Genomic DNA, 108,342 nt, shown 5'->3' on the forward strand with positions numbered 1-108,342 from the left:
CCCGCGCTGATCTGCAGGGCCTCGCGCACCTCCTCCGGCTGGTACGGCTGGTGGCCGTCGAAGTTGTTGAGCGCTACCACGAACGGCAGGCCGGAGTTCTCGAAGTAGTCGACCGCGGGGAAGCAGTCGGCGAGACGCCGGGTGTCCACCAGGACCACCGCGCCGATGGCGCCGCGGACCAGGTCGTCCCACATGAACCAGAACCGGTCCTGGCCGGGGGTGCCGAACAGGTAGAGGATCAGGTCCTGGTCGAGCGTGATGCGGCCGAAGTCCATGGCGACCGTGGTGGTCGTCTTGCCGGACGTGTGGGTGAGGTCGTCGATGCCCGCCGAGGCGGAGGTCATGACGGCCTCCGTGCGCAGCGGGTCGATCTCCGAGACGGAGCTGACGAACGTGGTCTTGCCCACGCCGAAGCCGCCCGCCACCACGATTTTCGCCGAGGTGGTCGCCCGGCCCCCGTCAGAGGTTGCGAAGTCCACTGAGCACCCTTTCGAGCAGTGTCACGTCCGGTGCACCGCCGTTGTTCTCGTCGCCACCCGGCTGGTGGACGGCGACCATGCCCGCCTCGGCGAGGTCGGCGACCAGGATCCGCGCCACGCCCAGGGGCATGGACAGCAGGGCGGACACCTCCGCCACCGACTTCACCTCCCGGCAGAGGTGACAAATGCGCTGGTGTTCGGGGAGCAGTCCCTGGGTCTGTGCCGGATTGGCGATCGTGCTGATCAGCGCCTCGATGGCGAGCTGATAGCGCGGCCGGGTCCGGCCGCCGGTCATGGCGTAGGGCCTGACCAGCGGCCCCTCATCACCGTACTGGTCTCTGTACGGATCGTGAGCGGCGGTGGGCGGGTTCATGCATCCTCCGGGCGGACAGCAAGTCGGGTGGAAGTGCCGCTGGCCGGTGGGGGGTTGCGTTCATGACGGCCGGACGGTGGGGGGTGTCGGTCACATGGCGCGGGCAGGGCCTCAGCGGAGCAGGCTGCCTTGGAGCTCGGCGCGCAGGTCGGGCGTGAGCACGGCGCCCGCGCGGTCGACCAGCAGGGCCATCTCGTAGCCCACCAGGCCGATGTCGCACTCGGGGTGGGCGAGCACGGCCAGGGACGAGCCGTCGGAGACGGACATGATCAGAAGGAAACCACGTTCCATCTCGACGACCGTCTGGTTCACATGGCCGCCCTCGAAGATCCGCGAGGCGCCCGCGGTCAGCGAGGTGAGTCCCGACGCGACCGCGGCGAGCTGGTCGGCGCGGTCACGCGGGAAGCCCTCGGACATCGCCAGGAGCAGACCGTCGGCGGAGACGACGACGGTGTGGGAGACCCCGGGCGTGTTGTCCACGAAGTTCGTGATCAACCAGTTCAGGTTCTGTGCCGCCTGGCTCATCGGGCTCAACTAACGCTCCTGCTGGTGAGTGGGGCTGGGGTAGGAACCGGTCTGGCCCGAGGAGGCCTGCCGTCCCTGCGCGATGCCCCGGCGGAGATTGGTCAGCCGGCCTCGCACGGCGTCGGGCGCGCGGGAGACCTGCGGCCCGCCGGTGTGCTGGTTCTGCTGCGCCGTGCCCGGGACGAGGTTCGCCTTGGGTACGCGGCGCGGCAGGCCGGACGTCGTGACGCCGCCCGCGCTGGGCTTGCGGGCGCGCTCTGCCTGGCGGGAGAGCTCGTCGTTGGGCGAGCTGCGCCAAGGGGCCGCCGACGGCCGCTGGGCCGGTGCCCCGGCGCCGGGCCGCTGCTGCTGCGGGGTGCCCTGCGCGGGCTGCTGCGGGCGGCGGGCCTGACCCGGTCCCTGCTGCGGACCGTTCGGACGGCCGGCCTGCGGCTGCTGCGGCCGGCCCTGCGGGGCCGACTGCTGCTGCCCCGCCGCCTGCTGCTGGCCGGCGGCCTGCTGCTGGCCGCGGAACCAGTTGGTCTCCAGCGAGTCGAACAGCGGGGTGCCGCCGTCCGCCCGGCCGTCGGCCGGCGGCAGGTCGCCCTGCTGGGGCTGCTGCGTGCCGTAACCGCCGTAGCCCTGCTGCCCGCCGGCCTGCGGCTGGGCGAACTGGCCGGTGGACGAGGGGTCCTGGGCGGGGTACTGGCCGGGCGCCGGGAACTGGCCGGTGGAGGAGGAGTCCTGGGCGGGGTACTGGCCGGGCGCCGGGAACTGGCCGGTGGAGGAGGAGTCCTGGGCCGGGTACTGGCCCGGCGCCGGGAACTGGCCGGTGGACGAGGAGTCCTGCGGCGCGGCCCCGTAGCCCTGCTGCGGGTACTGGCCGGCGCCCGGACCGGCGCCGTACTGCGGAGCCTGCGGCTGCTCGGGACGGGCACCCTGCTGCGGGTGCTGCCGGCCGGGCGCCGGGGTCTGCTGCGGCGGGACGGGGGCGTCGAAGTCCGGGCGCGGGAACTGCGCCGTGGAGCCCGGGCCCTGCTGGTCGTCGATCCGCGGCAGCTGGGAGGTCTGCTGGAACTCCTCGTGCCCGCGCGGACCCTCGGGCGGGGAGCCGGCCGGGCGGCGGTGCTGCGGGCCGGTGCCGCCGGGCAGCTCCGGGCGCGGGACGCCGCCGGAGGCCGGCAGCTGGGGCTGGCGCTGACCGGGCTGACCGGCCTGCGGGCGGCCCTGCTGGGGGGCGCCGCCGCCCTGGCCCAGGCCCTGGCCCATGCCCTGCGCGTTGCCCGGACCGGGACGGCCCGGGTGCGGGGTGGGGACGGAACCGGTGCGCTGGGCGGGGACCTGGCCGCGGTTCTGCTGCGGCCCGGACGCGCCCGGGAAGCCGGCCTGCGGGGACTGCGCGGCCTGCGGGGACTGCGCGGCCTGGCCCTGGGGGGCCGGTGCCTGCGGGCCCGGGGTCTGCGGGGCCTGGGCCGAGGGCCCGCCGCCGAACCCGGTGCCGGTGCCGGGACGGCCCTGGCCGGGCCCGCCGCCGGGCATGCCGCCCTGGCCGCCGGGACCACCCTGGCCGCCGGAGCCGCCCTGACCGAAGCCGCCGCCCGCACCGCCCTGGCCGAAGCCGCCGCCGGGGCCGCCGGAGTCACGGCCGGGCAGCGCCGGACGGGCGCCCGAGCCGATCGCCGTGCCGCCGCCGCGCCGGGCCGCGGCCGCGCCGGCAGCGGCCGCGGCGATGCCGCCGCCCTGACCGCTCTGGCCGGCCTTGGGCACCGCCTTCTTGTCGCCCTGCGCGACGTCCACCGGGAGCATGACCAGCGCGGTGGTGCCGCCGGAGTCCGAGGGACGGAGCTGGATGCGGATGCCGTGGCGCTGCGACAGACGACCGACCACGAACAGGCCCATGCGGCGGGAGACGGACACGTCCACCGTGGGCGGCGCCGCGAGGCGCTCGTTGATCGCGGAGAGGTCCTCGGGCGAGAGGCCGATGCCGGTGTCGTGGATCTCGATCAGCGCGCGGCCGTCGGGCAGCGCGTGACCGGTGACGCGGACCTTGGTCTGCGGGGAGGAGAACGAGGTGGCGTTCTCCAGCAGCTCGGCGAGCAGGTGCACGAGGTCGTTGACGACGCGGCCGGCGATCTCGGTCTTGGGGACCGTGGCCAGCTCGATGCGCTCGTACTGCTCCACCTCGGAGGCCGCGGCGCGCAGCACGTCGACCAGCGGGACCGGCCGGGTCCAGCGGCGGCCGGGCTCCTCGCCCGCGAGGACGAGGAGGTTCTCGCCGTTACGGCGCATGCGGGTGGCGAGGTGGTCCAGCTTGAACAGCGAGGAGAGCTGGTCCGGGTCGGCCTCGCGGGACTCCAGCTCGGAGATGAGCGTCAGCTGGCGCTGGATGAGGCCCTGCGAGCGGCGCGAGAGGTTGGTGAACATCGCGTTGACGTTGCCCCGGAGCAGGGCCTGCTCGGCGGCGAGGCGGACCGCCTCGCGGTGCACGTCGTCGAAGGCCGCGGCCACCTGGCCGATCTCGTCCCGGGAGTGCACACCGACCGACTCGACGGTGGTGTCGACGTCCTGCGGGTCGGCCTCGGAGAGCTGCTTGACCAGCTCGGGCAGGCGGTCCTTGGCGACCTTGGTCGCGGTGTCCTGCAGCCGGCGCAGCGAGCGGATCATGGAGCGGGCCACCACGAAGGCGCCGACCAGGGACACGCCGAGCACGACGAGGATCAGGACACCGGAGATCAGCGCCTCGCGCTGGGCCTCGGACTGGAGCTCGCGGGCCTTCTGCTCCATCTCCTCGAGGAGCGTGTGCTCGATGCTGCTCATCGACTCCAGCTTGGTGGAGGCGTCGTCCACCCAGTCCTGGTAGGACTGCTTGCCCACGTTACGGCTGCCGTTGGGGCTGAGCACGGTGTCCGCGTACTTGTCCGCGGCCTCGATCACGCTGTTGTTGCCGAGCGGGTCGAGCGTCTTCTGGGCGCCGGAGCCGTAGATGGTCCGGAAGGTGTCCAGCTCGCTCTTCTCGCCCTCGACGGCGGCCTCACCGTAGAGGCGGTCGTTCTCGGAGATGTCGGCGAACGAGGAGGCGTCCTTGGGCAGCGAGGCGGCGATGACCGCGCGCTGCATGGACGCGTACTCCTTGGCGCTGGAGAAGGCGGCCAGGGCGCGGGTGCGCTGGATCATCTCCGGGTTGCTGGTCGCCTCGGCCATGTCGGTGGACAGGTCGAGCAGCTGGGTGATGACACGGTGGTACGACTCGACGGTCTGGGTGGCGTTGTCGTCGGCGTCGTAGGCGTTCTTGCGGAGCTTGTTCAGGTCGCGCAGCTCGCCGACCAGGCCGACGAGGCTGTCGCGCACGCCCTGGAGCTGGCCGTCGCTGAGCTGGGCGTCGACGGCCTCGGTGTCCTTGAGGAACTGGGCCTTGGCGCGGTCGGTGCGCTCGCGGGGCGTCTTGACGCGGTAGTCGCTGTCCTTGCCGTCGTGGGCCAGCGGTCCGGCGGTGACGTCGCGCTCCTCCTGGAGCGCCTCGGCCAGCTCGGTGGCCTGCTTGGTCATCTCGGTGAGCAGCTGCATGTTCTCCAGCTGCTGCATGTCCTCGAGCGAGTCGCTGATGCGCAGGCCGCCGAGGGTGGTCGCGGCGACCACGGGCAGCGCGAGGAGCGACACCAGGCGGGTGGAGATGCGCCAGTTGCGCAGGGCTATCCGGGAGCCCGGGCCCGTCGGTCCGTTGCCCGCCGGCTTGATGGGCGGGGCCGCGGGGGCGGCGTCCGGTCCCTGGCCCGGAGGCTGGGCGTGCTGGGGCGAGGCACCGCGTGCGGTCCCGTTGTGTGGCTCCGGCTCCGCCGAAGCGCTGCCATCCCTCTTGAAACGTCCCTGCACTAGCGTCGCAACCTCTGGACCAGGCGTCCCTCCGGGGGGAGGGGACGGTGTCGGCGTATGCGAGGGCGCGTTCGGGCGGCGCCCCCGTTTGGTGGTCGTGAAGTGACCTTCTCGGTCGGATCGACCGGCGCTTCTTCCCCCTCCTGAACCGCGCCCGCGGCTGTGTCACGCCGGAGCGTCGGCATGGTGCTCCCACGACGGTCCGTGGAATTCCAGCACAGTGGCCGATCCTCAACAAGGCCCGTAGGGGTGCCCGTGACCCAGATGACACCGTGTACCGAGCATGTCACCCGGTGTGGACGTTCATCTTGGACAAACCGGATGTTCCCCCAGGTTCCGCCGGGCGCGTCCCGCTGTCCCAGTCGCGATGATCAGGAGCGGAATGCAGACTTTCACTTGGGTTTGTCCGGTATGCCTCGACGACCGAATGACCCGTTCTGCCGGAAATGACGGCCCGGAGCGTGAGGAAAATCACTAAGGTTTCACGGACCCTTCACCCCTCGGGCGGGGAGGCCCGCACTTAGCCTGACGTTTTAGTCTGAACCCTTGACAGGACCGCCGGGAATGCCGCCCGGCGGCCGCCGACGCCGCAGCACCCGCCACCCGAGGGGTCCGAACGACAGTGAAGACGAACATGAGCTCTCGCATCACCGCCAACCCGCGCCGCACCACCCTGGCGCACCTGGAAGACGCCGCGCACCTGCTCGGCGAGGAGCGGGAGCACTCCGTCGACCTGCCGGCGCAGACCGCGAACCCCCGGCGCACGGTGCTGAACGAGGCCCCGGTCCGCGCCGCCGAGTAGCCGGCCCCCGGCGCGGTCCGGACGGTGCGCCACCCCGGCCCCTTCCTCCGCGTTAGCCTGGAGCGTCAGACTCCGGCCGGCAGCTCAGTGAGGGGCATCAGGATCCCGTGCGCATCGCCAGATTCTCCATCGACGGGAACGTCGCCTTCGGCGTGGTCGAGGGCGACCAGCAGGACGAACTCGTCCTCGACATCATCAAGGGCATCCCGTTCGCGGAATTCGAGCTCTCCGGCACCAAGGTCCCGCTGAGCAAGGTCCGCCTCCTGCCGCCCGTCCTGCCCAGCAAGGTCGTCGCGTTCGGCCGCAACTACGCGGAGCACGCGGCGGAGATGGGCGGGGAGGCCGCCGCGGAGCCGTTCGCCTTCTTCAAGCCGTCCACCTCCGTGATCGGCTCCGGCGACGTCGTCCAGTACCCGTCCTTCTCCCAGGAGCTGCACCACGAGGCCGAGCTGGCCGTGGTCATCGGGCGGATGTGCCGGGAGGTCCCGCGGGAGCGGGTGAAGGACGTGATCCTCGGCTACACCTGCGCCAACGACATCACCGCCCGCGACGTGCAGCGCCGTGAGCAGCAGTGGGCACGGGCCAAGGGCTTCGACACCTCCTGCCCGCTCGGTCCGTGGATCGAGACCGAGCTGGACCCTTCCGACCTCGCCGTCCAGTGCACGGTCAACGGGCAGCAGCGTCAGCTCGGCACCACCGCGCAGATGGTCAACTCCGTCGAGGACCTGGTCGTGAACATCTCGGCGGCGATGACGCTCCTGCCCGGCGACGTGATCCTCACCGGCACACCGGCGGGCGTCGGCCCGCTCCAGGACGGCGACGAGGTCGCCGTCTCCATCGAAGGCATCGGCACTCTCACCAACAAGGTTGTCAAGCGTGGCTAGCGCACCGTCCCCCACCTCCTCGGCTCCGCTCGAACAGGGCGCACCCCCACGGGTCCGTTTCTGCCCCTCCCCCACCGGTAACCCCCACGTGGGCCTGGTGCGCACCGCACTGTTCAACTGGGCGTTCGCCCGGCGCCACCAGGGCACCCTGGTCTTCCGCATCGAGGACACCGACGCGGCCCGCGACTCGGAGGAGTCGTACCAGCAGCTCCTCGACGCGATGCGCTGGCTGGGCTTCGACTGGGACGAGGGCCCGGAGGTCGGCGGTCCGCACGCGCCGTACCGGCAGTCCGAGCGCATGGACATCTACCGCGACGTCGCGCAGAAGCTGCTGGACGGCGGCCACGCCTACCACTGCTACTGCTCCACCGAGGAGCTCGACGAGCGCCGCGAGGCCGCCCGCGCGGCCGGCCGCCCGTCCGGCTACGACGGCCACTGCCGCGAGCTGACCGCCGAGCAGGTCGCCGCCTACGAGGCGGAGGGCCGCAGGCCGATCGTGCGCTTCCGGATGCCGGACACCACGATCACCTTCGACGACCTGGTCCGCGGCGAGCTGACCTTCACCGCGGAGAACGTGCCGGACTACGGCATCGTCCGGGCCAACGGCGCCCCGCTGTACACCCTGGTCAACCCGGTCGACGACGCGCTGATGGAGATCACCCACGTCCTGCGCGGCGAGGACCTGCTCTCCTCCACCCCGCGGCAGATCGCCCTCTACGGCGCGCTGATCGAGCTGGGCGTCGCCAAGGCCGTCCCGCGCTTCGGCCACCTGCCGTACGTGATGGGCGAGGGCAACAAGAAGCTCTCCAAGCGCGACCCGCAGGCCTCGCTCAACCTCTACCGCGAGCAGGGCTTCCTGCCCGAGGGCCTGCTCAACTACCTGTCGCTGCTGGGCTGGTCCCTCTCCGCCGACCGTGACGTCTTCTCCGTCGAGGAGATGGTGGCCGCGTTCGACCTCAAGGACGTCAACCCCAACCCGGCGCGCTTCGACCTCAAGAAGTGCGAGGCGATCAACGGCGACCACATCCGGATGCTGGACCCGAAGGAGTTCGCGGCCCGCTGCGAGCCGTGGCTGCGGGCCCCGTTCGCCCCGTGGGCGCCGGAGGACTTCGACGAGGCCAAGTGGGCGGCGATCGCGCCGCACGCGCAGACCCGGCTGAAGGTGCTCTCCGAGATCACCGCCAACGTCGACTTCCTCTTCCTGCCGGAGCCGGTCCTCGACGAGGCGTCCTGGACGAAGGCGATGAAGGAGGGCTCGGACGCGCTGCTGCGCACGGCCCGCGAGAAGCTGGAGGCCGCCGACTGGTCCTCCGCGGACTCCCTCAAGGAGGCCGTCCTGGCCGCCGGCGAGGCCCACGGCCTCAAGCTGGGCAAGGCCCAGGCCCCGGTCCGCGTGGCGGTCACCGGCCGCACCGTGGGCCTGCCGCTCTTCGAGTCGCTGGAGGTCCTCGGCAAGGACGCCACGCTGACCCGCATCGACGCGGCCCTGGCGAAGCTGGCGGCGTAACGCGCTCCCGCCCCGAGGGCGGCGCCCGGAACCTCTTCCGGGCGCCGCCCTCCGGCGTTCCGCCGCCGGTGACCCGCCGCCGGTGACCATGAAACGCGCCCGCGGTGTGTGCGCGCGCACCGAATCGCGTCCCGTCCGTTCCCCCGCGCCGCCCCGCGCTCCTAGGGTGCTGGGGTCGGCAGGGGCGGGCGGTCGGGTCGGGCCCCGGACGGGAACAGGACGAGGGGCAGGGCGTGGCCGAGCTGAGCGGGTATGTGGACGAGCGGTTCGCGGCGGTGCGGGAGGCCGCCGAGGCGAATCTGGCGGTGGGGGCGGAGACCGGGCTGTCGGTGTACCTGGACATCGACGGGGAGCGGGTCGTCGACATCTGGGGCGGGTACGCCGACGCCGCGCGGACCCGGCCCTGGGAGCGGGACACCATCGTCAACGTCTGGTCGACGACCAAGACGCTGACCGCGCTGGCCGCGCTGATCCTGGTGGACCGCGGTGAGCTGGACGTGGACGCGCCGGTCGCCAAGTACTGGCCGGAGTTCGCCGCGAACGGCAAGGAGGGGGTGCTGGTCCGGCACGTGCTGAGCCACACCTCCGGGGTGTCCGGCTGGGAGGCTCCGTTCGAGACGGGCGCCATCTTCGACTGGGAGCGCTCGACGTCGCACCTGGCGGCGCAGGCCCCGTTCTGGACGCCGGGCGAGGGGTCCGGCTACCACCTGCTGAACTACGGGCACCTGGTCGGCGAGCTGGTCCGCCGGGTGAGCGGCAGGCCGCTGAAGCGGTTCGTGGACGAGGAGATCGCCGGCCCGCTGGGCACCGACTTCCGGATCGGCGCGCGGGAGGAGGACTGGGACCGCTGCGCCGAGATCATCCCGCCGCCGCCGATGGCGATGGACCCCGCCGCGCTCGACCCGCGGAGCGTGCTGATGCGGACCATGACCTCCGCGCCGATGAACGCGGAGGCCGCCAACACCCCGGGCTGGCGGCTCGCCGACATCGGCGGCGCCAACGGCCACGGCAACGCGGCGTCGGTGGCCCGGACCCTGTCGGTGATCTCGCGCGGCGGCGAGGTGGACGGGGTGCGGCTGCTGTCGCCGGCGACCGTCGACCTGATCTTCCGCGAGCAGGCCCATGGCGTGGACCAGGTGCTCGGACTGCCGCTGCGCTTCGGCATCGGCTTCGCCCTGCCGGAGCCGGCCGGGGTGCCGTTCGTCCCGGAGGGCCGGATCTGCTTCTGGGGCGGCTGGGGCGGCTCGCAGATCGTCATGGACGTCGAGCGGAGGATGACCTTCTGCTACGTGATGAACGAGATGAAGGCGGGGCTGGTCGGCTCCGAGCAGGGCGCGCAGTACCTGGGCGCGGTGTACGCCGCCGTCTGACCCGCCACGCGCCGCGCACGGGCGAGGGGGCGGCTCCCGGTGGTCCCGGGAGCCGCCCCCTCGCCGTGTCCGCGCGGGTCTTGGCGGTGCGGGCGGGGTCAGAAGCCGCCGCCGAAGTCGCCCCCGCCTCCACCGCCGAAGTCGCCGAAACCGCCGCCGAAGTCACCGGAGCTGAAGTCGCCGCCGGAGAAGTCGCCGCCCTCGTAGCCGCCGTAGCCGTCGCCCCAGCCCGCGCCGTAGGCGGGGCCGGCCATCATGCCGCCGAGCATGGTGCCCACCAGCAGCCCCGGCAGCAGCGCGCCGCCGAAGTAGCCGCCGGCCCACGGGCCGTAGGCGGGGCCCGCGTCCCAGTAGGGGCGGCGGTTGCCGTAGCCGGTGTCGACCTCGCGGATCATCGGCTCCAGCCCGTCCGCCAGCCGTGCCTGGTCCGCGGCGCAGACCGGCACCTCACGGGCCGTGCCGCCGGGCGGGGTCCAGCGCGCGTCGGCGACCGAGGGGCCGTGCCGCGGGTCGAAGAAGCAGGGGGACCGCCGCTCCGGCAGCGGACGGCCCTCCCGCCGCGCCGCCAGCACGGAGAGCGCGAACCGGCCGTCCTCAAGGGTCTCGGTGACGCCCTTGACGTCCTCGGGCCGCTTGGCGGCGGCCATCTTCCGCTTGGCGTCCTCGTAGCTGTCCAGCGCCCGCGCGTAGTCGCCGCGCATCGCGTCGTCGGCGCCGGGTCCGCCGGGGTGGAAGTCCAGCCGGTCCAGTTCCTCGCCGTACGCGGTGATGTCCTCGTCGACCACCACCCGCAGCCGCTCCAGCGCCTCCCGCTGCGCGGCCTCGGTGCGGCGGCGGCTCCGGCGGCTGACCACCAGCGCGCCGCCTCCGACCGCCGCGGCCAGCGCGCCCACGGTGACCAGCGCGCCGACGCCGTTGGCGGTGCCGTCGCTCCGGCCCTCCCAGCCGTCGGGCGCCGATCCGCTCATGGTGGACAGCGCGCGGTCGGTGAAGTTGTCCAGCTGCTGCGCGGCGGGCTCGCCGTCCACGCTCCGGGCCAGGTTGGCGACGGTCTGGCGGGACATCACCGAGGAGTCGGCCCGGGCGTCGAACCGGTCTCCCACCCGTATGCCGTAGACACCGGTGACGCCGGTGGCGGCGCGCAGGTCGGCGAAGATGCCGTCGGTCGGGTAGCCCTCGGGGAGGACCACCAGGAAGACCGACCGGTCGGCGCTCTCGATCCGCTGGGCGAGGGCGTCCGCCTCCGCCCGCGAGAGCTCGCCGGCCGCCTCCGGGTCGACGTAGACGGGGTCGCTGCGCAGGCTCTCGGCGATCTCGGACATGTCGGCGGCGGCCGGGGCCACGCTGAACTCCGCCGCGGCCACTGTCCCGGTGGGCGCGGCGGAGGCAAGGGGCACGCCGGTCACCAGAGCGGCCGACGTGGTCAGCAGCGTGGCCGCCGCCAGGGAGGCCGGTCGCCCGAGGCGCCGGCGGGTCGGGGTGCCCTTCATATGTTCGAAGGTACGCCCAATGAGGCAAAAGGGTGAAATGGGCCACCCCGCCCGTCCACCGGCCCGCCCGACTGCCCGGCTCCCCCGACTCCCCCGGCTCTCCCCGGCTCTCCCCGGCTCCCCCGCGCCCGCCGGCCCGCCGGGGGTCAGGCGGGTTCGACCCCGGCGCGCAGCAGGCCGTAGGTGTAGGCGTCGGCGAGCGCCTGCCAGGACGCCGCGATCACGTTGTCGGCGACGCCGACCGTGGACCACTCGGCGCGGCCGTCGGAGGTGGAGATCAGGACACGGGTGGTGGAGTCGGTGCCGGAGCGGCCCTCCAGGATGCGGACCTTGTAGTCGACCAGGCCGATCTTGGCCAGCTCCGGGTAGATCCGCTCCAGGCCCGCGCGCAGCGCCCGGTCGAGGGCGTTGACCGGGCCGTTGCCCTCGCCGGCGGCGTGGATGGTCTCGCCCTTGGCGGTCAGCTTCACCGTGGCCTCGTTGGCGTGGCTGCCGTCGGGGCGGTCCTCGGTGATCGCGCGCCAGGAGTCCACCTCGAAGTAGACCGGGAGGGTGCCGGCCTCGGCGCGCAGCAGCAGTTCGAAGGAGGCGTCGGCGGCCTCGTAGGTGTAGCCCCTGAGCTCGCGCTCCTTGACCCGTTCGACGACCCGGCCGACCAGCTCCCGGTCGCCGCCGAGGTCGATGCCGAGCTCCTTGCCCTTGAGCTCCACGGACGCCCGGCCGGCCATGTCGGAGACCAGCATCCGCATGGTGTTGCCGACCTGCTCGGGGTCGATGTGCTGGTACAGGTCCGGGTCGACCTTGATCGCGGAGGCGTGCAGTCCGGCCTTGTGGGCGAAGGCGGAGACGCCGACGTAGGGCTGGTGGGTGGAGGGCGTGAGGTTGACGACCTCGGCGATGGCGTGGGAGATCCGGGTCATCTCGCGGAGCCGCCCCTCGGGCAGGACGCGCTTGCCGTACTTGATCTCCAGCGCGGCGACCACCGGGAAGAGGTTGGCGTTGCCCACGCGTTCGCCGTAGCCGTTGGCGGTGCACTGGACGTGGGTGGCGCCGGCGTCGACGGCGGCCAGCGTGTTGGCGACCGCGCAGCCGGTGTCGTCCTGGGCGTGGATGCCCAGGCGGGCGCCGGTGTCGGCGAGGACGGTGGAGATCACGGCGTGGATCTGGGCGGGGAGCATGCCGCCGTTGGTGTCGCAGAGGACGACCACGTCGGCGCCGGCTTCGGCGGCGGTGCGGACCACGGCCTTGGCGTACGCGGGGTTGGCGCGGTACCCGTCGAAGAAGTGCTCGCAGTCGACGAAGACGCGGCGGCCCGCCGCCACCAGGTGGGCGACGGTGTCGCGGACCATCTCGAGGTTCTCGTCGAGGGTGGTGCGCAGGGCGAGTTCCACGTGGCGGTCGTGCGCCTTGGCCACCAGGGTGATCACGTCGGCGCCGGAGTCCAGGAGCGCCTTGACCTGCGGGTCGTCCGCCGCCGAGCCGCCCGCCCTGCGGGTGGCGCCGAAGGCGACGAGCTTCGCGTGCCGGAAGTCGACCTCCTCGCGTGCGCGGGCGAAGAACTCGGTGTCCCGCGGGTTGGCGCCCGGCCAGCCGCCCTCGATGAAGCCCACGCCGAACTCGTCCAGGTGCCGCGCGATGGCCAGCTTGTCGGAGACGGTGAGGTTGATGCCCTCCCGCTGGGCTCCGTCGCGCAGCGTGGTGTCGAAGACGTGGAAGGCGTCGTCGGGTCGGCTGGTGTCCGTCATGGTGGGAACTCCTGAACTGGTCGTCTCGGTCTGACCGGAAGGACCGGCTCCACCGTCTCCGGCCGTGCGCGCCTTCCTGCTCCGGCCGCGGGTGGGACCGAAACAAAGAAAACCCCTCGCGGGTGCGAGAGGTCTGCGCGCGGGTCGACGACGACGGTGACCACGCGTACGGGATACGTACGGGCCGTCACTGCGGACCGGCGCGCCTGCTGCCGATAATCATGGCGAACGAGGGCACGCGAGGAGTTTGGCACAGTCCGCCCCGCGACCGGCCGGGTGTCTCAGAATACGGGCGAATCGTCCCAGGACCTGGAGTTCCGTCCCAGGTGACGGCCCCGAGGGGCGACTGCTCCTCGGGGCCGTGGGAGCGCCGCCGTGCCGGGCAGCCCGGCACGGCGGCGCGGGGGCCGGGTCAGCAGACCTTGTGCATCCAGCCGTGCTTGTCCTCGGCGGTGCCGCGCTGGATGTCCAGCAGGGCGTTGCGCAGGCGCACGGTGACCGCGCCGGGCTCGCCGGAGCCGTGCTTCCACTCGGCGCCGCTGCTGCGCTTGACCGTGCCGACGGGGGTGATCACCGCGGCGGTGCCGCAGGCGAAGACCTCCCTGAGGGCGCCGCTCTCGGCGTCGGCCTGCCACTGGTCGACCGAGATCCGGCCCTCCTCGGCGGTGTGTCCGAGGTCTCGGGCGACGGTCAGCAGCGAGTCGCGGGTGACGCCCTCGAGGATGGAGCCGCTGAGCGCCGGGGTGACGATCCGGTCCTCGTAGACGAAGTACAGGTTCATGCCGCCGAGCTCCTCGATCCACTTCCGCTCGATGGCGTCGAGGTAGCAGACCTGGTCGCAGCCCACCTTGGCGGCCTCGGCCTGGGCCATCAGGGAGGCCGCGTAGTTGCCGCCGGTCTTGGCGTCGCCCATGCCGCCGGGGACGGCGCGGACGTGCTCCTCGGCGACCCAGATGGAGACCGGCTTCACGCCGCCCGGGAAGTAGGCGCCGGCCGGCGAGGCGATGACCAGGAACAGGTACTCCTTGGCCGGCCGGACGCCCAGGCCGACCTCGGTGGCGATCAGGAACGGGCGCAGGTACAGCGACTCCTCGCCGCCGTGCGCCGGGACCCAGTCGACGTCCTGCTCGACCAGCGCGTCACAGGCCTCGATGAAGGTCTCGACGGGCAGCTCCGGCATGGCGAGACGACGCGCGGACGCCTGGAAGCGGCGGGCGTTCTTCTCGGGGCGGAAGACGCCCACCGAGCCGTCGGCGCGCCGGTAGGCCTTGAGCCCCTCGAAGATCTCCTGCGCGTAGTGCAGGGTCATGTTGGCCGGGTCGAGGGAGAGCGGGCCGTAGGGGACGAGTTCGGCGTCGTGCCAGCCACGGCCCTCGGTCCACTTGATCGTCACCATGTGGTCGGTGAAGTGGCGGCCGAACCCGGGGTTGGCCAGGATCGCTTCCCGCTCGGCCGCGGGCAGCGGGTGCGAGGTGGGCTTGCGCTCGATCGTGGGCGTCGTCGTCATCTGCAGAACTGTCCTTCACCGTTGTAGTGACGGGCCGCGCTTCCGCTCGCCTTCCCCGGGGATCCGGATGGCCCGGTGGAGGGGGCGTCCGGCCGGCGCGTTCCCGCGGTGATCGGACGCGACTCCGTGTCCGATTATCGCAAGAGGGTGCCCGGTGAAGGAACGGTGCGGTGGTGGGGCCCTGCGTTTCGATGGTGGCACCCGGCGGGACATGGCGGAAGCCGCCGGGTGCGAGGTGCTTCCCGGCGGCTTTCGTTGGTGGTGGGCGGCCGGAGGTCAGCCGGCTACTCGTGCGGCGAGCGCGTCGCCGATCTCCTCGGTGGACCGGGCGGGCAGGCCCGCGCGCTCGACCAGGTCGGCGGCGACGGCATCGTCGATCCGCGCGGCCTCGGCGTCGAGACCGAGGTGGCGCAGCAGCAGCGCGACGGACAGGACGGTGGCCGTGGGGTCGGCCTTGCCCTGGCCCGCGATGTCGGGGGCGGATCCGTGGACCGGCTCGAACATCGACGGGTAGGCGCCGCTCGGGTTGATGTTCCCCGAGGCGGCGACGCCGATTCCGCCGGAGACGGCGGCGGCGAGGTCGGTGATGATGTCGCCGAACAGGTTGTCGGTGACGATCACGTCGAACCGCTCGGGCTGCGTGACCAGGTAGATGGTCGCGGCGTCGACGTGCATGTACTCGGTGGTGACCTCGGGGAACTCCTGGGCGACGCGGTCGAACACGTCGGTCCACAGGTGACCGGCGAAGGTCAGCACGTTGTTCTTGTGGATCAGCGCCAGCTTCTTGCGCGGGCGGGCCTGCGCGCGGGCGAACGCGTCGCGGACCACGCGCTCGACGCCGAACGCGGTGTTCACCGAGACCTCGGTGGCCACCTCGTGCTCGGTGCCCTTGCGGATGGTGCCGCCGTTGCCCGTGTAGGGGCCCTCGGTGCCCTCCCGGACCACCACGAAGTCGATCTGCGGCTCGCCGGCCAGCGGGGTGGAGACACCCGGCAGCAGCTTGGAGGGGCGCAGGTTGACGTGGTGGTCGAAGGCGAACCGCAGCTTGAGCAGGAAGCCGCGCTCCAGCACGCCGGAGGGGACGGAGGGGTCGCCGATGGCGCCGAGCAGGATCGCGTCGTGCCCCTGGAGCGCGGCGAGGTCCTCGTCGGTGAGGGTCTCGCCGGTGGCGTGGTACCGGCGGGCGCCGAAGTCGTACTCGGTGGTCTCCAGCTTCACGTCCTGCGGGAGGACGGCGGAGAGGACCTTCAGGCCTTCGGCCACGACTTCCTGCCCGATGCCGTCACCGGGGATCACTGCGAGATCGATGCTGCGAGACATGTCCGCACCCTAATCGGTCGTCCCAAGGAGTGGCCCGTGCCGTCCGCCATCCGGACAGAAGGGCGGGCCTCCGTCCGTGCGGGCGGCGGCGTCAGTGGCCGGTCGCCCCGCCGTTGTCGCGGCGGTCGAGGGCGCGCTGGAGGGCGGCGGCGGCGTTGCGGCGGTCGGCGTCGGCCACGTGGGACCGGCGGGCGCGGGAGCGGGCGGTGGCGTGCGGGTGGGGGGCTGCGGTGGTCTCGGACATGACGCTTCGGCTCCTTCGACGGGACTGCGGCAGGAATGCGGCAGCGATGCGGCAGGAAGAGGGGTTCCAGGCGCCGGAAGGGGCGGGGAGCGGCACGCCGCAGGGGTCACCTGCGCGGGGGCGTGGCTCGCCAACGCCGTTCGCCGGATCGGGCGGAACGTTCGGCTTCCACCAAGCTAGGCCAGGCGGGCTTGGATGTCTCCACAGTTACTCGGAAGTCCTACTATCCGAGACGGGGACCACCCCATCGGCCGCACCCGTGCCCCGGCGCCCCGCGTGTACCACCGTGCGTACCACCGGAGAACGGGTCCGCCCCCGCCTCCTCCGGGAGGCGGGGGCGGACCCGTCGGACAGGGGCGGTCAGCCCATGTGCGGGTAGCCGTACTCGGTCGGCGGGACCAGGGTCTCCTTGATGGCCCGGGTCAGGGTCCAGCGCTGCAGGTTCTGCGGGGCGCCGGCCTTGTCGTTGGTGCCGGAGGCGCGGCCGCCGCCGAAGGGCTGCTGGCCGACCACGGCGCCGGTCGACTTGTCGTTGATGTAGAAGTTGCCCGCCGCGTAGCGGAGCTTCTCCATCGTGTAGGCGGCCGCGGCGCGGTCCTGGGAGATGACCGAGCCGGTGAGGGCGTAGTCGGAGGCCGACTCCATCTGGGTCAGCATCTCGTCGTACCGGTCGTCCTCGTAGACGTACACGGCGAGGATCGGGCCGAAGTACTCGGTGGTGAAGACCTCGTTCTCCGGGTCGCCGCACTCGATGACGGTCGGGCGGACGAAGTAGCCGACCGAGTCGTCGTAGGTGCCGCCGGCCACGATCGTGCAGGCGTCGTCGGCCTTGGCGCGGTCGATGGCGGCCTTGTTCTTGGCGAAGGCGCGCTCGTCGATCACGGCGCCGATGAAGTTCGACAGGTCGGTGACGTCACCCATCCTGATGCCGTCGACCTCGGCCGCGAACTCCTCCTTGAACCCGTCGTTCCAGATGGAGGCCGGGATGTAGGCGCGGGAGGTGGCGGAGCACTTCTGGCCCTGGTACTCGAAGGCGCCGCGGGTCAGCGCGGTCTTCAGGATCGCGCGGTCGGCGCTCGGGTGGGCGACGACGAAGTCCTTGCCGCCGGTCTCGCCGACCAGGCGGGGGTAGGTGCGGTACTTCTCGATGTTGGCGCCGACCGTCTTCCACAGGTGCTGGAAGGTCTTGGTGGAGCCGGTGAAGTGGATGCCGGCCAGGTCGCGGTGGTTCAGCGCGACCTCCGAGACCGCGATGCCGTCACCGGTGACCAGGTTGATGACGCCCTTGGGCAGGCCCGCCTCCTCCAGCAGCCGCATCATCAGCACGGCGGCGTGGGTCTGCGTCGGGGACGGCTTCCACACCACGACGTTGCCCATCAGCGCGGGCGCGGTCGGCAGGTTGGCGGCGATGGCCGTGAAGTTGAACGGCGTGATCGCGTAGACGAAGCCCTCCAGCGGGCGGTGGTCCATGCGGTTCCACACGCCCGGGGAGTTCGCCGGGGGCTGCTCGGCGAGGATCTGGCGCGCGTAGTGCACGTTGAAGCGCCAGAAGTCGACCAGCTCGCAGGGGGTGTCGATCTCGGCCTGCTGGGCGGTCTTGCCCTGGCCGAGCATGGTGGAGGCGGCCAGCGTCTCGCGCCACGGGCCGGACAGCAGCTCGGCGGCGCGCAGGATGATCGCGGCGCGGTCGTCGAAGGACATGGCGCGCCAGGCCGGGGCGGCGGCCAGGGCGGCGTCGATGGCCTCCTGGGCGTCCTGCTGGGTGGCGTTGCGGCCGGTGCCGAGGACCGCCTGGTGGTTGTGCGGCTGGACGACCTTGAACTCCTCGCCGCCGCCGAGGCGCTTGACGCCGCCGATGGTCATCGGGAGCTCGATCGGGTTGTCGGCCAGCTCCTTGAGCTTGGCCTCCAGCCGGGCGCGCTCGGCCGAGCCGGGGGCGTAGCCGTGCACCGGCTCGTTCACGGGCGTGGGGACCTGGGTCACAGCGTCCATGGGTTCCTTCTCCTTGTGAGAGCTCTCAGCGGTGGGGCGGTTGTGCGGGCGAGCGGTGCTGTGTGGTGCGGTCTGGTGCGGCGCGGGGGCTCAGCCCTTGCTGACCATCGAACGCAGGAAGAACCGGAGGTTCGACGGCTTCTCGGCGAGACGGCGCATGAAGTAGCCGTACCAGTCGGTGCCGTACGCGGTGTAGACACGCATCCGGTGACCCTCGGCGGCCAGACGCAGCGACTCGTCGCCGCGGATGCCGAACAGCATCTGAATCTCGTACTCCTCCATCTTGCGCCCTGCGCGGCGCGCGAGCTCCTGCCCGATGGAGATCATCCGCGGATCGTGCGACCCGATCATGGGGTAGCCGTTGCCGTTCATGAGGATCTTCAGGATCCGCACGTAGGCCTTGTCGATCTCCGCCTTGGACTGGTGGGCGACCTCGGCGGGCTCCTTGTAGGCGCCCTTGACGATGCGCACGCGGCTGCCGTTCCCGGCCAGACGGCGGGCGTCCTCCTCGGTGCGGAACAGCATCGCCTGCAGCACGCAGCCGGTCTGCGGGAAGTCCTCGCGCAGCCAGGCGTGGGTGGCCAGCATCTTGTCGATGGTGGTGTGGTCCTCGGCGTCGAGGGTGACCGTGGTGCCGATCTCGGAGGCGGCCTCGACGACCGGGCGGACGTTGGCGCGGGAGATCTCCACGCCGTTCTCCAGGTCCTGGCCGAACATCGAGAGCTTGACGGACATCTCGACCTTGGGGCCGAGCTCCAGCTCCTTCAGGTGGGCGATCAGCTCGAGGTAGGCGTCGCGGGCCGCCTCGGCTTGCTCGGGCGTGGTGACGTCCTCGCCCACCACGTCCATGGTGAGCTCGAGGCCCTGGTCGGTGAGGCTGCGGATGATCGGCAGCACGTCGTCGACGGTCTCGCCGGGGATGAACCGGTCGACGACCTGCTTGGTCCCCGGGGCCGCGGTGACCAGACGGCGCATCCTGTCGCTGCGCGAGGCGGCGAGAATCACGGGACCCAGCACGGGGACCTCCTGATGAAGCGAAAGTGACGAGGGCGTGGACCGCCGATTCGAACGGTAGGGATCCAGGTTCCGTTTCACCTATCGACACCTGTCACGGATCCGCGGCTTTCCTCTCAGACATCTGTATGAAGAGGGGGGAGAATGGAGCGGTGAGACCCGACTACCAGGAACTCGTCGACGAGATCTCCGCCCTGCTGGGCGTGCCGGCCACGCTGGAGGGCCGCGACTTCGGCCTGATCGCGTTCGGGGTGCACGACGGCCTCGGCGACGAGGCCGCACTGGACCCCGTGAGGACCCGGACGATCCTGGCGCGCAGCTCGTCCGCGCAGGTCAGGGCCTGGTTCGAGGGCTTCGGCATCGCCCGCGCGAAGGGGCCGGTGCGCATCCCCCCGGCGCCCGAGGCGGGGGTGCTGCGGGGCCGGATCTGCCTGCCCGCCCGCTCCCGCGAGGTCGTGCAGGGATACGTGTGGCTGCTGGAGTCGGAGCCGGGCCCCACCGAGGAGCAGCTCAAGGCGGCCATGCGGGTGGCCGGACGGATCGGCGCGCTGCTGGCCGAGGAGGCGTCCGCGGAGGACGCGGTGACCCGGGAGTTCCGGCGGGTGCTGGAGACCGGCGGCCCGGGGCGGGAGCGCGAGATCGCGCTGACCGCGCTGGAATCGGCGCTCGGCCCGGACGCCGGCGACCTGTACACCGTGGTGTGCGTGACGCCGTGGACGGAGGAGGACCCCCCGTCGGCCCGCCGGGTGCCGGGCACGGCGGCGGCCTGCGCGGCGCCGCTGACGGGCGGCGCCCAGACGCTGGCACTGCTGGTGCGGGTGCGCACCGGCGCGGAGGTGCCGGCCTCGGTGCTGACCTCCGTGGCGCGGCTGGCGCCCGGCTCGGCCGCGGGGGTGGGCGGGCCGCGGCGGGGTGCGCGGGAGGCGGGCGAGCTGTGGGACCAGGCGCTGGCCGCCGCCCGGGCCGCCTCCGCCGAACCCCGGCTGGGCCCGGTGGCGCAGTGGTCGGGGATCGGCCCGTACCGTCTGCTCACCCGGCTTCCGGCCGGCGCGGCGGAGGACACCGCCCTGCGCGGCCTGCTCGCCCACGCCGAGCTGGCCCGCACCGCGGAGGTGTTCCTGGACCACGCCGGGCAGGCGGGCCGTGCCGCGGCGGCCCTCGGCATCCACCGGCAGACGCTCTACTACCGCCTCTCCCGGGTGGAGCAGCTCACCGGCCTCGACCTGGACGACGGCGAGCACCGCCTCCTGCTCCACATGGGGGTCAAGGCCGCCCGGCTGGGGTCACCGGCCCTCGGCGGGGGCCGGTCGCCCCGCGGCGGGTGATCCCACCAGCCGGAACAGGCCGTCGGCGAGCCGGTCGCCGTCGGGGGCGAACTCCGGGTCGAGCGTGTGCTGGGCGATGAGGCCGCTCATCAGGACCATGGCGAGGCCGCCCACGGTGTCCGTGAGCTCGTCGTCGACCTCTTCCTCCGGGATGCCCAGCAGCAGCGCGGCGAGGCCGCGGCCGCCCTCCTTCTGGGCCTCGGCGAGGTTGCGTCGGATCTCGGGAAGCCGGTCGCCCAGGGCGATGATCTCCATGCTGAGGTGCCAGATCGAGTCCGGCCGCCGCAGTGAGTCGACCAGCGTCCGCAGCACCGCCCGCACCCGCTCGGGGGACCCGGGAGCGGTGCCGGCCGGACCGGCGTCCCAGTCGAAGCGTTCCGCCTGGTCCTCCACCAGCGCCACGTACGCCTGGGCGAGCAGCGCGTCCTTGGAGCCGTAGTGGTAGCCGATCGACGCCAGGTTGGCCCCTGACGCCCGCACGATGTCGCGCGCCGTGGTCCGGGCGAACCCCTGCTCCAGCAGGCAGCGCTTGGCGCCCTCCAGCAGATCCTCACGATGACCCATGCCGCCACTCTATCCGCATCCGTACACACGTCTCTGACGACTGTATTATACACTCGTCATAGACGAACGTATAAGACGGGTGTACGGTTCCCGGTATGACGACGACTCCCACCCCGGCCCGGGCCGGACGCCGCGAGTGGACCGCGCTGACGGTGCTGATGCTGCCGCTGCTGCTGGTCTCGATGGACGTGTCGGTGCTCTACTTCGCGGTCCCGGCGATCAACGCCGACCTCGCGCCCACCGGCACCCAACAGCTCTGGATCTTCGACATCTACGCCTTCGTGCTGGCCGGTCTGCTGATGACGATGGGCTCGCTGGGCGACCGCATCGGCCGCCGCCGGCTGCTGCTGTTCGGCGCCGCCGCGTTCGGCGTGGCCTCGCTGGCCGCCGCCTACGCCGACAGCGCGGTGGCGCTGATCGCCGCCCGCGCGGCCCTCGGCATCGGCGGCGCCACCCTGATGCCCTCGACGATGGCGCTGGTCCGCACGATGTTCACCGATCCCCGGCAGCGCGCCCAGGCGATCGGTGTGTGGACCGCGGTGATGACCGGCGGCGTCGCGCTGGGTTCCGTGATGAGCGGGGTGCTGGTCGAGTTCTTCTGGTGGGGTTCGGTGTTCCTGGTGAACCTGCCCGCCATGGCCCTGCTGCTGGTGCTCGGTCCGGTGCTCCTGCCGGAGTCCAGGGACCCGTCACCGGGCCGGTTCGACCTGTTGAGCGTGCCGCTGTCGATGGCGGCGGTGCTGCCCCTGATCCACGGTCTGAAGGAGTTCGCCTCCGACGGCCCGCGGGCGGAGCAGGGCCTCTTCGTCGGCACGGGGCTGCTGTTCGGGGTGCTCTTCGCGTGGCGGCAGCGCACCGCGGCCTCCCCGATGATCCCGCGCGGCCTGTTCCGCTCCCGCGGCTTCGGCCCGGCGGTGGCGCTCAACGCGGTGTCCGCGCTGGGCATGATGGGCTCGTCCTTCTTCACCACCCAGTACCTGCAGTCGGTGCTCGGCATGAGCGCCCTGGAGGCCGCCCTGTGGTCGCTGGTCCCGTCCCTGCCGATCGGCGCGACGGCGCCGGCCGCGACGGCGCTGGTGCACCGGGGCGTGCCCCGGGTGCACGTGGTGACGGCCGGGTTCCTGATCGCCGCCGGCGGTTTCGCCCTGCTCTCCGCGCCCGGCACCGACTCGCTGGTCCTGCTCCTGGTCGCGGCCGGGGTGCTGGCCTGCGGCATCGTGCTGGTGATGTCGCAGATGACGGACCTGGCGCTGGGCGCCGCCCCGGTGGAGAAGGCGGGTTCGGCCTCCTCGCTGCTGGAGACCGGCGCGGAGTTCGGCGGCGCGCTCGGCATGGCCGTGCTGGGCTCCGTCGGCACCGCCGTCTACCGCGACCGCATCCCCGACGCGGCGCCCGAGGCGGCCCGGGAGACCCTCGGCGGGGCGCTGGCCGTCGCGGCGGAACTGCCCGGACGCGCGGGCGAGGCCCTGACCCAGGCGGCCCGGGTGGCCTTCACCGAGGGCATGCACGCCGCCGCGCTCACCGCGGCCGCGGTGCTCGTCGTCGCCGCGGTCGTCGCCGCGGCCACGCTGCGGGGCATCGGCGTCCGGAGCACCGGGGAAGGGTGATCCGCCCCTGCTCCTGCGGGGCGGGAGGGGCGGGAAAGGCAGGAAGGGCGGGAAGGGCAGGCAGGGCGGGGAGAACCGGGGAGAACCGGGGAGACGGACCCGCGGGCGCCGGCCCGGGAAAGCCCGCGGGCCCGCCCCCGCCCGTGCGGAACGGGTGGGGGCGGGCCCGGGTCGGGCAGGGGCGGGTGCCGTCAGGTGAGGTTGATGGCGCGCGCGGAGGTCGCGCCGATCTCCTCGGCCAGCTCCGACAGCACCGCCGGCGGCACCGTGTCGTCGACCGTCAGCACCGCGAGCGCCTCGCCGCCGGCCGCGGCGCGGGCGACCTGCATCCCCGCGATGTTGACGCCGGACTCGCCGAGCACCCGGCCGACCGTGCCGACCACGCCGGGACGGTCGGCGTAGCGCAGCACCAGCATGTGGTCGGTCAGCGCCAGGTCCACGTCGAACTCGCCGACGGCGACCAGCTTCTGGTGGTGCTTCGGGCCGGCCAGCGTGCCGGAGACCGACACCTCCGTGCCGTTGCCCAGCGTGCCGCGCACGGTGACCACGTTGCGGTGGTCGGGCGACTCGGAGCTGGTGGTCAGCCGCACCTCGACACCGCGCTCCTGCGCGAACAGCGGGGCGTTGACGTAGGACACCGTGTCCTCGACGACGTCCTCGAAGACGCCCTTCAGCGCGGAGAGTTCCAGCACCTTGACGTCGTGCTGGGTGATCTCGCCGTACACCTCGACGTCGAGGCGGACCGCGACCTCGCCGGCCAGCGCCGTGAAGATGCGGCCCAGCCGCTCGGCCAGCGGCAGACCCGGCTTGACGTCCTCGGCGATCACGCCGCCCTGGACGTTCACCGCGTCCGGCACCAGCTCACCGGCGAGCGCCAGCCGCACCGAACGGGCGACGGCGATACCGGCCTTCTCCTGCGCCTCGTCCGTGGACGCGCCCAGGTGCGGCGTGGAGACGACCTGGTCGAACTCGAACAGCGGCGAGTCCGTGCACGGCTCCTTGGCGTAGACGTCGAGGCCGGCGCCGGCGACCCGGCCCTCCTTGAGCGCCGAGTACAGCGCCTCCTCGTCGACGATGCCGCCGCGCGCGGCGTTGACGATCCGCACGGTCGGCTTGACCTTGCGCAGCGCCTCGTCGCCGATCAGGCCGAGCGTCTCCGGCGTCTTCGGCAGGTGGACGGTGATGAAGTCGGAGACCTCGAGCAGCTCGTCCAGCGTCAGGACCTTGACGCCCATCTGCGCGGCCCGGGCGGGCTGCACGTACGGGTCGTAGGCGACGACCTTCATGCCGAAGGCGGACATCCGCTGGGCGACCAGCGCGCCGATCCGGCCGAGGCCGACCACGCCGAGGGTCTTCTCGGCCAGCTCGACGCCCGTGTACTTGGAGCGCTTCCACTCGCCGTTCTTCAGAGCGGCGTTGGCCTGCGGGATGTTGCGGGCCGTGGCCAGGAGGAGACCGCAGGCCAGCTCGGCGGCGGTCACGATGTTCGACGTGGGGGCGTTGACGACCATCACGCCGGCCTTGGTGGCGGCGGAGACGTCGACGTTGTCGAGGCCGACGCCGGCCCGCGCGACGACCTTCAGCTTGTTCGCCGCGGCGATCGCCTCGGCGTCGACCTTGGTGGCCGAGCGGATCAGGATCGCGTCGACGTCGGCGAGGGCCGGGAGCAGTTCGCTCCGGTCGGCCCCGTTGCAGTGCCGGATCTCGAAGTCCGGACCGAGTGCGTCGACGGTGGCGGGCGACAGCTCTTCAGCGATGAGTACGACAGGTTTCGAGCTCACGTGAGTCCTCAATTGCGTTGCGGACGGCCGTCCCGACGGCCGCAGGCGTGGAGGGGTGCTAGCCGCGTGGAAGACGCACGACGCTGTGGGCCTGACGCGTATGCAGTGCAGTGTAGTGGGGTGCCGGACATCGTCCCGCGCCTGTGCGGAAGGATCACCCGTCCGTGGGGTTTCGCGAGGGGGCAGGGCCGGGGCCGGAGCGTCGCTCCGGCCCCGGCAGTGGGCTTACGCCTCCTCGTCGACCCAGCTCATGAGCTTGCGCAGCTCCTTGCCGGTGGTCTCGAGCAGGTGCTGCGAGTCCTGGTTCTTGTACTCGTTGTACTTCTTCAGGCCGCCGTGGTACTCGTCCATCCACTGCTGGGCGAAGGTGCCGTCCTGGATCTCCGCGAGGACCTTCTTCATCTCGGCCTTGGTGGCGTCGGTGATGATCCGCGGGCCGGTGACGTAGTCGCCCCACTCGGCGGTCTCGGAGACCGACCAGCGCATCTTCTCCAGGCCGCCCTCGTACATCAGGTCGACGATCAGCTTCAGCTCGTGGAGGCACTCGAAGTAGGCGATCTCCGGCTGGTAGCCCGCCTCCGTGAGGGTCTCGAAGCCGGCCTTGACCAGCGCGGCGGTGCCGCCGCAGAGCACGGCCTGCTCGCCGAACAGGTCGGTCTCGGTCTCCTCGGTGAAGGTCGTCTTGATGACGCCGGCGCGGGTGCCGCCGATCGCCTTGGCGTAGGACAGCGCCAGCTCGAAGCCCTTGCCGGTGGCGTCCTGCTCGACGGCCGCGATGCAGGGAACGCCGCGGCCCTCCTCGTACTGACGGCGCACCAGGTGGCCCGGGCCCTTGGGGGCGACCATGCAGATGTCCACGCCGGCCGGGGCCTTGATGAAGCCGAACCGGATGTTGAAGCCGTGGCCGAAGAACAGGGCGTCGCCGTCCTTCAGGTTGTCCTTGATCGACTCCTCGTAGACCTGCGCCTGGATCGGGTCCGGGACCAGGATCATCACGACGTCGGCCTCGGCCGCGGCCTCGGCCGGGGTGACCACGCGCAGGCCCTGCTCCTCGGCCTTGGCGCGGGACTTGGAGCCCTCGTGCAGACCGACGCGGACGTCCACACCGGAGTCGCGCAGCGACAGGGCGTGCGCGTGACCCTGGCTGCCGTAGCCGATGACCGCGACCTTGCGGCCCTGGATGATGGACAGGTCGGCGTCGGCGTCGTAGAACAGCTCGGCCACTTCGGTTCACTCCTATGTTCTGCAGGGTTGTCGGTCTGCAGGTGTCGCAGGTGTCGCGCCCAGCGTATGACCGGGCGGGGGAAGAGGTTCTGCGGTCTCGCCATGCGGGCGAGCCGGGGGTGTGCGGGGCGCCGGCCCGGGTCAGGAGGCGCGGTCGAGGGCCCGCAGCGAGCGGTCGGTGATGGACCGCGCGCCGCGCCCTATGGCGATCGTCCCGGACTGGACCAGCTCCTTGATGCCGTACGGCTCCAGCATCCTGAGCATGGCCTCCAGCTTGTCGCTGCCGCCGGTGGCCTCGATGGTGACGGCCTCCGGGGAGACGTCCACCGTCTTGGCGCGGAACAGGTCGACGATCTGGGTGATCTGCGAGCGGGTCTCGTTGTCCGCGCGCACCTTGACCAGGACCAGCTGGCGCCGGACCGACTGGGACGGGTCCAGCTCGACGATCTTCAGGACGTTGACCAGCTTGTTGAGCTGCTTGGTGACCTGCTCCAGCGGGAGGTCCTCGACGCCCACCACGATGGTGATGCGGGAGATGTCGGGGTGCTCGGTGACGCCCACGGCGAGCGAGTCGATGTTGAACCCGCGGCGGGAGAAGAGCGCGGCGATCCGCGCCAGGATGCCCGGCGTGTTCTGCACCAGGACGGAGAGCGTGTGCTTCGACATGTCAGGTGTTCCTCGCTCCATCACTCTTCGTTGTCGCCGAAGTCGGGGCGGACGTCCCGCGCGGCCATGATCTCGTCGTTGGAGGTGCCGGCGGCGACCATCGGCCAGACCATCGCGTCCTCGTGGACGATGAAGTCCACGACGACCGGGCGGTCGTTGATCGAGTTGGCCTCCTCGATGACCTTGTCCAGCTCGTCGGGCGACTCGCAGCGGATGGCGTGGCAGCCCATCGCCTCGGACAGCTTGACGAAGTCGGGGACCCGGGTGCCGGCGCTGGGGCCCTTGGCCTCGGCGGCGGGGCCGGAGTGCAGCACCGTGTTGGAGTAGCGCTGGTTGTAGAAGAGCGTCTGCCACTGGCGGACCATCCCCAGGGCGCCGTTGTTGATGACGGCGACCTTGATCGGGATGTTGTTCAGGGCGCAGGTGGTGAGCTCCTGGTTGGTCATCTGGAAGCAGCCGTCGCCGTCGATCGCCCAGACCGCGCGCTCCGGGTGGCCGGCCTTGGCGCCCATCGCGGCGGGAACCGCGTAGCCCATGGTTCCGGCGCCGCCGGAGTTCAGCCAGCTGCCCGGCCTCTCGTGCTGCAGGAAGTGCGCGGCCCACATCTGGTGCTGGCCCACGCCCGCGGTGAAGATCGTGCCCTCGGGGGCGAGCTGCCCGATCCGCTCGATGACCTGCTGCGGGGAGAGCGAGCCGTCGGCCGGCAGCTCGTAGCCCAGCGGGTAGTTCTCGCGCCAGCGGTCCAGGTCCGCCCACCAGGCGGTCAGGTCGGCGCGGTGGCCCTCGGAGTGCTCCTTCTGCACGGCCTGGACCAGGTCGGCGATGACCTCGCGGGCGTCGCCGACGATCGGCACGTCGGCCTCGCGGTTCTTGCCGATCTCCGCCGGGTCGATGTCCGCGTGGACGACCTTGGCGTGCGGGGCGAAGCTGTCCAGCTTGCCGGTGACGCGGTCGTCGAAGCGGGCGCCGAGGGCGACGATCAGGTCGGACTTCTGCAGCGCGGTGACCGCGGAGACCGAGCCGTGCATGCCGGGCATGCCCACGTGCTGCGGGTGGCTGTCGGGGAACGCGCCCAGCGCCATCAGCGTGGTGGTGACCGGCGCCCCGGTCAGCTCCGCGAGCACCTTCAGCTCGGCGGTGGCGCCGGCCTTGAGGACACCGCCGCCGACGTAGAGCACGGGGCGCTTCGCGGAGGTGATCAGCCGGGCGGCCTCGCGGATCTGCTTGGCGTGCGGCTTGGTGACCGGACGGTAGCCCGGCAGGTCGACGGCCGGCGGCCAGGCGAAGGTGGTCTTCGCCTGGAGGATGTCCTTCGGGATGTCGACCAGCACCGGGCCGGGGCGGCCGGTGGAGGCGATGTGGAAGGCCTCGGCGATGACCCGGGGGATCTCCTCGGCGCGGGTGACCAGGAAGCTGTGCTTGGTGATCGGCATGGTGATGCCGACGATGTCCGCCTCCTGGAAGGCGTCCGTGCCGATCGCCGAGGACACCACCTGCCCGGTGATCGCGACCAGCGGCACCGAGTCCATGTTGGCGTCGGCGATCGGGGTGACCAGGTTGGTGGCGCCCGGGCCGGAGGTGGCCATGCAGACGCCGACCTTGCCGGTGGCCTGCGCGTAGCCGGTGGCCGCGTGGCCGGCGCCCTGCTCGTGCCGGACCAGGACGTGGCGCACCCGGGTGGAGTCCATCATCGGGTCGTACGCCGGCAGGATCGTGCCGCCGGGAATGCCGAAGACCGTGTCGGCTCCTACCTCCTCGAGCGAGCGGATGAGCGACTGGGCGCCCGTGACGTGCTCGATCGGCGACTGCTGGAGTCCTCCGTGGCGGGGCCGCGGCTGCGGATGGTGGGCCCCGGTGGCCTGCTCGGTCATCGGCATTCTCTTCTCGATGCAGAGTGGTGTGTGCGAGCTTTTTGCGAGGTTTGTTCGGTTGGCGCGTCGTCCCTGTGCAACAAAAAACCCCTCGTGCCGTCAGGCAAGCGAGGGGAGCGCGTCGGGCGGTAGGGCGCTGGATCTCCGGGGATCGGTTCCGGAGGGACCAGCTCAGCCGACGCGCTGTCCAAGTACGAGAATTCGGGTGCGCATGACCTTGACCCTCTACCCGACGCCGGTCGGGTGTCAAGTGGGTGGGACGACGGTCTCACTATGTGGCCGGAGGCCGCTGTGCGGGCGGCCCGCGTAGGCCGTTCCGCCCACGCGGGCCGGGGGCACCGGCGGACGGGCCGGGACCCCGCCGGGGCCGGGCGTGGGGGCCGTCGGACGGCCCGCGGCGCGGAGGGACACCGCGCCCGCGGGCCTGCCTCCGGCCGCCGCGCCCGCCGCCCCGGGGGTACGGGCCGGGCCCGCGGGGACCGGGCAGTGGCCGACCGCGAGCGCCCGGCGGATCCGGTGCTCGTCGAGCGGGGCGGAGAACACCCCGCCGAGGGCGTGGGTGCAGCCCATGACGCGCAGCACGCTCACCTGGTCGGGCAGGTCGACGCCGTCGGCGACGGTCTGCATCCCGAGATCCCCGGCGATCTGCACCAGCCCGCTGGTGATCTTGTACAGGCGGGCGGACTCCACCACGCCCTCGACCAGGCTCCGGTCGAACTTCAGCACCTCCACCGGCAGCCGCCGCAGCGCCGGGATGGACCCGAAGGCGGAGCCGACGCCGTCCAGGGCGAAGCGCACGCCCAGCCGGCGCAGCGTCTTGAGGCGGCTCTCCAGGTCGTCCAGCGGGATCCGCGGGCCGAGGCCGGCGATCTCGAGCATCAGCGACCCGGGGGCGAGTTCGTGCCGGGTCAGCAGTTCCTCTATCGACGTCAGCGGCATCGAACGGTCCAGCAGGCGCCGTGCGGAGATCCGTACCGCCACGGGGGTGCGCAGGCCCGCCCGGAAGCGGTCGGCGGCCTGGACGACGGCCTCCTCCAGCATCCAGCGGCCGAGCGCGGCGGTCCGGTCGTTGTCCTCGGCCGTGCGCAGGAACTCGGCGGGGGTGAACAGCGCGCCCTGGCCGGACCGCCAGCGGGGCTGCGCCGACAGGGCGGTGATCCGGCCGTCGGCCAGGCAGACCACGGGCTGGTGGAGGAGCGTGAACTCGCCGTCGTGCAGCGCCGTGCGCAGCCGGGCGGCGACCTCGGCCCGGCGCACCACGTCCTGCTGCATCTGGGGGGCGTAGAGCTCGACGCGGTCCTTGCCCGCCGCCTTGGCCCGGTACATCGCGAGGTCGGCGTTGCGCAGAAGCTCGCCGGCGCCGAGGCCCGGTTCGGCGAAGGCGACGCCGATGGAGGCGGCGACCCGGACGTCGTTGCCGTCGATGTCGTAGGGCTGGGAGAGCCGGGTCCTGAGGCGGTCGGCCAGCTCCAGGATGTGGCCCTCGCGTTCGGCGGGGTCGCCGGTCCCGTCGCCGACGATGAGGGCGGCGAACTCGTCGCCTCCGAGGCGGGCCGCGGTGTCGCCCTGGCGGACGGCCTCCTGGAGGCGGCGGGCGGCCTGGACGAGGAGTTCGTCCCCGGCCTGGTGGCCGATGGTGTCGTTGACCGCCTTGAAGCCGTCGAGGTCGATGAAGAGCACGGCGGTGCCGCGGTCGGAGGCCCGGCGGCCGGAGAGCGCCTGCCCGACCCGCCGGGTGAACAGCGCCCGGTTGGGCAGGTCGGTGAGCGGGTCGTGCTCGGCGCTGTGCTGCAACTGGGCCTGGAGGCGCACGCGTTCGGTGACGTCGCGGCTGTTGAGGATCAGGCCGCCCTGGTGCCGGTTGACCGTGGACTCGACGTTGAGCCACCCTCCTCCGCGCTGGGCGTCGCCCGGGCGGCGGGGGCTGCCGGAGCGGAAGCGGTACTCGATCCGGATGGGGTCGGCGGGCGGGCCGGCGGCCAGGAAGCGGCGCAGCTCGTGCACGACGCCCGGCAGGTCCTCCGGGTGGATCAGGGCGGCGAGTTCGCGGCCGACCAGTGCCTCCGGGGACAGGCCGTAGACCCCCTGGGAGGCGTCGCTGACGTACCTGAGGCGGCCGTTGGGCGCCGCGATCATGATGACGTCGCTGGAGCCCTGGACCAGGGACCGGAAGTGGTTCTCCTTCTCGGCCAGCTTCTGGGTGAGGGCCATGTTGTCGAGCAGCATGATGCCCTGCCGGACCAGCAGCGCCAGCACCACGGCCCCGGCGGTGAGCAGCACGACCTGGTCCACGGCGTGGCCGGCCAGGACGTTGTAGAGGATGCCCAGCGTGCAGACGGCGGCGGCGAGGTAGGGCGTCAGCGCGGCCAGCGATCCCGCTATGGGCCGCACCGGCGCGTAGTAGCCGGCCTCCAGGCCGGGCGCCGTGGGTCCGAGCGCCGTGGGCCCGGACGCCGGCGGGCACGGGCGTACGGGGCCGCCGGCTCCGGGTCCGCCCGGCGGCTCGTCGGGCGCCGGGGAGGCGGTCCGGGTGCCGCGCGGCGCCCGCGCGTCGGCCGGGCCCGCGGCGGCACCGGCAGCGGCCCCGGGCCCGGCGCGGTTCCCGGCCCGGCTTCCGGCGCGGTTTCCGGCCCGGCTTCCGGCGCGGCGGGACAGGGCGCCCCGGCGACCCTCCCGGGGGTGGGCGAGGGTGGCCGCCCAGGGGGCGTAGGCGAGCAGCAGCGAGCCCGCGAACCAGCCGGCGTCCAGCAACTGGCCGGACCGGTAGCTCTGGTGGAGCAGCGGGGAGGTGAACATCGCGTCGCAGACCACGGTGAGGGCCAGCGCCCCGACCGCGGTGTTGACCGCGGCGCGGTTGGCGGCCGTGCGCCGGAAGTGCAGCGCGAGGACCACGCTCACCAGGGCGATGTCCAGTATCGGGTAGGCGAGTTGGAAGGCCGCGTGGGCGACGCCCTCACCGGCCTGGCCCGCCTTGTGGCCGAGGGCCAGGCTCCAGGAGAGGGTCAGCAGGGAGCCGCCGATCAGCCAGGCGTCGAGCACCAGGCACACCCAGCCGGCCCTGGTCATGGGACGCCGCGCCAGCATCAGCAGGCCCAGGATGGCGGGCGGCGCGAAGCAGAGGAAGAAGAAGTCGGCCAGGCTGGGCCGGGGCATCTCGGCCTGGATGACGACCTCGTACCAGCCCCAGACCAGGTTGCCCAGGCTGGCCATGGCGGAGGAGAGCGCGAACAGCAGCCAGGCGGGGCGGAACGCGTCGGCCTGCCGGCGGGCGTAGAGGAAGCAGGAGACGGCGGCGGCGGCGCCGGCCGCGCTGAGCCCGAAGTCCCCCATGACGAGGGCCATGCGGTGCGAGCCCCAGCCGACCGCCGATCCGAGGGCGTATCCCCCGCAGAGCAGCGTCAGGAGCAGCAGCGGCGTGAGGGCCACGGCCCGGCGCACGAGGGAGAGTTGGCGGGTGGGCCCGGGCAGCGCGGCGGACAGCCGTGGCTCAGGGGCGCCGCACCCTCCGCCGTCGAGGACGGGCGGGGAGAGGGAAGGGGAACTCACCGGGGCCTCCCGCAGCCGCCGGGGATGCGGGCGGCGCACACTGCGCGGCGGAAGGTCCGGGTGTGCGCCGTGGCGCGCCGGGGTGGCCGCCGACGCGCCCGCGGCGCGGCGGGGTGAGTCGCGACGTCGAAGATCCGTCGTCCGGTCCGTCGGCCGTGCATCGCCCGTCGCCCCCCTCGCAGTTCGGTCCTGGTCCGTCTCCGGCGCCCCGGTCCGCGGCGCAGCCCCCGAGTGACGATACACCAGCATCGTCACTCAGGGACATACTTCATCTACTCTCCGTGATGACGAACGGAAGTTCGCCACGTTCCGCGCCCACGGGACTGCGGAGAGTACCCGGACCGGGCCGGACCATGCCTCAACGGCCGGTCGTCAGCATCACATTGCGCAGGGGGCGTCCGTCGGCGAATCGGGACAACTGGTCCACCAGCAGCCTCTTGGCCCTCGGGGCGAACGCGCTGGTGGGTCCTCCGACATGGGGGGAGATCAGGACGCCGGGGGCGGTCCACAGCGGGTGGCCCGGCGGCAGCGGCTCGGGGTCGGTGACGTCCAGCGCCGCCTTCAGGCGCCCCGTCCCCACCTCGGCGAGCAGGGCCTCGGTCTCGACGACGGGCCCTCGGGAGACGTTGACCAGCAGGGCTCCGTCCTTCATCCGGGACAGGAACGGGGCGTCCACCAGGTGGCGGGTGGCCTCGGTCAGCGGGGTGAGCAGTACCACCACGTCGGCCTCGGGCAGCAGCCCCGGGAGGTCGGCGAGCGGGTGCACCGGACCGCGCTCCGTCGTGCGCGCGGAGCGCGCGACGCGCAGCACCCGCGCGGGCTCGAAGGGCACGAGCCGGTCCTCGACGGCCGAGCCGATCGCCCCGTAACCGACGATCAGCACGGTCCGGTCGGCGAGCGCGGGCCGGAACCCGCCCCGCCACTCCCCCCGTTCCTGGGCGCGCACGAAGTCGGGGATGCCGCGCAGCTGGGCGAGGATCAGCGCCAGGGTCAGCTCGGCGGTGCTGGCGTCGTGGACCCCCCGGGCGTTGCAGACCTGGACGCCGTCGGGCAGCGAGGCCAGCCCCGGCTCGACGTGGTCGATGCCGGCGGAGAGGGTCTGCACGACCCGCACGGCGCTCATCCCGGGCATGGGCCGGGTCGCCACCGGGCCCGGCCTGAGGTACGGCACGACGTAGAACACGCAGGCGGCGGGGTCCGCCGGGTACGCGTCCTCGCCGTTCCAGTACCGGTAGACGGGGCCTTCCGGCAGTCCCTCCAACTCGTCCTCGCGGTAGGGCAGCCACACTTCAGCAGTCATGCCACCGAGGCTAGGTCAGTGGCTCCGGACGGCAGAGGTTAGGTTGGGTTCTCGCGGTGGCGGCAGGGCAGGCCTAGGGAGGGTCCGGGGCAGGTGGAGCGCAGGAGGATGGGCTCGACGACGCTCGAGGTCGGCGCCGTGGGGCTCGGGTGCATGCCGATGAGCTGGGCGTACAGCGCCTCCCGGCGGCGCGGCGTCGAATCGCTGCGCGCGGTGCACCGGGCGCTGGACCTGGGCGGCGGGGCGACGCTGCTGGACACGGCCGACATGTACGGGCCGTTCACCAACGAGCTGCTGCTGGGGCGGGTGCTCAAGGAGCGCCGCGCGGACGCGTTCGTCTCCACCAAGGTCGGGCTGCTGGTGGGCGAGGGGCACCTGGTCGCCAACGGCCGCCCCGGTTACGTGAAGCGGGCCTGCGACGCCTCGCTGCGGCGGCTGCAGACCGATGTGATCGACCTCTACCAGCTGCATCGGGCGGATCCCGAGGTGCCGGTGGAGGAGACCTGGGGCGCCATGGCGGACCTGGTGCGCGCGGGCAAGGTGCGGTCGCTGGGCCTGTGCGCGGTGGGCGGCGCCCGCACCGGGCGCAGGGCGGGTTCCCGGCCGTACCGGGCGACGCTGGAGCAGCTCGGCCGGTTGCAGCAGGTGTTCCCGGTGACGGCGGTGGAGGCGGAGCTGTCGGTCTGGTCGCGGGAGGCGCTGGAGGCCCTGCTGCCCTGGTGCACGGCGCACGGCGTGGGGTTCCTGGCCGCGATGCCGCTGGGCAGCGGCTACCTCACCGGCACCCTCACCCCCGGCGAGGGCTTCGAGCCGGACGATCCGCGGGCACGGCACCCGAGGTTCACCGCCGAGATGATGGCGGCCAACCAGCCGATCGTGGCCGGGCTGCGGCGGGTCGCCGGGCGGCACGGGGAGGGCGTGACCCCGGCGCAGGTGGCGCTGGCGTGGGTGCTGGGGCAGGGGCCGCACGTGGTGGCGGTGCCGGGGACCAAGCAGGAGCGCTGGGTGGGTGAGAACGCGGGCGCGGCGACGCTGCGGCTGACCGCCGAGGACCTGGCGGAGCTCCGGGACCTGCCGCCGGCACGCGGCTCCTGGGACTGACCGCCACCGCCCTCCCACCCGCTCCTCCCCCGTTTTCCCCCCGCTCCCCCACCCGATGGGGTCCGAAGGTGCCGGGGCGGGAACTTTTGGCGACCCGTCCGGTGTCGGAAAGGGTGAGCCGGAAACCCGCGTGGTGCCGTTCGGCACCGTGACCGATTCGACCGGAGGGACCCCGTCGTGCGACGACTTCTGCGAGGGAGAGCTGTGACGGCCGCGCTGGCCTCGTCCGCGTTGCTGCTGACGGCCGCCTGCGGGGCCGGTGAGGAGGATCCGGCGCCGTCGCCCGCGGTGAGCAGCCCGGCGGCGAGCGACGCCCCGGCGGCGAGTCCGGGCGGGCGGACGCCGCCGGCCAAGGGGTCGGTGGAGGTGGTCCGCACGGTCGCCACGGGGCTGAAGTCGCCGTGGGGCGTGGCCCCGGTGGGGAAGGACGCGCTGCTGGTCGCCTCCCGGGACGAGGGGACGATCACCCGGGTCGACACCCGGAACGGGAAGAAGACCGAGGTCGGCGAGGTGCCCGGGGTCGCCCCGGAGGGAGAGGGCGGCCTGCTGGGCATCGCCCTGTCCCCCGGTTTCTCCTCGGACCACTACCTCTACGCCTACTTCACCTCGGCGTCCGACAACCGGATCGTGCGGATGCTGTACCGCCCGGACCGCCCGGCGGGCGGGCAACTCGGCGAGCCGGACGTGGTGTTCCGCGGCATCCCCAAGGCGTTCGTGCACAACGGCGGGCGGATCGCGTTCGGTCCGGACAAGCTGCTCTACGTGGGGACCGGCGAGGCGGGCGAGGAGCCGCTCGCGCAGGACCGGGAGTCGCTGGGCGGCAAGATCCTCCGCCTGACCCCGGAGGGCGAGCCCGCGCCGGGCAACCCGTTCCCGGACTCCCCGGTGTGGTCGTGGGGTCACCGGAACGTGCAGGGGCTGGCCTTCGACGGCGAACAGCGGCTGTTCGCGGCCGAGTTCGGGCAGGACACCTGGGACGAGGTGAACCACATCGCGCCGGGCGACAACTACGGGTGGCCCGAGCAGGAGGGCAAGGGCGGCGGCGAGGAGTTCCACGACCCGATCGCCCAGTGGCGGACGAGCGACGCCTCCCCCAGCGGGCTGGCGTACGCCGACGGCTCGCTGTGGATGGCCGGCCTGCGGGGCGAGCGGCTGTGGCGGATCCCGCTCGACGGCACCAAGGCGTCCGCCGAGCCGCAGTCGTTCCTGGAGGGCGAGTACGGGCGCCTGCGCACGGTGGTCGCGGCCGGCGGGGACCGGCTGTGGCTGGTCACGTCCAACACGGACGGCCGCGGGGACCCGAGCGGGGAGGACGACCGCATCCTGGAGCTGCGGGTCGGCTGAGCGCGCGGCCCGCCGAACGTGCGGCGGGCCCGGCTGAGCGTGCGGCCGGCCCCGTTGCGTATGCGGCGGGCCCCGCTGCGCGTGCGGCGGGCCCCGCTGAACGTGCGGCCGGCCCCGTTGCGTATGCGGCGGGCCCGCTGAACGTGCGGCCGGCCTCGCCGCCCTCAGCGCCCGTGCGGCAGGTAGCCGTACAGGAAGGCCCGGACCCCCGCGGCCGCCAGGGCCTCCTGTTCGGCCCGCGGAACGGCGACGGCCCCCAGGTGGCTCCGGTCGCCGATCTCGGTGCCGGTGAGCAGCAGGAAGTGGAGCGCGGCCTGCTCGGGGTCGGGGGTCTCCAGCCAGCCGTCCTCGGCGAGTTCCCGGAAGCGGGCGCCGAGCGCGGCACGGGACCGATCCGGTCCGGCGGCGCGCCAGGTCTCCAGGAACTCGGCCGGCAGCCGTCCCGCCTCGGCGTGCATCTGCCGGACCACGGCGAAGTGCTCCGGGTGGCGCGACCTGGGTTCCAGCCAGGCGAGGGCGAACGCCCGCGCTGGGTTCCTCGTTCGGCAGCCCGCTGTCCGTGGTGCAGTGGGTGGTCACCGGCTACACCCTGGCCCTGGCCACCGTCCTCCCGGTCACCGGCTGGGCGGTGGACCGGTGGGGGAGCCGACGGGTGTTCCTGGTCTCGGTGGCGCTGTTCACCGCCGGATCGGGGCTCTGCGGCATCGCCTGGGACACCGGCTCCCTGATCGTCTTCCGGATCCTCCAGGGGGCGGGCGGCGGGCTGATCGTGCCGGTCGCCATGACCGTGCTGCTGCGCGCGGTGCCGCCCGAGCGCAAGGGCAGCGCGATGGCGATCCTCAGCATCCCGGTCCTGATCGGCCCCATGACCGGACCGGTGCTCGGCGGGGTCCTCACCGACGCGCTGTCCTGGCGCTGGATCTTCCTGGTCAACCTGCCGGTGGGTGTCCTGACCCTGCTGCTCGGCGCCCGGCTGGTCCGGGGCGGCGACGGGGCGGCGGAGCGCCGCCCGCTGGACCTGGTCGGCCTGCTCACCCTCTCCCCCGGCCTGGCGGCGCTGTTCTACGGGCTGACGGTGGCCGGTGAGACCGGTGCGGCCACCTCGCCGGGCGCCCTGCTGCCCGTCCTCGGCGGCGGTGCGCTGGTGGCGGTGTTCGCGGTACGCGCCCTGCGGAGCGACCGGCCGCCGCTGCTCGACCTGCGGCTGCTCGCCCGGCCCGCCTTCGGCCGGTCGTTGACGGCGCTGGTGCCGTTCTCGGCCGCCTACTTCGGCCTGCTGATGGCCGTGCCGCTGTACTGGCAGCAGCAGCGAGGACTGAGCGGGACGACGACCGGCCTGCTGATGGCGCCGCAGTTCCTCTGCAGCGGCACGGTGATGCAGCTCGCGGGCCGGATCGCGGACCGGCTGCCGCCGCGGCGGCTGGCGCTGCCCGGGATCGCGCTGGCGGCCTCCGCCTACCTGGCCGTCGCGGTGCTGGCCGGTGAGGAGGACCTGCCCCACGGGTGGGTGGTGGCGGCGCTCGCCCTGCTCGGGGTGGGGGCGGGGCTGGTCAACATGCCGCTGATGACGGCGGCCACCCGCGGGCTCTCCGGGCCCGAGACGGCCGGGGGCACCACCACGCTGAACGTGGTGAGCCGCCTCGCCGCCGGCGCCGGGACGGCCCTGTTCGCCCTGCTGCTGTCCGCGACGGACGGTTTCCGCACCACCCTGCTGTGCGGGGCGGCGCTCATGGCGCTGACCCTCGTCGGCGTGCTCCGGCTCCCCGTGGGGAAGCCCTGAGCGGGTCGCGCGCCTCACACGCGGCGGCGCCCCGGACCGCACGGGTCCGGGGCGCCGTGGTGCGGCGGAGCAGGGGTCAGCCCTCGGTGACGCCCAGCTTCTCCAGGATCAGTTCCTTGACGCGGGCGGCGTCGGCCTGGCCGCGGGTGGCCTTCATGACCGCCCCGACCAGCGCGCCGGCCGCCGCCACCTTGCCGCCGCGGATCTTGTCCGCGACGCCCGGGTTGCCGGCGATCGCCTCGTCCACGGCCGCGCCCAGCGCGCCCTCGTCGGAGACGACCTTCAGGCCGCGCTTCTCCACGACCTCGTCCGGAGCGCCCTCGCCGGCCAGCACGCCCTCGATGACCTGGCGGGCCAGCTTGTCGTTGAGCTCGCCCTTGGCGACCAGCTCGGACACCCGCGCCACCTGGGCGGGGGTGATCGCCAGCTGGTCGGGCGCCACGCCCGACTCGTTGGCGCTGCGGGCGAGTTCGCCCATCCACCACTTGCGGGCGGAGGCGGCGTCGGCGCCGGCCTCGATCGTCTCCACGATGAGGTCGAGCGCACCGGCGTTGAGGATGGCCTGCATGTCGGTGGCCGACACGCCCCACTCCTCGCGGAGCCGGTTGCGGCGGACCAGCGGCAGCTCCGGCAGCGAGCCGCGGATCTCCTCGACCCACTCGCGGGACGGGGCGACCGGGACCAGGTCCGGCTCCGGGAAGTAGCGGTAGTCCTCCGCCTCCTCCTTCACGCGGCCCGAGGTCGTGGACCCGGTGTCCTCGTGGAAGTGGCGGGTCTCCTGCACGATGGTGCCGCCGGAGGACAGCACCGCCGCGTGCCGCTGGATCTCGAAGCGGGCGGCGCGCTCCACCGAGCGCAGCGAGTTGACGTTCTTGGTCTCGCTGCGGGTGCCGAACTTCTCGGCGCCCTTCGGCATCAGCGACAGGTTGACGTCGCAGCGCATCTGGCCCATCTCCATGCGGGCCTCGGAGACCCCGAGGGCACGGATGAGCTCGCGCAGCTCCCGCACGTACGCCCGTGCCACCTCGGGCGCGCGCTCACCGGCGCCCACGATGGGCTTGGTGACGATCTCGATCAGCGGGATGCCGGCGCGGTTGTAGTCCAGCAGGGAGTGCGAGGCGCCGTGGATGCGGCCGGTGGCACCGCCGACGTGCGTCGACTTGCCGGTGTCCTCCTCCATGTGGGCGCGCTCGATCTCGACGCGGAAGGTCTCCCCGTCCTCCAGCTGCACGTCGAGGTAGCCGTTGAAGGCGATCGGCTCGTCGTACTGGGAGGTCTGGAAGTTCTTCGGCATGTCCGGATAGAAGTAGTTCTTCCGGGCGAAGCGGCACCACTCGGCGATCTCGCAGTTCAGCGCGAGGCCGATCCGGATCGCCGACTCCACGCCGGTCGCGTTGACGACCGGGAGGGCGCCGGGCATGCCGAGGCAGGTGGGGCAGGTCTGGGTGTTCGGCTCCGCGCCGAGCGCGGTCGAGCAGCCGCAGAACATCTTGGTCTGCGTGCCGAGTTCGACATGGACCTCGAGGCCCATGACGGGGTCGTACGACGCCAGAGCGTCCTCGTACGACACCAGGTCGGTCGTGGTGGTCACGGTGGTACTTCCCTCTCAGCCCAGCAGGACGTCGTCGTCGCCCAGCTGCTTCAGGTCGCGCAGCAGGATGGCGAGGCCGGTCACGATGGCGACGCCGGATACGGCCGCGTCCAGGAGCCGCAGCGTGTCGCTGTCCTGACGGGCCTTGCGGATCTGCTTGACGACCGTCACGGCACCGAAGGCGGTGGTGGCGATGGACAGGTACGTCCCGTTGCGGGACTTCTTGAAGCCCTTGGCCTTCTTCAGCGAGTTCACAGCGACGGAGCCTCCTCGAGGAGCGGGTGTCCCCACTTTTCCACGAAGGCGGCCTCGACCGCTGCCCCGACCGTGTACAGACGGTCGTCCTTCATCGCCGGGGCGATGATCTGCAGGCCCACCGGGAGGTTGTCCTCCGGGGCGAGACCGCAGGGCAGCGACATGGCCGAGTTGCCCGCGAGGTTGGTGGGGATGGTGCACAGGTCGGCCAGGTACATCGCCATCGGGTCGTCGGCGCGCTCGCCGATCGGGAAGGCGGTGGTCGGCGTGGTCGGCGACACGATGACGTCGACCTGCTCGAAGGCCTTCTCGAAGTCCCGCGTGATCAGCGTGCGGACCTTCTGGGCGCTGCCGTAGTAGGCGTCGTAGTAGCCGGAGCTCAGCGCGTAGGTGCCGAGCATGATGCGGCGCTTGACCTCGTCCCCGAAGCCGGCCTCGCGGGTGAGCGAGGTGACCGTCTCTGCCGAGTTGCCGCCGTCGTCGCCGACCCGCAGGCCGTAGCGCAGGCCGTCGAAGCGGGCGAGGTTGGAGGAGCACTCGGAGGGCGCGATCAGGTAGTACGCCGACAGCGCGAGGTCGAAGGACGGGCAGTCCAGCTCGACGATCTCCGCGCCGAGCCCCTTGAGCAGCTCGACCGACTCCTCGAAGCGCTGCACCACACCGGCCTGGTAGCCCTCGCCGCGGAACTGCTTGACGACGCCGACGCGCATGCCGGCGACGGAGCCGTTGCGGGCGGCCTCGACGACCGGCGGGACCGGGGCGTCGATGGAGGTGGAGTCCATCGGGTCGTGGCCGGCGATCGCCTCGTGCAGCAGCGCCGCGTCGAGGACGGTGCGGGCGCAGGGGCCGCCCTGGTCGAGGGAGGAGGAGAACGCGACCATGCCGTAGCGGGAGACCGCGCCGTAGGTCGGCTTGACGCCGACCGTGCCGGTGACGGCGGCAGGCTGGCGGATGGAGCCGCCGGTGTCGGTGCCGATGGCCAGCGGGGCCATGTACGCGGCCAGCGCGGCGGAGGAGCCGCCGCCGGAGCCGCCGGGGATGCGGGTCAGGTCCCACGGGTTGCCGGTGGGGCCGTAGGCGCTGTTCTCGGTGGAGGAGCCCATCGCGAACTCGTCCATGTTGGTCTTGCCGAGGATGACGACGTCGGCCGCCTTCAGGCGCTTGACCAGCGTGGCGTCGTACGGCGGGATCCAGCCCTCGAGGATCTTGGAGCCGACCGTGGTCGGGACGCCCTCGGTGGTGAAGATGTCCTTCAGGGCGAGCGGCACGCCGGCCAGCGGGCCGAGCTTCTCGCCGCGCTCGCGCTTGGCGTCGACCTCACGGGCCTGCGCCAGGGCGCCCTCGCGGTCGATGTGCAGGAAGGCGTGGACCTTCTCGTCGACCGCCTCGATGCGGGCGAGGTGGGCCTCGGCGACCTCGACGGCCGTGAGCTCGCCGGAGGCGATCTTCTCGGCGGTCTCGGCGGCGGTGAGCTTGATGATGTCCGTCATGACTACTGCTCCTCACCCAGGATCTGCGGCACCTTGAAACGCTGCTGCTCCTGGGCAGGGGCGCCGGAGAGGGCCTGCTCCGGGGTGAGCGAGGGACGGACCTCGTCCGCGCGCATGACGTTGGTCAGCGGGAGCGGGTGGGAGGTCGGGGGCACGTCTTGGTCGGCGACCTCGCTGACGCGGGCGACCGCGCCGATGATGTCGTCGAGCTGGCCTGCGAAGTGGTCGAGCTCTTCGGGCTTCAGCTCCAGACGCGCCAGCCGGGCGAGGTGGGCGACCTCCTCGCGCGTGATGCCAGGCATGCAGCGATCCTCTGGGGTGAGAGTTCTGTGGTTCGGAACCCCAATCCTATGGCTCGCGCCCGCCCGGCCACGCACCGGTTTCCCCGGGCCGCCCTTTCGGGGCGGCCACCGCCGCGGTCACCGCCGTGGACACCCCCACGGACACCGGCTCGGTCGGCGGCGCGGTCACCGCCGTGCACACCGGCCCGGTCACCGCCGTGGTCGGGGCGCGGTCCGCGGCCGGCGGTCGCGGGCGCCCTCTAGCCGCGGCCCGGGTCGAGGGCGGCCGGGGCGCGTCTGGCGCCGCGGGCGCGGAGCCAGGCGGTGGTCTCGTCGGCGGGCATGGCGGCGGACACCAGCCAGCCCTGGACCGCGTCGCAGCCCAGGTCGCGGAGCCGTTCCCAGGTCTCGTCGTCCTCGACGCCCTCGGCGACCACCAGGAGGCCCAGGGAGTGGGCCAGGTCCAGCGTGCACCGCACGATCTCGGCGTCCTGGGAGTCGACCGCGAGCCGCGCCACGAACGACCGGTCGATCTTCAGCTCGCTCACCGGGAGCCGCCGCAGGTGCACCAGCGAGGAGTACCCCGTGCCGAAGTCGTCGAGGGACAGCTTCACGCCGTGGCCGCTGAGCGCCGCCAGCGTGTCGGCCGCCCGCTGGGGGTCCTCCAGCAGCACGTGCTCGGTGATCTCCAGCTGGAGCGCGCCGGTGGGCACCCCGTGCCGGGCCAGCCGCGCGGCCACCGACCCGGCGAACCCGGGGGTGTGGACGTCGCGCGGGGAGACGTTGACGGCCACCGGGACCATCAGTCCCTGCGCCCGCCACTCGGCGACCTGGCCGAGCGCGGTCTCCAGGACGTACTCGGTGAGGTGCGGCATCAGCCCGGAGGTCTCGGCGATGGCGATGAACTCGTCCGGGGGCACCCGGCCCCGCTCGGGGTGCACCCACCGCATCAGGGCCTCGAGGCCGGCGACCTCGCCGTCGAAGCGGACCTTGGGCTGGTAGTGGAGTTCCACCTCGTGGGCGTCGAGGGCACGGCGCAGGTCGCCGAGGAGCCCGAGCCGGTCGGGCGTGTTGGAGTCCCGCTTGGACTCGTACGCCTCGACGCCGGTGCGGTCCCGCTTGGCCTGGTACATCGCGACGTCGGCCCGGCGCAGCAGGCCCTCGGCGTCCGGGGCGTGGTCGGGGTAGAGGGCCACGCCGGCGCTGGCCTCCAGGACCAGGGTCAGGCCGTCGAGGTCCAGCGGTGATCCCAGCTCGGCCACCAGGCCGCGGGCGGCCCGGGTCGCCGAGGTGGTGGAGTCGGTGAGCGGCAGCAGGACCGCGAACTCGTCGCCGCCGAGCCGGGCCGCCTCGGCCCCCTCGGGCAGGGCCCGGCGCAGGCGTCCGGCTATCTGGACGAGCAGCCGGTCGCCGGCGAGGTGGCCGAGGGTGTCGTTGACCGAGCGGAAGCGGTCGAGGTCGATGAGGACCAGGGCGGTCCGGGCCTCCTGGCGTTCGGCGTCGTCCAGGGCGCTCCAGGTGCGCTCCAGCAGCCACTGGCGGTTGGGCAGCCCGGTGAGCGGGTCGCGGAGCTGCTCCTCGGCGCGGGCCCGGGCGATCCACAGGGTGCGGTCGACCGCGATCAGCGGGATGCCGAACAGGGGCAGCAGCAGCGGCTGGACGGAGGTGACCACGCACATCAGCGGGGCGATGCCGAGCAGGGCGGCGGCGAGGAGTCCCTGCCGCTTCATGTCGGTGCGGGTGAAGACGGGGAGGCCGTCGCCGCAGGGGGCCTGGAGGTACCAGAGCAGGACCCGGGTGACGGCGAGGTAGGCGAAGGCCACCGCGGCGACCTGGGGGGCGGCCGAGCTGGTCCAGTACTGGGCCTGCCAGGGGGCCTCGACGGAGGGGAACCTGCCGAACAGGGCGAGCAGCAGCGCGCCCACGGCGATGCCGAGGATGTCGACGGCGCCGCACAGCAGGTTCTCGCGTCTGCTGCGGCGCCGGGCGATGCCGGAGAACAGCACGACGGTGAGGCTGACCAGGCCGGCGGGCACCCAGCCGTAGAGCAGCAGCACGGCGAGGGTGAGGGCGGCGCCGGAGCCGGTGCCGCCCCACCAGCGGGTCCGGCCCAGCAGGACCAGGTGGCCGACGATCACGCCGGTGAGCAGGGCCAGGGACCAGCCGACGGGGCCGGCCGGGAACAACGCGTGCTGTCCGGCGAAGGCCCGGTAGAAGCCGGCGCCGAGGACGAACCCGGCGGCCGCGACGACCACCACGGGCAGTACGGGCCAGGCGAGCATCTGCTGCCGGGCCTGTCCGTCGTGGTCGCCGAGCCGGTGCGGCGGGTAGGCCGGGGTGACGGCGAGGTGGGTGAGCGGACCGGGGCGGCCGGCGGCGGGTGCCGCGGCCTCGGTGCGCCTGCGCCGGAGCGGGGCGAGGGCGACGGCGAGCCGCCGGGCGGCGACCGGCGTCCGGCCACGGGCCGCGGGAGCCCCACCGGCGGCCGCGGCCGTCACGCCGGAGGCGGGGGCCGTCACGCCGGGGGCGGAGGCCGTTCCGCCGGGGGCGGGGGCGAAGGGAGTTCCCGTGCGGGCGGGGGGCGTTCCGGTGCGGGCGGGGGCGCCGGAGGTGAGCCGGGAGAACGGACGTCGCAGGGCGTCGGCCAGGCGTGCGGGCAGCCGAGGCCCCGACGCGGCGTTCTCGGTCGGTTCCATACCCCGTCCCTCTCACAGCCTGCGGTGCCCGCGCCGCGCGGCCGACGCGACGGCTCTCCGGCCGTGCGTGTCCGAACTCCTCGCTCCGCGGCGGTTCCCACCGCGGGGCGTGCTCCGACCGCCGGTGGGCCGACGGTGCACCACCCCAACACTAGGCGGCCCGGCGGCATCTGGGCAGCGGTCACCGGTGGTTACCCGGATACGCCCCACACCGCCGGGAAGGCGTACTTCCTCCCGGAACGGGCGGGTCTCGCCGCGACGCGGTCCGCCGCCCCGTCAGGCCTCCTCCCGCGCGCCCTCCTCCGGCCCCTCCCCCGCCGCGGCCTCTTCCACGGCCCCTGCCTCGGTCTCTTCCCCGGCCCCTGCCGCGGTCCCGCCGGCACCCTCTGCCGCGGTCCCCTCGGCGGGCAGCGCGGCCTGGAGGGCGGCGTCCGTGCCCTCCTCCAGCAGGACGCGGAAGCCGTCCTCGTCGAGCACCGGCACCTTGAGCTGCATCGCCTTGTCGTACTTGGAGCCGGGGTTGTCGCCCACCACCACGAACGAGGTCTTCTTCGACACCGAGCCCGTGACCTTGGCGCCACGGCCGACCAGCGCCTCCTTGGCCCCGTCCCGGGTGTAGGAGGCGAGGGTGCCGGTGACCACCACGGTCAGGCCCTCGAGCGGGCGCGGGCCCTCGTCCTCGCCGGTGGCCTCGTCCTCCATGCGCACGCCGGCGGCGCGCCACTTGCGGAGGATCTCCTGGTGCCAGTCCTCGGCGAACCATTCCTTGAGCGAGGCGGCGATGATGGCGCCGACGCCCTCGGTGCCGGCCAGTTCCTCCTCGCTCGCGGCCTCGATGCGCTCCAGCGAGCGGAACTCGCGGGCCAGCGCCTCGGCGGCGACCGGGCCGACGTGGCGGATGGAGAGGCTGGTGAGGATTCTGGCCAGCGGGCGTTCCTTGGCGGCCTCGATGTTCTGCAGCATGCCGAGTGCGTTCTTCTTCGGCTCGCCCGCCTTGTTGGCGAAGACCGTGACGATCTTGTCCTCGCCGGTCTTCGGGTCCCGCTTGGGCAGGCCGCTGTCCTGGTCGAGGACGTAGGCCTTGATGGGCAGGAGCCGCTCGACGGAGAGGTCGAAGAGGTCTCCCTCGTCGCGCAGCGGAGGGTCGGAGGGCTCCAGCGGCTGGGTGAGCGCGGCGGCGGCGACGTAGCCGAAGTGCTCGATGTCGAGGGCCTTGCGGCCGGCCAGGTAGAAGAGCCGTTCCCGCAACTGGGCGGGGCAGCTACGGGCGTTGGGGCAGCGGAGGTCGACGTCGCCCTCCTTCATGGGCCGCAGCGCCGTGCCGCACTCGGGGCACTCGGCGGGCATCACGAACTCCCGCTCGCTGCCGTCCCGCAGGTCGGCCACCGGGCCGAGGATCTCCGGGATGACGTCGCCGGCCTTGCGCAGCACCACCGTGTCGCCGATGAGGACGCCCTTGGCCTTGACCACGTCCTGGTTGTGCAGGGTGGCGAACTCGACCTCGGACCCGGCCACGGTGACGGGCTCGACCTGTGCGTAGGGCGTGACCCGGCCCGTGCGGCCGACGCCCACGCGGATGTTGAGCAGCTTGGTGTTGACCTCCTCCGGCGCGTACTTCCAGGCGATCGCCCAGCGCGGGGCGCGGGACGTGGAGCCGAGGCGGCCCTGGAGCGGGATCTCGTCCAGCTTGACGACCACTCCGTCGATCTCGTGCTCCACGGAGTGCCGGTTCTCGCCGAAGTGGGCGATGAAGTCGCGGACGCCCTGGAGGTCGTCGACCACCTTGTTGTGCCGGGCGGTCGGCAGGCCCCAGGTGCGGAGCAGGTCGTAGGCCTCGGAGAGGCGGGTCATGCCGGAGCCCCGGTACCCCTCCAGGGCGCCGATGCCGTGCACCACCATGTGCAGCGGGCGGGTGGCGGTGACCCGGGGGTCCTTCTGGCGCAGCGAACCGGCCGCCGCGTTGCGCGGGTTGGCGAAGGGCTTGTCGCCGGCCGCGACCAGGCGGGCGTTGAGCTCCTCGAACTTCTCCATCGGGAAGTAGACCTCGCCGCGGATCTCGACCAGGTCCGGGAGGTCCTCCCCGTGCAGCCGGTCGGGGATCTCGGCGATGGTGCGCACGTTGGGCGTGATGTCCTCGCCCGTGCGTCCGTCGCCGCGGGTGGCGGCGCGGGTGAGACGGCCGTGCTCGTAGGTGAGGTTGACGGCGAGGCCGTCGACCTTGAGCTCGCAGAGGAAGTGGTGGGCGGAGGCGCCGATCTCCCTGGCCACCCGGTCGGCCCAGGCGGCGAGTTCCTCGTCGTCGAAGGCGTTGTCCAGGGACAGCATCCGCTCGCGGTGCCGGACGGCGGTGAACTCCGTCTCGTAGGCGCCGGCGACCTTCTGGGTCGGCGAGTCGGGCGTGCGCAGCTCGGGGTGCCGCTCCTCCAGCGCCTCCAGCTCGCGCAGCAGCGTGTCGAACGCGGCGTCGCTGACGACGGGAGCGTCCTTCACGTAGTAGCGGAAGCGGTGCTCCTCGATCTGCTCGGCCAGCTGTGCGTGCCGGTCCCGCGCCTCGCTGGGCACGGGGCTCTCCGTCGTACTGCCCGTCGTGCTGCCCGTCGTGTTCGCCTGCTGGTCCTCGCCGGCCACTGTCGGTCCTCCCGTTACTCAGGGTTGTCCGCGAGCGATGTCGCCGCCCGGACGCACTGTGCGAGCGCCTTCCGCGCGTAGGCCGGGGTGGCCCCGGCGAGTCCGCACGTCGGCGTGATCGTGACCGCCTCCGGGAGGAGACCCGGGGACAGTCCCAGCCTGCGCCAGAGCGTCCTGACACCCATGACGCTACCGGCAGGGTCGGACAACGGGGCGTCGGTGCCCGGCACCACTCCGGCGAACAGCCGCAGGCCGTCCTCGACCGCCTCGCCGACGGCGTCGTCGTCACGCTCCGTGAGCAGCGAGAAGTCGAAGGAGACGGCGGCGGCCCCGGAGCGGCGCAGCAGCGCGAACGGGACGTCGGGGGCACAGGAATGGACGACCACGGGGCCGTCGTGCACGGCGATCACCTCACGCAGGGCGGCCTCCACGACCTGCCGGTCGACGGCGCGGTGGGTGCGGTAGCCGCTGGCGGTGCGGATCTGCCCGCGCAGCACGGCGGTGAGGGAGGGCTCGTCGAGCTGGAGCACGATCTCGGCGCCGGGGACCCGGCGGCGCAGTTCGGCGAGGTGGTTCCGCAGCCCTTCGGCGAGGGAGCCGGTGAGGTCGCGGGCGGCGCCGGGGTCGGACAGCACGGCCTCGCCGTTCCTCATCTCCAGCGCGGCGGCCAGCGTCCACGGGCCGACGGCCTGCACCTTGACCTGGCCCTCGTAGCCCTGGGTGTGCTCCTCCAGCGCGTCGAGGTCCTGCCGCAGCCAGGCGTGGGCGCGGCGGGTGTCCCGGCCGGGGCGGTCGCCCAGGCGCCAGCCGCTGGGCTCGACGCGGGCGTACATCTCGACGAGGAGGCCGGCGGTGCGGCCGATCATGTCCGCGCCGGGGCCGCGGGCGGGGAGCTCGGGGAGGAACGCGAACGTCTCGAACGACCCCACGGCGGTCTTGGCGGCCTCCAGGGCGTCCTCGCCGGGGAGGGAGCCCACCCCGGTGGCGGGCCCGAAGTTGAACCTACGCTTTTCGCTCACCCCGGAAGGGTACGGAAGCGGGCGGGCCCGCGGTCCCCGGGGGCACCCGCGCCCGCGCCCCCGTCCCCTCGCGTGGCCTCCCCGGCGGCGGCGGCAGCGGCGCTCCGCCGCCGCGGCCGGCCCGCGGGTCAGCGGCCCGGGCGGACGGTGAGGTCGTTGACCTCGGCGTCGCGGGGCAGGTCGAGGGCCATGAGGATGGTCGTGGCGACCGACTCGGGGTCGATCCACCGCGCCTCGTCGTACTCCTTGCCCTCCTGCTGGTGCACCTTCGCCTGCATGGGCGTGGCCGTGCGGCCGGGGTACACGGACGTGACCCGCACCCCGTTGCCGTGCTCCTCCTGCCGCAGCGAGTCGGCCAGCGCCTTCAGACCGTGCTTGGACGCCGCGTACGCCGCCCAGTTCGGCGAGGCGTCGAGCCCGGCCCCGGAGTTCACGAACAGCACGTGCCCCCGCGCGACCCGCAGCTGCGGCAGGAAGTGCCGGGTCAGCTCGGCGGGCGCGATCAGGTTGACGTTGAGCTGGTGGCGCCACGCCTTGGGGGTGAGCTCCCCCACCGGCCCGAGGTCGACCACGCCGGCGATGTGCAGCAGCGAGTCGATCCGCTCCGGCAGGCTCTGGTGGGAGAAGGCCCAGGAGAGCTTGTCCGGGTCGTTCAGGTCGCCGACCAGCGTCCGGGCGCCGGGGAAGCGGGCCGCGAGCTCCTTGGCCCGGCCCGCGTCCCGGGCGTGCAGCACGAGCTCGTCGCCGCGCTCCAGCAGCCGTCGGGCGACGGCGGCGCCGATGCCGGAGCCGGCGCCGGTGATCACATGAGTTGCCATGCGCCCCATGCTCGCACCAGGCCCGCCTCCGGCCCACGCCGGACCCGGGCGTGACCGAGGTTCAGGCCGGGGCGGGGCGTAGCTCGGGCGGGGCGTAGCCCGGGCGGGGCCGGGCCGTGGCTCAGGCGTGGCCGAGGCTCTCCTCCAGGTAGGCCATGGCGCCCAGCGGCTCCTCGGCGAAGAGGATCATCTCGGTGAGCGGCCGGAACAGGAAGCCCTCGGCCTCCATCCGCAGGAACTGCTGGTGCAGGCCGTCGTAGAACCCGGCGGTGTTGAGGAGCACGATCGGCATCTCGGTGTGCCCGTGCTTCTTGAGTTCCATGATCTCGGTGGCCTCGTCCAGCGTGCCGGTGCCGCCCACCATGATCACCACGGCGTCGGCACGCTCCAGCATCAGCCGCTTGCGCTCCGCGAGGTCCTTGGCGACAACCATGCTGTCGAGGCCGGGCCGGGCCTTCGCGGCCAGGAAGTCCACGGAGACGCCGTACAGCTGTCCGCCGGACTCCTCCACGCCGTCCGCGACCACCTTCATCAGCCCGGAGTCGGAGCCGCCCCAGACGAGGGTGTGGCCGCCCCGGCCTATGAGCTCGGCGAACTCCCTGGCGGGCCGGGTGTACTTCTCGTCGAGGTCGGCGGCGGAGAGGAAGACGCAGATGTTCATACCGCTCACCGTACCGCTCCCGCCGGAGGCGCCCCGCCGCTTCCCGCGCACCGTCACCGCGGCCCGTCACCGCGGCCCGTCCGCAGGTCAGGCCCGCCGCCCCGCCCTGCGGTAGCCGTGGGCCGCGTACGCGCCGAAGAGCAGCAGCCAGCCGGCCAGCGCGAGCACCGTCCCCGGGCCGGGGGCGTGTCCGGCCACGGTCTCGTGCCCGAGCTGCGCGAACAGGTACCCCGGGCTCCACTCGGCGACCGCGGCGAGCCCGGAGGGGAACTCCGAGAGCGGGAACCAGAGGCCGCCGACGAGGGCGAAGGCCAGGTTGCAGGTGACGTTGGTGACGTTGGCCGTCTGCTGGGTCAGCAGGTAGCCGTTGGCGATGCCCAGCATGGTGAACGGCAGCGAGCCCAGCCAGAGCAGCAGGGCCAGCGCGAGCCACTGCCACAGGGCCAGGCCGACGCCGTTGAGCAGCCGGGCGGTGAGCAGCACCACGACGACCGCCGGCAGCACCATCAGCGAGCCGGTCAGGGTCCGTCCGGCGACCACCTGGGCGGGGGTGAGCGGGGTGACGCGGAGCTGGCGCAGCCAGCCCTTGGCCTTGTCCTCGGCGACCGCGGACCCGGCCGTCAGGGCGGCGCCGAGCGCACCGTAGGAGGCCATGCCGACCATGGCGACGACCGCCCACTCGTCGGCGATGGGTCCCCGGTCGCCGACCGAGGTGAAGATGACGTACATCAGCACGGGGGTGCCGATGCCGAAGATCACGAAGCCCACGTCGCGGAAGGTGCGCCGCAGTTCCAGGCCGACGTAACGGGAGACGGCCGCGGCGTCGGCGCTCATCGCAGGGTTCCTTTCGCTGCCGCGACGGCGGTCGCGGAGGGCTCGGAGGGGTCGGAAGGCCCGGACGGGACGGCAGGCCCGGAGGGCTCGGAGGTCAGGGTGAGGAACGCCTCCTCGAGGCCGGCCTGGGTGACCTCCAGGCCGCGCGGGGTGAGCAGGCCGACCAAGGCGACGGTGGTCGCGTCCGGGTCGGTGGTCCGCAGCCGCACCCGGCCGTCGGCGACCTCGGCGGACAGCACTCCGGGGAGCGCGCCGACGCCGTCCGGGAGCGTGCCGTCCACGGCGTCGAAGGCGACCAGGCCGGTCCCCACGGTCCGCTTGATCTCGGCCCCGGTGCCGTCGGCGATCAGCCGCCCGCGGTCGATCACCACGATGCGGTCGGCGTTGCGGTCTGCCTCCTCCAGGTAGTGCGTGGAGAACAGCACCGTCTTGCCGCGGTCGGTGAGCGCGCGCATCGAGGTCCAGAACTCCTGCCGCGCCTGCACGTCGAGGGCCGCGGTGGGCTCGTCGAGGATCAGCAGGTCCGGGTCGCCGACCAGCGCGACGGCGAAGCAGACCCGCTGGATCTGCCCGCCGGACAGCTTCTCGACCCGGCGCCCGGCGAGGTGGCCGATGCCGGCCAGGTCGAGGACCTCGGCGACCGGCAGGGGCGCGGGGTAGGCGGAGCCGACGAAGCCGACCAGTTCGCGCACGGTGATCCGGGAGACCGGTGTGAAGTCCTGGAGCATCGCGCCGACCCGGCCGCCCTCCACGGCCCGGCGCGGTGGCCCGCCGAACAGTTCGACCGTGCCGGAGGTGGGTTCCTCCAGGCCCAGCATCAGCGCGATGGAGGTGGACTTCCCCGCGCCGTTGCGCCCCAGCAGGGCGACCCGCTCCCCCGCCGCGAACCGCAGGTCCAGATGGGCCACGGCGCGTACCGCGCCGTACTCCTTGACGACGCCCCCGAACGCCACGACCGGCGCTTCCCCCCGTTGAATTGTCATGGCCGCACTCTAAAACCGATCACTGGGCACTGTCCCGGGAAATCCGCCCCCGCGCCCTCCGGGCTTGTGCCCGGGTGACGGATGAGCTGATCATCTCGGGAGCGTCCCGGAGCCCCGGCCCCGTCCGTCCGCCCACCTGCAGGCCTGCTTGCCCGCTTGCCTGCATGCCCGCTTGCCCGCTTGCCCGCTTGCCCGCTTGCCCGCTTGCCCGCTTGTCCGCTTGTCCGCTTGCTGCGCGTCGGCCCACCCGAGAAGGAGTCCCCTCATGCCGTCACCCGCCACCGTGCCCTCCTCCCCCGCCACCGTCGCGGTGCTCGGCCCGGGCGGGGTCGGCGGGCTGCTGGCCGCCGTGTTCGCCCGGGCGGGGCACCGGGTGGTCTGCCTGGCCCGCGAGGAGACGGCGTCGGTGCTGCGGGAGCGCGGCATCACCGTCCGCAGCGGGGCGTTCGGGGAGTTCACCGCCGCCGTGGAGGCCGACACCGAGCTGCGGGAGCCGGTGGACCTGTGCGTGGTGGCGGTGAAGCAGCCCTCGCTGGAGGCCGCGCTGGAGCGGGTGCCGGAGGGCATGCTGAAGCCGGACGCGGTGGTCGTCCCGCTGCTGAACGGCGTGGAGCACGTCGAGTTGCTGCGCGGCCGTTACGGCGCCGGACGGGTCGCCGCCGGGGTCATCCGGGTCGAGGCGACGCGCGTGGCGCCGGGCGTGATCGAACACGGCAGTCCCTTCTGCGACGTCGACCTGGCCGGGCTGCCGGAGTCCGTGCTCCGCCCCGTGGCCGGTCTGCTGGACTCCGCCGGGGTGCGGCCGCGGATCGCCTCCTCCGAGGTCTCGGTGCTCTGGGGCAAGCTGGCCTTCCTCGCCCCGTTCGCGCTGTTGACCACCCGGCACCTGACCGACGCGGAGGGCGTGCGCACCACCCACCGGGCGGACCTGGTGGCGCTGACCGAGGAGATCGCCGCGGTGGCCACCGCCTGCGGGGCGCCCCTGGACCCGGCGAAGAGCCTGGCGATGTACGACGCCTGCCCGCCGGGGATGCGGAGCTCGATGCGGCGGGACGCCGAGGCGGGCCGGGCGCTGGAACTCGACGCGATCGGCGGGGCGGTCCTGCGGGCGGCGGAGCGGCACGGCGTGCCGGTGCCGGTGACGGCGCGGCTGGTGTCGGAGGTCGCGGAGCAACGCGGTGGTGCGCAGGTCTGACGCCGGCGCCCTTCCCGGCCGCGCGCCTCCCGTGCCCTTGCCGTCCCTTGTGGCCAACCGCACAGGTTCCGGCCGGAGTTGGCAGGTCTAGCATCGCCCTACGGGGGCCGGCGAGCGACCGTGCCCCGGACAGGGGGGAACGTGCGCTATTCCGACGGACCTGCCACGGAGCGCGAGATCTTCATCGCCGCGGAGCCCGGCCGGGTGTGGGCGGTGGTCGGCGACCTGGAGGAAATGGCCAAGGGCAGCCCGGAGTTGCGGCGGACCGAGTGGCTGGACGGGGCGACCGGACCGGCCCCCGGCGCGCGGTACGTCGGCCACAACGAGCACCCGGTGGTCGGCAAGGGCCGCACCCTGGCCCACATCACGGAGTGCGAGCCGGAGCGGCGGCTCACCTGGGCCGTCCTGGACGTCGACGGCCGTTTCGGGGACCCCTCCGAGGAACCGGAACGACCCATGGCCACCTGGTCGTTCAGCCTCACGCCGGTCGACGGCGGGACCCTGCTCCGGCAGTCCGCGAGGATCGGGCCGGGCCCTTCGGGACTCACCGCCGTGATCGCCAGGATGCCGGACAAGGAGGAGTACGTGATCGACTACCGCCTCCGCGAGCTGGGCGAGGGCATGGAGGCGACGCTGAGGACCGTCAAGGAGACGGCGGAACGGGCGGGTTGAGCGGTGCGCGGCCGGAGCGGTGCTCCCGGCCGCCCGGCTCGACGGCTCGTCGGGCGCTGCGGCGCCCGGCGCATCCCCCGACGGCCTACCCGACCCGCGCGACCAGCGCGTAGCGGACGTCGTCCACCGCGCGCCCCCACAGGTCGGGGTCCGCGGTGAGGTCCTCCACCGTGATCTCCGACGCGAGCGGCTCCACGGCCGCACGCAGCGTCTCCGGCGCCACACCGCCGGTCCACGGCAGCGCCTCCGCCCCGGGCACGTACGGAGTCGCGTCGGCGGACTGCCGCCAGCGGCCCTCGACCAGCACCAGCGTGCCGCCCGGACGTATCAGGCCCGCCCACTCCCGCAGCGCGGCCTCCGGGTCGGGCAGTGTCCACAGCACGTGCCGCGCCAGCACCAGGTCGAACCGCTCCTCCCCCACCGGGGGCTCGGCCGCGTCCCCGACCAGGAACCGCCCGGGCAGGCCGGCGGCGGCCAGCTTGGCGCGGGCGGCCTCCACCATCGCCGGGGCGAGGTCCACCCCGGTCAACCGGTGCCCGGCCCCCGCCAGCAGCGCGGCGAGCGAACCGGTGCCGCAGCCGAGGTCGAGCGCGTCGCACGGCAGCGGCGGCGCCCACCGCCGCAGCAGCCGGTCCCAGGCGGCCCGGGTCGCCTCCGCCCCCAGCCCGTGGTCGGGCTCCTGGTCGAAGGCGGGCGCGGCGGCGTCCCAGTAGGCGGCGATCACGGAGGACTCGGTCATCCCGTCATGGTGACACCGGGCACCGACAACGCCTCCGGGCGCTGCCGGGCTCCGGCACACCGGGTCCGCGGGCCGCGGTCCGCGCCGGGGCGGACGACCCCGCGCAGAAGAGCCGGGAGGACGAGCGCGGGGGCGGACGAGCCGGAGCCGCTACCGCTACCGCGCCAGGCCGGCCGCGGACTCCTGGGCGGCCACCGCCGTCGCGCGCACGGTCGACGCGATGGTGGCGGAGCCGACGACGCGGGTGCCGTCGTAGAGGACGACGGCCTGGCCGGGAGCGACGCCGCGGACCGGCTCGGCGAAGGCGACGCGGAGTTCGCCGTCCACGAGCTCCGCGGTGACGGGGGTCTCGTCGCCGTGGGCGCGGAGCTGGGCGGTGTAGGAGCCGGGGCCGGTGGGGGCCGTGCCGCACCAGCGGGGCTTGATCGCGGTCAGCGCGGTGACGTCGAGGGCCGCGGCGGGGCCCACGGTGACCGTGTTGTCGACCGGGGAGATGTCGAGGACGTAGCGCGGCTTGCCGTCGGGGGCGGGGGTGCCGATGCGCAGGCCCTTGCGCTGGCCGATGGTGTAGCCGTACGCGCCCTCGTGGGTGCCCAGCTTGGCGCCGGACTCGTCGACGATGTCGCCCTCGGCCTTGCCGAGGCGCTTGGCGAGGAAGCCCTGGGTGTCGCCGTCCGCGATGAAGCAGATGTCGTGCGAGTCGGGCTTCTTGGCCACCGCGAGGCCTCGGCGGGCGGCCTCGGCGCGGATCTCGTCCTTGGTGGTGACGGTGTCGCCGAGCGGGAAGAGCGCGTGGGCGAGCTGCCGGTCGTCGAGGACGCCGAGGACGTAGGACTGGTCCTTGGCCATGTCGGAGGCGCGGTGCAGCTCGCGCGAGCCGTCCTCGCGGACGATCACCTTGGCGTAGTGGCCCGTGCAGACCGCGTCGAAGCCGAGGGCCAGCGCCTTGTCGAGGAGCGCGGCGAACTTGATCTTCTCGTTGCAGCGCAGGCACGGGTTGGGGGTGCGGCCGGCCTCGTACTCGGCGACGAAGTCGTCGACCACGTCCTCCTTGAACCGGTCGGCGAGGTCCCACACGTAGAAGGGGATGCCGATGACGTCCGCGGCCCGGCGGGCGTCGCGGGAGTCCTCGATGGTGCAGCAGCCGCGCGCTCCGGTGCGGAAGGACTGCGGGTTGGCGGAGAGCGCGAGGTGCACTCCGGTCACCTCGTGTCCCGCCTCGGCGGCACGGGCGGCGGCGACGGCGGAGTCCACACCGCCGGACATGGCGGCGAGGACGCGGAGGGGGCGCTGCGGGGTATCGGTCATAGCCCCTCCAGGGTACGGGGCGCCCGGGAACCCACGCCCCCCGATATGCGTTGTGCGGATCGTGGACGAGAAGACCGGGGCCCACCGGGCCGGGAAGCGCGAGCGACGCGTGGGGCGCCGCGGGCTGCTGATCGGCGGCCTGGCGACGGCCGTCGGCGTCGCCGCGCTGGGCCGTGACGAGCTGTCGCGGGTGTGGTGGCGGGTGCCGGGGGTGGAGAAGCCGCGCGTCGAGGGCGCCGTGGACTTCGGCGGCGCGCGCTGGACGGCCGCCTCGGAGGCGAACTACCGGCGGGCCGACCGGCCCGACGACTACCCGGTCGAGCTGGTGGTCATGCACGTCACGCAGGGCGGCTACGACAGCGCCGTGCGGGTCTTCAAGGACCCCTCGCACCGCGCGGCGACGCACTACATCGTGGAGCAGGACGGCCGCGTCACCCAGATGATCCGCGAGCTGGACGTGGCGTACCACGCGGGCAACCGGGACTACAACGAACGCAGCGTCGGCATCGAGCACGTCGGCTTCGTGGACCGGCCGCAGGACTTCACCCCTGCCATGTACGCGGCCTCGGCGCGGCTGACGGCGCGAATATGCGAGCGCTACGGCATCCCGGTGGACCGCGAGCACATCATCGGCCACCACGAGGTGCCGGGCGCGGACCACACGGATCCGGGGCCGCACTGGGACTGGGACCGGTACATGGAGCTGGTGCGGGAGGCCCTGGAGAACCGGACCTGACGCCTGTTCCCTCGGTGGTCGCGTGCCTCGTGGCCGCGTGCCTCCGTGGCCGCGTGCCTCCGTGGCCGCGTGCCTCCGTGGCCGCGTGCCTCGGTGGCCGCGTGCCTCGGTGGTCGCGGCGGGCGGTCAGCTGAGGCCGGCGGCGCGGGCGCGTTCCACGGCGGGGCCGATCGCCTTGGCCACGGCCTCCACGTCGACGGGTGTCGAGGTGTGGCCGAGGGAGAAGCGGAGCGTGCCCCGGGCCAGGTCCGGGTCGACGCCGGTGGCCAGCAGCACATGGCTGGGCTGCGCGACACCCGCCGTGCAGGCCGAACCGGTGGAGCACTCGATGCCCTGGGCGTCCAGCAGCAGGAGCAGGGAGTCGCCCTCGCAGCCGGGGAAGGTGAAGTGCGCGTTGGCGGGGAGCCGGCCGGCCGGGTCGGGGTCGCCGCCGAGGATCGCGTCGGGCACGGCGGCGCGGACGGCCTCGACCAGGTCGTCGCGGAGCGCGCCGATCCGCTCGGCGAACAGCGGCTGGTGCTCCGCGGCGTGCCGGGCGGCGACGGCGAAGGCGGCGACCGCCGGGACGTCGAGGGTGCCGGAGCGGACGTGGCGCTCCTGCCCGCCGCCGTGCAGGACGGGGACGGGCGTGTACTCGCGGCGCAGCAGCAGGGCGCCGATGCCGTAGGGGCCGCCGATCTTGTGGCCGGAGACGGTGGCGGCGGCGAGGCCGGAGTCCGCGAAGGAGAGCGGGACCTGACCGAAGGCCTGCACCGCGTCGGCGTGCAGCGGAACGTCGAACTCGGCAGCGGCGTCGGCGAGTTCCCGCACCGGCATCAGGGTGCCGATCTCGTTGTTGGCCCACATCACGGTGGCCAGGGCGACGTCGTCGGGGTTGCGGGCGACGGCCTCGCGCAGGGCGTCGGCGTGGACCCGGCCGTGGGCGTCGACGGGGAGGTACTCGACGGTGGCGCCCTCGTGCTCGGCGAGCCAGTGCACGGCGTCGAGGACGGCGTGGTGCTCGACGGGGCTGGCGAGGACGCGGGTGCGGGCCGGGTCGGCGTCGCGGCGGGCCCAGTACAGGCCCTTCACGGCGAGGTTGTCGGCCTCGGTGCCGCCGGAGGTGAGGACCACCTCGCTGGGGCGGGCGCCGAGGGCCTCGGCGAGGGTCTCGCGGGCCTCCTCGACGGTGCGGCGGGCGCGGCGGCCGGCTGCGTGGAGGGAGGACGCGTTGCCGGTGACGGCCAGCTGGGCGGTCAGCGCGGAGGCGGCCTCCGGCAGCATGGGGGTGGTCGCCGCGTGGTCGAGGTATGCCATGGTGCCTCGATTCTACGGGGCGGCGCGGATTGCCCTCCGTGCGGCGGGGTCCCGCCGCCGGGGACCCCCGCCGGCGCACCCGGGGACCCCGCCAGGCCACCCGGAGCCCCCGCCGCCTCGTCCGCCTCCCGCGGGCGGTCCGGGTTCAGCCCCCGTTGAGCCGGGCGCGCGCGAGCTGGCGGGACTGGGCGACGAGACGGCCGGCCGTGTCCCAGACCTCCGCGTCCTCCTCCAGGAAGCCGCCCGCGAGGTTCCGCGTGGTGATGGAGACCCGCAGCGGCCCCGGCGCGGGCCGGCACCGCACGTGGGCGGTGAGCTCCACGGTCGGGACCCACCCCGACAGCCCCAGGTCGAACGCGGTCGGCGGCAGCGCGTCCACCGTCAGCAGCAGCGAGAACGGGTCGGCGTCCCGTCCGTCGGCCAGCCCGAAGTACCCGCGGACCTCGCCCTTGCCGGAGGGGGCGCCCAGCGCCCACCCCAGCGTCGCGGGGTCCAGCTTCATGAACAGGCGGTCGGTGATCGCGGACGCCCCCGGCAGCGGCTCCGGCGAGTCCTCCGGCCCGAAGCACTGTTCGATCGGCGGGAACTCCGGCGGCACCGCGCTGGTGCGGACGTCGTCCGGCAGCGCGTCCAGGTCGCCGTAGGAGGCGAGGACGCGGATCCGCTCGACCTCGTTGCCCTCCGCGTCGCGCTGGAAGATCGAGGCCTGGCCGGTGGAGAGGCTGCGTCCGGTGCGGACCACCTCGGTGCGCACCACGGCAGGACCGGGCGTGGAGGCCGTCAGGTAGTGGGCCGTGACGGAGAACGGGTCGGCGTGCGGCAGGGCGTCGGAGAGGGCGCGGGCCGCCACGGCCAGCAGGAAGCCGCCGTTGACCGCGTTGAAGATCGTCCAGCCGGCGGGGAGGTCGATGTCGTAGACACCGGGCTCGCGGCGGGTGACCGCGCTGTCCCGGTCGAACTCGCTGTCACCGATCGTGGCCCGGGTCGCCTGGGCGGAGGCTGCGTCTGACATGGGAGTACGGTACAACGACACGTTACTGAGCGGTAGCTTTTCCCGCCCCGGCCGTGGCCCACCTCACACCAGCATCTCCTCCGCGGGGACCTCCTTGACGGTGGACCGACGGTGCCAGGCACGCGGCGCGCGCCAGTGGTACCGCATGGCGAGCAGCCGCAGCACGAAGGCCACCAGGACGGCCGCCCCCATGGAGGCCGGGGTGAGCGCGTCCAGCTTGATGCAGACGGCCACCAGGGTCGAGCCCACGATGGCCGGCACCGCGTACAGGTCCCGGTCCCAGCGCAGCAGCGAGGGCACCTCGTTGGCCAGCATGTCCCGCAGCACGCCGCCGCCGACGGCGGTGGCCATGCCCAGCGTGGCGGAGGCGGTGAGCCCCAGGCCGTACTCGTAGGCCTTGAGGGTCCCGCCGACGCAGAACAGGCCGAGGCCCGCCGCGTCGAAGACGTTGACCGCGTTCTGGATCCGCTCGACCTGCGGATGGAGGAAGAAGACCAGGGCGGTGGCCGCCAGGGGGGTCAGGAAGTAGCCGAGGTCGGTGAAGGCGACCGGCGGCACGGCGCCGATCACCACGTCGCGGATGAGTCCGCCGCCGAGCGCGGTGACCTCGGCGAGGACGGCCATGCCGAAGACGTCGAAGTTCTTGCGCACGGCGAGCAGCGCGCCGGATATGGCGAAGACGAAGATGCCGACCAGTTCGAGCGTGTGCTGGACGCCCGGGCTGAACAGTAGGGGAGACACCTCAATAGTGTGACGGGTACCCGGCATCGACCTTGCATTGAAAGGTCCAGCATGCGAGACACCTGGCGTTCAATGCGTCACGTTCCGCGGGCGAGACGGACACGCGAGGGGGCGGCGCCGCACGGACGCCGCCCCCTCGAACCACCGCAAGACCCACCGGCCGGGTCACGGCCGGAGGCCGGCAAGGCCACGGCCGGAAGGCCACGGCCGGCAAGCCCCCGGCCGGAGGTCACTTGGTGGTGACGACCCCCGCGTCCGGCCCCGGACCCGGCTCGTCGCCCGTCACCGGGACCGCCTCCGGGTCCTCCGGCCGCGCCGCCGCGACCACCTCGCCGCCGGTCCGCTCCAGCTCGCCCGCGGCGATCTCCTCCGCGAAGTGGCAGGCCACCCGGTGCCCGTCGCCGATGTCCCGCAGCTGCGGACGCTCGGACGCGCACCGGTCCCGCCCCCACGGGCAGCGGGTGCGGAAGCGGCATCCGGACGGCGGGTCGGCCGGGGAGGGCAGGTCGCCGGTGAGCAGGATCCGCTCGCGCTTCTCCTCCACCTCCGGGTCCGGCACCGGCACCGCGGACATCAGCGCCTTGGTGTAGGGGTGCCGCGGCTCGGCGTAGAGCGCGTCGCTCGGCGCCTCCTCGACCAGGGCGCCCAGGTACATCACGCCGACCACGTCGGAGATGTGCCGGACGACGGCGAGGTCGTGGGCGATGACCAGGTAGGTCAGGCCCAGCTCCTCCTGGAGGTCCTCCAGCAGGTTGATCACCTGCGCCTGGATGGACACATCCAGCGCGGAGACCGGCTCGTCGCAGATGATCACGTCGGGCTCGAGGACCAGCGCCCGGGCGATGCCGATGCGCTGGCGCTGGCCGCCGGAGAACTCGTGCGGGTAGCGGGAGAGCGCGTCGGAGGGCAGGCCGACCTTGGACAGGATGGCCTTGATCTTCTCCCGGCGCTCCTCGCGGTCGGCGCCGATGCCGTGGGCGGCCATGCCCTCGGAGAGGATCGACTCGATGTTCTGCCGCGGGTTGAGGGAGCCCAGGGGGTCCTGGAAGACCATCTGGAGCCGGCTGCGGAAGCGGCGCATCTCCTCCGGCGGCAGCTTGGCCAGGTCGGTGCCGTCCAGCACGACCTCGCCCTCGGTGATGTCGACGAGCCGCAGCACGGCCCGGCCCAGGGTGGTCTTGCCGCAGCCCGACTCGCCGACCAGGCCGTAGGTCTGGCCGGCCTCCACCTTGAGGGACACCCCGTCCACGGCGTGCACGTGGCCCACCACGCGGTCGAAGACCAGGCCCTTCTTGACGGGGAAGTGGACCTTCACTCCGTCCAGTTCGAGCAGGCTCATGCGGGGACCTCCTCGGTCCGGAGATCGTCGGTTTCGCCGTTGCCGTGCAGCACCGGGTGCAGGCAGCGCACCTGGTGGCCGGCGGCCAGGGGCTCGCGCAGTGCGGGTGCGCCGCCGAGGCAGTCCAGCTCGTACCGGTCGCAGCGCGGGGCGAAGGCGCAGCCGTCGGCCCAGGCGATCCGGTCGTTGATGGAGCCGCGGACCGGGGTGAGCGGCTCGCCGCGCGGGGCGTCCAGGCGGGGGATGGAGCCGAGGAGCCCGTTGGCGTACGGGTGGGTGGGGTGGGCGAACAGCTCGCGGCGGCCGGCGGACTCCACGACCCGGCCCGCGTAGAGCACGTTGACCTGGTCGCAGAGGCCGGCGACCACGCCCAGGTCGTGGGTGATCATCAGCAGGGCGGTGCCCTCCTGGTCGACCAGTTCCTTGAGCAGCTCCAGGATCTGCGCCTGGATGGTCACGTCGAGCGCGGTGGTCGGCTCGTCGGCGATCAGCAGCTCGGGGGCGCAGGCGACGGCCATGGCGATCATGGCGCGCTGGCGCATGCCGCCGGAGAGCTGGTGCGGGTACTCCTTGAGCCGCCGCGTCGGGTCCGGGATGCCGACCCGGTCGAGCAGCTCGGCGGCGCGCTTGCGGGCCGCCTCGCCCTTCAGGCCGCGGTGGCGCTCCAGGATCTCGGTGACCTGGACGCCGATCGGGATCACCGGGTTCAGCGAGGACAGCGGGTCCTGGAAGATCATGGCCATCCGGCGGCCGCGCAGGTCGCGCAGCTTGCCGCGGCTCATGGTGAGCAGGTTCTCGCCGTCCAGGTCGGCCCGGCCGCCCAGCTCGACGCCCTTGCGGGGCAGCAGCCCCATCAGGGCGAGCGAGGTGACCGACTTGCCGCAGCCCGACTCGCCCACCAGGCCCACGACCTGGCCCTGGTCGACCTGGAAGGAGACACCGTCGACCGCCCGGTTGGCCCTGCGGCCGTGGGCTCCGGTGAAGGTGACCGTCAGTTCGTCGACTGAGAGAAGTGGCATGGTGGTTCAGCCTCGCAGCTTCGGGTCGAGGGCTTCCCGCATGGCCTCACCGAGCAGGGTGAAGCCGAGGGCGGTGATGATGATGCCGACCGCCGGGAAGACGGCCATCAGCGGCGCGTTGTCGAAGAACCGCTGCGCCTGGGAGAGCATCACGCCCCACTCGGGGACCGCCGGGTCGGGGTTGCCGAGACCCAGGTAGGACAGGGCGGCCGCCTCGATGATCGCGGTGGCCAGGGTGAGGGTCGTCTGCACGATGACGGGGCTCAGCGAGTTCGGCACGATCTGCGTGAGCACGATCCGCCGCTTGCGGATGCCGAGCGCGCGGGCCGCCAGCACGTAGTCCGCGCCGCCCTGGGCGAGCATGGCGCCCCGCAGCAGGCGGGCGAAGATCGGCACCTGGACGACACCGACGGCGATCATCACCGTGGTGAGGGACTGGCCCATCACGGCGGCGACGGAGACGGCGAGCAGCAGCGAGGGCAGCGCCAGCATCATGTCGATGAAGCGCATGATCACCGAGTCGATCCGGCGGCCGGCGTCCCCACCGAGGGTGGCGGCGGCGCCGGAGAGGCCGCCGATGACCGCGCCGACGATCAGACCGATCAGCGTGGAGATCACGCCGACCAGCAGGGTCTGCCGTGCGCCGACCAGGAAGCGGGAGAACAGGTCGCGGCCGAGGTGGTCGAGACCGAACCAGTTCTCGGCGCGCGGGTTCACGAACTTCCCCTGGTTGGAGAAGACCTCGTTGCGCCAGGTCTGCGCGGTGGGCGAGTAGGGGGCGATCCACGGGCCGATCACGGCGACGATCAGGAAGAGCAGGATGATCGCGCCGCCGATGAGCGCCATCTTGCTGCCCCGCAGGCGGCGCAGCGCCTCCTTCCAGAGGCTGGCGCCGCTGGTGCCCTCGTCCCGGGCGGTGAGTTCCGCGAGCCGCTGGATCTTCTCGGTTTTGGTCATACTCACGGTCAGTGCACCCGCACTCTCGGATCGATGAGGCTGTACGCGAGGTCGACCAGGAGGTTGATCAGGACGTACGTCATCGCGATGAACATGATGAAGCCGACCAGGACCGGGTAGTCGCGGTCGTCGATGGCGTCGCGGATGAAGGAGCCGATGCCGCCGAAGGAGAAGACCGACTCGGTGAGCACGGCGCCGGAGAGCAGGGAACCGGTGAGCAGGCCGACCGCGGTGACGACGGGCAGCATCGCGTTGCGCAGCACGTGGCGGCCTCGCACGACCCGGGGGTGCAGGCCCTTGGACTCGGCGGTGCGGACGTAGTCCTCGCCGAGCACCTCGAGGACGCTGGCCCGCGTCATGCGCACGATGACGGCCAGCGGGATGGAGGCGAGGGCCATGGCGGGCAGCACCAGGTGCACGAGCGCGTCCCAGGTGGCGTCGAACTCACCGGTGAGGATGCCGTCGAGGGTGGCGAAGCCGGTCACCTCGGTGGCGTTCAGTCCGGTGGAGAGGCGGCCGTAGCTGGGGAACCAGCCCAGGTGGACGGCGAAGACCTGCTTGAGGAGGAGGGCGAGGAAGAAGACCGGGATGCAGATGCCGACCAGCGACCCGGAGACCGCGGACACGTCCAGCCATCCGCCGCGCCGCTTCGCGGCGAGGTAGCCCAGCGGGACACCGACGACGACGGCGAACAGCATCGCCATCACGGACAGTTCGACGGTGGCCGGGAAGCGGAGGGTGAACTCGTCCCAGACCGGCTGTCCGGTCTGCACCGAGGTGCCCAGGTCCAGCTCCGCGATGCGCTTGAGGAAGCGCCAGTACTGGACGTAGAGCGGCTGGTCGAGGCCCAGCAGCCGGTTGATCCTCGTGATCTCGGCCTCGGTGGCCCGTTCGCCCAGGATCGCTGAAGCGGGGCCGCCGGGAAGCCGGTTGAGCCAGACGAAGAGCAGGACCGACAGGCCCAGCAGCGTGGGTATGAGCTGGAGCAGTCTTCGTGCGACGAGACGCAGCACCGCGCATGCCCCTTTCTGACGTACGTGTTGCCTGATGGACGCGTCCGCCCGGCCGCCTTGGGTGCGGCGGCCGGGCGGAGCGGGGTTGCGGTGCCTGGGTACCGCGGCTTACTTGAAGGAGACCTCGGCGAAGTTCTCCTGCGTCAGCGGCGACACCTTCGGCGGGTTGACGTTCTTGCCGAACGCGATGGCCGGGGGCGAGGAGGAGACGGGCAGACCCGGCAGGTACTCCATGATCGCCTCGTTGGCCTTCTTGTAGGCCTCGGTGCGCTCGTCGCCGGTCAGCGTGGAGCCGGCGTTGACGGCCTCGAAGAGCTCCTTGTCCTTGAAGCCCCACTGCTTGTCGTACTCGGCGAACCAGGTGCCGATGAAGTTGAAGCCGTCGTTGAAGTCACCGGTCCAGCCGAGCATGTGCAGGGCGCAGGAACCGGCCTCGGTGGCGTCCAGGTAGTCCGGGGCCCACTTCATCGGCTTCGGGGTGACGGTGATGCCGGCCTTCTCGAGGTCGGCCTTCATCAGCTCGAACAGGTCCTGCGGGGCAGGCATGTACGGGCGGGTGACCTCGGTCGGGTAGCAGAACTCGATCTTGAGCTTGTCCTCGCCCGCCTGCTTCAGCAGGTCCTTCGCCTTGGCGGTGTCGAAGGGGTACTGCTTCACCTGGTCCGAGTAGCCGGCGATGGTGTCCGGCATGAACTGCGTGGCGACCTTGCCGCCCTCGGGCAGCTGGGTGGCGACCAGGTTCTCGCGGTCGACGGCGTGCGCGATCGCCTGGCGGACCTCCTTCTTCTTCAGGGCCGGCTCGGCGCCCTGGGACATGCCCACGTAGAAGAGGTTGAAGACGCCGCGGGTCGGGACCACGAAGCCCTCGTTCTCGAGGGTCTTCACGTCCGCCGGCGCGACCAGGTCGTAGCCGTCGATGTCACCGGCCTGGAGCGCCTGGCGGCGGCCCTCCTCGGTGTCGATCGTGCGGATGACGATGTTCTTGACCTTGGCCTTGTCGCCCCAGTAGTCGTCGAAACGCTCGAGGGTGACTTCCTTGTTGCCCTTGTTCCAGTTCTTGATCCGGTACGGGCCGGTGCCGGCGACCGTGCCGGCCTTCTGGCTGTACTCGGGGTACGTGATGGCGTCGCCCTTGGCGGTCGCCGCCTGGTTCTTGTACTCCGCGATCGCCTTGGGCGAGTGGATCGCCAGGGCGTTGAGCGAGAAGCCGCCGGGGAGGTTGGCGGAGGGCTTCTTCACCTCGATGACGGCGGTGTTCTCGTCCTTCGCGGTGCAGGACTTGTAGTTGGCCTCGGGGGCCTCCTTGTCCTCGTTCTTGGCGAAGCCGCCCATGACGGTCTGCCAGTAGTAGGACACCGCGCTGGACTGGTAGGTGCCGGCCCAGTTGAACCAGTGGTCGTAGTTGGCGCAGACCGCCGCGGCGTTGAACGCCTCGCCGTCGTGGAACTTCACGCCCTTGCGGAGGTTGAAGGTCCAGACGGTGCCCTCGGCGTTGGACTCCCAGGTCTCGGCCAGGCCGCCCACCAGCTTGCTGCCGCCGGACTCGTGCTCCAGCAGGGCCTCGAAGGCCTGACGGGTGACGCGGAACGTCTCGCCGTCGCTCGCGAGCGCCGGGTCGAGCGAGCTCGGGTCGCCCGGGGCGCCGAAGACGAAGGTGTCCTTGGCGCCGTCGCCGGAGCCTTCCTTTTCGCGCTCGCTCGTGCACGCCGACGCGATCATTCCGACCGCCAAGACGGCCGTTATCGCCCGAGCGACGCGGGATCTGACTATGCGCATACGGGGCCACTCCGGGGTTCACTGGTGGGTGCGTACTGACCGGCCGAACATTACTCAGCCCGCTACGCGGGGAGAACAGTCCGCATAGTGGTGATACCTAGCTGAGATCTGAACAGCTGACGAACCCGGCATATCGCCTCGCCGGACGCGGCCCCAACTCCGTTGCGAAACACGGGGGAAACAGCCGGAACCTCCGCCCGAACTGGGCGAACGTCCGACGCGGGGGGTTCAGTTGACGGCCGGGTAGCCGTATCCGCCGCGGGCCGGTCCGTGGGCGTCGCGGTCGTAGAAGGGGCGGGCGTTGGCCCGCATCCAGAGGACGACGGGGTCGTGGTCGTCGGCCATGGCGACCGTGGAGACCGCCAGTCCGTCCGGCACCACGCCGACGGACAGGCTCATCATCGACCGGACCGACTCCACCGCCGCGGGCGACGCCTCGTACACGTCGAGCCCGATGGCCAGGTAGGGCGTGCCGAGCGCCGGCTGCACCCAGGCGCGGCGCAGTGCGCGCACCGCCGGGGTGCGGTGGGCGTTCTGGGCCAGCAGGGCGTAGAACTGCGGGACCTCGATGGCGGGTTCGGACAGGCGCAGCGGTCCGGCGGGCTGCCGGTCCAGGCCGGTGGCGATGCGGCGCAGGTCCAGCCAGGGGACGCCGACCCCGCCTCCGGGGGCGTGCGGGTTGAGCCAGAGGCCGTGCCGGCCCGGGTAGAGGGCGCGGGCCACCTCGATGGCGTCGGTCACCTCGTACCCGCGGCTCCAGCCGCTCGCGGACAGCTCCTGGGCGGACGTCACGCAGGGCGCGTAGGCGTACCCGTCGACCTCCATGCTCCCGTACTGCGCGTCGGGGGCACCGGCGAGGCCGTGCCAGAGCAGCATCCAGACCTGCCCGGCGGACGGGGTCGCGAGCGCGCGCAGCAGCGCCTCGTAGGCGTCATAGCGTCCGGGCGTGACCTGGCGCAGCATCTGCTCCACGTGCCCGGCGGCGGCCGTGCCCGACGCGCTCACCTCAACCAGCCCTTCGCGAAGACATTGGTTCCGCCCCATCGACGTCCGACAGCGAGTGTTCGACCGGGATTATGAAACCAGCTTAAGCGGCGCGGCAGACACCACCTCGGGCGAGCGGAAACCTCCCGGCCGGTTCCCGCGGGCGCGGCGGGGCATCAGACCGCGCCGTAGAACGGCGGCACCTTGGCGCGCAGGTAGTCGCAGACCGGGTCCGGGACGGCGTCCAGGAGGACCAGGTTCACCGGCCAGCACACCGGGTGGCGGCCCAGGGCGCGGCCGAGCGCCTCCAGCGGCAGGGCGCGGGCGTCGCCGGACGGGGCGTCCCAGGTGGCGAGCTCGACGCCGACGAACAGCGCCGGCTCCGCCGTCTCGACGGCGGCCAGGCAGCGCCGTGCGGTGGCGACCACCCCGGCGGCGGCGAACTCCTCGGAGGCGGCGCGCAGGAAGTCCACCGGGTCCTCCCGCCAGTCCGGCTCCCAGAGCCGCACCCGCCCGCCGCGCCCCGCGCCCTCGGGTCCCGCGGCACGGCAGAGCTCGGCGACGGCGGCCGGGGTCAGCGGCAGCCCCACCGCGCCGTCCGGGTTCACCACGACGCCCACCTCGGGGGGCAGCCCGCGCGCGAACTCCACGACCGGCGCGACGGAGAACGACATGTGGGGGCCGACGACGCGCCGGAACTGCTCCTGGGAGCTGAAGACCGGGACGAAGGTCTGCCCGCCCAGTTCCACGGTGGGCAGGTCGAGGGTACGGCTGTCGCGGTCGCCGCCGCCGGGGAGCGGGATCCACACGTGGCTGCGGGTCAGCACCTCCAGGACCCGGCCGCCGGTCGACTCCGAGCCCGGGGCGGCGGCCGAGGCCGCCAGCACCTCCTCCAGCTCGTTGCCGGGCCATCCGCCCCCGAGGGTCTGGTCGTCCGTCGCGAAGTTCATGGTTACCGCCTGGAGTTACCGCGCTGCCGCTGTCTGTCGCTGGTCCGCCGCTGTCTGCGGCACGTCAGACTACGGGACGCCCGGCCGCCGGACGCCTCGCGCGCCGTGCGGGGCGAAACCGATCCCGTCGAGGACGCGCGCCGCGGTGCGGTCCAGCAGCACCGCGGAACCGCAGTCCCGCGGCAGCCGGCCCCGCTCGACGACGTCGGCGAGGAGCCGCCCGACCGCCTTGCGGTGCCGGGCGAAGGCGTACCGGGACACGCCTCGGCCGCGGGCCCGCTGTCCCTGCAGGGCCTCGGCGGGGGTGACGTCGAGCAGCACGAGCCGCAGGGTCCCGCCCCGCCGCCGGGCGGCCCGGCCCAGCCAGGAGCGGACCCACCGCTGGGTGCCGCAGTCGTGGACCACCACCGGCGCCGTCCCGCGCAGGGCGCGCCGCAGTCCGGCGTAGTGGTCGAGCCGCACGAGCGGCCGGTACACCGCGTACGGCAGGGCCCTCGGCATCCACGCGTCCCACCGGTCCCGGGTGTCCTGGGAGTCGATCCGCACCGCGTCCGGCCCGACGGTCCGCCGCATCATCGTGGACTTGCCGCTGCCCGGCAGCCCGGTGACCACCACCACGTCCCGCGGCCCGAAGACCAGCCGCGCGCCGGCCGCGGGGCCGCTCCCGCCGTTCCCCCCGTCCCCTTCGCGCAGGTCGCACACCCTGTCCGCCACGGTTCCCGCGGCCGCGCACCGCGCCGTCCGGTCCGCGCCCTGGGCGCGCACCGCCCCCTGCGTCCGTGTTCCCGCCCGTGGCCCCGCCCAGGAGCGCGCCCGGTGGCGCGCGCCGGGGCCGGTCACGGGCACGGCATGGCCGGCGCCGGCGATCGTCCTCTTCACGTGGTCGTCCTCCCCCATGGGTTCGGGACCTGGAGCATCCCCCCCGAGTGTAAAGAGAAGGCAATGCGCCGGTCGTCTCATTTCGGCCCGGTTCCCGCCACGGTCCCGCAACACACGGGGGGTCCGCCAGGCCCGGGGAGGCCGTGCGATGATGAGCGCGCCAACTGCATACCGGCCGCTTGAATCCGCGCGGGAGAGTCCCGGGTGACGGACGCCATGTCCTGTCCCGGGCGCCGAAGGAGCAAGTCCCTCCCTTGAATCTCTCAGGCCCAGTCACCGCGCGGGCGAGGCACATCTGAAAAGCGGTCCGCCCCGGCGGGCCCACCCACGGTGCAAGCCCTGACCCCGGCCGGCGGTCATGGCGAACCTCTCAGGTTCCGATGACAGATGGGGAGGAACACTCCGTCGTCATGCCTTCGCCCGTACCGGGAGTTTGCCCATGAGCAGTTCCGACCTCCGTCACACCGCGCTCGACGCCCTGCACCGTTCGCTGGGCGCGACCATGACCGACTTCGCCGGCTGGGACATGCCGCTGCGGTACGGCTCCGAGCGGGACGAGCACAACGCCGTGCGCACCCGGGCCGGTCTCTTCGACCTCTCCCACATGGGCGAGATCACGGTCACCGGCCCGCAGGCCACCGCGCTGCTGGACCACGCGCTGGTCGGCAACATCGCGTCGGTCGGCGTCGGCCGCGCCCGGTACACGATGATCTGCCGGGAGGACGGCGGCATCCTCGACGACCTGATCGTCTACCGCCTGGGCGACTCCGGGGCCGGTTTCCCGCACTACATGGTCGTCGCCAACGCCTCCAACGCCCAGGTCGTCCTCGACGCCCTCACCGAGCGCGCCGCGGGCTTCGACGCCGAGGTCCGCGACGACCGCGACGCCTACGCGCTGATCGCCGTCCAGGGTCCCGCCTCCCCGGGCATCCTGGCCTCCCTGACCGACGCCGACCTGGACGGTCTGAAGTACTACGCGGGCCTGCCCGGCACCGTGGCCGGCGTCCCGGCGCTGATCGCCCGCACCGGCTACACCGGCGAGGACGGCTTCGAGCTGTTCACCGCCCCGGAGCACGCCGAGCAGGTGTGGCGGGCGCTGACCGAGGCGGGCGCTCCCGAGGGGCTGATCCCCTGCGGCCTGTCCTGCCGCGACACGCTGCGCCTGGAGGCCGGCATGCCGCTGTACGGCCACGAGCTCTCCACCTCCCTCACGCCCTTCGACGCCGGCCTGGGCCGGGTCGTGAAGTTCGAGAAGGAGGGCGACTTCGTCGGCCGCGCCGCCCTCGCCGAGGCCGCCGAGCGCGCCGCGACGAACCCGCCGCGCAAGCTGGTCGGCCTGGTCGCCGAGGGCCGCCGGGTCCCGCGCGCCGGCTACCAGGTGGTGGCGGGCGGCGAGGTGGTCGGCGAGGTCACCTCCGGCGCCCCCTCCCCCACGCTGGGGAAGCCGATCGCCATGGCCTACGTCGACGCCGCGTACGCCGAGCCCGGCACGGCCGGCGTGGGCGTGGACATCCGGGGCACCCACGAGCCGTACGAGGTCGTCGCGCTGCCGTTCTACAGGCGCCGGAAGTAGCCTTCCGCCGCACCCTTCCTTTTCCCGGTTCTTCCGGACCCTTCGGAAACTCCCCGCGTACAGGAGAATCTCAGCCATGAGCAACCCCACGGACCTGCGTTACAGCAAGGAGCACGAGTGGCTGTCGCCCGTCGAGGACGGCGTCGCCACCATCGGCATCACCAAGTTCGCGGCCGACGCCCTCGGTGACGTCGTCTACGCCCAGCTCCCCGACGTCGGCGAGGCCGTCTCCGAGGGCGAGACCTGCGGCGAGCTGGAGTCGACCAAGTCGGTCTCCGACCTGTACTCCCCGGTCTCCGGCGAGGTCACCGAGATCAACGAGGACGTCGTCAACGACCCGTCGCTGGTGAACTCCGAGCCCTTCGAGGGCGGCTGGCTGTTCAAGGTCCGCGTCTCCGAGGAGCCGGGCGACCTGCTCACCGCCGACGAGTACACCGAGTTCGCCGGGAACTGAACCTGATGTCGACGCTCAACACGCCCCTGCACCAGCTCGACCCCGAGGTCGCCGCGGCGATCGACGCCGAGCTGGCACGTCAGCAGTCCACCCTCGAGATGATCGCGTCGGAGAACTTCGCTCCGGTCGCCGTCATGGAGGCCCAGGGCTCGGTGCTGACCAACAAGTACGCCGAGGGCTACCCGGGCCGCCGCTACTACGGCGGCTGCGAGCACGTCGACGTGATCGAGCAGATCGCGATCGACCGGCTCAAGGAGCTCTTCGGCGCCGAGCACGCCAACGTGCAGCCCCACTCGGGCGCCCAGGCCAACGCCGCGGTGATGCACGCCCTGCTCAAGCCGGGCGACACCATCATGGGCCTGAACCTGGCCCACGGCGGGCACCTCACCCACGGCATGAGGATCAACTTCTCCGGCCGCCTCTACGAGGTGGTCCCGTACCACGTCGGCGAGGACGGCCAGGTCGACATGGCCGACGTCGAGCGCCTGGCCAAGGAGGCGCGGCCGAAGCTGATCATCGCCGGCTGGTCCGCCTACCCGCGGCAGCTGGACTTCGCCGCGTTCCGCCGGATCGCGGACGAGGTCGGCGCGTACCTGATGGTCGACATGTCGCACTTCGCGGGGCTGGTGGCCGCGGGCCTGCACCCGAGCCCGGTGCCGCACGCCCACGTCGTGACCACCACCACCCACAAGACGCTGGGCGGCCCCCGCGGCGGCGTGATCCTCTCCACGGCCGAGCTGGCCAAGAAGATCAACTCCGCGGTCTTCCCCGGCCAGCAGGGCGGCCCGCTGGAGCACGTGATCGCGGGCAAGGCGGTGGCCTTCAAGGTCGCGGCGTCGGAGGAGTTCAAGGACCGCCAGCGGCGGACCCTGGAGGGCTCCCGCATCCTGGCCGAGCGCCTGGTCCGGGACGACGTCACCGCCGCCGGCGTCTCGGTCCTCTCCGGAGGCACGGACGTCCACCTGGTCCTGGTCGACCTGCGCGACTCGGAGCTGGACGGGCAGCAGGCCGAGGACCGGCTCCACGAGATCGGCATCACCGTCAACCGGAACGCGGTCCCGAACGACCCGCGCCCGCCGATGGTGACCTCCGGCCTGCGCATCGGCACGCCGGCGCTGGCCACCCGCGGTTTCGGCGCGGAGGACTTCACCGAGGTCGCGGACGTCGTCGCGGAGGCCCTCAAGGCCCCGTCGCCGTTCCCGGCCGACACGGCCGCCGCCCTGCGGGGCCGGGTGGAGGCCCTGGCCGCGAAGCACCCGCTCTACCCGTCGCTGTGACCTTCACGACGGCGTGAACGGCCCCGCAGGGCGCGTATGAATTTCGTACCGCCTGGGGCATTACGTACGATTCCCGTATGTGCCCGGGGGCGTCCCGCCCGCCACCGTCCGGTGGGCGTGACGCCCCTCGCGCCTTCCCCCACCCCCGCACCGCCAACGATTCAACGAGGAGTCGACGTGGCCGTCTCGGTCTTCGACCTGTTCTCGATAGGCATCGGCCCGTCCAGCTCCCACACGGTGGGCCCGATGCGCGCCGCGCGCATGTTCGCCGCCCGCCTGCGCAACGAGAACCTCCTGGAGGCCACCGCCTCCGTCCGCTGCGAGCTCTACGGCTCCCTCGGCGCCACCGGCCACGGCCACGGCACGCCCAAGGCGGTCCTGCTCGGCCTGGAGGGCGACTCGCCGCGCACCGTCGACGTGGAGTCGGCCGACGAGCGCGTGGAGAAGATCAAGGAGACCGGTCTCCTGCGCCTGCTGGGCGACCACGAGATCCCCTTCGACTTCGACGCCGACCTGGTCCTGCACCGCCGCGAGACCCTGCCGTACCACGCCAACGGCATGACCGTCGCCGCGTACGGCCCGGCCGGCGAGGAGCTCCTGCACAAGACGTACTACTCGGTCGGCGGCGGCTTCGTGGTCGACGAGGAGGCGGTCGGCGCGGACCGCGTCAAGCTGGACGACACGGTCCTGAAGCACCCCTTCCGCACCGGCGACGAGCTGCTGCGCCTCACCAAGGAGACCGGCCTGTCCGTCTCCTCCCTGATGCTGGAGAACGAGAAGGCCTGGCGCACCGAGGAGGAGATCCGCGCCGGCCTGCTCGACATCTGGCGCGTGATGCGCGAGTGCGTCGACCGCGGCATGTCCCGCGAGGGCATCCTCCCCGGCGGTCTGAAGGTCCGCCGCCGCGCCGCCGTCACCGCCCGCCAGCTCCGCGCGGCCGGCGATCCGCTGGCCCACTCCATGGAGTGGATCACCCTCTACGCCATGGCGGTCAACGAGGAGAACGCGGCCGGCGGCCGGGTCGTCACCGCCCCCACCAACGGCGCCGCGGGCATCATCCCAGCCGTCCTGCACTACTACCTGAACTTCGTTCCGGGCGCGGACGAGGACGGCGTGGTCCGCTTTCTGCTCGCCGCGGGCGCCATCGGCATGCTCTTCAAGGAGAACGCCTCCATCTCCGGCGCCGAGGTCGGCTGCCAGGGCGAGGTCGGATCGGCCTGCTCGATGGCGGCCGGCGCCCTCGCCGAGGTCATGGGCGGCTCGCCCGAGCAGGTCGAGAACGCCGCCGAGATCGGCATGGAGCACAACCTGGGCCTCACCTGCGACCCGGTGGGCGGCCTGGTGCAGATCCCGTGCATCGAGCGCAACGGCATGGCCGCGGTGAAGGCCGTGACCGCCGCGAAGATGGCGCTGCGGGGCGACGGCTCGCACAAGGTCTCCCTGGACAAGGTCATCAAGACCATGAAGGAGACCGGCGCGGACATGTCGGTCAAGTACAAGGAGACGGCGCGGGGCGGGCTCGCGGTGAACATCATCGAGTGCTGACGGGCCGCGCCGCCGTTCAGCCCCTCGGAGGGGTCCGCCCCGGCCTAGGCTGGCCGCGACGGTCTCCCACCGTGAGGAGTGCGCCCATGGGTCCGCCCGCCGGTCTCGTGCCGCCCTGTGCCCTGGCCGAGCTGTGGGCCGTGCGGCACGGGCAGAGCACGGCCAACCTCGCCTTCGCCGCGGCGGCCGGGTCCGGTTCGACACTGCCGGTCCCGGGCCGCGACCGGGACGTGCCGCTCTCCGCGGCGGGCGTCGAGCAGGCGACGGCGCTGGGAAGGGCGCTGGCCGGGTGGTCCGGCGGCGGGCCCGACCTGGTCGTGTGCTCCCCCTACCTGCGCGCCCGGCAGACCTGGGAGCTGATGGCCTCCCACGCCGCCGGCCTCGGCGTGCCGCCCCCGGAGACCGTGGTCGACGAGCGGCTGCGGGACCGGGAGATGGGCGTCTTCGAACTGCACCCGCCGGCCGCGCTGCGCGCCCGTGCCCCGGAGGAGGCGGCGCGGCGCGAACTGCTGGGCGACTGGTACTACCGGCCCCCGGGCGGCGAGGCGTTCACCGACGTCGCCGTCCGGGTCGGGCAGCTGGTCTCCGACCTGAGCCGGGCCGCGCCGGGCCGGCGGGTCCTGTTCGTCGCCCACGACGGCGTCCTCGCCGCCCTGCGCCACGTCCTCGCGGGCGTCGGCGCGGACCCGCCCGAGCACCTGCCGCCGGTGCCCAACGCCTCGGTGTCGCACTGGCGCGGCGACGGGCACCGGCTGCGTCCGGTCCTCTGGGGCGACACCGCGCATCTGACGCCGCCGGACGGGTGAACCCCGGGCCGGTGCGGGCCGCGCCGACGGCGGCGGTACGCTCCCGCCGGGGCCGCCCCCGAAGGGCGGCACGGGAGGGAACGCGGGCATGCACGGAGCCAGGGGAACGGCACGCCGACGGATTGCGGTGACCGCGGCGATCCTGGCCGCGGTGCTCGCCGCCGCGGGATGCGGGCCGGACGCGCCGCCGGACCGGCCCGCCGCGTCGGGTGCGGACGCCGAGGCGGCCGCCGCCCCGTCGTGGGAGTTCCTGCACGTCGCGGACTTCCGGGGGCGTCTGACCGATGTCGCCGCCCTGGCCGCGGACGACGTCTGGGCGGTGGGCGCCGAGGACGACGGCGGGGCCGTCGTCCTGCTCCACCACGACGGCGCCCGCTGGACGCGCGAACCGCTGCCCGAGGGCCTGGGTGAGGTCCGGTACCCGCCGCGGCTGGAGGGGGCCGGCGCCGAGGAGCTGTGGCTGGTGCCCGTCGCGGGCGCCGAGGGGGACGCGTCCTGGGCGCGCTGGGACGGCGCTCGCTGGTCGGCCCTGCCCGCCCCGCCCCGGGACGCGGACGCCGCGTCCGCCGTGCTCCCGACGGCGGGCCCCGACATCGAGGTGGCGGGCCCGGACGACGCATGGGTCCTGACCGGCCCCCGGACCGCCGCGCACTGGGACGGCGGGCGCTGGACGCCGACCCGGCTGCCGCACCCCGCCGCCGACCTGGCGGTGGCCGGCCCGGACGACGTCTGGGCGGTCGGTCACCGCACCACGGGGCCGGGGACCGGGTCCGTGGCCGGTCTGCCGTACGCGCAGCCCGCCGCGACGCACTGGGACGGCACCGCGTGGAAGCCGGTGCGGACCCCGCGGTACCGCTTCGACGAGCCGCTCCCCGCGGAGCCCGGCGCGAGCCTCGACCGGGTGCTGGCGCTCGACGGCGGCGAGGTGCTCGCCCGGGGGCGCCACACGTTCAACCACGGCGAACTCGAGAACGAGCCGCGGAGCGAGGACATCCGGTTGCGGTGGGACGGCTCCCGGTGGGTCAGGCAGGAGCCCCCGCCGGGCCGCTGCGACCGCGCCCCGGTGGCGTGGGTCGACGGGGGGCTGCTGGTCGACGGCCACCGGTACCTGACCGGCGACGGCCGGTGCGTGCGGATCGGCATCCCCCGCCTGCCGGAGTCCGCCGGGGCGCGCGGGACGTCGAAGCAGTCGCTGCGGGTCGAGGGGACGCACCGGGTTCCCGGCAGCGGCGAGTGGCTGGCCGCCGGACACGTGCGGGTCGACCGGTCCGGCGACCCCTTCGCCGCGCCGGTCGTGGTCCGCCTGCGGAGCGGCGGCTCCTGACCGTGCGGCTCGCCCACCGTCCGGCTGCCTGACCGTCCGGCTCCCCGCAGGGGCTCCCCGCGGGTTACGCCGCGGGCGCGCGGCGGTCCGCCGCGAGGGTGAGGGCGATGTCGATGATCATGTCCTCCTGGCCGCCGACCAGACCCCGGCGGCCGCACTCCATCAGGATGTCGCGGACGTCCACGCCGTGGCGCGCGGCGGCGACCTCGGCGTGGCGCAGGAAGCTGGAGTAGACGCCCGCGTACCCGAGCGTGAGGGTCTCGCGGTCGACCCGGACGGGGCGGTCCTGCAGCGGCCGGACGATGTCGTCCGCGGCGTCCTGCAGCTTGAACAGGTCGCAGCCGTGCTCGTAGCCCGACAGGTCGGCGACCGCGACGAACGCCTCGAGCGGACAGTTGCCCGCGCCCGCGCCGTGGCCGGCGAGGGAGGCGTCGACGCGGCGGACGCCGTTCTCCACGGCGACCACCGAGTTGGCGACGGACAGCGAGAGGTTCTCGTGGGCGTGGATGCCGATCTCGGTCTCCGCGTCGAGGACGTCGCGGTAGGCGCGGACCCGGGCGGCGACGTCGTTCATGGTCAGCCGGCCGCCGGAGTCGGTGACGTAGACGCAGTGGGCGCCGTAGTTCTCCATCAGCTTCGCCTGCCGGGCGAGCTGCTCGGGCTCGGCCATGTGGGAGAGCATCAGGAAGCCGGAGACGTCCATGCCGAGCTCGCGGGCGGCCGCGATGTGCTGGGCGGAGATGTCCGCCTCGGTGCAGTGGGTGGCCACGCGGACCGAGCGGACGCCGAGGTCGTAGGCGTGCTTCAGCTCGTCGATGGTGCCGACGCCTGGGAGGAGCAGGGTGGTGAGGCGGGCGTTCTTCAGGACGGAGGCGGCGGCCTCGATCCACTCCCAGTCGGTGTTCGAGCCGGGGCCGTAGTTGAGCGACCCGCCGGCCAGGCCGTCGCCGTGCGCCACCTCGATGGCGTCCACGCCGGCCTCGTCGAGCGCCAGCACGATGCGCTGGACGTCCTCGGGGGTGATCCGGTGCCGGACGGCGTGCATGCCGTCCCGGAGGGTGACGTCCTGGACGAAGATCTCGGTGCTCACTTCGCGGTCTCCTTCGCGGCGGCGATCCGCTCGGCCATCTGCACGGCGGCCGAGGTCATGATGTCGAGGTTCCCGGCGTACTCCGGCAGGTACATGCCGGCCCCCTCGACCTTGAGGAAGACCGACACCTGGTGGGTCGGCCGGGGGCCGTCGGCGTCGCCCTCCGCGAGGAGCGTCCGGACCGGCTGGTCGGCGGGGATGCGGGTGATCTGCACGTCCTGGACCATCCGGTAGCCGGGGACGTAGGCGTTCACCTCGGCGACCATCTTCTCGACCGACTCGGTGATCTGCCGCTCGGCGGTCTCCGTGTCCTCGCCCTCCGGGAGGGCGGCCAGGGCGAAGACGGTGTCGCGCATCATCAGCGGCGGCTCGGCCGGGTTGAGGATGATGATCGCCTTGCCGCGGCGGGCGCCGCCGACCTTCACGATCGCCTCGGAGGTGGTCTCGGTGAACTCGTCGATGTTGGCCCGGGTGCCCGGGCCGGCCGACCTGGAGGCGATGGAGGCGACGATCTCCGCGTACGCGACCGGGACGACCCGGCTGATCGCGGCCACGACCGGGATGGTGGCCTGGCCGCCGCAGGTGACCATGTTCACGTTGGGAGCGTCGAGGTGCTCCTCCAGGTTGACCGCGGGGACGACGTACGGGCCGATGGCGGCCGGGGTCAGGTCGATCATCCGGATGCCGAGCGGGCGCAGCCTCTCGTCGTTGTACCGGTGCGCGCCGGCCGAGGTGGCGTCGAAGACGATGCCGATCTCGTCGATCCGCGGCGACCTCAGCAGTCCGTCGACGCCCTCGGCGGTGGTCTCGAAGCCGAGACGGGCGGCGCGGGCGAGGCCGTCGGACGCCGGGTCGATGCCGACCATGACGCCCATCTCGAGGTGCTGCGCGTTGCGCATGATCTTGATCATCAGGTCGGTGCCGATGTTGCCCGACCCGATGACGGCGACCTTGGTCCTGCTCATCGTGGGTCCCTTGCGAGAGGTGGGGTGGTGGAGGGGGTCCGGAGGAGGCGGGTCAGGAGAAGGTGGGTCAGGAGAAGGTGACCGAGACCGCGCCGAGGCCGGTGACGGTGGCCCGGACGGTGTTGCCGGACACGACGGGGCGCATCGGGCCGAGGGCGCCGGAGAGGATCACCTGGCCGGCGCGGAGCGGGGAACCGAGGTCGCGGGCCTGGCGGGCGAGCCAGACCAGGGCGTTGACCGGGTCGCCGAGGCAGGCGGCGCCGTCGCCGGTGGATGCGGTCTCGCCGTCGATCGTCATGGCCATCTCGGCCGCCACGGGGTCGAAGTCGTCCAGCGGGACGCGGCGCGTGCCGAGCACGTAGCCGCCGGCCGAGGCGTTGTCGGCGACGGTGTCGCCGAAGCTGATGTCCCAGCCGGCCACCCGGCTGCCGCAGATCTCGAGGGCGGCGACGGCGTGGTCGACGGCCTCGCGGACCTGGGCGTCGTCCAGCGGCCCCTCCGCCAGGTCGGCCTTGAGCACGAAGGCGATCTCGGCCTCGATCCGGGGCTGGAGGACCGCCGCGGCCGGCACGACGGCGCCGTCGGCGTACTCCATGTCGTCGAAGAGGACCCCGAAGTCGGGCTGGTCGACGCCGAGCTGCCGCTGGACGGCGGCGGAGGTCAGACCGATCTTCCGGCCGACGACGGTGGCGCCCGCCGCGACGCGTTCGGCGGCCAGCGCGGACTGCACGGCGTAGGCGGCCCCGACGTCGTCCCGGCCGATCAGGTCGCGGACGGGGGCTGCGGGCACGCCGGTGGCGGCCGCCTCGCGGAGCCGGGCAGCGGCGGCGGCGATGCTGTCGGGGCCGACAGCGGGCTGGGTGTGGGGCATGGCTCCAATCTGCTCCACCGGGCGGCCGTTCTCCATGGCGGCGTTCCACTCAGCGGTACGCTGTTCCACATGGAAGACCGCCGCCGGGCCAGAGACGACAACGACACCGTCCTGGGCAAGGCGCTGGCGATCCTGCGGGCGTTCGGCCCGGCCGACTCGGTGCTCCCGCTGGCCGAGCTGGTGCGGCGCACCGGCCTCGCGAAGGGCACCGCGCACCGGGTCGCCGGTGACCTGGTGCACCACCGGCTGCTGGACAGGACCGAGCACGGCTACCAGCTCTCGGGCGGGCTGTTCGAGCTGGGGCTGCGCGCCGCCTCCGAGCGGACCCTGGTGGAGCTGGCGATGCCGTTCCTGCAGGACCTGTACGAGCGCACCCACGAGACGGTGCACCTGGGGGTGCGGCAGGGCGGCGAGGTGCTGTACCTGACGAAGATCGGCGGCCACCGGCAGGCGAAGGCGCCCTCGCGGACGGGCGGGCGGATGCCGGTGCACTGCACGGCGATCGGCAAGGTGCTGCTGGCCCACGCGGACGAGGAGGAGCGGGCGGCGGTCCTGGCGGGCCCGCTGGAGCGGCGCACGCCGCGGACGGTGGTCGCCCCGGGGATGCTGGGGCGGCAGCTCGCCAGGGCGGTGGAGACGGGGGTCGCCTACGAGCGGGAGGAGTCGACGCCGGGGCTGCTGTGCGTGGCGGCGCCGGTGCTGAAGCCGGACGGGCGCACGGCGGTGGCCGCCGTCAGCGTCACCGGGCCGGTGGGGCGGTTCCGGCCCGAGGCGCACGCGAACACGGTGCGTTCGGCCGCGGCGGCCCTCGCGGCCGTCCTCGCCACCCGCCCCCGCCACCGCACCTGACCCGCACCTCGGCGCGGGCGCCCGCCGCTGCGAGCAAAGCCGGGGGTTCGGGGAGGGCGCGGGGAGGGCGGGCCCGGTCCGGTACGTCCGCGCAGGCCCCGCACCCCGACCGCCGCAGGCCCGCGCGCCGTAACGGCGGCCCCGTCCGCGCACGCCCCGCATCCCACGCCGCGCGCAGCCCGCGCACCGCAGCCCGCCAGCCCCCCCGTGCCACAGCCACGGCCCGGGCCCCGCGACCCGGGCACCGCCACACCGCAGCCGCAGTCCAGGCACCGGGCACCGCAGCTGCAGTCCAGGCCCCGCGGCCAGGCACCGCCGCACTGCGGCTCGGGCACCACCGCCCACGCCCCGCGACCCAGGCACCGCCGCACCGCGACCCAGGCCCGCAACCCAAGCACCGCCGCACCGCAGCCCAGGCACCGCCGCACCGCAGCCGCCGCCCAGGCCCCGCAACCCAAGCACCGCCGCACCGCGGCCCAGGCACCGCGACCCGGGCCGCGCCGCGCCGCGGGCGCACGTCACCGCTCGGTGAGCATCGCCTCCCCCAACGCGACCATCGCGTCGGCGAGTTGGTCCATCCACGCGGAGATCGGCCGCCCGCCCTCGGACTGGAGGGCGGTGAACGCCCCGTCGAAGCCGGCCATGCCGAACGCCGCGAGGGCGTCCGCGACCCGCGCCGCGTCCGCCTCGCCCGCGCTCTCGAACGCCGACCGCACCATGTGCTCCATGTGGACGCGCCCCTCGTCGCGGACCGCGATCACCGTCCGCATCGCCTCCGGCGCCTCCGCGGCCTCGCGGCTCATGACCAGCACGAAGAGCAGCCGCAGGAACTCCTCGCCGTGCTCCAGGACCTCGCCGGTCCTGCGCAGGTACCACCGCATCCGTTCCCGCGGGGTGCCGCCCCGCGGCGGGTCGGCGTGGGCGCGGTCCATCGCGGAGAAGAAGTCGTGCGCGCCCTGGGCCATGACCGCGGAGAGCAGCCCGGCCTTGGACGTGAAGTGGTGGTAGAAGGCGCTCTTGGGCAGGCCGGTCTCCTTGGCGAGCGCCGACATCGACGTCCCGGCGTAGCCCCGCACCGACATCACCCGGGCGGCCGCGTCGAGGATCTCCTGCCGCGACCGCCGCCCCCTGCGGTTGCCCGCGGCCGTCGGCGGCCTGAACTTCTCCCCCGCGTCCGCCGGTTCGACCCGCGTGTCCTGCTCCACGTTCTCCGCCCTCTCCACGGACGGGAAGTCTAGGCGTTCCGCCGCGCCTTCCTCCCGGGCCGGGGCAATCGGTGCCGCCGGACCCCTTGACACCTCGGCACCCCCTGACGTTCTCTGAAAATGTACCGACCGATCGGTCCAATACTTACCCCGGGCGACCTCCGCGGCACCGAACAGGCCCGCCCACATACCGGCCAGTCGGTACACAACCCATCGCCTTGCGTCCAGCTGTGACAACGGAGCCCTGCGCATGACCAAGAGCTATGACGCGGACGTCGCCATCGTCGGGTACGGCCCGACCGGTGTGATCGCCGCACTGACCCTCGCCAAGTACGGCGTCTCCGCCGTGGCCTTCGAACGTGACCGGGACATCTATCCCCGGGCCCGCGCCGTCACCGTCAACGACTGGACGATGCGGATCTTCCAGGACCTCGGCATCGACGAGCGGGTCGAGAAGGTCGTCGACCCGCAGCGCGCGCTGCGCTGGGTGACCTACGACGGCACCGAGATCATGCGGGTCGAGCACCCGCCGTCCACGCTCGGCCGCGGACCGCGCTTCTACAACATCTACCAGCCCACCCTGGAGGCCGAGATCCGCGCGGCCGTCGAGGAGCGGCACGCGGACCTGGTCACCGTGCGCTACGGCCACGAGGTCACCGCGGTCGACCAGGACGACGACGGCGTCACCGTCACCTCGACCACGGACGGCGGCGAGACCCGTACCGCCCGCGTGAAGTACCTGATCGGCTCCGACGGCGGCAGCAGCTTCACCCGCGGCCACGTCGGCTGCCGGCTGCTCGGCGACACCGACGAGACGACCTGGGTCGTCATCGACTGCCACGTGAAGCGCTGGTGGCCGGACCGCGACTTCCTGACCTTCTGGTCGGACCGGGAGCGCCCGGTCGTCGACATCGCGCTGTCCGCGGGCCACCACCGCTGGGAGGTCCCGCTGAAGCCCGACGAGACGCCGGCCGACTACCCGACCGCCGCCGAGGTGTGGCCGCTGCTCACGGCCCTGGGCGTCACCGAGGACGACGTCACCGTCCACCAGCACGCGTTCTACAAGCACCACACGCGGATGGCCGACAGCTGGCGCCGGGGCCGGGTCTTCCTGGCCGGCGACGCCGCCCACCTGATGCCCCCGTGGGCCGGCGCCGGCATGCAGACCGGCATGCGCGACGCCCACAACCTGGGCTGGAAGCTGGCCCGGGTGCTCCGCGGCGAGCTGCCCGAGAGCTGGCTGGACACCTACGAGGCGGAGCGCCGCCCGAACGCGCGGTTCTACACCTACCTCGCGGTGGGCCTCGGCCGGGTCATCCGGCAGGAGGCGTCCGAGGACGAGGTGGCCGCGATGAACGCGGTGCCGGAGAACACGGTCACCCCGTTCGAGCCGCCGCTCACCGCCCCGCCCGTGCTGGAGGCCGGCTGGCTGCGCGGCCCGGTGGGCGACGCCGGTGCGGTGGGCCGGATGGTGCCGCAGCCCGTCACCGGTGACACCGCCGGACGGATGGCCCGCCTCGACGACCTGCTCGGCGACGGCTTCGTGCTGCTGGGCGACGACGTCGACCCGGCGACGCTGCTCACGGCCGAGGAGAAGGCCGGGTGGGACGCGCTCGGCGCCCGCTACCTCGCCGTGCGCCCCAAGACCTCGTACACGCGGACCGACGACGACCTGGTGGACCTCGAGGAGGTCCTCCTCCCGTGGCTCCGCCGCTACGGCGCCCGTGCCGTGGCCGTCCGTCCGGACCGCTTCGTCGCCGCCGCCGACGTCACCGGCCTCGCCGTCCCGGCCTGAACCCCCACCCCAACCCCCTGAGCGAGAAGCAAGGAGAGCACACGGATGTCCGGAGTCAAGGAACTCGGCTATGTCGTCTACGAGGTGAGCAGCCTCGCGGACTGGGAGCGTTTCGGCGTCGACCTGCTCGGCATGCAGTACGGCGGGAGGACCGCCGACGGCTTCACCCTGCGCACCGACGAGAAGGCGCACCGCTGGGTCGTCACCGAGGGCCCGGCCGACGACCTGGTCGCCACGGGTTACGAGGTGGAGGGCGAGGAGGCGCTGGACACGCTGGTCGCCCGGCTGCGCGGGGCGGGGGTGGAGGTCGCCGAGGGCGACGCGGCGCTGGCCGCCGCCCGCAAGGTGGACCGGATCTTCGTCACCGCGGACCCGATGGGCAACCGCGTCGAGCTGGTGAACGGCCTGGCCGACGCCGGCACGCCGTTCCGGTCCGGGAAGCTGCTCGGCGGCTTCGTCACGGGCGCCGGCGGCGCGGGCCACCAGGTGCTGCTGGCGCACGGCGTCTCCCGGGAGACCTACCTGGGCTTCTACATCGACCTGCTGGGCTTCCGGATCAGCGACATCATCGTCGAGGAGCTCGCCCCCGGCGTCGTCGCCGACCTGATCTTCCTGCACTGCAACGGCCGCCACCACACCGTTGCCTTCGGCGACATGCCGCACACCAGGAGGACCCACCACTTCATGGTCGAGGTCACCGACATCCGCGACGTCGGCCTGGCCTACGACCGGTGCATGGACGCCCGGCAGCCGTTCGAGATGACGCTCGGCATGCACCCCAACGACCACATGTTCAGCTTCTACGTGTTCACGCCGTCCGGCTTCAGCGTCGAGTACGGCTGGGGCGGCCTGGTCATCGACGAGGCGACGTGGGAGGTGAGGACGCTCGACCGCCTGCACAGCTGGGGCCACCGCCCGTCCGCCGCCGTCGCCGAGCTGCTCGCCGCCGCCCCCGCGCCGAACGGAGAGGGTCACTGATGCCGCTCGACCAGCAGTCCGCCGCCCGCACGGTCCGGACCGCCGACTGGGAGCTCCGCTACTACGAGGCGGGCTCCGGCCACCCGCTGGTGCTGCTGCACGGCAGTGGTCCCGGAGCCACCGGCTGGAGCAACTTCTCCGGCAACATCGAGGCGCTGGCGGAGCACTTCCACGTGTACGCCGTCGACATGCCGGGCTGGGGCGGGTCCTCGGCGGCGACGGTCGACCGGCTCGACCACGTCGAGGCCGCGGTCCAGTTCCTGGACGCCCTGGGCATCGAGAAGGCCGCGTTCGTCGGCAACTCGATGGGCGGCCAGACCTCGATCCGCCTGGCCACCGAGCACCCCGGCCGGATCACCCACCTGGTCACCATGGGCCCGCCGGTGGGCCGGATCCCCACCCTCTTCGGCGCGGGCGACGGCCCGTCCGAGGGGCTGAAGGTCCTGATCGAGGCCTACCGCGACGCGAGCCCGGAGAACATGCGCCGACTGGTCGAGATCATGGTCTACGACAAGGCCCGGTTCGCCACGCCGGAGCTCTGCCGGGCCCGTTCGGAGGCGGCGCTGGCCCGCCCCGAGCACCTGGCCAACTACGTGGCGGGCCTGCCTCAGGGCGCGCCGCTGCCCCGGTGGGTCAAGCCGGAGCTGCTGCCACACATCGCGGTGCCGACGCTGCTGATCCACGGCCGTGACGACCGCGTCGTCTCCTACGAGACCTCGCTGTTCCTGCTGGCGAACATCCCCGACAGCCGCCTGGTGGTGCTCAACCGCTGCGGCCACTGGGCGATGATCGAGCACCCGGACGAGTTCAACCGCCTGGTGACCGGCTTCGTCGCCAACAACTGAGCCGCCGCCCCGCTACGGCACCGGGTGGGCGACCGGCGGGGCCGGGCCCTGGGGCTGGGACGGCAGCGAGGCGAAGAGATGCGCGTCGTTGTGCAGGACCAGCAGGGCCGTGTCGTCGGCGGGGCGGCCCCCGGTGTGGTGGAGCAGCGCGGACTCCACGGACCCGAGGAGGTACCGCGCGGTGACCGGCCGGCCGCGGGCCGCGCGGGTCAGGGTCTCGGACAGCGGGAACAGCCGGCCCCGGTCGTCCCGCGCCTCCGTCACGCCGTCGGTGTGGAGGATCAGGGCGTCGTCGGGGCGCATCCGGCCGCAGTGGGTGACCGGCACGTGCTCCGGCAGGGGGAACACCCCCAGCGGCGGCAGCGGCTCGGCCTCCGACAGCGGCCGGGTGGGGCCCACCCCGACCCGGTACGGCCACGGATGGGCGCAGTTGACCGCGCGCAGCACGCCGTCCGCGCGGACCTCCAGGAGCAGCAGCGTCACGAACTCCTCGCCCGCGGGGTGCTGGCCCTCCTGCGCGCGGCGCCGCAGGTGGCGGGCGAAGGCCCGGTCGAGGCGGCGGAGCACCCCGCACAGCTGGTGCTCCTCGTGCGCCGCCTCGCGGAAGCAGCCGAGCACCGCGGCGGCGGCGGGGACGGCGTCCAGGCCGTGGCCGCGGACGTCCCCGATGAGGGCGCGGACGCCGTGCTCGGTGTCCAGCACCTCGTAGACGTCCCCGCCGATCACCGCGCCGGGATCGGCGGAGCGCTGGACCGCCGCCACGCCGAGGCCGCCGACCCGGGGCGGCAGGGGCCGCACCAGGACGCCCTGGGCGGTGGCCGCAATGTCCCAGGAACGGTCCAGCTCCCGCAGCAGGGCCCGGCGGGTGTGGAGGATCATGCCCGTGCCGACGCCGAGGAGGGCGGCCGTGGTGGCCGGGCGGGCCCACGCGGCGCTCCTCTCCCCGGTGCCCTCGGCGATCAGCCAGTGCGCGGCGAAGACCGTCCCCCACAGAGCGGTCAGCCCCAGGGCGAGCGTCCGGCGCTGCGCTGTGAGACGGAACATGCCGCTGACCCCCTCGTCGGGCTGCTCGGGCCCGGGCGGGCGGAACGGCGTGGACGGAACCGGTCCGATTCTCGTCGGCGGCCCCACCGCCCGGAAAGGATCTTCCGGACTTCTCATTCGAATGAGTGAGCTGCACGTCCGGGAGGGGACGGCCGGACGCTCCCGGCACGGCGGGTCGGGCCGTGCCGGGAGCGGGGCGGCGCCGCCCCGCCGCTCAGGCGAGGGCCACGTGCCGCTCCGCCCAGCGGGCCAGCTCCACCGCGCACGCGGCAACCGACTCCCGCCAGGTCCGGGCCGCCCCGTCCCCCGCGTCGTCGCTGACGTGCTTGACCAGCCGGATCGGCACCCCGGCCCGCCGCGCCACCGACGCCAGCGCGTACCCCTCCATGTCCACCAGCGCGGCCTGCTCGGCGAGACGGTCCCGGGTCGCGTCGTCGGAGATGAAGCTGTCCCCGGTGGCCAGCACCGGCCCGGCCGCGTCACCCTCGCCCAGGGTGATCGGCGCCCCGTAGACCTCTCCGGTCAGCCCTTCCAGCAGCCGCCAGTCCAGGTCGTGCTGCACCACCCGCGACACCACGTGGGTCCCCGTCCACCCGGGGCGCAGCGCCCCGGCCGTCCCGAGGTTCACGATCTCCCGCGGCAGCACCCCGCGCCCCAGCACCCCCGCGAGCGCGGCGGCCGCGTTGACCTTCCCCATCCCGGTCAGCAGCACGGGCGCCCCACCGGCCCGCAGCTCCGCCGCCTCCTCCTTGACCGCGAGCACGAACAGGGGGCGGTCGGGGCCCATCTCACCGATCAGTTCCATGACGTCAACGGTACGGGGAGGGGTGCGGTCGGCGTCAGCCGGACGGTGTCGTCGGGGGCTTCACGCCGAGCCGCTGTTCGGCGTCCCGGGCCGTGAACCGTTCCCGTTCGGTGAAGCCCATTGGTCGCGGGGGCGCGGGCCGCCGAGGTAGGTGTGGACCTCCGGCGAGGCGAGCAGGTCGACGAACGCCGCGCGGTCACGGGGCTCGGGCTCGCGAAGCACGAGCCTCCCGGTGCTGACCGGCTCGGGCGGCCACTCCACGGGTCCCAGGGCTCCCGTCCGCGCACGCCGACCGAGGCAACGTCATTCTTGAGGGCGGCAGTTGACCAGGAGAGCCGGGAGGAGGACACGCGCCCGCGTACGACCGGATCGGGTGACATGTACCGGTTGATGGGGGTCAGGGCCGTTCGCAAGGGGAATGCTCCCTTCAACCCCTCTCATCGCGAGGCCACTTGAGGGAGACCCCCACATGCTGCAGGGCATCGACGTCAGTTCGCACCAGTCCGCCTCCTACGACACCGACGGGCTCGCCTTCGTGATCGTCAAGGCGACCGAGGGCCGTACCTATGTGAACCCGAGAATGGAGGCGCAGGTCGAACGCGCCCGGGAGGCCGGGCTGGTGGTCGGCTTCTACCACTTCCTCTGGCCGGACCACATCACCGAGCAGGCCGAGTTCTTCGCCGACAAGGCCCCCGCGCTCCCCGGCGACCTGCTGGCCTGCGACTGGGAGACGACGAGCCGCGGGACCCGGGCGAGCAACGCGGAGAAGGACCGGTTCATCCGCAAGGTCAAGTCGCTGCGGCCGCGCAACCGCGTGCTGCTGTACTGCAACCGCACGTTCTGGCTGAACCACGACCGGACGTCGTACGACGGCGACGGCCTGTGGATCGCGCAGTACGGCGTCGCGAAGGGCAAGCCGCGGATCAAGGCGAAGTGGACGATCCACCAGTACACCGACGACCCGCTGGACAAGAACGTGGCGCGCTTCGACAGCCGCCGGGCCATGCGGGAGTGGGCCGAGGGCGCGTGAGCCGGGCGGGAAAGCCGAGGGCCCGCGAGCCGGGCGGGAAAGCGGAGAGGCGCGCGGGAGAGAGCGGGAGCCGCGCGGGAAAGCCGGAGGCGCGGGAGAGTCGGAGCCGCGCGGGAAAGCCGGAGCCGCCCCGCACCGTGGGTGCGGGGCGGCTCCGGGTGCCGGGTCAGGGCGTCACTTGGAGAGGTACGCCCAGAACTCGTCGAAGGAGAGGAGCTTGTCGCCGTCCAGGTCGCGGGAGGCGATGATCGACTCCGCGACGGTGTCGGTGACGTTCCAGTCGCCGGCCTGCGCGAGCGCCCGCTTGAACTCGGCGGCGGTGACGAGGCCGTCCCCGTCGGCGTCGAGCCGGTCGAACTCCTTGCGTGCTTCCTGGATGTCCGCCATGTGGGACCCTCCCCTTCGTGCCATGCGCGCGTCCACGTCCATGGTGACGCCTGCGTCTCTGCCTGATTGACGGAGGTCAGATTATCGGGCCGCATGGGTCCGCAGAGCGGCGACCGTCCCCTCCCCCAGGTCCTGCCACCACATCCCGGACCGGGGTGTCGCCGCCGACGCGGCAGGACCGCTCGGAAACCCGCCTACCCAGGCTCGGACCGGGCCGAACGGAGGCATCCCGGTGACGACCGCGCCACCGCGACGTCCTGGCCGCCGAACGCGAGGAACGTGCCCGCAACCGCGGCGGGAGAGGCGTCCGCCGGGCGGACGACCGCTCGCCGTACCGTCGCTCACCGCTCTCGGCAGTGGGACGGGTGAGCCTCCGGAGCATCAGGGGAAATGTGTCGAGTGCACGACATGACCGGTTCTGCCCTGTGCACCGCCCCCGCGGCCCAGGAACATCCCGTGGTGTCGGTACGAACGGTCGGATCCGTGAGGCCGCTCGTGCTGCGGCCGTCAGGGGGACCACTGGGGGAACCCGGCTCGCTACCAAGGGGAAACACGTGAGCTTACGCAAGACCATGACCGCATGTCTGTTCTCCGCCGTGCTCGTCGGCGGCGCGCTGGCCGTCGCGCCGGCCGCGTCGGCCGCGTCGGCGGGCGAGTTCGGCGCGCTGTCCTGCTACGGGAGCGCGAAGTCCTACTCCAAGCCCGCGGGCAACCGCTGGTACCCGCAGGGCGGTGCGTACCTCACGACCACCGGCAACTGCAGCGACATCAACATCAAGCCCAACACCACGACCAGCATCGCGGTGTGCTTCCTGCCGAGCTCGGGCGGCACGTCCTGCCAGTCGTCCTTCAAAACCGCTCCGGCCGGCCAGTGGACCGTGGTCGCGACGGACGTCCGGGACGGCACCCGCTTCTACTTCGACTTCGGCTCGACATCGGCGAACTCGGGGGTGTGGGCGGCCTGACCAGCCGCCGCGCACCAACGGCACGAGTGCGGGGCCGGGCCTGCCACAGGCCCGGCCCCGCACGTACGTGAACCCCGTTGCCAGCCCCGCCCAACGGGGCGAGTGGCGGCCCTCCTCCGCAGCGATCACCGGCACGCGCTTCCCGACGGCCGAGGCCGGCAGCCCTTCCTGGCCGGTCGGTCCGCGTGCGGTCGGAGCGCTAGACCCGGTCGGAGACCCGCATCTCGAACCAGGTGCGCTTGCCGCGCGGCAGCAGGTCGACGCCCCACCGGTCCGCCATGCGGTCGACCAGGTAGAGGCCCCGGCCGCTCTCGTCCGTCGGCTGCACCGGCAGCAGGCAGGGCAGGGCGCGGGACGGGTCGCGCAGCTCCAGGCGGATCCAGCCGCGGCGGCGCCTCATCCGCAGCCCGAACTGCCCGGCGCCGGTGTGCCGGACGGCGTTGCCCTCGAGTTCCGAGATGAGCAGCGTGCAGTCCTCGGCCAGCTTGGGGCCGAGCGCCCAGTGGCGCAGGACGACGACCTGCACCAGGCGCCGCGCGGTGCCGCAGCTCTCGGGGCAGGCCGGCAGGACGACCTCGGTCTCCGCCGGGTTGCCGTACGCCGCGAGGGCGGCGAGGGCGCGTTCGTCCTCGACCGCAGGCGACCAGCGCGTCAGGGGGACGCCGCCAGGTCCCCTCGACTGTTCGATGCCCTCCAGCCCCGCCATGCCCCCATCATGGCGGCCGGAAGGGCGCCTCGGGGGCGGTTCCGCAGGAATCCGCACACCGGAGCGATCGATTCCGTTCGTTCGGGTGACATATGCCAAAGGGGCATGCATGAGCCCTGGTCAGAGCTTTTACGGAGGAAGGTGACGGAGGGGGTGATTCCGGCCGGGCCCGGCAGCACCGGAAGCGCCGGCCGTTGCCGGCAGCACGCGAAGCACCGGAAGCGCCCCCTCCGCGGGTCCTGCCGCAGGAGGTGCGTGCCTACAGGAACTTGGCCCTGCCCGGGCCCTCCTCGACGAAGGACTTCATGCCCCGCTCCCGGTCCTCCGTGGCGAACAGCCCGGCGAACCAGTTGCGCTCGATGGCCAGGCCGGTGTCCAGGTCGGTCTCCAGGCCCGCGTCCACCGACTCCTTGGCGGCGCGCAGCGCGATGGCCGGCCCCTGGGCCAGCTTGGCGGCCCAGGCGTGGGCCTCGGTGTAGACGTCGGCGGCCGGGACGACGCGGTCCACCAGGCCCAGGCTCAGCGCCTCGTCGGCCCGCACGTGGCGGCCGGTGAAGATCAGGTCCTTGGCGCGGGAGGGGCCGATCAGGCGGGACAGGCGCTGGGTGCCTCCGGCGCCGGGGATCAGGCCGAGGAGGATCTCGGGCTGGCCCAGCTTGGCGTCGTCGGCGGCGATGCGGTAGTCCGCGCACAGCGCCAGCTCGCAGCCGCCGCCCAGCGCGTAGCCGGTGATCGCGGCGACGACCGGCTTGGGGATCCGGGCGACCGCGGTGAAGGAGTCCTGGAGGCCCCGGCCCCGGGCGACCATCGCCGCGTGGTCCATGGCCCGCATCTCCTTGATGTCCGCGCCGGCCGCGAACACCTTCTCCCCGCCGTACACGACCACGGCGCGGACGTCGTCGCGCCCGGTGATCTCCTCGGCGAGTTCCTTGATGCGGTCCTGGGTCGCGATGTCCAGGGCGTTCATGGGCGGGCGGTCGAGCCGGATCGTGCCGACGCCTTCGGCGACTTCGAGATGAACGGTCATGCGCAGCAGGTTACGGCCCGAACGCGCGGGCCGGCCCGGTGCGCTGTGTCACACCGGGCCGGCCGTGAAGCATCGGAGGCCGGGAGCGGGAGACCCGAAGGGCCCTGCCGCCGCCCGACGCTCCGCGGCTCTGCTCTACTTCTTCCAGTCCTCCCAGGACATGTTCCAGCCGTTGAGGCCGTTGTCCGGGGCGACCACCGCGTCGTTGCTGTTCTTGACCTCGACCACGTCGCCGATCAGCGAGTTGGTGAAGAACCAGGCGCCCGGCGCCGACTTGTCCCAGCCGCCGCGGGTGTCGCGCAGGCCGATGCAGCCGTGGCTGGCGTTGTAGTTGCCGAAGGCGTCGCCGCCCCAGTAGTTGCCGTGGATGAAGGTGCCGGTGGTGCTCAGCCGCATGGCGTGGGGCACGTCCTCGATGTCGTACTCGCCCTCGTAGCCGACGGTGTCGCCGTTCATCCGGGTCACCCGGTACTTCTCGCTGATGACCATCTTGCCGTTCCAGGTCTCGGAGCCGGGGGCTCCGGTGGTGACCGGGATGGTCTTGACCAGCTTGCCGTCGCGCACGACCTTCATGGTCAGCTTCTTGGCGTCCACGGTGGAGACCTGGGCGCGGCCGATCGTGAAGGAGACCGTCTTGGCCTGGCTGCCGTAGACGCCCGGGCGGCCCTCGACGCCGTCCAGGTTGAGGGTGACGGTGACCTTGGTGCCGGCCTTCCAGTACTCCTCGGGGCGGAAGTCCAGGCGGTCGTTGCCGAACCAGTGGCCGGCGACCTCGACCGGCGGGTCGGTCTTGATGCGGATCGCCTTCTCCACCGCGTCGGGCTCGGTGATGCCGCGGGTGAAGCGGATCGAGAACGGCATGCCCACGCCGACGGTGGAGCCGTCCTCCGGGGTGAAGTGGCCGATGAAGGTGTTGGCGGGCGTCAGCGTGGTGAAGCTGGTGTCCTTCACCGCGACCCGGCCGTCGGCGTCCTTGGCCTCGGCGTGCACGTGGTACTTGGCGCCGGAGGCGAGGTGGCTCGCGGGAACCCAGGCGGCGCCGTCCGGGGAGATGTCGCCCTCGATCTTCGTGCCGTCGTCGTCCTCGACCTCGACCTTGGTCAGCTTGCCCTTCTCGGCGACGACCTTGAGGGCGCCGGTCGTCCTCACGTCCTTCGCGCCGTCCTCCGGGCTGATCGTCACGACCGCCTCGGACTGCCGGGCGGCCGGGGCGGCCGTCGCGGCGCCCCCGCCGGTGCCGCCGGTGCTCCCGCCCTTGGCGTCCGTTCCGCCCCCGCCGCCGCAGGCCGTGACGGCGACCAGCGTCAGGCTCGCCAGCAGGGCCGCGGCGCCGCCACGCCGTCCCCCGGAGCGCCGCCCGGTCGTCGTTCCCCTTGTCGGCCACACGTTCACGTGTGCTCCCCCTCTTCCCCTCATCGGGCCTGGTCAGACCCCCTCCCGGCGCGTCACGCGCGCCATGACGAATCGTAAGGGCAGGATCATGCCTCTCCCCCGGCCGGAAAGGTCACCGTTTCGTCCCAACTTCGGTTCCAAACCTGTCAGGGGACGAAAATTTCCGGAGCGTTGCCGTCGGCGCGCCCTCCGGGTACGTGAGCGGGAGGCCCGGGGTGGGCATGAACCCGGGGTAGGACGACGCGCCGGGGTGGCCGCGCCGGTACGGCCGCGCCCCCTCGCCCGTTGTCGCCCCACGAACCGCGGGAGGCGGACCGGTGTCGAGCGCAGCCGAGCAGGAGGCGGTGGCGGACCAGCACGCCGCCGACGCGGACCACGACGCCCTCGCGGCCGTCGCGCTGCGCAAGGCCGCGCGCGTCACGGCGCCCGCGCCCCCCGTGTGGCCGGGGTCGTCCACCCCGCTGGGCGCCCGCTACCGGGTGGGTCCCGACGGGGTCGCCGGCACCAACTTCGCCCTCTGGGCGGGCGGCGCCGAGGCGGTGGAGCTCTGCCTCTTCGAGGCCGACGGCACCGAACGGCGGCTGCCCCTGAGCGAGCTGACCCACGAGATCTGGCACGGCTTCGTGCCCGGGATCCGGCCCGGCCGGCGCTACGGCTTCCGGGTGCACGGCCGCTGGGACCCGTGGACCGGCGCCCGCTGGAACCCCGCCAAGCTCCTCCTGGACCCTTACGCGCGGGCCGTGGACGGCGAGTTCGCCCTGCCGCCCGAGGTCTACGGGCACGTCCGCGACTGGCCGGACCAACAGGTCGCGGACACCGTGCGCGACGACCGGGACTCCGCGCCGTACGTGCCCAAGGGCGTGGTCGTCCACGACGACGACGACTGGGCGGACGACCGCCGGCCCAAGACCCCCTGGGCCGACTCGGTCATCTACGAACTCCACGTCCGCGGCTTCACCATGCGCCACCCCGGCGTGCCCGAGGAACTGCGCGGCACCTACGCGGGCCTCGCCCACCCCGCGGCCGTCGAGCACCTGACCCGGCTCGGCGTGACGGCCGTGGAACTGCTGCCGGTGCACCAGTTCGCCCACGAGGACCACCTGCTGCGCCGGGGCCTGACCAACTACTGGGGCTACAACTCCATCGGCTACTTCGCCCCGCACGCCGCCTACGCGGCCACCGGCACCGGCGGCGAGCAGGTCGGCGAGTTCAAGCGGATGGTGCGCGCCCTGCACGCGGCGGGCATCGAGGTGATCCTCGACGTCGTCTACAACCACACGGCCGAGGCCGGGGAGTTCGGCCCGACCCTGTCCCTCAAGGGCATCGACAACCGCGGCTACTACCGCCTCCAGGGCGACGCCCGCCGCTACGCCGACTACACCGGCTGCGGCAACACCCTGCACGTGGTGCGCCCGCAGGTGCTGCGGCTGATCACGGACTCGCTGCGCTACTGGGTGACCGAGATGGGCGTGGACGGCTTCCGCTTCGACCTGGCGGCCGCGCTGGCCCGCTCCATGCACGACGTCGACATGCTCTCGCCGTTCCTCGCGGTGATCGCCCAGGACCCGGTGCTGCGCCGGGTGAAGCTGATCGCCGAGCCGTGGGACGTGGGCTCGGGCGGCTACCAGGTGGGGGCGTTCCCGCCCCTGTGGACGGAGTGGAACGACCGCTACCGGGACGCCGTGCGCGACTACTGGCGGGGCGCGCTGCCCGACGTCCGGGACCTCGGCTACCGCCTCTCCGGCTCCAGCGACCTGTACGCCTGGGGCGGCCGGCGGCCCTACGCCTCGGTCAACTTCGTCACCGCCCACGACGGTTTCACCCTGCGCGACCTGGTCTCGTACCACCACAAGCACAACGAGGCCAACGGCGAGGGCAACCGCGACGGAACCGGCGACAACCGGTCCTGGAACTGCGGCGCCGAGGGCGAGACGGACGACGCCGGGGTCAACGCGCTGCGCCGCCGCCAGCTGCGGAACCTGCTGACCACCCTCCTGCTCTCCACCGGCGTGCCGATGCTGGTCGCCGGGGACGAGATGGGGCGGACCCAGGGCGGCAACAACAACGCGTACTGCCAGGACAACGAGATCGGCTGGGTGGACTGGTCGCTGTTGGAGGAGCCCGGCTGGCGGCAGCTGTCCGAGCTGACCTCACGGCTGGTCGCACTGCGCCACCGGCACCCGGTGCTGCGCCGGCGCGCCTTCTTCTCCGGCCGCTCCCAGGGCGCGGACGGGCTGCGCGACCTGGCCTGGTTCACCCCGGACGGCGCCGAGATGACCGAGGCGGACTGGTTCACGCCCACCGCCACGCTGGGCATGTACCTGTCCGGGCGGGACATCCCCGGACGCGACGAGCGCGGGGCGCCCGTCGTGGACGACAGCTTCCTGGTGGTCCTCCACGCCGACCACCGCCCCGTCGCCTTCACCCTCCCCGGCCGCCCCTGGGCCGACCGCTACGAGGTGGTGGTCGACACCGGCCTCGAGGACCAGGAGCGGGAGCCCGCCGCCTGGCACGCGGCGGGCGACACCGTCCAGGTCCCGCCCCGCACCGTGCTGCTCCTGCGGGTGCGGTAGCGAGGTCCCGGCCCCGCCCCGCCGGGGGCCGCGGCCGGTGGTCGTCGCCCTGCCGCGCGGCCGCCGTCCGCCCACGCCGCCCGGCCCCTCGGGAAGGGGGCGGACCGGGGGGAGGGCAGCACCGTGCGGCACGAGCACGCCTCCCGTGCCTCCGAAGGACGCCCCCGACGCCTCCGGCGCCCCCCGTGCCGCCGGAAAAATCGGTGGGCGATGTCAGCATCAAAGCCTAGGCTCGCTGCTGATGCCCAGGACCACCGCCGCCGAGCGTTCCCCAGCCGTCCAGACCCTCCTCCGTCTGTGGCCGTTCGTCCGGCCCGTCCGGGCGCGCCTGGGCGGCGCCGCCGTCGTGGCGATCCTCGCCTCGCTGATCAGCCTGGTCATCCCGCTGGTCCTCAAGTGGCTGGTCGACGGCCCCATCGCGGACGGCGACACGGCGGGGGTCTGGCTGGGCGCGCTGTGGGTGCTGCTGCTCGGCCTCGCCGAGGCCCTGCTGTTCGGCCTGCGCCGCTGGATGGTGGCCCGCCCGCTGTCCGGCGTGGAGGCCGGCATGCGCGAGGCGCTCTACCGCCGGCTCCAGCGGCTGCCGATCGCCTTCCACGACCGCTGGGCCTCCGGGCAGCTGCTCTCCCGGGCCACCACCGATCTGATGATCATCCGCATGTTCCTCGCCTTCCCGCTGACCTTCCTGCTGGTCAACGGGGTGACGATCCTGGTCGGCGTCATCGTGATGCTGGTGATGGACCCGGCGCTGGGGCTCGTGGTCCTCGTCCCGGTGATCCCCGTGATCGTCGTCTGCTCGATCTTCGAGAAGCGCTTCTCCGAGGCCTCCCGCACGGCGCAGGACCAGGTGGGCGACGTGACGACCCTGGTGGAGGAGAGCGTCCTCGGCATCCGGGTCATCAAGGGCTTCGGCCGCCACCGCAGCCAGGCCGAGGCCTTCCGGGAACTGACCCGCCGGCTCCGCGGCACCGAGCTGCGCAAGGCGCGGCTGCTGGGCGCCATCATGACCGTCATCGTGGCCCTGCCCGAGCTGGCCATCGCCGCCTGCCTGGTCCTCGGCACCATGCGGGTGGCCGACGGCACGCTCTCCGCGGGCACCCTGGTGGCCTTCCTCTCCACCGCCCTCGCGCTGCGCTGGCCGGTGGACTCGATCGGCTTCCTGCTCGCGATGAGCCAGGAGGCGGCCACCGCCACCGCCCGCTACTTCGAGGTGCTGGACACCGAGCCCGAGTCGCAGGCCGCGGCCGGCCCGGCCGCGGCCCCGAAGGCCGCCCTCACGGTGAAGGAGCACGGCGGACTGCGCCTGGAGGGCGTCCGGTTCCGCTTCCCCGACGCCCCCGAGGACGCCCCGCCGGTGCTGGACGGCGTCGACCTGCACGTACGGCCCGGCGAGTCGCTGGCGCTGGTGGGCGTCACCGGCTCCGGGAAGACCACCCTGACCTCCCTGGTGCCCCGGCTCCACGAGGTCACCGAGGGCCGGATCACGCTGGACGGCGTCGACATCACCACCATGCCGCGCGAGGAACTGCGCTCCCGGGTGGCCGTCGCCTTCGAGGACCCCACCCTGTTCTCCGCCACCGTCGGCGAGAACGTCCTGATGGGCGCCGCCGGGCGGCCCGGCCCGGAGGACCTGGAGCGCGCCCTCGCGGTGGCCCAGGCCCAGTTCGTGCACGCCCTCCCGCAGGGCGTGGACACGCAGGTCGGCGAGCAGGGCCTGAGCCTCTCCGGGGGCCAGCGGCAGCGCCTGGCGCTGGCCCGCGCGGTCGTCGGCCGGCCCGACTTCCTGGTCCTCGACGACCCGCTGTCGGCGCTCGACGTGCACACCGAGGCCGCCGTTGAGGCGGCCCTGCGCGAGGTGCTCGCCGACACCACCGCCCTGATCGTCGCCCACCGCCCGTCCACCGTCCTGCTCGCCGACCGGGTGGCGTTGCTCTCCGGCGGCCGGATCGCCGCCGTGGGCGACCACCACGAACTGCTGCGCACCAACGCCGAATACGCCTGGCTGATGTCCGGCGCCCTGGAGCCCGAGGAGGCCCGCCGATGACGGCTCCCACCGCGCAGCAGCGCGACGAGAGGAAGCGGAACCGCGGGGAGGCCGCCGAGCGGCCGGGCGCGGAGCCGGCGGAGACCGACGGCCGCGACGCCTTCGACCGGGACGTCCTGCCCGCCCCGCGCGGCGCCACCCTGGCGCTGCTCCGGTCGCTGCTCGCCCCGCTGCGCGCCCGGGTGGCGCTGGCCGCGGTCCTCCTGCTGCTCCAGCAGGCCGCCGTGCAGGCCGGGCCGCTGCTGGTGGCGTACGCGATCGACACGGCGGTGCCCGCCTTCCGGGCCGCCGACCACGGGCCGCTGCTGGCGGTCGCGGTGGGCTACCTGCTGGCCGCGACCGCGGGCGGTGTGCTGGAGTACGCCTTCATCACCAGCTCCGCCCGGGTCAACCAGGACGCGCTGCTGGACCTGCGGGGCCGGATCTTCCGCCACGCGCAGGCGCTCAGCGTCGACTTCCACGAGCGGTACACCTCGGGACGCCTGATCTCCCGTTCCACCACCGACGTGGAGTCGCTGCGCGAACTGCTCAGCGAGGGGCTGCAGGAGCTGATCTCGGTGGTCGTCTCCTTCGTCTACATCTCGGCCCTGCTGCTCTGGCTCGACCTCGGCCTGGGCGCGGTGGCGGTCGCCTCCTTCCTGCCGCTGGCGCTGCTGGTCCGCGCCTACCAGAACCGGGCCGGCCGCATCTACCGGGAGCGGTCCACGGCGATCGCCGCGGTGATCGTGAAGTTCACCGAGACCATGAACGGCATCCGCCCGGTCCGCGCCTTCCGCCGGGAGGACGCCAACGACGCCGAGTTCGCCCCGCTCAACAAGCGCCACGAGCGGACCAACGGCGACGCCCTGCTGGAGATGGCCTGCTACGTGGTGGGCTCCCGGCTGGTCGCCAACGTCACGGTCGCCGGCATCGTGCTGTGGGGCGCCTACCGGGTGGCGGACTCCTCGCTGGCGCTGGGCGTGCTGGCCGCCGCGGTGCTCTACCTGCGCCGGCTGTACGACCCGATCGACCGGCTGGGCATGTTCCTCAACTCGTACCAGTCCGCCGCCGCCTCGCTGGAGAAGATCGCCGGTCTGCTGGCGCAGGTCCCGGCCGTCCCGGAGCCGGTCGCCCCGCGCGAACTGCCGCCCACGGAGGACGGCCGCCCGGGCCGCGAGGTGGTCTTCGACGGCGTGCGCTTCGCCTACCGCACCGGCGGGGAGGTGCTGCCCCGCTTCGACCTGACGCTGCCCGCCGGGCAGACCGTCGCCGTGGTCGGTTCCACCGGCGCGGGCAAGTCCACGCTGGCCAAGCTGCTGGCCCGGTTCTACGACCCGTCCGACGGGCGGGTCCTGCTGGACGGCGTCGACCTGCGCGACCTGGCCAACGCGGACCTGCGGCGCGGGGTGGTCATGGTCACCCAGGAGGCGTTCCTGTTCTCCGGCACGGTCGCGGAGAACATCGCCATCGGCCGGCCCGACGCCACCCGCGAGGAGGTCGAACGGGCCGCCAGGGCCATCGGGGCGCACGACTTCATCGCCGCGCTGCCCGACGGCTACGACACCGACGTCCGCAAGCGCGGCGGCCGGATCTCCGCCGGACAGCGCCAGCTCGTCGCGTTCGCGCGCGCCCTGCTGGCCGACCCGGCGGTGCTGATCCTCGACGAGGCGACGAGTTCGCTGGACGTGCCCGGCGAACAGGCCGTGCAGCGGGCCATGTCGACGGTGCTCAAGGGCCGGACGGCGGTGGTCATCGCGCACCGGCTGTCCACCGTGGAGATCGCCGACCGGGTCCTGGTGATGGAGAAGGGCCGGATCGTCGAGGACGGCTCGCCCGCCGGACTCATCGGCGGCGAGGGCCGGTTCGCCGACCTGCACCGCGCCTGGCGGGACAGCCTCGCGTGAGGTGGCTGCCGGGCCGCGGCGTCGACGTGGACGGGGATCCGGGCACCCCGGACCTGCGCGGCGGGGTCCGGTACCTGTGGTGGCTGGTGGCCCGCCAGCCGGGGCGGTCGGCCGCGGGCGCGCTCTGGTCGATCCTCTGGATGGGCCTCTTCGCGGTCTCCCCCTACCTGCTCGCCCGCGCCGTCGACGACGGCCTGGCGAAGGGCGACACCGGCGCCCTGCTCGGCTGGACGGCGGCGCTGTTCGGCGCCGCCGTGGCCGGGGCCGGCGTCAGCCTGGTGCGGCACCGCACCATGACCAAGGTCCGGATGGACGCCAACTTCCGCACCGTGCGCGTGATCCTGGCCCAGTCGGTGCGTCTGGGCCCGGCCCTGTCGCGCCGGGTCTCGGCCGGGGAGGTCATGACCATCGGCGTGGGCGACGTGCAGACCATCGCCGGGGCGCTGACCGTCGTCGGGCCGGGCGTCGGCGCGATCGTCTCCTACCTGCTGGTGGCCGCCCTGCTGTTCTCGGTCGCCCCGCTCCCCGCGGTGGTCGCGCTCCTCGGGGTGCCGGCGCTGGCCCTCCTGCTGGGCCCGCTGACCGCCCGCCTCCAGTCGGCGGAGACGGTCTACCGGGAACGGCAGAACGCCCTCACCGCGCGGATCGGCGACCTGGCGGGCGGCCTGCGGGTGCTCAACGGACTCGGCGGCAAGGGGCTGTTCGCGGACGCCTTCCGCCAGGACTCGGCACGGCTGCGGGAGCAGGGATTCCGGGTGGGCGCGGTCACCAGCTGGATGCAGTCCCTCGCCCTGGGCCTGCCCGCCGTGCTGCTGGCCGCGGTGGTGTGGTCCGCCGCCCGGCCCGCCGCCCTCGGCGAGATCACGGTCGGCCAGCTGGTGTCCGTGTACGGCTACGTGCTCGCCCTGATCTACCCGGTGTTCTTCCTGGTGGAGGGGACCCAGCTGCTCAGCCGCGGCGTGGTCGCCGCCCGGCGGGTGGTGGCCTTCCTCGGGCTGGAGCCCGACTCCGGGCCGCCCCCGTCCGAGGCACTGGACGCGCCCGGCGGACCGGCCGTCCTGCACGACCCCGACTCCGGCGTCACCGTGCGGCCCGGTGCGCTGACCGCGCTGGCCTGTGCCGACCCGGCCGACGGCGTGGAGGTCCTGGACCGGCTGGGCGGCTACACCGCCACCACCGCCACCTGGGGCGGCGTGCGCCTGGACGCGATCGCCCTGCCGCGGGTGCGGGAGCGGATCCTGGTCGCCGAGTCGGAGGCCGACCTGTTCACCGGACCGCTGCGCGCGCTGCTCGCCGGGGGCGCCGGGCCGGACACGGACGAGGCGCTCTCCGGCGCCCTGAGGACGGCCGCCGCCGAGGACGTGGTGCGCGGGCTGCCGGACGGGCTGGACTCCCGGATCGACGCCCAGGGCCGCAACCTGTCCGGCGGCCAGCGCCAGCGGATCCGGCTGGCCCGGGCCCTGGCCGCCGACCCCGAGGTGCTGCTGCTCGCCGAGCCCACCTCGGCGCTCGACGCCCACACCGAGAACCTGGTGGCCGAGCGGCTGCGCGCCGCCCGCGCCGGCCGGACCACGGTGGTCACCTCCACCTCGCCGCTGCTGCTCGACCGCGCCGACGTGGTCCACCTCCTGGACGGCGGCCGGGTGGTGGCCTCCGGCCCGCACCGGACGCTGCTCACCACCGAGCCCCGCTACCGTTCCCTGGTCGCCCGCGAGTCCGGCGGGCAGGCCGGCGCCGGGGAGCGGCCCGGGAGCGGGGGCCCGGCCGGGAGCGAGGAGATGGCCCGATGACCACCACGCCCTTGGAAGGTGCTCCCGCCGAGGCGCACGCCCTTCCCGTGGCCGGGCCCGCGGACGTCCGCAGGGCGGCGGCCCGGCTGATCCGGCAGGACCGGCGTTCCTTCGCCGGCGTCGTGGCGCTCAACTCCGCGGCGGCGCTGGCCGGTCTGGCCGCCCCGTGGCTGCTGGGGCGGATCGTCGACGAGGTCCGGGCGGGGGCCGGGGTGGCGGTCGTCGACCGGCTGGCCCTCGCCATCGTGGCCGCGGCGGTGGTGCAGTTGCTGCTCTCCCGCTGGGCCCGGTACGCCGCGCACCGGATGGGTGAGCGGACGCTGGCCCGCGTGCGGGAGACCTTCGTCGACCGGTGTCTCGCCCTGCCGGCCTCCGTGGTGGAGCGGGCCGGCACCGGCGACCTCGCCACCCGGGGAACGGCGGACGTGGCGGCCGTGGGCACCACCCTGCGCGACTCCGGGCCGCAGATCGTGATCGCCTCGGCGCAACTGCTGTTCCTGCTGGGCGCCGCGGTGGCCACCGACCCGCTGCTCGGCGGCTGCGCGCTGACCGGCCTGGTCGCCGCCCACCTCGCCACCCGCTGGTACCTGCGCCGGGCGCCCGCCGCCTACCTGGCCCAGGGCGCGGCGGACTCCGGCGTGGCGGAGATCCTGTCCGCCACCTCGACCGGCGCCCGCACCGTCGAGGCGTTCCGGCTGGGCGACGCGCGCCTTCGCGCGGGGCGGGAGGCGCTGACGGTCGCCCGCGCCGCCCGGATGCGGACCCTGCTGCTGCGCAACGTGTACTTCCCGGCGGTGGAGATCGCGTACAGCCTGCCGCTGATCACCGTGCTGCTGGTGGGCGGGTGGCTGCACCTGCGGGGCGCGGTGACCCTGGGGACGGTGCTGACGGCCGCCTTCTACATGCGGCAGATCGAGGCGCCGCTGGACGAGGTGCTCAGCCACGTGGATCAACTCCAGTCCGGCGGCGCCTCGTTCGCCCGGGTGGAGGGCCTGGCGCGGGCGCCGATGAGCAACGGCGAGGAGCTCTCCGCGGAGCCGGAGGACGACCGGATCGAGGTGCGGGGCGCCCGGTACGCCTACCCGGGCGGGCCGGAGGTGCTCGGCGGGGTCGACCTGGTGGTGCGCCCCGGTGAGCGGCTGGCGGTCGTGGGGCCGTCCGGGGCGGGCAGGACCACGCTCAGCCGGCTGGTCGCCGGGATCGACGCTCCCACGGCGGGTTCGGTGACGGTGGGCGGGGTCCCGGTGGTGTCGCTGGCCCCGGAGCGGCTGAGGCGGCAGGTCGTGCTGGTCACCCAGGAGCACCACGTCTTCCTGGGCACCGTGCGGGACAACCTGCTGATCGCGGAACCGGAGGCGTCGGACGCCGAGTTGTGGGCGGCGCTGCGGTCGGTGGGCGCGGAGTGGGTGTCCGCGCTGCCGGACGGGCTGGACACGGTGCTGGGCGGGGACGCGTACCGGGCGTCCGGTCCGCAGGCGCAGCAGCTCGCGCTGGCCCGGGTGGTGCTGGCCGACCCGCACACCCTGGTCCTCGACGAGGCCACCGCGCTGCTCGACCCGGCGACGGCAAGGCACGCGGAGCGGGCGCTGGCGGCGGTGCTGGAGGGGCGCACGGTGATCGCGATCGCCCACCGCCTGCACACGGCCCACGACGCGGACCGGGTCGCCGTGATGCGCGACGGCCGCCTCACCGAACTGGGCCCGCACGACGAACTCGTCGCCGCGGGCGGCGAATACGCCTCCCTCTGGCGCACCTGGCACGGCACCCCCACCCCCTGACCCCGGCCCCCCTGCGACGCCCCGAACCGCGGGACGGGAGCCCCGCACGCACCGCCAACGGCCTGGTGCGCGTACCGCCTCCGCTCCCGGGTGGCCGGCCCGCGCGGCCGGCGCGCGGGGTCAGCCCTCGGTCCGCTCCCCGCCGGTCCAGTCCTCGTACCGGATCCTCCGCCGGTCGTGGACGACCGTGGTCGCGCCCCACTCGTTCCCGCCGAGGCGGGACAGCGGCCGCAGGCGGCTCAGCTGCGGGTGCCCGTGCTCGTCCAGCGCCTCCTCCGCGACCGCCACATGCCGCACGCGGCCGAAAACCACCGTGCAGTCGCCGATGGCCGTCGTGTCGTAGAGCCCGCACTCGATCGCCACCGGGGAGCCCGCCACCCGCGGCGGCGCCACCGTCGCGGAGGGCTCCGGGGCGATCCCCACCGCCTCGAACTCCCCCACCCCCGGCGGGAAGTCGGTGGCCGTGTCGTTGACCGCCGCGAACTGCCCCTCCGCGGCGAAGTTGACCACGAACTCCCCGGTGGCGAGCACGTTCCGCAGCGTGTCCTTGACGCCGACCGAGGTGAACTGGACGACCGGCGGATCCGTCGAGGCCACCGTGCAGAAGCTGTGCGGCGCCAGGTTGGCCACGCCCCCGGCGGACAGCGTGGAGACCCAGGCGATCGGCCGCGGCACCACCACCGCCGTCAACAGCCGGTAGAAGGCGCCGGGTTCCAGGGACTCGGGAGCGAAGTCGACACGCATGCCGGCCAGTATCCCCCGCCTCCTCGCCCTCCGTCCCCGCCACCACCCCTCCGGCGGGACCCCGGGTTGCGGCGCTTTTCGGCCAAGCACCTCCGGCGCCTCGCCCCGCCCGCGCCCGCCGGGCCGGTTTACCGAGCCATGACCCCCTCCCCCCGGGCGATCCCTGCGCCCCAAGGGGCGTACAGGCGACGCGCACCGCGACTTTGACCCGCCTTTACGCGCGACCGGGCCGCTCTTGGCCGCCGCTTTGCCGCCCCCCGACCCGCCCCGCCCACCCCGGCCCTTCACCCACCTGCCGGTTTCCGGTCAACCTGTCGTCGTGGTCATGACATCAAGGTGATGCCGGTGCCACAGTTCCACCGCGGCCCGGCCGCACCGGCACCACCAGCACCCCCTCCCCCGCCGCTCCCCGGACCGACGCGACCACGCCGGTCCCGGCCCCCACACGAGGAGATCGCGTGTCCGCTCTCTACACGCGTCACCGGCGCACCGCGCTGGCCGTCGCCACGGCGCTCGCCGCAGGCTCCCTGCTGATCACCGGCGGCACCGCCACCGGTGCCCCCGAGGACTCCGCCGCCTCGGCCGCCGCGCAGGCCGCCGCCGCCCCCGCCGCGATGCCGGTGCAGCTCTCCCCCGCCGCCCGCACCGCCCTGCTCAAGGCGGCCGAGGGCCGCACGGCGGACACCGCGAAGGCGATAGGCCTGGCGTCCTCGGAGAAGCTGGTCGTCCGCGACGTGGTCCAGGACGGCGACGGCACCCTGCACACCCGCTACGAGCGCACCTACCAGGGCCTCCCCGTGCTCGGCGGCGATCTGGTCGTGCACACCTCGCCCTCCGGCGAGCGGAAGGGCGTCACCAAGGCCACCAAGGCGGAGATCAAGGCCGACCTGTCGGCCGAGGTCACCGCCGGCAAGGCCGAGAAGCAGGCGCTGTCCGCCTCCGAGGCCTCCGGCTCCGAGAGGACCGCCGTGGAGCACGCCCCGCGCAAGGTGGTCTGGGCCGCCGACGGCGAGCCCCGGCTGGCCTACGAGACCGTGGTCGGCGGGTTCCAGTCCGACGGCACCCCCAACGAGCTGCACGTGATCACCGACGCCGCCACCGGCGAGAAGATCTACGAGTACCAGGGCGTGCACACCGGCACCGGCCGGACGATGTACTCCGGCAGCGTCACGCTGAACACCACGCTCTCCGGCTCCACGTACCAGCTCACCGACTCCACCCGCGGCGGCCACAAGACGTACAACCTGGCCCGCGGCACCTCGGGCACCGGCACCCTCTTCACGGACGCGGACGACATCTGGGGCACCGGCGCCGCCTCCAGCTCCTCCTCCGACCAGACGGCCGCCGCCGACGCCGCCTACGGCGCCCAGAAGACCTGGGACTTCTACAAGAGCACCTTCAACCGCAGCGGCATCAAGAACGACGGCAAGGCCGCCTACTCGCGGGTCCACTACGGCAACGCCTACGTCAACGCCTTCTGGCAGGACTCCTGCTTCTGCATGACCTACGGCGACGGCGCGGGCAACACCCACCCGCTGACCTCGCTCGACGTGGCCGCGCACGAGATGACCCACGGCGTCACCTCGGTCACCGCCCGCCTCAACTACAGCGGCGAGTCCGGCGGCCTCAACGAGGCCACCTCCGACATCCTCGCCACCGGCACCGAGTTCTACGCCGCCAACTCCACCGACGTGGGCGACTACCTCATCGGCGAGAAGATCGACATCAACGGCAACGGCACGCCGCTGCGCCACATGGACAGGCCGAGCAAGGACGGCAAGTCCCAGGACTACTGGTCCACCACCACCAACAGCGTGGACGTGCACTACTCGTCCGGCCCGGCCAACCACTTCTTCTACCTGCTCTCCGAGGGCAGCGGCGCGAAGACGATCAACGGCGTGAGCTACAGCTCGCCGACCTACAACGGCGCCGCGGTCGCCGGCATCGGCCGCGCCAAGGCGCTCCAGATCTGGTACAAGGCGCTCACCACGTACATGACCTCCACCACCAAGTACGCGGGCGCCCGCACCGCCACGCTCAACGCCGCCACGTCCCTGTACGGCTCCGGCAGCGCCGAGTACAACGCGGTGAACGCGGCCTGGGCCGCCGTCAACGTCAAGTGACCCTCGCACACGGGTGAATTCTCGAACGATTGACCGGCACCCGGCGGGCATATGCCCCCGGGTGCCGCTTAGTCTTGGGCCTCATGTCCTTCACCTACGAGGACGTCGGCGCCACACGCGACGGCGGCGTCCCCTGTCCGCCCGGCTACCACTCCGTGCACGAACGCACCCGCATCGGCGAGGGCGAGGACGTCTTCCGCCGTGCCGCCGAGGCGTTGACCACCTGGCGGATGCACCGCGAGATGGGCGTGGGGATCACCGCCTCCGCCGAGCGGGCCGCGCCCGGCGTGGACGTCACGGTGACCCTGGCCGGCATCGTCAAGGCCCCCTGCCGGGTGGTGTGGACGGCGGACGAGCCGCGCCGCGTCGGATGGGCGTACGGGACGCTCCCCGGGCACCCCGAGTCCGGCGAGGAGGCCTTCGTGGTCACCCGCACGGGTGACGGCACGGTCTGGCTCACGGTCACCGCGTTCTCCCGTCCCGCCAAGTGGTACGCGAAGGCGGGCGGCCCGGCCGTGCGCGGCTTCCAGCACGCCTACGCCAGGCGCTGCGGGGTGGTGCTGCGCCGCCTCGCGGACCCGCCGCAGGAGTTCTGAGGCGCCGGCGGGGGCCGTGAGCGGCCCCCGCCGGCGTACCCGGAGCGTCAGCGCATCAGCACCCCGGCCGCCTCGACCATCTCCTCCGCGGGGAGCGCCACGAGCCCGAGCTCCGCGCCGGAGGCCAGCAGCCGGTGCGCGGGCAGCACCCGCACGGTGTAGCCGAAGGGCCCCGTCCGGTCCAGGGTCAGCGGGCCCTCGTAGACCCAGTTGCCCTCGGTGTCCGGGCTGGTGGAGGCGGGCTTCAGCGGGACCGTCGTGGGGGCGGTGAGCCGGTCCTCGGCGTCGACCCGGCCCGCCGCGGCCTGGACCTCCACGTCCTCCGGGGCGAGGCCGCCGAGCCCGACCCGCACCCGCAGGGTCAGCGTGGCGCCCAGTTCCGCGGTGGTCGCCGCGGACGAGGTCTCCACGTGGCCGACCCGCACGGCGGGCCAGCCGCCGCGCACCCGGGCCTTCCAGGAGGCCAGTTCGGTCGCCGCGTCGGCCGTCATGGCCCGGTGCGACCGGGCCGCCGGCGCGTACAGCCGCTCCACGTACTCCCGCACCATCCGGCCCGCGAGCACCTTCGGGCCCAGGTGGGTCAGGGTGTGCCGGACCATCTCGATCCACCGGTCCGGCAGCCCGCTGTCGCCGCCCTTCTCGTAGAAGCGCGGGGTGACCCGGCGCTCCAGCAGGTCGTAGAGGGCGGCGGCCTCCAGGTCGTCCCGCCGCTCGGGGCCCGTGCCGGTGCCGTCGGCGGTGGGGATCGCCCAGCCGAAGTCGGGCTGGTACCACTCGTCCCACCAGCCGTCCAGCACCGACAGGTTGAGCCCGCCGTTGAGCGCCGACTTCATCCCGCTGGTGCCGCACGCCTCCAGCGGGCGGAGCGGGTTGTTCAGCCAGATGTCGCAGCCCGGGTAGAGCTTCTGCGCCATGCCCATGCCGTAGTCGGGCAGGAAGACGATCCGGTGCCGCACCCGCGGGTCGTCCGCGAACCGCACCAGTTCCTGGATCAGCCGCTTGCCGCTCTCGTCGGCCGGGTGGGCCTTGCCGGCCACCACGAGCTGCACGGGCCGTTCGGGGTGGAGCAGCAGCGAGCGCAGGCGTTCCTGGTCGCGCAGCATCAGCGTGAGCCGCTTGTAGGACGGCACCCGGCGGGCGAAGCCGATGGTCAGCACCTCGGGGTCGAGCACCCCGTCGATCCAGCCGAGTTCCGCGTCGCCCGCGCCGCGCTGGCGCCAGGAGTCGCGCAGCCGCCGCCGCACCTCGTCGACCAGCTGCCCGCGCAGGGACCGCCGGAGCTGCCAGATCTCCTCGTCGGAGATGTCCGCGACGGCGTCCCACCGTTCGGAGCCGCCGACGCTCAGCACCTCCTCGGCCCGCCGCTCCCCGACGCCGCGCGCACCGAGCCGCAGGACCTCGGGGGCGACCCAGGTCGGCGCGTGGACGCCGTTGGTGACGGAGGTGATCGGCACCTCCTCGGGGTCGAAGCCGGGCCAGAGCCCGGCGAACATCTCCCGGCTGACGCTGCCGTGGAGGACGGAGACGCCGTTGGCCCGCTGGGCGAGCCGCAGGCCCATCACCGCCATGTTGAAGACGCCCGGGTCTCCGCCGGGGTAGGTCTCGGCGCCGAGCCGGAGCACCCGGTCAACGTCGACCCCGGGCAGCTCGGCGTCCGGCCCGAACTGCCGGGCGACCAGGTTGCGGTCGAAGCGGTCGATGCCGGCCGGCACGGGCGTGTGGGTGGTGAAGACGGTTCCGGCCCGGACCGCCTCCAGGGCCGAGTCGAAGTCCAGCCCCTCCCGCACCAGTTCGTGGATGCGCTCCAGGCCCAGGAAGCCGGCGTGACCCTCGTTGGTGTGGAACACCTCGGGCTGCGGGTGGCCGGTGAGCTCGCAGTACGCGCGCACCGCCCGGACACCTCCTATGCCCAGCAGCATCTCCTGCAGCAGCCGGTGCTCGCTGCCCCCGCCGTACAGGCGGTCGGTGACGCCGCGCTCGCCGGCCCCGTTGTCCTCGACGTCGGAGTCGAGCAGCAGCAGCGGGACCCGGCCCACCTGGGCGACCCAGATCCGGGCCCGCAGCGAGGTGCCGCCCGGCAGGGCCAGCGAGACGTGGGCGGGGGTGCCGTCGGGCCGGGCGAGCGGGACGAGGGGCAGCTCGTGGGGGTCGAGGACCGGGTAGTGCTCCTGCTGCCAGCCGTCGCGGGAGAGCGACTGGCGGAAGTAGCCGTGCCGGTAGAGGAGTCCCACGCCGATCAGCGGGACCCCGAGGTCGCTGGCGGCCTTCAGGTGGTCGCCGGCCAGGATGCCGAGACCGCCGGAGTACTGCGGCAGGGCGGCGGTGATGCCGAACTCCGGCGAGAAGTAGGCCACGGCGGCGGGCAGCCCGCCGTTCTGCTCCTGGTACCAGCGGCCACCGCCGGTGTACTCGGCGAGGTCCTCGGCGGCGGCGTTCAGCCGGGCGAGGAACGCGTCGTCCTCGGCCAGCTCGGCGAGCCGGGCCGGCGGGACGCTGCCCAGCAGCCGCACCGGGTCGTCGCCGCAGGCCGCCCAGCGTTCGGGGTCGACGGACCGGAACAGGTCGCGGGTCCCGGCGTGCCAGGACCAGCGCAGGTTCCGCGCCAGGTCGCTGAGTGGCTGAAGGGGTCGGGGGAGGACGGGACGGACGGTGAATCGACGGATCGCCTTCACGTTTCCACCTCGGCTGGGCGTGCGGAAAGGGGGGACACATCCGTATGAATGCGTCCCCGTCGTCACCCTTGACGGTATCCGCGTGACGGCGGATCAACCACGGCGCACGGTTCTCCGGCGTGCCGCCGGGGCACACGGAGCGCGAAACGCGGGGCAGGCGGGTGAAATAGCCGGGGCGCGGACGGGCATACGACGATCGGCGTACAAGTCCGTCTCGTCTCCATCCGGTACAGGACCGGTCTTGTGCTCCCGAAAGGCCATGAGTAGTTAACAAAGCGCCGGATTGCTCACCCGAAGAGGGTGGGAAGGCTCCCCCGTACCCCTTTCGGTGGCTCTCGCGGGAACCACCTCCCCCCACCCGTCCAGCATCTCCCCATCCGCCCACCCACGTTGACGCGGAGGAGTGGTCATGCCCGCCACACATCGTCAGACGGCCCCCCGCCAGGAACCCGACGCCGCGACCCGCCCCCGGCCGCAGCCGCCCCGCGCGGCTCCCGCGGCCGACGGCTCGGCCCCGGCGCAGACCCCGCCCCCGCGCGCCGGGGGCGCGACCCGGCCCGGGGACCCCGCCCCGCAGCACACCCCCGCCGAGGACGCCGCGGCGGAGGGCGGGGCCACCCACCATCCCGGCGACCCCGGCGGAGCGGAGTCCCCGGGCCCCGCGGACGCCGGCCCCGCCGCGCCGCCCGCCGGCCCCGGCGGAGCCGGATCCCTGGGTCCGCCGGGAGCCGGTGGCGCCACACCCCCGGCTGCGCCGGAGGCCGGAACCTCGACCGAGGCAGGGCCTCCGGCCGAGGCGAAGGCTCCGCCCGAGGCCAGGGCTCCGGCCCGGGCGAAGGCTCCCACCAGGGCCAAGGCCAAGGCCAAGGCGCCGACCGGAACCGGCACACCGGCCGACGCGAAGGCCCCGACGAAGGCGGAGGCCCCTTCCGGCGCCAAGACCCGGAGCAAGGCCGGGGCCCCCGCCGGCGCCAAGACGCCCGCCAAAGCGAAGGCCCCCGCCAAGGGGAAGCCCCCGGCCAAGGCAAAGGCGAAGGCGGGGAAGGCCGGCGGCACCCGGGCTCCTGGAGACGCCGCACGGACGACCGGCGGCCTCGCGCCGACCGTGGGCCGCATCCCCGTGGAGGACGTCCGCCCCCGCGTCGCGGACGGCCGGCGGCCCGCCAAGGCGGTGACCGGCGAGAGCTTCGAGGTCACCGCCACCGTGTTCCGCGAGGGCCACGACGCCGTCGCCGCGAACGTCGTGCTGACCGACCCGGACGGCACCCCCGGACCGTGGACGCCGATGCGCGAGGTCGCCCCCGGCACCGACCTGTGGGCCGCCACCGTGACCCCCGACCGCCCGGGCCGGTGGAGCTTCACCGTGGAGGCGTGGAGCGACCCGATCGGCACCTGGCGGCACACCGCGGGCATCAAGGTCCCGGCCGGGATCGACACCGAACCGGTCCTGGAGGAGGGCGCCCGCCTGCACGAACGCGCCGCCGGGGACGTCCCGCCGGGCCCCGCCCGGGACGCGGTGCTGGCCGCCGTGGCCGCGCTGCGCGACGAGGACCGCCCGGTGGCCTCCCGGCTCGCCGCGGCCCTCGCCCCCGAGGTGACCGAGGCCCTGGACGCCCACCCGCTGCGCGAACTGGTCAGCCCCGCCGAACCGCTGCCCCTGCTGGTGGAACGCGAACGGGCCCTGTACGGCGCCTGGTACGAGTTCTTCCCCCGCTCGGAGGGCGCCGTGGTCCCGCAGGACGGGCCACCGGTCAGCGGGACCTTCCGCACGGCGGCCGAGCGGCTCCCGGCCGTCGCCGCGATGGGTTTCGACGTCGTATACCTTCCGCCGATTCACCCGATCGGCCTCAACCACCGCAAGGGCCGCAACAACACGCTGACCGCCCACGAGTGGGACGTCGGCGTGCCCTGGGCGATCGGGTCGCAGGAGGGCGGGCACGACGCCGTCCACCCGGACCTCGGGACGCTGGAGGACTTCGACGCGTTCGTTGCGAAGGCCGCCGAGCACGGCCTGGAGATCGCGCTGGACTTCGCCCTCCAGTGCTCCCCCGACCACCCGTGGGTGGAGAAGCACCCGGACTGGTTCCATCACCGCCCGGACGGGTCGATCGCCTACGCGGAGAA

General features: G+C 73.5%; 86 protein-coding genes, 2 pseudogenes and 1 riboswitch (1 of these 89 cut by a window edge). Of the genes and pseudogenes, 32 read left to right on the top strand and 56 right to left on the bottom strand.

Going from position 1 to position 108,342, the window contains the following annotated elements; translation table 11 throughout:
* From ABZ836_RS19970 to ABZ836_RS19985, 4 genes are all read right to left on the bottom strand, one after another.
* Positions 1–479, bottom strand: partial view of an ATP/GTP-binding protein gene (locus ABZ836_RS19970; protein ID WP_356137724.1) — the 5' portion only. Its footprint begins 97 nt before the window's first position; only the first 479 of its 576 coding nucleotides appear in the window; the start codon lies at positions 477–479; its stop codon lies off the left edge, out of view.
* Positions 460–852, bottom strand: coding sequence for a DUF742 domain-containing protein (locus tag ABZ836_RS19975; protein WP_356137722.1), 393 nt, complete (start codon positions 850–852; stop codon positions 460–462). Before ABZ836_RS19975 ends, ABZ836_RS19970 begins: the two co-directional genes overlap by 20 nt.
* 111 nt (positions 853–963) lie before the next feature.
* A complete protein-coding gene (locus tag ABZ836_RS19980; protein ID WP_108954246.1) occupies positions 964–1,386 on the bottom strand; it encodes a roadblock/LC7 domain-containing protein in 423 nt (140 codons plus the stop codon).
* Positions 1,387–5,226 (bottom strand): nitrate- and nitrite sensing domain-containing protein, encoded by a 3,840-nt coding sequence (locus ABZ836_RS19985; protein ID WP_361143922.1) that lies wholly within the window; start codon positions 5,224–5,226, stop codon positions 1,387–1,389.
* Between the two features lie 622 nt (positions 5,227–5,848).
* On the opposite strand from ABZ836_RS19985, the gene ABZ836_RS19990 reads away from it, so the two are divergent.
* From ABZ836_RS19990 to ABZ836_RS20005, 4 genes are all read left to right on the top strand, one after another.
* Positions 5,849–6,028 (top strand): hypothetical protein, encoded by a 180-nt coding sequence (locus ABZ836_RS19990; protein WP_361143925.1) that lies wholly within the window; start codon positions 5,849–5,851, stop codon positions 6,026–6,028.
* A 107-nt stretch (positions 6,029–6,135) separates the two neighbouring features.
* Complete coding sequence (locus tag ABZ836_RS19995; RefSeq protein ID WP_356137007.1) at positions 6,136–6,912, top strand: fumarylacetoacetate hydrolase family protein; 777 nt, start codon at positions 6,136–6,138, stop codon at positions 6,910–6,912.
* Positions 6,905–8,419 (top strand): glutamate--tRNA ligase, encoded by a 1,515-nt coding sequence (gene gltX, locus ABZ836_RS20000; RefSeq protein ID WP_356137005.1) that lies wholly within the window; start codon positions 6,905–6,907, stop codon positions 8,417–8,419. Before ABZ836_RS19995 ends, gltX begins: the two co-directional genes overlap by 8 nt.
* A gap of 233 nt (positions 8,420–8,652) precedes the next feature.
* Positions 8,653–9,789 (top strand): serine hydrolase domain-containing protein, encoded by a 1,137-nt coding sequence (locus tag ABZ836_RS20005; RefSeq protein ID WP_356137003.1) that lies wholly within the window; start codon positions 8,653–8,655, stop codon positions 9,787–9,789.
* 98 nt (positions 9,790–9,887) lie between these two features.
* Here the strand turns inward: ABZ836_RS20005 and ABZ836_RS20010 are convergent, their stop codons facing one another.
* The 7 genes from ABZ836_RS20010 to ABZ836_RS20040 form a co-directional block, all read right to left on the bottom strand.
* Positions 9,888–11,279, bottom strand: a complete 1,392-nt coding sequence (locus ABZ836_RS20010) for a hypothetical protein (RefSeq protein WP_361143930.1) — start codon at positions 11,277–11,279, stop codon at positions 9,888–9,890.
* A gap of 146 nt (positions 11,280–11,425) precedes the next feature.
* Entirely contained in the window at positions 11,426–13,024 is a 1,599-nt protein-coding gene (gene cimA, locus ABZ836_RS20015) for a citramalate synthase (RefSeq protein ID WP_361143933.1), read from the bottom strand.
* Between the two features lie 412 nt (positions 13,025–13,436).
* Entirely contained in the window at positions 13,437–14,531 is a 1,095-nt protein-coding gene (locus ABZ836_RS20020; RefSeq protein WP_356136997.1) for a branched-chain amino acid aminotransferase, read from the bottom strand.
* Between the two features lie 276 nt (positions 14,532–14,807).
* A complete protein-coding gene (locus tag ABZ836_RS20025; protein WP_356136995.1) occupies positions 14,808–15,851 on the bottom strand; it encodes a 3-isopropylmalate dehydrogenase in 1,044 nt (347 codons plus the stop codon).
* Between the two features lie 91 nt (positions 15,852–15,942).
* Positions 15,943–16,095, bottom strand: coding sequence for a hypothetical protein (locus ABZ836_RS20030; protein WP_356136993.1), 153 nt, complete (start codon positions 16,093–16,095; stop codon positions 15,943–15,945).
* Between the two features lie 360 nt (positions 16,096–16,455).
* Positions 16,456–18,087 carry an L-glutamate gamma-semialdehyde dehydrogenase gene (gene pruA, locus ABZ836_RS20035; RefSeq protein ID WP_356136991.1) on the bottom strand — a complete coding sequence of 544 codons (1,632 nt, stop codon included), beginning with the start codon at positions 18,085–18,087 and terminating at the stop codon, positions 16,456–16,458.
* Positions 18,088–18,177: 90 nt separating this feature from the next.
* Entirely contained in the window at positions 18,178–19,104 is a 927-nt protein-coding gene (locus tag ABZ836_RS20040; RefSeq protein ID WP_361143938.1) for a proline dehydrogenase family protein, read from the bottom strand.
* A 125-nt stretch (positions 19,105–19,229) separates the two neighbouring features.
* On the opposite strand from ABZ836_RS20040, the gene ABZ836_RS20045 reads away from it, so the two are divergent.
* On the top strand, positions 19,230–20,426 hold the full coding sequence (locus tag ABZ836_RS20045; RefSeq protein WP_361143941.1) for a helix-turn-helix domain-containing protein: 1,197 nt from the start codon (positions 19,230–19,232) through the stop codon (positions 20,424–20,426).
* On the opposite strand, the gene ABZ836_RS20050 is transcribed toward ABZ836_RS20045, so the two are convergent.
* Positions 20,385–20,990 carry a TetR/AcrR family transcriptional regulator gene (locus ABZ836_RS20050; RefSeq protein ID WP_356136985.1) on the bottom strand — a complete coding sequence of 202 codons (606 nt, stop codon included), beginning with the start codon at positions 20,988–20,990 and terminating at the stop codon, positions 20,385–20,387. The genes ABZ836_RS20045 and ABZ836_RS20050 overlap by 42 nt on opposite strands.
* Positions 20,991–21,085: 95 nt before the next feature.
* Here ABZ836_RS20050 and ABZ836_RS20055 point away from each other — a divergent pair, with 95 nt between their 5' ends.
* Complete coding sequence (locus tag ABZ836_RS20055) at positions 21,086–22,597, top strand: MFS transporter (protein ID WP_361143944.1); 1,512 nt, start codon at positions 21,086–21,088, stop codon at positions 22,595–22,597.
* A 191-nt stretch (positions 22,598–22,788) separates the two neighbouring features.
* On the opposite strand, the gene serA is transcribed toward ABZ836_RS20055, so the two are convergent.
* From serA to ABZ836_RS20085, 6 genes are all read right to left on the bottom strand, one after another.
* Positions 22,789–24,378 (bottom strand): phosphoglycerate dehydrogenase, encoded by a 1,590-nt coding sequence (gene serA, locus ABZ836_RS20060; RefSeq protein WP_356136981.1) that lies wholly within the window; start codon positions 24,376–24,378, stop codon positions 22,789–22,791.
* A 225-nt stretch (positions 24,379–24,603) separates the two neighbouring features.
* Positions 24,604–25,602: a ketol-acid reductoisomerase gene (gene ilvC / locus ABZ836_RS20065; RefSeq protein WP_356136979.1), complete on the bottom strand. Its 999-nt coding sequence runs from the start codon at positions 25,600–25,602 to the stop codon at positions 24,604–24,606.
* Positions 25,603–25,743: 141 nt separating this feature from the next.
* Positions 25,744–26,268: an acetolactate synthase small subunit gene (ilvN, locus tag ABZ836_RS20070; protein ID WP_356136977.1), complete on the bottom strand. Its 525-nt coding sequence runs from the start codon at positions 26,266–26,268 to the stop codon at positions 25,744–25,746.
* A gap of 20 nt (positions 26,269–26,288) precedes the next feature.
* Positions 26,289–28,139, bottom strand: coding sequence for an acetolactate synthase large subunit (locus ABZ836_RS20075; RefSeq protein WP_356136975.1), 1,851 nt, complete (start codon positions 28,137–28,139; stop codon positions 26,289–26,291).
* Between the two features lie 246 nt (positions 28,140–28,385).
* Complete coding sequence (locus ABZ836_RS20080) at positions 28,386–31,481, bottom strand: EAL domain-containing protein (protein WP_361144045.1); 3,096 nt, start codon at positions 31,479–31,481, stop codon at positions 28,386–28,388.
* A 562-nt stretch (positions 31,482–32,043) separates the two neighbouring features.
* Complete coding sequence (locus ABZ836_RS20085) at positions 32,044–32,985, bottom strand: 2-hydroxyacid dehydrogenase (RefSeq protein ID WP_361143950.1); 942 nt, start codon at positions 32,983–32,985, stop codon at positions 32,044–32,046.
* A 93-nt stretch (positions 32,986–33,078) separates the two neighbouring features.
* Here ABZ836_RS20085 and ABZ836_RS20090 point away from each other — a divergent pair, with 93 nt between their 5' ends.
* Together ABZ836_RS20090 and ABZ836_RS20095 are read left to right on the top strand one after the other, a co-directional pair.
* Positions 33,079–34,086 (top strand): aldo/keto reductase, encoded by a 1,008-nt coding sequence (locus tag ABZ836_RS20090; protein ID WP_356136972.1) that lies wholly within the window; start codon positions 33,079–33,081, stop codon positions 34,084–34,086.
* A 204-nt stretch (positions 34,087–34,290) separates the two neighbouring features.
* Positions 34,291–35,430: a PQQ-dependent sugar dehydrogenase gene (locus ABZ836_RS20095; RefSeq protein ID WP_356136970.1), complete on the top strand. Its 1,140-nt coding sequence runs from the start codon at positions 34,291–34,293 to the stop codon at positions 35,428–35,430.
* A gap of 164 nt (positions 35,431–35,594) precedes the next feature.
* On the opposite strand, the gene ABZ836_RS20100 is transcribed toward ABZ836_RS20095, so the two are convergent.
* Positions 35,595–35,936 carry a TetR/AcrR family transcriptional regulator C-terminal domain-containing protein gene (locus tag ABZ836_RS20100; RefSeq protein WP_356137025.1) on the bottom strand — a complete coding sequence of 114 codons (342 nt, stop codon included), beginning with the start codon at positions 35,934–35,936 and terminating at the stop codon, positions 35,595–35,597.
* 23 nt (positions 35,937–35,959) lie between these two features.
* On the opposite strand from ABZ836_RS20100, the gene ABZ836_RS20105 reads away from it, so the two are divergent.
* A complete protein-coding gene (locus tag ABZ836_RS20105; RefSeq protein ID WP_361144048.1) occupies positions 35,960–37,210 on the top strand; it encodes a DHA2 family efflux MFS transporter permease subunit in 1,251 nt (416 codons plus the stop codon).
* Between the two features lie 76 nt (positions 37,211–37,286).
* Here the strand turns inward: ABZ836_RS20105 and gatB are convergent, their stop codons facing one another.
* From gatB to ABZ836_RS20160, 11 genes are all read right to left on the bottom strand, one after another.
* Positions 37,287–38,801, bottom strand: a complete 1,515-nt coding sequence (gene gatB / locus ABZ836_RS20110; RefSeq protein WP_356136968.1) for an Asp-tRNA(Asn)/Glu-tRNA(Gln) amidotransferase subunit GatB — start codon at positions 38,799–38,801, stop codon at positions 37,287–37,289.
* A 15-nt stretch (positions 38,802–38,816) separates the two neighbouring features.
* Positions 38,817–39,056: a hypothetical protein gene (locus ABZ836_RS20115; RefSeq protein WP_356136966.1), complete on the bottom strand. Its 240-nt coding sequence runs from the start codon at positions 39,054–39,056 to the stop codon at positions 38,817–38,819.
* On the bottom strand, positions 39,053–40,546 hold the full coding sequence (gene gatA, locus ABZ836_RS20120; protein ID WP_356136964.1) for an Asp-tRNA(Asn)/Glu-tRNA(Gln) amidotransferase subunit GatA: 1,494 nt from the start codon (positions 40,544–40,546) through the stop codon (positions 39,053–39,055). The genes ABZ836_RS20115 and gatA overlap by 4 nt, the downstream gene beginning before the upstream one ends.
* A 2-nt stretch (positions 40,547–40,548) precedes the next feature.
* Positions 40,549–40,848: an Asp-tRNA(Asn)/Glu-tRNA(Gln) amidotransferase subunit GatC gene (gatC, locus tag ABZ836_RS20125; RefSeq protein WP_108954271.1), complete on the bottom strand. Its 300-nt coding sequence runs from the start codon at positions 40,846–40,848 to the stop codon at positions 40,549–40,551.
* A gap of 239 nt (positions 40,849–41,087) precedes the next feature.
* Entirely contained in the window at positions 41,088–43,523 is a 2,436-nt protein-coding gene (locus tag ABZ836_RS20130; protein ID WP_361143957.1) for a bifunctional diguanylate cyclase/phosphodiesterase, read from the bottom strand.
* A 276-nt stretch (positions 43,524–43,799) separates the two neighbouring features.
* Positions 43,800–46,085, bottom strand: coding sequence for an NAD-dependent DNA ligase LigA (gene ligA / locus ABZ836_RS20135; protein WP_361143960.1), 2,286 nt, complete (start codon positions 46,083–46,085; stop codon positions 43,800–43,802).
* An 80-nt stretch (positions 46,086–46,165) separates the two neighbouring features.
* A complete protein-coding gene (locus ABZ836_RS20140) occupies positions 46,166–47,170 on the bottom strand; it encodes a methionine synthase (RefSeq protein ID WP_361143964.1) in 1,005 nt (334 codons plus the stop codon).
* Between the two features lie 128 nt (positions 47,171–47,298).
* On the bottom strand, positions 47,299–47,997 hold the full coding sequence (locus ABZ836_RS20145; protein ID WP_356136958.1) for an SDR family oxidoreductase: 699 nt from the start codon (positions 47,995–47,997) through the stop codon (positions 47,299–47,301).
* Between the two features lie 112 nt (positions 47,998–48,109).
* The gene (locus ABZ836_RS20150) at positions 48,110–48,649 is read right to left on the bottom strand and encodes a TIGR00730 family Rossman fold protein (protein ID WP_356136956.1); all 540 of its coding nucleotides are present in this window, start codon (positions 48,647–48,649) and stop codon (positions 48,110–48,112) included.
* An 87-nt stretch (positions 48,650–48,736) separates the two neighbouring features.
* On the bottom strand, positions 48,737–49,483 hold the full coding sequence (locus ABZ836_RS20155) for an ABC transporter permease (RefSeq protein WP_356136954.1): 747 nt from the start codon (positions 49,481–49,483) through the stop codon (positions 48,737–48,739).
* On the bottom strand, positions 49,480–50,466 hold the full coding sequence (locus tag ABZ836_RS20160) for an ABC transporter ATP-binding protein (RefSeq protein WP_361143967.1): 987 nt from the start codon (positions 50,464–50,466) through the stop codon (positions 49,480–49,482). Before ABZ836_RS20160 ends, ABZ836_RS20155 begins: the two co-directional genes overlap by 4 nt.
* Positions 50,467–50,731: 265 nt before the next feature.
* Here ABZ836_RS20160 and ABZ836_RS20165 point away from each other — a divergent pair, with 265 nt between their 5' ends.
* Together ABZ836_RS20165 and ABZ836_RS20170 are read left to right on the top strand one after the other, a co-directional pair.
* Positions 50,732–51,661 carry a 2-dehydropantoate 2-reductase gene (locus ABZ836_RS20165; protein WP_356136950.1) on the top strand — a complete coding sequence of 310 codons (930 nt, stop codon included), beginning with the start codon at positions 50,732–50,734 and terminating at the stop codon, positions 51,659–51,661.
* Between the two features lie 141 nt (positions 51,662–51,802).
* Positions 51,803–52,333 (top strand): SRPBCC family protein, encoded by a 531-nt coding sequence (locus tag ABZ836_RS20170; RefSeq protein ID WP_356136948.1) that lies wholly within the window; start codon positions 51,803–51,805, stop codon positions 52,331–52,333.
* Between the two features lie 85 nt (positions 52,334–52,418).
* Here ABZ836_RS20170 and ABZ836_RS20175 read toward each other — a convergent pair whose 3' ends face one another.
* Positions 52,419–53,072: a class I SAM-dependent methyltransferase gene (locus tag ABZ836_RS20175; protein ID WP_356136946.1), complete on the bottom strand. Its 654-nt coding sequence runs from the start codon at positions 53,070–53,072 to the stop codon at positions 52,419–52,421.
* A gap of 156 nt (positions 53,073–53,228) precedes the next feature.
* The gene (gene mnmA, locus ABZ836_RS20180; protein WP_356136944.1) at positions 53,229–54,380 is read right to left on the bottom strand and encodes a tRNA 2-thiouridine(34) synthase MnmA; all 1,152 of its coding nucleotides are present in this window, start codon (positions 54,378–54,380) and stop codon (positions 53,229–53,231) included.
* A 61-nt stretch (positions 54,381–54,441) separates the two neighbouring features.
* Between mnmA and ABZ836_RS20185 the strand changes: the two genes are divergently transcribed.
* A complete protein-coding gene (locus tag ABZ836_RS20185) occupies positions 54,442–55,116 on the top strand; it encodes an N-acetylmuramoyl-L-alanine amidase (protein ID WP_356136942.1) in 675 nt (224 codons plus the stop codon).
* Positions 55,117–55,242: 126 nt separating this feature from the next.
* Here the strand turns inward: ABZ836_RS20185 and ABZ836_RS20190 are convergent, their stop codons facing one another.
* The 11 genes from ABZ836_RS20190 to ABZ836_RS20240 form a co-directional block, all read right to left on the bottom strand.
* The gene (locus ABZ836_RS20190) at positions 55,243–56,412 is read right to left on the bottom strand and encodes a cysteine desulfurase family protein (protein WP_361143972.1); all 1,170 of its coding nucleotides are present in this window, start codon (positions 56,410–56,412) and stop codon (positions 55,243–55,245) included.
* Between the two features lie 145 nt (positions 56,413–56,557).
* Positions 56,558–57,424 (bottom strand): thioesterase family protein, encoded by an 867-nt coding sequence (locus ABZ836_RS20195; protein ID WP_356136938.1) that lies wholly within the window; start codon positions 57,422–57,424, stop codon positions 56,558–56,560.
* Positions 57,425–57,487: 63 nt separating this feature from the next.
* Positions 57,488–58,165 carry a trimeric intracellular cation channel family protein gene (locus ABZ836_RS20200; protein ID WP_356136936.1) on the bottom strand — a complete coding sequence of 226 codons (678 nt, stop codon included), beginning with the start codon at positions 58,163–58,165 and terminating at the stop codon, positions 57,488–57,490.
* A 229-nt stretch (positions 58,166–58,394) separates the two neighbouring features.
* Positions 58,395–59,504, bottom strand: a complete 1,110-nt coding sequence (locus ABZ836_RS20205; protein ID WP_361143976.1) for a dipeptide ABC transporter ATP-binding protein — start codon at positions 59,502–59,504, stop codon at positions 58,395–58,397.
* Positions 59,501–60,523, bottom strand: coding sequence for an ABC transporter ATP-binding protein (locus ABZ836_RS20210; RefSeq protein WP_356136932.1), 1,023 nt, complete (start codon positions 60,521–60,523; stop codon positions 59,501–59,503). Before ABZ836_RS20210 ends, ABZ836_RS20205 begins: the two co-directional genes overlap by 4 nt.
* 6 nt (positions 60,524–60,529) lie before the next feature.
* Entirely contained in the window at positions 60,530–61,492 is a 963-nt protein-coding gene (locus ABZ836_RS20215; protein WP_356137019.1) for an ABC transporter permease, read from the bottom strand.
* Positions 61,489–62,493, bottom strand: coding sequence for an ABC transporter permease (locus tag ABZ836_RS20220; RefSeq protein ID WP_361143979.1), 1,005 nt, complete (start codon positions 62,491–62,493; stop codon positions 61,489–61,491). Before ABZ836_RS20220 ends, ABZ836_RS20215 begins: the two co-directional genes overlap by 4 nt.
* A gap of 108 nt (positions 62,494–62,601) precedes the next feature.
* Positions 62,602–64,269 carry an ABC transporter substrate-binding protein gene (locus ABZ836_RS20225; protein ID WP_361143982.1) on the bottom strand — a complete coding sequence of 556 codons (1,668 nt, stop codon included), beginning with the start codon at positions 64,267–64,269 and terminating at the stop codon, positions 62,602–62,604.
* A gap of 228 nt (positions 64,270–64,497) precedes the next feature.
* On the bottom strand, positions 64,498–65,274 hold the full coding sequence (locus ABZ836_RS20230) for an enhanced serine sensitivity protein SseB C-terminal domain-containing protein (RefSeq protein WP_356136926.1): 777 nt from the start codon (positions 65,272–65,274) through the stop codon (positions 64,498–64,500).
* Positions 65,275–65,429: 155 nt separating this feature from the next.
* Positions 65,430–66,203 carry an enhanced serine sensitivity protein SseB gene (locus ABZ836_RS20235; RefSeq protein ID WP_361143986.1) on the bottom strand — a complete coding sequence of 258 codons (774 nt, stop codon included), beginning with the start codon at positions 66,201–66,203 and terminating at the stop codon, positions 65,430–65,432.
* Between the two features lie 69 nt (positions 66,204–66,272).
* On the bottom strand, positions 66,273–66,896 hold the full coding sequence (locus ABZ836_RS20240; RefSeq protein WP_361144052.1) for an AAA family ATPase: 624 nt from the start codon (positions 66,894–66,896) through the stop codon (positions 66,273–66,275).
* Positions 66,897–67,262: 366 nt separating this feature from the next.
* Positions 67,263–67,371: riboswitch (glycine riboswitch) on the top strand.
* A gap of 150 nt (positions 67,372–67,521) precedes the next feature.
* Between ABZ836_RS20240 and gcvT the strand changes: the two genes are divergently transcribed.
* The 6 genes from gcvT (at position 67,522) to ABZ836_RS20270 (ending at position 74,061) form a co-directional block, all read left to right on the top strand.
* Positions 67,522–68,655, top strand: a complete 1,134-nt coding sequence (gene gcvT / locus ABZ836_RS20245; protein ID WP_361143989.1) for a glycine cleavage system aminomethyltransferase GcvT — start codon at positions 67,522–67,524, stop codon at positions 68,653–68,655.
* 76 nt (positions 68,656–68,731) lie between these two features.
* Positions 68,732–69,109 (top strand): glycine cleavage system protein GcvH, encoded by a 378-nt coding sequence (gene gcvH, locus ABZ836_RS20250; RefSeq protein ID WP_361143992.1) that lies wholly within the window; start codon positions 68,732–68,734, stop codon positions 69,107–69,109.
* Between the two features lie 5 nt (positions 69,110–69,114).
* The gene (glyA, locus tag ABZ836_RS20255; protein ID WP_356136918.1) at positions 69,115–70,386 is read left to right on the top strand and encodes a serine hydroxymethyltransferase; all 1,272 of its coding nucleotides are present in this window, start codon (positions 69,115–69,117) and stop codon (positions 70,384–70,386) included.
* A 177-nt stretch (positions 70,387–70,563) separates the two neighbouring features.
* Positions 70,564–71,931, top strand: a complete 1,368-nt coding sequence (locus ABZ836_RS20260; RefSeq protein WP_356136916.1) for an L-serine ammonia-lyase — start codon at positions 70,564–70,566, stop codon at positions 71,929–71,931.
* A gap of 86 nt (positions 71,932–72,017) precedes the next feature.
* Complete coding sequence (locus ABZ836_RS20265) at positions 72,018–72,737, top strand: histidine phosphatase family protein (protein WP_356136914.1); 720 nt, start codon at positions 72,018–72,020, stop codon at positions 72,735–72,737.
* Between the two features lie 127 nt (positions 72,738–72,864).
* Positions 72,865–74,061, top strand: coding sequence for a hypothetical protein (locus ABZ836_RS20270; RefSeq protein ID WP_361143997.1), 1,197 nt, complete (start codon positions 72,865–72,867; stop codon positions 74,059–74,061).
* 64 nt (positions 74,062–74,125) lie between these two features.
* On the opposite strand, the gene dmpG is transcribed toward ABZ836_RS20270, so the two are convergent.
* From dmpG to ABZ836_RS20285, 3 genes are all read right to left on the bottom strand, one after another.
* Positions 74,126–75,151, bottom strand: coding sequence for a 4-hydroxy-2-oxovalerate aldolase (gene dmpG / locus ABZ836_RS20275; protein ID WP_361144000.1), 1,026 nt, complete (start codon positions 75,149–75,151; stop codon positions 74,126–74,128).
* Positions 75,148–76,116: an acetaldehyde dehydrogenase (acetylating) gene (locus ABZ836_RS20280; RefSeq protein WP_361144003.1), complete on the bottom strand. Its 969-nt coding sequence runs from the start codon at positions 76,114–76,116 to the stop codon at positions 75,148–75,150. The genes dmpG and ABZ836_RS20280 overlap by 4 nt, the downstream gene beginning before the upstream one ends.
* A gap of 67 nt (positions 76,117–76,183) precedes the next feature.
* On the bottom strand, positions 76,184–76,987 hold the full coding sequence (locus ABZ836_RS20285; RefSeq protein WP_356137015.1) for a fumarylacetoacetate hydrolase family protein: 804 nt from the start codon (positions 76,985–76,987) through the stop codon (positions 76,184–76,186).
* 69 nt (positions 76,988–77,056) lie between these two features.
* Here ABZ836_RS20285 and ABZ836_RS20290 point away from each other — a divergent pair, with 69 nt between their 5' ends.
* Positions 77,057–77,836 carry an IclR family transcriptional regulator gene (locus tag ABZ836_RS20290; RefSeq protein WP_356136906.1) on the top strand — a complete coding sequence of 260 codons (780 nt, stop codon included), beginning with the start codon at positions 77,057–77,059 and terminating at the stop codon, positions 77,834–77,836.
* Between the two features lie 518 nt (positions 77,837–78,354).
* Here the strand turns inward: ABZ836_RS20290 and ABZ836_RS20295 are convergent.
* Positions 78,355–79,059, bottom strand: coding sequence for a helix-turn-helix domain-containing protein (locus ABZ836_RS20295; RefSeq protein ID WP_356136904.1), 705 nt, complete (start codon positions 79,057–79,059; stop codon positions 78,355–78,357).
* 148 nt (positions 79,060–79,207) lie between these two features.
* Here ABZ836_RS20295 and ABZ836_RS20300 point away from each other — a divergent pair.
* From ABZ836_RS20300 to ABZ836_RS20310, 3 genes and pseudogenes are all read left to right on the top strand, one after another.
* A pseudogene (locus tag ABZ836_RS20300) lies at positions 79,208–80,836 on the top strand (bifunctional 3-(3-hydroxy-phenyl)propionate/3-hydroxycinnamic acid hydroxylase); the annotation flags it as partial.
* 45 nt (positions 80,837–80,881) lie between these two features.
* Positions 80,882–81,814, top strand: a complete 933-nt coding sequence (locus ABZ836_RS20305; protein ID WP_361144007.1) for a VOC family protein — start codon at positions 80,882–80,884, stop codon at positions 81,812–81,814.
* On the top strand, positions 81,814–82,659 hold the full coding sequence (locus tag ABZ836_RS20310) for an alpha/beta hydrolase (protein ID WP_361144010.1): 846 nt from the start codon (positions 81,814–81,816) through the stop codon (positions 82,657–82,659). The genes ABZ836_RS20305 and ABZ836_RS20310 overlap by 1 nt, the downstream gene beginning before the upstream one ends.
* A gap of 12 nt (positions 82,660–82,671) precedes the next feature.
* Here the strand turns inward: ABZ836_RS20310 and ABZ836_RS20315 are convergent, their stop codons facing one another.
* The 3 genes and pseudogenes from ABZ836_RS20315 to ABZ836_RS20325 all read right to left on the bottom strand — a co-directional run.
* A complete protein-coding gene (locus ABZ836_RS20315) occupies positions 82,672–83,703 on the bottom strand; it encodes a PP2C family protein-serine/threonine phosphatase (RefSeq protein WP_356136898.1) in 1,032 nt (343 codons plus the stop codon).
* Between the two features lie 214 nt (positions 83,704–83,917).
* Positions 83,918–84,508 carry a nucleosidase gene (locus tag ABZ836_RS20320; protein ID WP_361144013.1) on the bottom strand — a complete coding sequence of 197 codons (591 nt, stop codon included), beginning with the start codon at positions 84,506–84,508 and terminating at the stop codon, positions 83,918–83,920.
* Between the two features lie 120 nt (positions 84,509–84,628).
* A pseudogene (locus tag ABZ836_RS20325) lies at positions 84,629–84,778 on the bottom strand (GNAT family N-acetyltransferase); the annotation flags it as partial.
* A gap of 199 nt (positions 84,779–84,977) precedes the next feature.
* Between ABZ836_RS20325 and ABZ836_RS20330 the strand changes: the two are divergent.
* On the top strand, positions 84,978–85,538 hold the full coding sequence (locus ABZ836_RS20330) for a glycoside hydrolase family 25 protein (protein WP_361144016.1): 561 nt from the start codon (positions 84,978–84,980) through the stop codon (positions 85,536–85,538).
* Between the two features lie 174 nt (positions 85,539–85,712).
* Here ABZ836_RS20330 and ABZ836_RS20335 read toward each other — a convergent pair whose 3' ends face one another.
* The gene (locus ABZ836_RS20335; protein ID WP_356136892.1) at positions 85,713–85,925 is read right to left on the bottom strand and encodes an EF-hand domain-containing protein; all 213 of its coding nucleotides are present in this window, start codon (positions 85,923–85,925) and stop codon (positions 85,713–85,715) included.
* A 554-nt stretch (positions 85,926–86,479) separates the two neighbouring features.
* Here ABZ836_RS20335 and ABZ836_RS20340 point away from each other — a divergent pair.
* Complete coding sequence (locus ABZ836_RS20340; protein WP_361144019.1) at positions 86,480–86,890, top strand: hypothetical protein; 411 nt, start codon at positions 86,480–86,482, stop codon at positions 86,888–86,890.
* A 199-nt stretch (positions 86,891–87,089) separates the two neighbouring features.
* Here ABZ836_RS20340 and ABZ836_RS20345 read toward each other — a convergent pair whose 3' ends face one another.
* From ABZ836_RS20345 to ABZ836_RS20355, 3 genes are all read right to left on the bottom strand, one after another.
* A complete protein-coding gene (locus tag ABZ836_RS20345) occupies positions 87,090–87,596 on the bottom strand; it encodes an ATP-binding protein (protein WP_356136888.1) in 507 nt (168 codons plus the stop codon).
* A 259-nt stretch (positions 87,597–87,855) separates the two neighbouring features.
* The gene (locus tag ABZ836_RS20350) at positions 87,856–88,623 is read right to left on the bottom strand and encodes an enoyl-CoA hydratase-related protein (protein ID WP_356136887.1); all 768 of its coding nucleotides are present in this window, start codon (positions 88,621–88,623) and stop codon (positions 87,856–87,858) included.
* A 135-nt stretch (positions 88,624–88,758) separates the two neighbouring features.
* A complete protein-coding gene (locus tag ABZ836_RS20355) occupies positions 88,759–90,015 on the bottom strand; it encodes an Ig-like domain-containing protein (RefSeq protein ID WP_356136885.1) in 1,257 nt (418 codons plus the stop codon).
* 317 nt (positions 90,016–90,332) lie between these two features.
* Between ABZ836_RS20355 and glgX the strand changes: the two genes are divergently transcribed.
* The 5 genes from glgX (at position 90,333) to ABZ836_RS20380 (ending at position 100,083) form a co-directional block, all read left to right on the top strand.
* Positions 90,333–92,588 (top strand): glycogen debranching protein GlgX, encoded by a 2,256-nt coding sequence (gene glgX, locus ABZ836_RS20360; protein ID WP_356136883.1) that lies wholly within the window; start codon positions 90,333–90,335, stop codon positions 92,586–92,588.
* 241 nt (positions 92,589–92,829) lie between these two features.
* Positions 92,830–94,632, top strand: coding sequence for an ABC transporter ATP-binding protein (locus tag ABZ836_RS20365; protein ID WP_361144024.1), 1,803 nt, complete (start codon positions 92,830–92,832; stop codon positions 94,630–94,632).
* Positions 94,629–96,515, top strand: coding sequence for an ABC transporter ATP-binding protein (locus ABZ836_RS20370; protein WP_361144027.1), 1,887 nt, complete (start codon positions 94,629–94,631; stop codon positions 96,513–96,515). The genes ABZ836_RS20365 and ABZ836_RS20370 overlap by 4 nt, the downstream gene beginning before the upstream one ends.
* A gap of 140 nt (positions 96,516–96,655) precedes the next feature.
* Positions 96,656–98,305: an ABC transporter ATP-binding protein gene (locus ABZ836_RS20375; protein ID WP_361144055.1), complete on the top strand. Its 1,650-nt coding sequence runs from the start codon at positions 96,656–96,658 to the stop codon at positions 98,303–98,305.
* On the top strand, positions 98,302–100,083 hold the full coding sequence (locus tag ABZ836_RS20380) for an ABC transporter ATP-binding protein (protein WP_361144030.1): 1,782 nt from the start codon (positions 98,302–98,304) through the stop codon (positions 100,081–100,083). Before ABZ836_RS20375 ends, ABZ836_RS20380 begins: the two co-directional genes overlap by 4 nt.
* Before the next feature lie 120 nt (positions 100,084–100,203).
* Here ABZ836_RS20380 and ABZ836_RS20385 read toward each other — a convergent pair whose 3' ends face one another.
* A complete protein-coding gene (locus ABZ836_RS20385) occupies positions 100,204–100,827 on the bottom strand; it encodes a flavin reductase family protein (protein WP_361144032.1) in 624 nt (207 codons plus the stop codon).
* 458 nt (positions 100,828–101,285) lie between these two features.
* Here ABZ836_RS20385 and ABZ836_RS20390 point away from each other — a divergent pair, with 458 nt between their 5' ends.
* Entirely contained in the window at positions 101,286–102,950 is a 1,665-nt protein-coding gene (locus tag ABZ836_RS20390; RefSeq protein ID WP_361144034.1) for a M4 family metallopeptidase, read from the top strand.
* An 83-nt stretch (positions 102,951–103,033) separates the two neighbouring features.
* Positions 103,034–103,546, top strand: coding sequence for a DUF1990 domain-containing protein (locus tag ABZ836_RS20395; protein ID WP_356136871.1), 513 nt, complete (start codon positions 103,034–103,036; stop codon positions 103,544–103,546).
* Between the two features lie 47 nt (positions 103,547–103,593).
* Here the strand turns inward: ABZ836_RS20395 and ABZ836_RS20400 are convergent, their stop codons facing one another.
* The gene (locus tag ABZ836_RS20400) at positions 103,594–106,218 is read right to left on the bottom strand and encodes a glycosyltransferase family 1 protein (RefSeq protein ID WP_356136869.1); all 2,625 of its coding nucleotides are present in this window, start codon (positions 106,216–106,218) and stop codon (positions 103,594–103,596) included.
* A 409-nt stretch (positions 106,219–106,627) separates the two neighbouring features.
* Here ABZ836_RS20400 and ABZ836_RS20405 point away from each other — a divergent pair.
* Positions 106,628–108,342 (top strand): maltotransferase domain-containing protein (locus ABZ836_RS20405; RefSeq protein WP_361144038.1); only part of this gene is annotated, 1,715 nt, incomplete at its 3' end.

The sequence above is a fragment of the Streptomyces sp. NPDC047130 genome (assembly GCF_040643475.1).
Taxonomy (GTDB): Bacteria; Actinomycetota; Actinomycetes; order Streptomycetales; family Streptomycetaceae; genus Streptomyces.

What these genes read in the sequence shown, in the direction of transcription:
- ABZ836_RS20315 (WP_356136898.1), bottom strand. Translation starts at nt 83,703, where the DNA reads ATGTTCCGTCTCACAGCGCAGCGCCGGACGCTCGCCCTGGGGCTGACC.
- ABZ836_RS20030 (WP_356136993.1), bottom strand. Translation starts at nt 16,095, where the DNA reads ATGTCCGAGACCACCGCAGCCCCCCACCCGCACGCCACCGCCCGCTCC.
- ABZ836_RS20280 (WP_361144003.1), bottom strand. Translation starts at nt 76,116, where the DNA reads ATGAGCAGGACCAAGGTCGCCGTCATCGGGTCGGGCAACATCGGCACC.
- ABZ836_RS20175 (WP_356136946.1), bottom strand. Translation starts at nt 53,072, where the DNA reads ATGACCGAGTCCTCCGTGATCGCCGCCTACTGGGACGCCGCCGCGCCC.
- ABZ836_RS20045 (WP_361143941.1), top strand. Translation starts at nt 19,230, where the DNA reads ATGAAGAGGGGGGAGAATGGAGCGGTGAGACCCGACTACCAGGAACTC.
- ABZ836_RS20285 (WP_356137015.1), bottom strand. Translation starts at nt 76,987, where the DNA reads ATGCCCCACACCCAGCCCGCTGTCGGCCCCGACAGCATCGCCGCCGCC.
- pruA (WP_356136991.1), bottom strand. Translation starts at nt 18,087, where the DNA reads ATGGACGCTGTGACCCAGGTCCCCACGCCCGTGAACGAGCCGGTGCAC.
- ABZ836_RS20160 (WP_361143967.1), bottom strand. Translation starts at nt 50,466, where the DNA reads ATGACAATTCAACGGGGGGAAGCGCCGGTCGTGGCGTTCGGGGGCGTC.
- ABZ836_RS20020 (WP_356136997.1), bottom strand. Translation starts at nt 14,531, where the DNA reads ATGACGACGACGCCCACGATCGAGCGCAAGCCCACCTCGCACCCGCTG.
- ABZ836_RS20330 (WP_361144016.1), top strand. Translation starts at nt 84,978, where the DNA reads ATGCTGCAGGGCATCGACGTCAGTTCGCACCAGTCCGCCTCCTACGAC.
- gatC (WP_108954271.1), bottom strand. Translation starts at nt 40,848, where the DNA reads ATGCCTGGCATCACGCGCGAGGAGGTCGCCCACCTCGCCCGGCTGGCG.
- ABZ836_RS20165 (WP_356136950.1), top strand. Translation starts at nt 50,732, where the DNA reads ATGCCGTCACCCGCCACCGTGCCCTCCTCCCCCGCCACCGTCGCGGTG.
- ilvN (WP_356136977.1), bottom strand. Translation starts at nt 26,268, where the DNA reads ATGTCGAAGCACACGCTCTCCGTCCTGGTGCAGAACACGCCGGGCATC.
- ABZ836_RS20075 (WP_356136975.1), bottom strand. Translation starts at nt 28,139, where the DNA reads ATGACCGAGCAGGCCACCGGGGCCCACCATCCGCAGCCGCGGCCCCGC.
- ABZ836_RS20385 (WP_361144032.1), bottom strand. Translation starts at nt 100,827, where the DNA reads ATGCGTGTCGACTTCGCTCCCGAGTCCCTGGAACCCGGCGCCTTCTAC.
- ABZ836_RS20395 (WP_356136871.1), top strand. Translation starts at nt 103,034, where the DNA reads ATGTCCTTCACCTACGAGGACGTCGGCGCCACACGCGACGGCGGCGTC.
- cimA (WP_361143933.1), bottom strand. Translation starts at nt 13,024, where the DNA reads ATGACGGACACCAGCCGACCCGACGACGCCTTCCACGTCTTCGACACC.
- ABZ836_RS20370 (WP_361144027.1), top strand. Translation starts at nt 94,629, where the DNA reads ATGACGGCTCCCACCGCGCAGCAGCGCGACGAGAGGAAGCGGAACCGC.
- gcvT (WP_361143989.1), top strand. Translation starts at nt 67,522, where the DNA reads ATGAGCAGTTCCGACCTCCGTCACACCGCGCTCGACGCCCTGCACCGT.
- ABZ836_RS20320 (WP_361144013.1), bottom strand. Translation starts at nt 84,508, where the DNA reads ATGGAACTGATCGGTGAGATGGGCCCCGACCGCCCCCTGTTCGTGCTC.
- ABZ836_RS20375 (WP_361144055.1), top strand. Translation starts at nt 96,656, where the DNA reads ATGGGCCTCTTCGCGGTCTCCCCCTACCTGCTCGCCCGCGCCGTCGAC.
- ABZ836_RS20235 (WP_361143986.1), bottom strand. Translation starts at nt 66,203, where the DNA reads ATGAACTTCGCGACGGACGACCAGACCCTCGGGGGCGGATGGCCCGGC.
- ABZ836_RS20380 (WP_361144030.1), top strand. Translation starts at nt 98,302, where the DNA reads ATGACCACCACGCCCTTGGAAGGTGCTCCCGCCGAGGCGCACGCCCTT.
- ABZ836_RS20335 (WP_356136892.1), bottom strand. Translation starts at nt 85,925, where the DNA reads ATGGCGGACATCCAGGAAGCACGCAAGGAGTTCGACCGGCTCGACGCC.
- ABZ836_RS20345 (WP_356136888.1), bottom strand. Translation starts at nt 87,596, where the DNA reads ATGGCGGGGCTGGAGGGCATCGAACAGTCGAGGGGACCTGGCGGCGTC.
- mnmA (WP_356136944.1), bottom strand. Translation starts at nt 54,380, where the DNA reads ATGACCGATACCCCGCAGCGCCCCCTCCGCGTCCTCGCCGCCATGTCC.
- ABZ836_RS20130 (WP_361143957.1), bottom strand. Translation starts at nt 43,523, where the DNA reads ATGGAACCGACCGAGAACGCCGCGTCGGGGCCTCGGCTGCCCGCACGC.
- ABZ836_RS20050 (WP_356136985.1), bottom strand. Translation starts at nt 20,990, where the DNA reads ATGGGTCATCGTGAGGATCTGCTGGAGGGCGCCAAGCGCTGCCTGCTG.
- ABZ836_RS20290 (WP_356136906.1), top strand. Translation starts at nt 77,057, where the DNA reads ATGGAAGACCGCCGCCGGGCCAGAGACGACAACGACACCGTCCTGGGC.
- ABZ836_RS20025 (WP_356136995.1), bottom strand. Translation starts at nt 15,851, where the DNA reads ATGTCTCGCAGCATCGATCTCGCAGTGATCCCCGGTGACGGCATCGGG.
- ABZ836_RS20305 (WP_361144007.1), top strand. Translation starts at nt 80,882, where the DNA reads ATGTCCGGAGTCAAGGAACTCGGCTATGTCGTCTACGAGGTGAGCAGC.
- ABZ836_RS20365 (WP_361144024.1), top strand. Translation starts at nt 92,830, where the DNA reads ATGCCCAGGACCACCGCCGCCGAGCGTTCCCCAGCCGTCCAGACCCTC.
- glyA (WP_356136918.1), top strand. Translation starts at nt 69,115, where the DNA reads ATGTCGACGCTCAACACGCCCCTGCACCAGCTCGACCCCGAGGTCGCC.
- ABZ836_RS20225 (WP_361143982.1), bottom strand. Translation starts at nt 64,269, where the DNA reads ATGCGCATAGTCAGATCCCGCGTCGCTCGGGCGATAACGGCCGTCTTG.
- ABZ836_RS20080 (WP_361144045.1), bottom strand. Translation starts at nt 31,481, where the DNA reads ATGGCCCTCGTCATGGGGGACTTCGGGCTCAGCGCGGCCGGCGCCGCC.
- ABZ836_RS20205 (WP_361143976.1), bottom strand. Translation starts at nt 59,504, where the DNA reads ATGAGCCTGCTCGAACTGGACGGAGTGAAGGTCCACTTCCCCGTCAAG.
- ABZ836_RS20155 (WP_356136954.1), bottom strand. Translation starts at nt 49,483, where the DNA reads ATGAGCGCCGACGCCGCGGCCGTCTCCCGTTACGTCGGCCTGGAACTG.
- gcvH (WP_361143992.1), top strand. Translation starts at nt 68,732, where the DNA reads ATGAGCAACCCCACGGACCTGCGTTACAGCAAGGAGCACGAGTGGCTG.
- ABZ836_RS20010 (WP_361143930.1), bottom strand. Translation starts at nt 11,279, where the DNA reads ATGAAGGGCACCCCGACCCGCCGGCGCCTCGGGCGACCGGCCTCCCTG.
- ABZ836_RS20265 (WP_356136914.1), top strand. Translation starts at nt 72,018, where the DNA reads ATGGGTCCGCCCGCCGGTCTCGTGCCGCCCTGTGCCCTGGCCGAGCTG.
- ABZ836_RS19975 (WP_356137722.1), bottom strand. Translation starts at nt 852, where the DNA reads ATGAACCCGCCCACCGCCGCTCACGATCCGTACAGAGACCAGTACGGT.
- ABZ836_RS20350 (WP_356136887.1), bottom strand. Translation starts at nt 88,623, where the DNA reads ATGACCGTTCATCTCGAAGTCGCCGAAGGCGTCGGCACGATCCGGCTC.
- ABZ836_RS20150 (WP_356136956.1), bottom strand. Translation starts at nt 48,649, where the DNA reads ATGAACATCTGCGTCTTCCTCTCCGCCGCCGACCTCGACGAGAAGTAC.
- ABZ836_RS20055 (WP_361143944.1), top strand. Translation starts at nt 21,086, where the DNA reads ATGACGACGACTCCCACCCCGGCCCGGGCCGGACGCCGCGAGTGGACC.
- gatA (WP_356136964.1), bottom strand. Translation starts at nt 40,546, where the DNA reads ATGACGGACATCATCAAGCTCACCGCCGCCGAGACCGCCGAGAAGATC.
- ABZ836_RS20210 (WP_356136932.1), bottom strand. Translation starts at nt 60,523, where the DNA reads ATGCCACTTCTCTCAGTCGACGAACTGACGGTCACCTTCACCGGAGCC.
- ABZ836_RS20310 (WP_361144010.1), top strand. Translation starts at nt 81,814, where the DNA reads ATGCCGCTCGACCAGCAGTCCGCCGCCCGCACGGTCCGGACCGCCGAC.
- ABZ836_RS20195 (WP_356136938.1), bottom strand. Translation starts at nt 57,424, where the DNA reads ATGTCAGACGCAGCCTCCGCCCAGGCGACCCGGGCCACGATCGGTGAC.
- ABZ836_RS20190 (WP_361143972.1), bottom strand. Translation starts at nt 56,412, where the DNA reads ATGGCATACCTCGACCACGCGGCGACCACCCCCATGCTGCCGGAGGCC.
- ABZ836_RS20085 (WP_361143950.1), bottom strand. Translation starts at nt 32,985, where the DNA reads ATGACTGCTGAAGTGTGGCTGCCCTACCGCGAGGACGAGTTGGAGGGA.
- ABZ836_RS20145 (WP_356136958.1), bottom strand. Translation starts at nt 47,997, where the DNA reads ATGGGGCGCATGGCAACTCATGTGATCACCGGCGCCGGCTCCGGCATC.